This is a genomic window from Chitinophaga tropicalis, from assembly GCF_009758205.1.
GTDB lineage: Bacteria > Bacteroidota > Bacteroidia > Chitinophagales > Chitinophagaceae > Chitinophaga > Chitinophaga tropicalis.
In genome coordinates this window covers 1-115,343 of sequence record NZ_WRXN01000011.1, presented here as the reverse complement: position 1 = coordinate 115,343, position 115,343 = coordinate 1, and the positions used below count along the sequence as shown (strand labels likewise).

Here is a 115,343-nt window from a genome sequence, read left to right as displayed (position 1 = left end):
TGTCCGGGAATTGAGGTCGACTTTCAAAAAAATGTTCAAAACATTTTGTTATTAACATAGATAAGGCTACCTTTGCCCTCCCAAATTCCCATTCTGGGTGATTTGGATGTCATTGTAAACCGACAGAAAAAAAATCTAGGTAGAATGCCTACTATACAACAATTAGTAAGAAAAGGAAGAGAAATTATCCGGGCTAAATCCAAGTCCAGGGCTTTAGATAGCTGTCCTCAGCGTCGTGGTGTTTGTACCCGTGTGTACACAACCACTCCTAAAAAGCCAAACTCTGCGCTGCGCAAGGTTGCAAAGGTGCGTTTGACAAATAAAGTAGAGGTGATCGCTTACATCCCTGGTGAAGGACACAACCTGCAGGAGCACTCCATCGTGCTGATCCGTGGTGGTAGGGTAAAAGATCTGCCAGGTGTACGTTACCACATTGTTCGTGGTTCCCTGGATACTGCTGGTGTGAAAGACAGAAAGCAGAGCCGTTCCAAGTATGGTACCAAAAAGGAAAAGGCTAAGAAATAATACATTATAAATAGTTACAATTTTTCTATAAATGAGAAAGCAAGCTGCAAAGAAGATGCCTTTGGCTCCGGATCCGCGCTTTAACGACAAGCTGGTTACAAGGTTTGTTAACAACGTGATGGAACAGGGTAAAAAGAGCATTGCCTTTAGAATATTTTATGATGCGATCGACAGAGTGGGCCAGATAACCGGCGATAACGGTTACGAGGTTTGGAAAAAAGCGCTGGCGAACGTAACTCCTGCTGTAGAAGTTAGAAGCCGTCGTATTGGTGGTGCTACCTTCCAGATCCCTGCTGAGGTTCGTCCTGACAGGAAGATCTCCCTGTGCATGAAATGGCTGATCCGTTACGCTGGTGAAAGAAATGGTAAGAGCATGGCTGAGAAACTGGCTAACGAAATCGTTGCTGCAAGCAAAGGTGAAGGTGCTGCTTTCAAAAAGAAAGAAGACACTCACCGTATGGCTGAAGCAAACAAAGCATTCTCCCACTTCAGGATCTAAATCTACTGCCGCTTAAGGTAGATGGTTTATAAAGATATAAGGGAAACATCCTCTGGATATACAGGGGATGTTTCCCTTTTTATATCTGCTAAAGCCCCCCGTTCCCTGATATCCCGTGGCGCTAAAGTGCTACCGCAATACATGCACTAAACATGCTTAAGACATGCCTGAAATATGCTTGAAAGATACTTGAAACGGGGAGTATCTGTGGAGCAAAGTAGCTTAAAAGAAAAAGGCAACATCCCTAACCGGAGATGTTGCCTTTTTGCTTGCCTGTAAAAGCGGAGCTGTTGTATTCTATCTTACGTTTACCAGTACTTTTATAACTGCTGTACCATTCCCGTCAAATGTTTCCAGGGCTTTACCTATTATCTGACCGGCCTTTACCTTATCAGGGTCGGCCTTCATAGCATGTCCGGGCTTACTGGAGGTCACCAGCAGGTCGCCCCTTTTAATAACCCCATTTTCGCCACATACCTTTGTAGGTATTACCCCGATCACTCCCATAGGTACTTTATCAGCCAGGTCGCTTTCGATATCCTCTTCTGTCAGCAATACTCCTGGTTTGGTTGCGTATACACCTGCTACCAGGGTGGAATATGGTTTAGAGGAAAGCTCTACGGTCCGGTCGGCGTCTTCTGCGATTACCAGTACATCGCCGGGAGAATAGGCCTTTACAGATCCGTTTACATCAAAGGCTTCTGCCACGTCTGCACCACTGTTTTGTGTGCCGCCATTGAAGAAACCTCTGCCTGCCTTATTAATACGGGCCACATTAACACTGTTACTCTGGAATACCGCGATACTACCTGAAGGGCCCTGGTGGTTGATCAGCTGTGTGCTGCCTGTACCTGTGGTTGTGATATGTACTACCGGCTGGGAATTGGAATTATTGAAATTGGCAAAGCGGCCGGCTTTACCTGTGCCAAAGTTGGGTATAAAACCGGAAACAGCGTTACCGGACCCGTCGCAGCTGGCTTCTATACCGTCTCCAGTGCCGCCGGCGTTGGTGGTGATACCATTACCGGTACCTTCAGACAGTGCAATAACAGCAGGGCCGTTGCCGGCAGGGTTGGAGGAATAGAACAGCCCTGCATACCCGCCGGTTCCGGAAGACAGCCCGTAAATGCCGGCTGTGCCGAAGTTGGCGAACTGAGAATTCACTTCTCCTTTGACTGCAGGTGAAGTAGCAGTAATCTTGTCTACTTTGAAGTTGCCGGCTGTGCCATTACCTATAGTAGTGACAGTGATCACATCACTTGTATTGGACTCATTGAAAATGTTGAATCTGCCTGCTCTTCCGGTGGCAAAGGAGGGAACCCAGGCATATAGCGCATTGCCGGCGCCGTCGATATTGGCTTCAACGGCATTGCCGTCTTTACTGGCATTGGCAGTGATGGCATTGCCGTTACCGTCAGTGATAGCAACCAATGCCGGTCCGTTACCCGAAGTATTGGAAGAGTGGAACAGGCCTGCAAAGCCACCTGTACCGGATGATATACCAAAAATGCCGGCAGCGCCGAAGTTGCCGAAAATGGTTTTTACCTCGCTTCGTACACCGGCGGCCACGCTGTTGGTATTATCTACCAGGAAGGATGCGGCATTTCCCTGTGTGTTATCAGGAATGTTACCGTTGCCGTTAGTTTCTACTTCCAGGGTATTGCCAGTAGTATTTGTCTGGTTGAAGTTCTCAAAACGGCCGGCACGGCCAGTGCTGTTGTTAAGGCCTACCTGTCCGTAAACACCGATGCCGGTACCGGAGGTATTGGTGGCAATAAAGCCTCTTACTCCATATCCGCCACCATCGTTGCGGCCTACTACGGAACCGGCAATGTCAGAGGTAGTGCGGCCTACTACTGCTTCTCCGCCACCGTTGTTATCGCCTACTACGCCGGCCGAGGTTTGAGCGCTGGTAATCCCATGAATGCCAAAGCCTGCAGCAGTAGAGCTTCGTACGCCTGCACCTGAGCCTGAGGTGGTAACATTTACCACAGTTCCGTTACCTACTGAGTTAGCGACCACTACATTATTGTTGTTTGCATTATTATAAATGGAAAAATTGGCAGGGATGCCGTTATTGGAAGTAGCATTGAGACCTGTACCGGTATTACTGTTGGCATATACGCCATATCCGTTTGCCGAAGCGTTGCCATATACACCAAGTCCGTTGGGAGTAACGCCGTATACACCCCATCCGGAACCGGCCTGGGAGCCATAGACACCTACGCCTAATCCACCGGTACCGTTGTTGATACCTCTCACACCTGCAGAGAATCCACCGGGAGAAGCAGAGCTTACAATACCTCTGACTGCGCTGATATTTGAGGTAGCTGTATTATTGACACCTTCGAGGCTGCTGCCATCTCCGTCGTTCGTGAGGGAGAAGAGGGTAGAGGCGTTGTTTTCCACGGCGGAATATGGAAGGGTGAACCCTCCACCTGCAGCGGAAGGCGCCCAGCTGGCGCCGTCATATCTTAAGATCTGTCCAGCAAGAGGGGCGGTATTAGAGACAGGAGTGTTCCGCAGGCGTACAACATCAGGGTTGGGATAGGTACCACCCAGGTCGCCACCGGCAGCTACGCCGTTGATGTCACCAGCTGGTCCTGCTGGTCCCACTGGTCCGGCCGGTCCTGCTGGTCCCGCTGGACCGACAGCACCCGCTGGTCCTACGGGGCCTATTGGACCTACTGGTCCGGGAGCGCCTGCAGCACCTGCGGGCCCCGCCGGACCGACAGCGCCCGCTGGTCCTACGGGGCCTATGGGTCCTGCTGGTCCGGGAGCGCCAGCAGCACCTGCGGGCCCCGCTGGACCGACAGCACCCGCTGGTCCTACGGGGCCTATTGGACCTACTGGTCCGGGAGCGCCTGCAGCACCTGCGGGCCCGGCTGGACCGACAGCACCGGCTGGTCCTATGGGGCCTATTGGTCCTACAGGTCCGGGAGCGCCAGCAGCACCTGCGGGTCCGGCTGGACCGACAGCACCGGCTGGTCCTATGGGGCCTATTGGTCCTACAGGTCCGGGAGCACCAGCAGCACCTGCGGGTCCGGCTGGACCGACTGGTCCTACTGCGCCGGCAGGGCCTTGTGGTCCCTGGGCTCCTGCGGGTCCTGCGGGTCCTGCGGGGCCTGCTGGTCCGGCTGGGCCGGGATTACCTCCTGCAGCGAACATAGCATAAGGGACACTCATCAGCTGACTGGTGCCCAGCACAGTATATCCGTTTCCCGGATTGACCTCTACTTTCAGATATTGGTTACCGTTGTTCCAGGGAACGCCGGCATAAGTACCGTTTGTTGCATTTCCCCTGCCTATCTGTAAGGTGAAAAGGCCCAATTGGTTAGTAGTGACTTCATGGGTTTCTTCATATTGTACCGGCCCATTGGCTGAACCTCCCAAAATAGAAATGCGGACGGTCAGATTGGCATTGGGAAGTACTGTACCATTGGCATTACGCACCACTGCCTGGTAGTTGGTGCCGGAGAACCCGTCCTGGGCCAGGGCGCCTGCATACAGGGTGAGTAATAGTATAAGACTCATATATAGCTTCTTCATGATCAATTTTTTGTTTTGGTTGATTTAGTTCTTCTTTATCTGCATTTGCCGGGGCTGTACCTTTTCTTTGGGCTGTTCTCCCTGTGTGATGACCGGAGGTGTAACGGGCCGGGGATTTGCTGCTTCACTTGCTTTTATTGCCTGTTGTGCAACCTCGCTGCTAATGTCGGAAGGTTGTGCTTTACCGGTGCTTCTTGAGGTTTGAGTGCGCAGGCGGGAGTTTGCAGAAGTCTGAGGGCGATAGTTGGTAAATATTGATTCTTTTACAGAACGGCCCTGTGTTTTTGGAGGGTTTGCCTCCTGTTTGGTTTCTTTCTGTTTAAGTGCAGCTATATCTTTCTGAAAGTCAGGGAAGAGTATATCCCTGGTCTTTTGCTGTGCTGCCGCTATGGTGGTGACAGCAAAAAGGAGGAGGAGTATTAACGAAACTGGTTTCATATACCGGGGTTGAAATGTTTACAATAGGTTATTCCAATCTGTTGCTGCCAATATTGTAAGCAACACTGAATTTCAATGAGCGCCGCTGGTAGGGGCTGTTTGCTGTGGGAATGATGTAGGCCATGTCTACAGCAAAGTTTTTGTATTGCGTGCCTACTCCGGCAGAGAAATGCTGGCGGTAGCCTTTCATCGGATGTTCGTAAAAGTAGCCTGTGCGGATAAAGAGCTGGTGCCGGTAGGTATATTCGATACCTCCGCCTACGGTAAACTCTCTTATCTCTTCTGTAAATCCGCCGGGAGCGTCGTAAAAGGAAGTAAAGATCGCTTCTGCTATACCGCGGTTGGGGTCTTTACCTTTTTCAATCTCATCGGTGGGGTCTCCGCCGGCGTCTTGTTTATATATGGGAGGGGTAGGTATCAGCAGTTTGTTAACGTCTGCCAGTACGGTAAACTGGTGTTCAACGGTATTTACAAATGTGTAGCCGCCTCCCAGCCTAAGGTTCATGGGAAGGAAGGTGCGGCGGTTACCGTCTTCAGTATATTTCAGCTTATTACCCAGGTTGGTAAAGCTGATGCCCCAGCAGAAGCGGTTGCCGGCGAGGTCCTGTTTCGCATAGTTCTGATAATAGAGTGAGATATCGCCGGCTACAGCATTGGCTGGTTTCTGCTGGATGCTGTTATATGTACCCTGTCCGAGGTCACTGCGTATATAGCGGAGGCTGATGGCCAGGGCATACCGGTTGCCGAGTCTGCGTGCGTAGGTTGCATCTATTGCATACTCTTTAGGATGGTAACGTTGTAGTTCCATGCCATTATCATCCCGGAAGACTACTGAGCCATGGGAGAAATACCTCATGGAGACGCCTACAGCTTCCTGCCGTCCGTTGAAGGACTTATATCCGGCAAGGTAGCCCAGGTTTGTGCGTTGGTCATTGTTGTTTAAGTCCCACATCCAGGGGGAATAGGACGCACTGATACCCATATCGCCTGCGAAGACGATCTTGGCTGCATTTCCGAACAGGGAGTTGGCATCGCCTTCCAGTCCGGTGGTGGCATCGCCGGTGCCGCTGCTGCGGGCGTCGGGATTTACCAGCAGGAAGGCGGCCCCGGCATTAAGTGCTTTCTGGGTGTTCTTCTGTGCCAGAACATGGCAGGGAAGTGTTGCCCACGCAATAATGCCTATACAGAGAGTAAAGTATTGTTTCATGATCACATGGTTTAAAGGGGTGACTTTTTACTGAACTATCAGCTTTTCCTGGAAGAGGTAACCGCCTGCCTGCAGTCTGACAGTATAAATGCCCGCCGGTAAATGGTTAACCGGGAAGGGTATTGTTATCTTACCTGCAGCGTAGGTCCTGTAGTCCTTGTAAATAAGCTGGCCCGCGCTGTTGATGATCATCAGCATCACTCCGTTATTTGAGAGCATATCAAACTGGATCCTTACGTTGGTGGCAGCCGGGTTGGGGAAAAGGACCATGTTGATTATCGGTTTGACACCGGGGTCAATGGGCGGAAGTTCTTCAGGTTGCTGGAACCCCTGGGTAAATATGAAGGCATTTTTGGAGAGTGTGCTGACAGCAATGTCTCCGACTGTGTATTGGAAGGTCAGATCTCCGATGAGGCCTGTACCTCCTGTGTTGGAGTTAACCTGCCTGTTCAGTATTAACTGGGCCCGTGCGGCAGGTATGCCGCCCGCAACCAGGCACAGCAACAACATACATTTGTAAATGGTATACATGTAGAGGTGTTTGGGGGTGAATAAATGGTTAAAAAAACTAATGACTCACGAAAGAATTCAGAATATGGTTGATAAACAGGTGCATTCCCTTACATGTATGCAAATATGTTATAATTGCATTTTTAGGTCAACGCTCATTTCATTTGCGGCAGGATTCATTTTAAAACCGGCAGTCTAAACATGACAATTGGTTTTCAGACACATACAGGGATGTTTGCCGGCATGGTAATTTGATTTAATTTTGCGGTTCACTCAATTCCCATAAAGTCCTTCACGAGCAGGAGTTTTAAATAACAATTTGGCAAAACAGCGGGTTTTATTTATTGGTAAAAATAATTTACCTTTGCCCCCCAAATTGTATTACATACAGTCATTTTAATATTATGGCAGACTTAAGATTTCAAAGAAACTTTGGTATTGCGGCGCACATCGATGCGGGTAAAACCACTACCACAGAGCGTATCCTGTACTATACAGGTAAATCCCATAAAATAGGGGAAGTGCACGAAGGTGCTGCCACCATGGACTGGATGGCACAGGAGCAGGAGAGAGGTATTACCATCACATCTGCTGCTACTACTTGTTTCTGGAAATTCCCGACTTTACAGGGAAAGCTCACGCCAGATACAAAAGAGTATAAATTCAACATCATTGACACTCCGGGTCACGTGGACTTCACTGTAGAGGTGGAACGTTCCCTGCGTGTACTGGATGGTCTGGTTGCTCTGTTCTGCGCCGTATCCGGTGTAGAACCTCAGTCTGAGACCGTATGGCGTCAGGCTAACCGTTACCGTGTACCCCGTATCGGTTTCGTTAACAAGATGGACCGTGCCGGTGCTGACTTCCTGAACGTGGTAAAACAGGTGAAGGAAATGCTGGGTGCTAATCCTGTTCCCCTGATGCTGCCTATCGGTGCTGAAGATACTTTCAAAGGCGTGGTTGACCTGATCACCATGAAAGGAATTATCTGGGACGAAGAAGGTAAAGGCGCAACTTACCAGGAAATAGAGATCCCTGCAGACATGAAGGATGAGGCTGAAGAATGGAGAGCTAAACTCGTAGAAGCTGTTGCTGAATACGATGACAAACTGCTGGAGAAATTCTTCGAAGATCCTAATTCAATTTCTGAAGGAGAGATCCATGAAGCTATCCGTAAAGCAACTATCGATATCGCTATTATTCCAATGCTGTGCGGTTCTTCCTTTAAGAATAAAGGTGTACAGAAAATGCTGGATGCCGTTTGCCGTTACCTGCCTTCTCCGGTAGATATCGAAGCGGTAAAGGGTACAGATCCTGACACCGGTGCTGAGATCGAGCGTAAGCCAGATCCGAAAGAACCATTTGCTGCACTGGCTTTCAAGATCATGACAGATCCTTTCGTGGGCCGTCTGGCATTCTTCAGGGCTTATTCCGGTCATCTGGATGCAGGTTCTTATGTACTGAATACACGTACCGGCAAGAACGAGCGTATCAGCCGTATCATGCAGATGCACGCCAACAAGCAGAACCCGATCGATTTCATCGAAGCTGGTGATATCGGTGCTGCTGTAGGTTTTAAAGATATCAAGACAGGTGATACCCTCTGCGTGGAGAGTAACCCGATCGTTCTTGAATCAATGACCTTCCCTGATCCGGTGATCCATATCGCTATTGAGCCTAAGACTCAGGCGGACATGGACAAAATGGGTATGGCCATTGCTAAACTGGTAGAAGAAGATCCTACCCTGAAAGCAAAAACTGACGAAGAAACCGGCCAGACCGTATTGAGTGGTATGGGTGAGCTTCACCTGGAGATCATTGTTGACCGTATGCGTCGTGAGTTCAAGGTAGAAGTAAACCAGGGTGCACCTCAGGTTGCCTTCAAAGAAGCGCTGACCGGTAAAATTGAACACCGTGAAGTGTACAAGAAACAGACTGGTGGCCGTGGTAAATTTGCTGACATCCAGGTAGAGATCGGACCTGCTGATCCTGAATGGCTGAAAGAGAATGACGGTAAGAACTTCCAGTTCGTTAACGATATCTTTGGTGGTTCTATCCCGAAAGAGTTCATTCCTCCGGTACAGAAAGGTTTCGAAGCAGCTATGAACAGTGGTGTACTGGCGGGTTATCCGCTGGACAACCTGAAAGTTCGTCTGTTTGATGGTTCTTTCCACCAGGTTGACTCTGATGCAGTATCTTTCGAGCTGTGTGCAAGAGCTGCTTTCCGTGAAGCTGGCCGTAAGGCAAAACCAGTTCTGCTGGAGCCTATCATGAAAGTAGAAGTACAGACTCCTGACCAGTACATGGGTGACGTAACAGGTGACCTGAACCGTCGTCGTGGTATGCTGGAAGGTATGGAAATGAGGAACGGAGTACAGGTGATCAAAGCTAAAGTTCCGCTGAAAGAAATGTTCGGCTATGTAACTCAGCTGCGTTCAATGTCTTCTGGTCGTGCAACTTCCATCATGGAGTTCTCTCACTATTCACCTGCTCCGAACAGCATTGCTGAAGAGGAAATTGCAAAAGTGAAAGGTAAAGTGAACGCTGACTGATTTTAAGTAAGCATTCATTCAGATTATAAAAGGTCCTGTTCCGGTTTTCGGGACAGGACTTTTAGTTTTTGTTTTGTTTCCCTGTAACATGTACCCTATAATTCCCGTCTTAAAAACATCTTAAAATTTACAAGTGACATAGGGGAATCTGAGTTTTTTCAGTCTATGTTAATGATACACCTCGACAGATGTTTTGCATCTTAAACTTTAGAAGAAATTCATGAAAGCGATCCCGCAATTACTTGTCAGCATGAACATTGCTGTTAGTACCCCATCTGTAGCAGATCACCAGCAGTTACAGCCCGGATTGAATGCCATCCTGGAGCTGTTTGCGAGATATAGAGTACGTGCTACTTTTTTTGTAACGCCTGCCTGGGCGGAACATAATCCTGATCAGGCGCAGCAGTTGGCATCCTGTCATGAGCTGGGAATTTATGTGCCGGAGGGAGCAGCAGAGAATCCGGTAGCTGCCAGGAATACCTTGCAGAGGATCACGGGGACCAGGAAGATATATGGTTTCCGTGGACCGGGAGTGAAGCGGTATACAACCTGGAAAGAAGCCGGTTACGTGTATCATTCCGGTATTCCGGCCGGCTGGTTAAATAACAGGGAGTTACCAAGAACCATGTATATAAAGGACAGTTGTTTTGTGATCCCTTCTTCTGTTTCCCCTGTGCTGCGTTATCCTCTGGGCTGGCCCGGGATCTGGTATATGCCGGAATTAATGACCCGGTATCTGGGGAACAGGATATTGAATAAGGACCGGATGTTATCCTGCAATTTCGATCTGCAGGAGTTGTCTACACATAGTACTCCTTTTCCGTTGGTTATAAAGCGCCTGGATGGGTTTTTGGCTTATCTGCAGGGGGCAGGGAGCTTTTCTACACATATAGAATGGCTACAGGAACAGTTATACGAGTAATACCTGCATTTAAAAGATTCATTATCAGTAGTTTTTTTAGAGTAACCAGATACAATGGCATCAAATTTGGTGGAGATGATGCAAACTTATCTGATTGTTAATCATGTGAATATCTGTAAGAGCCCCTCCTTTTACCGGAAACTGATAATTTATCGATGGCAAGTATTTTTTAAATCTAAACTCTAAAACATGAAAAAAATTTTCCAACTACCCCTGACCCTGATCATATTGTTTATTAGCTCAGCCGCATTTGCGCAGACACAAAAGGGAAATCTGATGGTGGGATCAGATCTGACCAATCTTGGGTTTAACTTTCAGAAGTCTAGTACCACTTTTAATTTCGATTTACATCCGAAGCTGGCTTATTTTATCCAGGATAATCTGGCATTGGGTGGTTATGTGGATTTTGGTTTGAGCACAACAAATGGGGCCGGATCTAATGTAAACTATGGTATTGGTGCATTAGCCCGGTATTATGTGCAGGACAAGAATGTAAAGAAGCTGGAATTTTCAAAGCGTGCGCGTTTCTTTGTGGAGGGTAACGCTGGTTTTGGTGGAACGAATCCGGCCAGTGGGGCATCCACTAATGGGGTTCAGATAGGGATAGGACCTGGTGTATCTTATTTTATTACGCCTAATGTAGCGTTGGAAACATTGTTAAAATATGATCTGATAGTAGGTGGGGGTAATTCAACTACTTCGCATAATCTGAGTTTTGGGGTAGGGTTCCAGATCTTTCTGCCTACGGCGAGGGCGAGGGAGATTATACGTGAGGAGAGGGGAAGGTGATTATGGTGATACAGATGACATGAACATGACAGTCATCCGGCTGATGGCAAACGGATAAATGGGCCCTGGTCTAAGTGACCGGGGCTTTTTGTTTTTATGTTCAGGGTTGTTCATTTCTTTTGATCCTGTAATTCGAACAAAATGATATAAATATTTATAAATGAATGAAATGAACTATCTGGTTATTGCTGATACCCAGTAATATTGTGTGGTGGGGAGTCTGAATCTCCTTTGGGATTACCGAAAACCAAGAACAGAGTAGGTATCATTTTTTGTTAAGCAATTGTCATGGATTTACTGAATCAATTACTGGCAATCGTTCTTTCCCTGTTGCAGTCACTGTTGGGTGGTCTGTAATATTATTGCCCCGTTCCACAGGGATTGGTTTGCGAGGTGTAAACCTTTATTCCCAGCTTATTAGAAGCCTCTTCCGGTTACCGGAGGGGGCTTTTTGTAGCCGGCCTGGCCGGTATATTAAAATGAATGAACGGAATGACCGGAGGTGTTGATAATGAACGAAATGAATGGAAGTTATGTGCCTGAGTGCTAGTAATTTACAACCATGCTTTCCGAGGTTGGACTGCAATTGGGATTGCCGAAAACCAAGTAACAGAGTAGGCATCACCTTATGAAAAACCTTTTAAGCAACTATGGATTTATTAAACCAGGTATTGGCTTTAGTTCTTAGCTTGTTGGGGTCTCTTTTAGGCGGGCTGCCTATCTGAGTTTCACAGGCTTGGAAATATTGCTTTATTGCATTCCCAGACAGGACAGGCCACCGGTTCCCCGGCGGCCTGTTGATTTTTAGCCTGGTGGCAGAAAATTGCGACAGATAGATTTATTTGGGTTAGCCTATTGAAATACTGTCAATTAAATATGTATCTTAGTACTTCCTCAATTAGTCCCCAATTAATTTTCCACAAATTATTTGCCTGATAAAAAAAAACGGATTACCTTTGCCCTCCCAAATTATAGGGGAAAATTTAGTAGAAGTTCATTGCATATGTCTCAGAGAATTAGAATCAAGCTGAAGTCCTACGATCACAATCTGGTAGATAAATCTGCTGAGAAGATCGTTAAAACCGTACGTAACACGGGCGCTGTGGTAACGGGTCCAATTCCTTTACCTACCGAGAAGAAAATTTTTACGGTGCTGCGTTCACCGCACGTAAACAAGAAAGCTCGTGAGCAATTCCAGCTCTGCACGCACAAGCGTCTGTTGGATATCTATACTTCCTCTTCACGTACAGTAGACGCGCTGAGTAAGTTGGATTTACCTTCCGGAGTGGAAGTGGAGATCAAAGCGTAGGACATCGGCAGGTGGGCGAAAGGTCTGCCTGATTTGATTTCATATTGCAACAATTTAACATACAGGTCACGCCTTCAGGGTGGCCGCCCAATAGCATTTAAACCGCCCATCCTGGGGATAGCTAGATCCACCCCCAGGCGCTGGGTAAAATATATATAACATGAAAGGTATTATTGGTAAAAAGATCGGCATGACCAGCATCTTCGAACCGAATGGTAAGCAGACTGCTGTGACCATTATCGAAGCCGGTCCTTGCGTTGTAACTCAGGTTAAGACAGTAGAAACTGATGGGTACAACGCTATTCAAGTTTCATTTGGTGAGAAGAAAGAAAAGAACACCACCAAAGCAGAATTAAATCACTTCGCGAAAGCAAGCACCTCCCCCAAACGATTTGTAAAAGAGTTCCGCAACCCGGATGTTCAGAAAGCTCTTGGTGAATCCATTACCACCGAAATATTTGCAGAAGGAGAAAAAATCGACGTAGTTGGCACCTCCAAAGGTAAAGGCTTCCAGGGTGTTGTTAAACGCCATGGATTCAGCGGTGTGGGTGAAGCTACTCACGGTCAGCACGATAGAAGCAGGGCTCCTGGTTCTGTAGGTGGTTCCTCTTATCCTTCCCGCGTTTTCAAGGGTATGCGTATGGCTGGTCAGACCGGTAACGAACAGGTTAAAGTAAAAGGTCTGAAGATCCTGAAGATATTCCCTGAAAAGAATTATATCCTGGTAAGTGGTTCCGTTCCCGGCCACAATGGTTCAATCGTTTTAATCCAGAAGTAACATGCAAGTTGATATTTTAAATATAGAAGGTAAGAAAACCGGAAGAACTATTGAGCTTCCTGAAGAGATTTTCGGAGTGGAGCCTAATAACCACGTCATTTACCTCGCAGTAAAACAGTATCTGGCTGCTCAGCGTCAGGGTACTCACAAGGTAAAGACAAGGGCTGAAGTAAAAGGTGCTTCCCGCAAATTACACAAGCAGAAAGGTACTGGTGGTTCCCGTAAAGGTAACATCCGTAACCCACTGTATAAAGGTGGTGGTACCATCTTTGGTCCTAAACCGCACAAATACGACATTAAGCTGAACAGGAAGGTGAAAGATCTGGCTAAGATCTCTGCCCTGTCTACTAAAGCTAAAGAGAACAGCATCATTGTACTGGAAGATCTGAATCTTCAGGCTTCTAAAACCAAACAGTTTGCCGGTATCCTGAGCAAGCTGAATGTAAATGTAAGCGGCCGTAAGACTTTATTCGTACTGCCTGAGTACAATGATAATGTATACCTGTCTCTGAGGAACATCCCTACCGTAGACGGCGTTATGCTGAGCGATATCAATACTTATGATATCATGAACAGCAACTACATCGTATTTACGGAGAGCGCTGCCAGGATCTTCACAGAAGAACCGGTAGCAGAAGCTTAATTGTCAACAATACAAAAACACAGCTGCAGCCAAAAGCTTGCAACTCAAAGCTATAAAAGATGAAACTTTCAGACGTTTTAATCAAACCGGTGGTAAGTGAGAAAGTGAACAAGGCCACTGATAAATTCAACCGCTACTACTTCATTGTGGATAAAAAATCCAACAAACTGGAGATCAAAAAAGCAGTGGAAGAATTTTACGGTGTATCCGTAGCAGAAGTGAACACTGCCGTAATGCCTGGAAAAAGCAAATTCCGCTTTACCAAAGCAGGTTTCATAGCTGGTAAAAAACCTGCTTACAAAAAAGCAGTTGTTACACTGGCAAAAGGAGAAACTATAGATCTGTATGCTAACATATAGTGCTCATTCCTGTTGAAATAACAGGATGATGGATGTATATGCAGATCACTTTTAATAAACAGCAACTAGTTAAACAAGACACTAGATCATGGCACTGAAGAAATACAAACCGATGACAGCCGGTACCCGTTGGAAAATAGGCAACGCGTACGCTGAGCTGACCACGGATACTCCTGAAAAAACCTTGCTGGAACCTGTAAAGAAAACAGGTGGTAGGAACGTACAGGGTAGAAGATCTATGCGCTACATTGGTGGTGGACACAAACAGCACTATCGTATCATAGATTTCAAACGCGACAAACACAATATTCCGGCTACAGTTAAGACTATCGAGTATGATCCTAACCGTAGTGCTTTCATCGCTCTGCTGAACTATGCAGATGGTGAGAAACGTTACATCCTGGCTCCTCAGGGCCTGCAGGTAGGCGCTACAGTTGTAAGCGGTCCTGATGCAGCTCCTGAAGTTGGTAACGCGCTGGTGCTGAAAAACATGCCTCTGGGTACTGTTGTTCACAACATCGAGCTGCAGCCTGGTAAAGGTGGTGCTATTGCAAGAAGCGCCGGTACTTATGCCCAGCTGTCCAACAAAGAGGAAAAATATGCCGTACTGAAAATGCCTTCCGGCGAACTGCGTAAAGTATTGATCTCCTGCGCTGCAACAGTAGGTACAGTTTCTAACTCTGACCATGCCCTGCAGTCTATCGGTAAAGCTGGTGCTAACCGTTGGAGGGGTATTAAGCCTCGTAACCGTGGTGTGGCAATGAACCCTGTAGATCACCCGATGGGTGGTGGTGAAGGTAAATCTTCCGGTGGTCACCCAAGATCCAGAACAGGTAAATATGCGAAAGGTCTGAAAACAAGGAAGCCGCATAAGAGCTCTGATAAACTGATCATCAGCAGGAAAAACGGTAAGAAATTATAAAACTTAACGCCTTATCAGTTCCGCTGAGCTGATTACGCCAGGCGGTACTGAATAAAAATAATAAGACATGGGTCGTTCCATAAAAAAAGGTCCTTATGTTGACCAGAAATTAGAGCAGAAAGTTGAGAAAATGAATGAAGGCACCAAGCGTACTGTTATCAAGACCTGGAGCCGTCGTTCTACTATCACGCCTGATTTTGTAGGCCACACTTTTGCGGTGCATAATGGTAATAAATTCATCCCTGTTTACGTAACAGAGTTTATGGTTGGTCATAAACTGGGTGAATTTGCTCCTACCCGCAACTTTAAAGGACACGCTAACAAGAAAATGTAGTAAATCGTCCGGGATTTAAAACCCCGGACATCAAATAAAAAGAAAATGGAAGCAGTAGCTAAGCTTAAAAATAATCCTACATCTACCCGCAAAATGCGTTTGCTGGCAGACCTGATCCGTGGCCTGGATGTAGAAAAAGCTCTGAATATTTTGAAATTCCATCCGAAGCATCCCAGTGTTCCATTGGAAAAACTGCTGTTGTCTGCAGTCGCTAACTGGAAACAGAAGAACGAAGGCACAAGAGCAGAAGATGCTAACCTGCAGGTTAAAACCATCTTCGTTGATGGTGGCCGTATCCTGAAAAGAATGCGTCCTGCTCCACAGGGTAGAGGTTACCGTGTGCGCAAAAGAAGCAACCACGTAACAATTGTTGTGGATAGCCGTCCGGTAGTGGAAGCAAAATAAAAGAAACTAAAACTATTCATCTAATAGACAAATAAACCAGAACATGGGTCAGAAAACAAATCCTATTGGTAACAGGTTAGGTATCATCAGAGGATGGGACTCTAATTGGTATGGTGGCAAAAAGGATTACGCTACCAAACTGATCGAGGATAACAAGATCAGGACTTACCTGAATGCCCGTATCAACAAAGGTGGCATTTCCAGGATAGTGATCGAAAGAACTTTAGGTAAGCTGATCATCACCATTCATACTTCCAAACCTGGTATCATCATAGGTAAAGGTGGTGGAGAGGTAGACCGCATCAAGGAAGAGCTGAAAAAACTGACAGGTAAAGAAGACGTACAGATCAACATCCTGGAGATCCGTCGTCCTGAAATAGATGCCAATATCGTAGCTGAAACCATCGCTAAGCAGATTGAGAGCCGTATTAACTATAAACGCGCTATCAAGATGGCAATTGCCACTGCACTGAGAATGGGTGCTGAAGGTATCAAAATTAAAGTAGGTGGTCGTCTGGGTGGTGCTGAAATTGCGCGCTCTGAAGAAATGAAACAGGGTCGTGTACCTCTGCACACTTACCGTATGGATATCGACTATGCTTCTCTTTTCGCTCTGACCGTTTATGGTAAGATCGGTATCAAAGTATGGATCTGTAAAGGTGAAGTACTTGGTGAACGTGACCTGAACCCTAACGCTATTTCCGGTAAAGAAGGCGAAGGTCGTACAGGTGGCGGTGAAAGAAGAGGTGGCGATAATCGCGGTGGTGACAGAAGAGGCGGTGATAACCGTGGTGGTGAAAGAAGAGGCGGTGGCGAACGCGGCGGCCGCAGATAAGCTTACTTAACAATTTAACATTAACAATTAACAACATACCAAGATGTTACAGCCAAAGAGAACGAAACACAGGAAGATGCATAAAGGCCGCATCAAAGGTAACGCTAAGCGTGGCGCGGCGATTTCCTTTGGTAGCTTCGGTCTGAAAGCATTAGAACCTAAGTGGATCACTGACAGGCAGATTGAAGCTGCCAGGGTGGCTCTGACCAGGCATATGAAACGTGAAGGTAACGTGTGGATCCGTATTTTCCCGGATAAATCTATTACCGCCAAACCACTGGAAGTGAGGATGGGTAAAGGTAAAGGTGCTCCTGACCATTGGGCAGCCGTTGTGAAACCAGGCCGTATTCTTTTCGAAGCGGACGGTGTTCCTTTACAGGTTGCTAAGGAAGCAATGGAACTCGCAGCACAGAAACTGCCTATTAAAGTGAAATTTGTAGTACGTCGCGATTACGTTGCTTAATCTGCCCGGTAAACTATAAACGATAAAACCAGAAACTTATATAAAATGGTAAAAGAAAAGCTGGACCTGAAAGCATTGAGTGATCAGGAACTGAAAGACAAGATCTCCGAGGAGCAATTACGTCTGAAAAAAATCACCTTCAGCCACGCTATCACGCCCATAGAAAATCCAATGAGCATCCGCTCTCTCAGGCGTCAGATCGCACAGCTGAAAACCGAGCAGCGCAAAAGAGAACTGGGCTTCTAAGGGCCTGAATAAATAAATTCATTCGTCCTCCGCAAAAACGGAAGATTGAAGAGTAAATACTTTCAACAATGATCGAAAGAAAATTAAGAAAATCCAGGATTGGTGTTGTATCCAGCAATAAAATGGAGAAAACCATCACCGTGAGCGTTGAGCGTAAGGTGAAACACCCGATCTATGGTAAGTTCGTTAAAAAAACTACCAAGTTCATGGCGCACGACGAGAAAAACGAGTGCAGCATTGGTGACACCGTGAGAATCATGGAAGTTCGCCCTCTCAGCAAAAACAAATGCTGGAGACTGGTAGAAGTTATCGAAAAAGTAAAATAATTATTTGTTTCAAGCTGCATCCGGCAATCCTGGGTGTAGCCGCTGATTAGACAACTTACAAATCATACAAGATGATACAACAAGAATCACGGCTGAATGTAGCTGATAACAGCGGTGCCAAAGAGGTGCTGTGTATTAGGGTTTTAGGTAACTCCGGCCAGGATTACGCTAAAGTAGGCGACAAGATCGTTGTAACCGTAAAGGATGCAATTCCTGGTGGTGGCGTGAAGAAAGGTATGGTAACCAAAGCTGTTATCGTAAGAACTAAAAATAAGCTGCGCCGTAAAGACGGATCTTATATCCGTTTTGACGATAATGCCGTTGTATTGCTGAACAACTCTGACGAGCCGCGCGGTACCCGTATTTTCGGTCCGGTTGCCCGTGAGCTGCGCGATAAGGGATACATGAAGATTATTTCTCTGGCTCCCGAGGTGCTGTAATAACAGCTCGTTTAAGTCTGAAAGCATGAAGCGAAAAGTTAAAAAATCTTTTGGCTTTGTGCTTTCAGCTTAAAAGCATATCTTTGCAGCCCGTTTCAAAAACGACAATATTAATCAAGCGGAACAGGTGTTTCGCTTGGCGTTTTAAATAAACAAATAATGAAAACGAGATTCAAGCCGAAGTTCAACATTAAGAAAGGCGACACGGTTGTGGTGATTGCCGGTGATGACAAGGACAGGACCAAGCCCCGCAAGGTGCTGGAAGTGATCCCTGACAAGGCACGCATTCTGGTTGAAGGTGTGAACATCATCACCAAACATACCAAACCTACCGCTCAGAACACTAAAGGCGGCATCGTTAAACAGGAAGCTCCCATCGCCATTTCTAACGTAATGTTATGGGATGCCAAAGCCGGTAAACCTACAAAGGTTAACAGGCAGCGCGAAAACGGTAAATTAGTTCGTATAGCTAAAAAATCAGGGGAGGTAATCAAATAATGGCAAACACTAAATACACACCCAGACTGCAAGCCAAATACCGCTCTGAAGTGGTGAACACTCTCCATAAGAAGTTCAGCTACAAAAGTGTTATGCAGGTACCACGCCTGGTAAAGATCTGTCTGAACCAGGGTATTAACGGAGCTGTTGGTGATAAAAAACTGGTAGACATCGCAGTAGACGAAATGACCCGTATCTCTGGTCAGAAAGCTATTGCTACCCTGTCTAAAAAGGATATCTCTAACTTCAAACTCAGGAAAAACATGCCTATCGGCGCCCGCGTAACGCTGCGTGGTAACAATATGTATGATTTCCTGGATCGTCTGATCGCTGTATCACTGCCTCGTGTACGTGACTTCAAAGGAGTAAATGAAAAAGCTTTCGATGGCCGCGGTAACTATACCCTGGGTATCACTGAGCAGATCATCTTCCCTGAGATCGACATCGATAAAGTAACAAAGATCTCCGGTATGGATATCACTTTTGTTACTACTGCCCAGACCAATGAAGAAGCTTATGAGCTGCTGAAAGAACTGGGTATGCCGTTCAAAAACATGAAGAAAGATAATCAATAATATCTGATCAAATTCCAAAGCCCTGGGGGTTTTGGAATTTGGAATTTTTATAAACTGCAATTATTAACTAATTATGGCAAGAGAATCCGTAAAAGCCCGCGAGAGAAAGAGACAAGCGCTGGTTGCCAAGTTTGCAGAAAAGCGTGCTGCCCTGAAAGCAGAAGGTAACTACGCTGCTCTGGATCAGCTTCCTAAAAACGCTTCTCCCGTTCGCCTGCACAACAGGTGTCAGCTTTCCGGCCGTCCTAAAGGTTACATGCGTCACTTCGGCATCTGCCGTAACATGTTCCGTGACCTGGCACTGGCTGGTAAAATTCCGGGCGTAAGAAAAGCCAGCTGGTAAGACATTCCCGGTTGGCGCCCATCCCGGAGAGGACGGGTGTTCAATGAATGACAAATTTTTAAAAGATCTTCCTATCTATTACTGATTGGATATCGCATTGTAAACAGTTTTTAATTTTCAAAAACAATGGTTACTGATCCAATAGCAGACTTCCTGACCAGAATCCGGAACGCGCAAATGGCCAACCACAGGATTGTGGAAATTCCTGCCTCTAAACTGAAAAAACGTATTACTGAGATCCTGTACGACAAAGGTTACATCCTGAAGTACAAATTCGAAGAAGATACTAAACAGGGCCTTATCAAAATAGCTCTGAAGTATGACCCTCAGACTAAAATACCTGCAATCACTGATCTGCAGCGTATCAGCCGTCCAGGTCTGCGCCAGTATTCCAAACCAGCTGATTTCAAACGTATCAAGAATGGTCTGGGTGTGGCAATCATCTCTACTTCCAAAGGTGTAATGACCGACAAGGAAGCCAAAGCTCAAAATGTAGGTGGCGAAGTAGTTTGCTACGTTTACTAATATATAGACCAGTTGTTTAGCCTTACAGGTGGGCAACCAGTCACTTTCAAATGGTCCTTCTGACAATTAAGCTTTCTATACGGGGCTGAACACGGAAAGACCGGAATCCAAACATAACAGTAAAAACTGCAATTATGTCTCGTATAGGTAAAAGTCCTATCAAATTAGCCAGCGGTGTAACAGTAACTGTTTCCCCTGCTAATGAACTGACTGTAAAAGGCCCTAAAGGTGAACTGAAAAAGAACATCGACAGGGATATCAAAATAGAAGTAAAAGATGGCGTTCTGACCGTAGTTCGTCCTACTGATCAGATCCGTCACCGCGCTCTGCATGGCCTGTACCGCGCACTGATCGCCAATATGGTGGAAGGTGTTACCGAAGGTTTCAAGAAACAACTGGAACTGGTGGGTGTAGGTTATAAAGCCGCTCACTCCGGTCAGTTACTTGATCTGTCTTTAGGTTATTCTCACAACATCGTGATCGAAGTTCCTAAAGAACTGAAAGTATCTACCCTTACTGAAAAAGGTGCCAACCCTAAAATTATGCTGGAAGGTATTGACAACCAGCTGCTGGGTCAGGTTGCCGCCAAAATCCGTAGCCTGCGTAAACCAGAGCCTTATAAAGGTAAAGGTGTTCGCTACAGTGATGAAGTGGTTCGTAAGAAAGCAGGTAAGTCTGCAGGTAAATAAATTTTAATCAGCTGACCGGCAGCAATGCCGGTTAGCTGGTTCAACACCATTCCGGCAGCATCGGAATGATAAAAACAAACAGAGAAATGAGCACAAAAGTTAATAGGAGACAGAAAATCCGCTACCGTATCCGCAGAAAGGTATCCGGTAGTGCGCAGAAGCCAAGATTATCTGTATTTCGCAGCAATAGCGACATTTACGTGCAATTGATAGATGATACCAACGGCGTTACGCTGGCGGCTGCTTCTTCACGTGATAAAGACATCAAAGCACAGAAAGGTACCAAATCCGAGAAATCCAAACTCGTAGGTGCTGCACTGGCTACCAAAGCAACAGCACTGGGTATCACTACCTGTGTGTTTGATCGCGGTGGTTATCTGTATCATGGCCGCATTAAGAGTGTAGCTGATGGAGCCAGGGAAGGTGGTCTCCAATTCTAATAAATTGATTAAATCGTAATTCGCAAATAACAAAATGGCAAAGAATACATTTAATAAAGTAAAGGCCGGTGACCTGGAGCTGAAAGAGAAGGTAGTGGCTATCAACCGTGTTACCAAAACCACCAAAGGCGGACGTACATTCAGTTTTTCTGCCCTGGTTGTTGTAGGTAACGAACACGGCGTAGTAGGACACGGTCTTGGTAAAGCCAAAGAAGTACAGGAAGCTATCACCAAAGGTATAGACGATGCTAAGAAAAATCTTATCAAAGTTCCTGTAATGCATGGTACTATTCCTCATGACCAGCTGGCTAAAGAAGGTGCTGCTAAAGTCCTGATCAAACCTGCTGCTCACGGTACAGGTGTAATTGCCGGAGGTTCTATGCGTGCCGTACTGGAAAGCGCTGGTATCACCGACGTTCTGGCTAAATCTCTGGGTTCTGCTAACCCTCACAACGTGGTAAAAGCTACATTTAAAGCTTTAGGCCTGCTGCGTGAGCCTGTTCAGATTGCAAAAACCAGAAGCGTATCACTGAAGAAAGTTTTTAACGGATAATATCACTGACCGGTAACAGGACGGTTACGCCGTCCTGAAATTGTAAAGTGCTAATTCAAATAACAATGGCAAAGATCAAGATCACTCAAGTTAAAAGTGGTATAGACCGTCCTGAACGCCAGAAGCTGACCCTGAAGGCCCTGGGACTGAAGAAACTGAACGCCACTGTAGAAGTGGAAGCTACCCCCCAGATCCTGGGTATGGTACGTAAAGTAGATCATCTGGTAAAAGTAGAGCAGGCTTAATATCTTTTATTAGCCGGGAAAATAATACTACATTTATACCAGATATTTTACAAGAAATATTTATACATTTAAAGCGAGCGGTTAATTTCCGCGTAAGTAAAAAAATTAGACATGAATCTGCATACGTTACAACCTGCAAACGGTTCCGTACATAAAGAGAAACGCCTTGGTCGTGGTGAAGCTTCCGGTAAAGGTGGTACTTCTACTAAAGGTAATAAAGGTGGTCAGTCCCGCGCTGGTTACCAGAGCAAAAGAGGTCACGAAGGTGGTCAGATGCCAATCCAGCGTCGTATGCCTAAACGTGGTTTCAAAAATCCTGGTCACGTTGAATACCAGGTATTTAACGTAGGTCAGATCGATCACCTGGTTGAGAAATACGGTCTGCAGGACTTCTCCCTGGAAAATCTCTACATGAATGCTTTGATAAGCAGGACTGCTAAAGTGAAAATTCTGGGTACAGGAGAACTGAAGTCAAAGATAACCGCAAAAGTGAATGCGATCAGCGAGAAAGCCAAGCAACTTATTGAAGCGGCGGGTGGATCAGTAGAGCTGGTATAAGATTTCACGACTGAGGAGACGCCTACGGAGTAGTGCGTCTTTTCACATTTTATTAAGCCAGAGAGGAAACATCACACATCCATATTAAACACTCATCTTCCTGTGAAGAAATTTGTCGAAACGATTAAGAATATCTGGAGCATTGAGGACCTGCGTAACCGCATCCTCACTACCCTGCTCCTTGTCCTCATCTATCGTGTAGGATCCTATATCGCGTTGCCCGGTATTGATGCCAACAGTTTGGGAGATTTTGCCAACCGGTCCGAAAAAGGTATTCTCGGGCTGTTTAATATGTTCGCAGGAGGTTCGTTCTCCAGGGCGTCCATTTTTGCACTCGGCATAATGCCCTATATCTCTGCATCTATTGCCATACAACTGCTTACAATCGCCGTGCCATACTTCCAGAAATTACAGAAGGAAGGAGAGAGCGGAAGGAAAAAGATTAATCAGTTCACACGTTTACTGACAGTTATTGTTACCGGCTTCCAGGCAAGTGCTTATGTAGCATTCCTCAGGAACCAGTCCGGTAGTGCTATCATCCCCGAATACGGTACATTCTTCTTCTGGCTCACCACCACTGTTGTTCTTACTGCAGGTACCCTGTTTGTAATGTGGCTGGGAGAGAAGATCACAGATAAAGGTATCGGTAACGGTACTTCCATCATTATCATGGTAGGCATCCTTGCCCGTCTGCCCCAGGCTATTATCCAGGAATTCTCTTCCAGGAATGCCCAGAGCAACGGCGGACCAATGCTGTTCCTGATCGAGCTGGCAGTTTTCGTGCTGATCACTATTGGCCTTATCCTGCTGGTACAGGGTACGCGCAAGATCCCTGTAAACTATGCAAAACGTATTGTTGGTAACAAACAGTTTGGTGGTGTACGTCAGTTCATCCCCCTGAAGGTAAATGCGGCAGGTGTAATGCCTATTATCTTTGCCCAGGCTATCATGTTCATACCTGCAACAGCGATCGGTTTTGCTACTGACAGCGGTTCTGCGTTCATCCGTATCTTCAGTGACCATACCAATGGCTGGTATAACCTGATCTACGCTGTACTGGTGATTGTATTTACTTATTTCTATACGGCGCTCATCTTCAATCCTACCACTATGGCAGATGAAATGAAGCGTAACAACGGTTTCATTCCGGGTGTTAAACCTGGTCTGGCTACCGCTGATTATATAGGAGCTGTTATGGACCGCATCACCCTGCCGGGAGCATTCTTCCTGGCATTGGTAGGTATCCTGCCTGGTCTGGCCGCAGCAGCTAACATTAACAGCAACTTTGCTACCTTCTTTGGTGGTACTTCATTGCTGATCATGGTAGGTGTAATCCTGGATACTCTCCAGCAAATAGAAAGCCAGCTGCTGATGCGCCATTACGATGGTCTCATGAGCACAGGCCGTATCAAAGGCAGAACAGCTCCGGCTAACGTCTGATCCTGATCCGGGCTGCCCCTGGTCTGATAGCCACAAAAGTATAAAGCCGACAGTAGAGGGACCCCTCTCTGCAGGTTTTATACTTGGGTGGCTAACTTTTTTAATTAAAGCAATACCCTGCAATAAATTCGCAATTGAGCTTTCTAACCCGGTTTTTCAATATGGTGCATTATAAAACTAAGGATGAAATTGAGCTGATGCGCAAAAGCGCATTACTGGTAAGTGCTACACTGGAAGAGGTGGCGAAACATCTCAAACCAGGTATGACTACCCTGGATATTGATGCAATAGTGGAAAAATTCATTCTGGCTAACGGCGCAGTGCCCTCTTTCAAGAATTATAAAGGATTTCCCAAAAGCTGCTGCATTTCCGTGAATGCAGAGGTGGTACACGGTATTCCCAATGCTTATGTACTCCAGGACGGAGATATTGTAAGTGTGGACGTAGGTGTACTGCTGAATGGCTTTCATGGAGACAGCGCATACACATTTGCCATTGGCAATGTAAAGCCTGAAGTGCTGCAGCTGATGAAAACAACCAAGGCTGCTCTCTATAAAGGTATCGAGAAGGCAATAGCCGGCAACCGTATAGGAGATATTGCCTATGCTATCCAGGAACATACAGAGAAGCAATATGGATATGGTGTGGTACGTGAACTGGTAGGTCACGGACTGGGCCGTAACCTGCATGAAGACCCCCAGGTACCTAACTACGGTAAACGCGGTAGTGGTCCGATCATGAAAGAAGGTCTGGTTATAGCTATTGAACCTATGATCAACCTGGGTGTAAAAGACGTGGAATACATGGAAGACGGATGGACAGTTATTACCCGTGATGAAAAACCATCCGTGCATTATGAACACAATGTGGCTGTAATGAAAGGCAAAGCTGATATCTTATCCTCTTTTGCCGGCATAGAAAAGGCCGAGCAGGAAAATCCGGCATTAAACGCAAATTATTGATAATTAATAACTAAGAAGATTCGGCATTATCTGAAAAGGTTAATTATTCACGTTTATTTTATTAATTTTCTTTTTTCTTAAGATTTTGCTATCTTTGCAGTCCTAAAAATTTTTATGGCAAAACAGGCACTCATTAAGCAGGATGGAATTATACTTGAAGCCTTGTCTAACGCTATGTTCCGTGTTAAATTAGAGAACGGGCATGAGATTCTGGCAACCATTTCTGGAAAAATGAGAATGCACTATATCCGCATTCTGCCTGGTGATAAAGTGGGAGTGGAGATGAGTCCATACGATTTGAGCAGAGGCAGAATAATTTTCAGATATAAATAACAATACACAGACTTATAATTTTAACTTATGAGGGTAAGAGCTTCCATAAAAAAAAGAAGTGCAGATTGCAAGATCGTGCGCAGGAAGGGTAAACTGTTGGTGATCAACAAAAAGAATCCCCGTTTTAAACAACGTCAGGGATAATATTTCTTAATAACAGTAACTAGTAAATAAAATACAAATATGGCACGTATCGCCGGTATCGATCTTCCTAAAAATAAAAGAGGAGAAATTGGTCTGACCTATATCTTTGGTATTGGCCGTTCTACTGCTCAATATATTCTTGAAAAGTCCGGAATAGACTTCAACAAGAAAGTAAAAGACTGGAACGATGATGAGCAGGCTGCTATCCGTAACATCATCAATGGTGAGTTTAAGGTAGAAGGTCAGCTGCGTTCTGAAGTACAGATGAACATCAAACGTCTTCTGGACATCGCTTGTTATCGTGGTCTTCGCCACAGGAAGGGCTTACCGTTAAGAGGCCAGCGTACCCGTACCAATAGCCGTACCCGTAAAGGTAAACGTAAAACGGTTGCAGGTAAGAAGAAAGCGCCTAAGAAATAATCTTGATAATACAAATAACAAGTTCCGGTCTCCAGTAGTCGTGTATATGTATATGGCAGGAGGAATCTGGAACCTGGAACCTGGAATTTTTTATAATTATGGCAAAAGCACAAAATACAAAAGCAGCTGCTAGCAAAAAGAGAGTAGTTAAAGTTGATAACTACGGTGATGTACACATCTCTGCTAGTTTTAACAACATCATTATCAGCATTACCAACAAACAGGGTCAGGTTATCTCCTGGTCTACTGCTGGTAAAATGGGCTTCAAAGGTTCTAAAAAGAACACTCCATACGCAGCCCAGTTAGCTGCTTCCGATGCTGCAAAAACAGCAATCGATGCAGGTCTGAAAAGAGCAGATGTTTTTGTAAAAGGTCCTGGTGCTGGTCGTGAAAGTGCTATCCGCGCTATCGCTAACTCCGGTATCGAGGTGAACATGATCAAAGACGTTACGCCTTTACCTCACAACGGTTGTCGTCCTCCCAAGAAAAGAAGGGTGTAGGATCTACATATTAAGTGGAACTTCGAAAGTGGAAAGTCTGAAGGAATACTTCTACTTACTACTTTCGATTTTCCGCTTTAGAATTTTAATTTTAACAATGGGTATATGATCGGGTTTAAGATTTTTTAAAGAGCATATACCGGAACTAAAAAATCTAGTAAAAGAACATGGCAAGGTACACAGGACCAAAGACCAAGATCTCCAGGATTTTTGGAGAGCCCATTTTAGGAAATGGTAAGTATTTAGGAAAGAACAGCAACCCTCCGGGTCAGCATGGTGTAACCCGTAAGCGCAAACAGCTGGGTGAATACGCTCTGCAGCTGCGTGAGAAACAGAAGGCAAAATACACTTATGGTGTACTGGAACGCCAGTTTGCTAACCTGTTTGTTGAAGCTAACCGTCGTAAAGGTGTTACCGGTGAGGTATTGATCAAATTGCTGGAAGCACGTCTGGACAACACCGTATTCCGTCTGGGTATCGCTCCTTCCCGCCCTGCAGCCCGTCAGCTGGTATCTCACAAGCATATCACTGTTAACGGTCACGTAATGAACATCCCTTCTTATCAGCTGAAACCAGGTGATATCATCGGATTGAAAGGTAAAGCTGCAGAGAATACTGCTATTACAAGCAATATTCGCGGTAAAAATCCTAAATTCAGCTGGCTGGATTGGAATGAAAAAGAACAGAAAGGTACTTTCATTGCATATCCTGAGAGAGAAAGCGTTCCTGAGAACATTAAGGAGCAGCTGATTGTAGAATTGTACTCTAAATAATAATATGTCTTTAGCCGTTAGTCATGGGTCATTAGTTGCCGGTGTAATAACTTTACACAGGTTACTAATGGCCGCATGTTAATGGCTATGGACAGTTTTACATAAACAATTAAACTTAACATATCAATGGCAATTCTGAATTTCCAAAAGCCTGATAAGATCGTTTTGCAGAAGTCTACTGACTTTGAAGCACAATTCGAATTCCGGCCGTTAGAACCGGGTTATGGGGTGACCGTGGGTAACGCGCTTCGTCGTGTGTTGCTGTCGTCTCTTGAGGGTTATGCCATTGTGGGAATAAAAATAGAAGGTGCTGATCATGAGTTCGCTACACTGAAAGGAATCACCGAAGACGTTACTGAGATCATCCTGAACCTGAAACAGGTGCGTTTCAAACGTATTGTTGAGAATGAAGTGAACAATGAGAAGATTCAGATCTCCATCAAAGGAAAAACTGAATTCCGCGCTGATATGATCGAGAAAGCGACCAGCGCTTTCCAGATCATGAACCCTGAATTGCTGATCTGTACGCTGGATCCTTCTGCAAAGCTGGATATTGAACTGACTATCGGTAAAGGCCGTGGTTATGTTCCCGCTGAAGAGAATAAACCTAAAGATGCCGTTTTCGGTTATATCGCTATAGACTCTATCTTCACCCCGATCAAAAATGTGAAGTATAGCATCGAAAACACCCGTGTGGAACAAAAGACCGACTACGAGAAACTGATCATGGAAGTGATCACTGACGGTACTATCCATCCGGAAGAAGCTGTTAAACAGGCATCCCGCATCCTGATACAACACCTGATGATCATCACCGATGAAAACATCAGTTTCGATACAAAAGACACGGAGAAAGAAGATGTTGTGGACGAACAGACACTGCAGCTGCGTAAGATACTGAAAACGCCACTGGAAGATCTGGACCTCAGCGTTCGTGCTTTCAACTGTCTGAAAGCTGCCAAGATCAACTCCCTGAGCGAATTGGTTCAGTACGAACAGGAAGAGCTGATGAAGTTCAGGAACTTCGGTCAGAAATCCCTGAGCGAGATCGAGCAGGTGTTAAACGAAAGAGGTTTACACTTCGGTATGGACCTTTCAAAACTGAAATTGGACGAAGAATAGTCTTCGCTATTCATTTATAACATAAGTACTCTGTAATTCCTGACACGGTACAGAGGAATCAAAAACAAAACGTCATGCGTCACGGAGTAAAATTAAACCACCTCGGCAGAACTGCTGCCCACCGTAAAAGCCTGCTGTCTAACCTGGCAATAGAGCTGATCAAACACAAACGTATCACTACTACACTGGCTAAAGCCAAGTCACTGCGTGTTTACGTTGAGCCTTTGCTGACAAGAGCAAAGAGCGACTCTACTCACAACCGTAGGATCGTGTTCAGCTACCTGCAGGAGAAAGAAGCTATCAAGGAACTGTTCGGTGCTATCAGCGAGAAGATCGCTAACCGTCCCGGTGGTTATACCCGTATCATTAAATTGGGCAAACGTGTTGGTGACAACGCGGAAACTGCCCTGATTGAACTGGTAGACTTTAACGAGATCTATGGTGGTAAAGTTGAAGAAAAAGCAGTTCCTGCCAAGAAAACCCGTCGCGCTGGTGGTAGCAAAAAGAAAGCTGAAGGCGAAGCGGAAGCATCAACTGAAGAAAAAGCAGCTGAATAGTCATTTAGCGTTGCTTCAATTCATAAAAGGTCCCGGAGTTCACCCTCCGGGATTTTTTTTGTCCTTATTTGAATGGTAACCAACTGAAGACCTTGGCGGAGCAGGTTTTGGCGTCTTAAAACATTGAATTAATTATAATTTTTTGTAATATCGTGTCCGATACCTATTACCTAATCACCCTATCTATGCTATACCTGAAGTGTAAAGGCTGTGGACACCATAACGAATTGAAATCCGAGTTCCTCACCTTTTGCGAACAATGTGGCAAAAAACTGCCAAGCAACTATGCCGAATGGAAGCGTAAGCATCCCGAAGGCGATTTCGAGACCTTTCAACGTGCTGTAGGCATCGTTCCTAAAAGATCAAGATCCGTGTCTGTAAGGAAATTATCTGAGAGTTACCTGGCATGGGCCGGCCGTCGGGGCGTGATCATCACACTGATACTGGCGGTGGGCCTTGTAGCTGTAGCCGGTGGTTACCTCGGCAAACGGGTGGTCTTTAATATGATATTCCCGAAGATCAACAAAGCATGGTTATACTCTTCCTGGGAGACAGCGGTAATTGGTCGCCAGGCCCTGGCAATCAGCACCCCTATGCATCTGGGGGTGAACGATAAGCCTCTTCCTGCCGACATCGCTCCACTGGTAGAATATGCCAAAAGTTACCGTAACAGGGTAGAGGAGGGGATGCAGGTAGAAGTGAATATGTACAGCTTCCGTCCTAATATTGCGAATGACCTGGAGGTGGCAGGAAAGGATGCTGCAACGGAAATGAATAATACAGAGGAGATCTCAGATCTGAACTATAAATCCAGTCCGCTGGTGCAGAGTGGTATGAATGCCCTTCTGCAGGAAGGGAGCTTTGTATATAAAGGAGGGATCAACCTGGCATTCTGCAACCTGTTACTGGTTAACGGACAGCACCGCTGGCAGGTAAGCATCCGCTATCGTCAGGATGATCCGACTGCTGCGGCTACTGCCCAACGTATTATAAAATCGATACATGTTAAGTGATTGAATGTTAAAGATTGACAATTAACAGAGGTATTTATTAATTGTTATCTTTTTATTCAATAACTTTGCACGATTTTTTAAAACGAAAAAATAAGCATGCCTCAGACTAGATCAATCCAGCCAGCCATACTGTTGTTAGACGACGGTACGGTGTATCAGGGAAAAGCTTTTGGTAAAATTGGCACCGCAGCCGGTGAATTGTGCTTTAATACAGGGATGACAGGATACCAGGAAGTATTTACTGATCCCTCTTATAAAGGACAGGTGTTGATCATGAACAATTGCTATATCGGCAATTATGGTGTGAAAAAAGAAGATGTTGAAAGTGATAGTGTAAAGATCAGCGGGCTGATATGTAAGAATATTGCCTACAACTATTCACGCCAGATGGCGGATGGTTCTGTAGAGCAGTTCCTGAAAGACAACAACCTGGTAGCTATCTATGATGTGGATACCCGCGCGCTGGTAGCGCATATTCGCAGCAAAGGAGCGATGAACTGCATCATTTCTTCTGAGATACTGGATGTTGATCAGCTGAAAGCGGAGCTGGCCAAAGTACCTTCTATGGAGGGCCTGGCGCTTTGTGCTGAAGTATCTACCAAAGAGCCTTATAACGTTGGCGATCCTGCGGCTGAGATACGTATTGCTGTGATGGACAATGGCGTAAAAAGGAATATGCTGAAATGTCTGTCTGAAAAAGGGGCTTATCTGCAGGTATTCCCGACAGATACTGCCTTTGAGGAATGTGAAAAGTTCAAACCGCATGCTTACTTCATTTCAAACGGCCCCGGCGACCCGGCTCCTTTGAAATATGCTGTGGATACAGTGAAGAAGATCCTGGCTGCTAACAAGCCTATGTTTGGTATCTGTCTTGGTCATCAGCTGCTGGCGCTTGCTAATGATATTCCTACTTATAAAATGCACCATGGTCATCGGGGACTGAACCATCCGGTAAAGAACCTGGCAACCGGCCGTTGTGAGATCACTACCCAGAATCATGGTTTTGCGGTAGATCCTAAAGCGGTAGCGGCCAGTCAGACTGTGGAGATCACGCATGTAAACCTGAATGATTCATCAATAGAAGGTATCCGTATCAAGAATAAGCCTGCTTTTTCTGTGCAATACCATCCTGAATCGACTCCGGGACCATATGACAGCCGTTACCTGTTTGACGACTTTTTCAATATGATCAAAGCGAACATGTAAAACAGCCAAAAGCTGAATAAAACATAAGGCGGCCTGGACTCCAGGCCGCCTTTTTATTTATGGTTATTAATTGATGTTATTCTAAGTGTTTGGTAATCAGTTGTGTTGCTGAGATATGGGCAAAAAAATACGGCTCCGTGATCGGAGCCGTTTGCCTTTATAAATTCCACGTTATGAAAAACTGATACAAAAATACGGTATTTTGCTAAAACGTTTTAGTTTCTTTCCAACTTTTTTACAGAATTCTGATAAAATCATACTTCTGTGTTATATGGCTAAGTTCCGAACTAAAAAACGTCTGGAAAAATTCTGTAGGTTAAATTTATGCTAAACAAGTGCATTCATTCCTCAGTGCTGTTTTTTCTTACTTGTTTGCTTGCCTTTCGCACTTCAAATATACGAACAAAAATCAAGGAAAAAAGAAAATCTATGTGAAAAATGATGTTTTTACTTGGAAAAGTTAACATAGAATTTTTAATAATGTATTTTTTGAAGCTTTTTGGGCAAAAAATATGATAGGGAACAAGAATCGCATTATATATAACTATTTATAATGCGATTCTCAGTATTAATTTATGTGACTTGCTACTTCTTTAAGTATGGCTGTTTTGCCTGGGTATGATTCCAGTGCTTTGGAAAGACAGATCATTGCATTCCTGATATCTTCCTTATTCAGTACGTAAGCCAGGCGGACTTCGTTCTTACCTAATCCCGGAGTTGCATAGAATCCGGTTGCAGGAGCCAGCATTACTGTCTGCTGTTCATAGGAGAAGGATTCCAGCAGCCATTGGCAGAATTTATCTGCATCATCGATAGGCAGTCTTGCGATGGCATAAAATGCTCCGCCCGGATTTGGGCAAAATACTCCTGGTATATCGTTCAGCATGGATACCAGTACATCCCGGCGCTCCAGGTATTCAGCTTTTATTTCATCAAAATAATCTGCCGGCAGATCTACAGCTGCTTCACCCGCGATCTGTGCAAAGGAGGGGGGGCTCAGTCTTGCCTGTGCAAACTTCATTACGGCATCCAGCACTGCCTGGTTTTTGGTGACCAGTGCTCCTATACGTCCGCCGCAGGCGCTGTACCGTTTGGAAATTGTATCCATCAGGATCACATTGTTTTCCAGTCCATCCAGGTTCATAGCAGAAAAATGCTCGCCTGTATAACAAAACTCCCTGTAGGCTTCATCAGAGAACAGGTAAAGGTTATGGCGCAGGCATAATTGTTTCAGCACTTCCAGTTCTTCCCTGCTGTATAAATAGCCTGTAGGATTATTAGGATTACAGATCATGATGGCCTTTGTACGAGGGGTAATGGCTTTCTCAAAGTCTTCCATGGCCGGGAGGGCAAATCCGGTTTCGATGCTGGCGGTAATGGTGCGCACTGCTATACCGGCTTCCACTGCAAAACCATTGTAGTTGGCATAGAATGGTTCTGGTACCAGTACTTCATCCCCTGCATCCAGGCAGGCCATAAATGCAAAAAGAATAGCTTCTGAGCCACCGGTGGTAACAATGATCTGTTGGTGGTTTAGTTTGATCCCGAAACGTTCGTAATAGGTAACCAGTTTTCTGCGATAGCTTTCATTGCCTGCGCTGTGACTGTACTCAAGGATCTTAAAATCGGAATGACGTACTGCATCCAGTACCGGTTTTGGTGTTTCAATATCTGGTTGGCCGATATTGAGGTGATAAACTTTGGTCCCGTTCTTTTTTGCCGATTCTGCGAATGGAACCAGTTTCCTGATGGGAGACGGCGGCATTTGCTCACCTCTCTTGCTGATACTGGGCATAAATTGTTTTGATTTTTACGAATACAAAGGTAGTGGATAATGCGCTGATCTATAGGTATATTCCGTGGAAGCAAGGGGCAAAAGAAAAGCCTTACAGCTATACTGTAAGGCTTATATCACAACTATACGGTGAAGTATAGTATGTGTAATGACTTAATTTTCAACAGTTCCTGTTAAGTGCAGTTCCTTGTCCTGATCAACGCCTTTCAGCCTTACCCAAATAGTTTTGTTTTGCTGTCCAAGACTGTTAGCACTATAGCCTGCAGTTATCTTACCTTTTTTACCAGGCAGGATAGGTTCTTTGGTCCAGGTAGGAGTAGTGCAACCGCAGCTGGCGCGAGCAGTTTCAATCAGTACAGGTTCTTTGGTTGTATTGGTGAATTCAAAATCAACTGAAACTGGTTTATTCAGTTTGGTTTTGCCAAAATCAATAGTTTCCTGCTTGAACTTAACTTTCGCATCAACAGGGTTGCTGGTCTGAGCCCAAAGAGCAGTGGTTAACAGCATGCTCGCAAATAGGGATAAGATAAACTTTTTCATGTATAATCTGGTTTTAAACGATTGGTTAAAAAAATAGATCATCGTTTGTAAGTAACAAATTTACAGCCAAAAATAATCCATCCTCAGAGAATTTATTAAAATCTTATTAAAAAAATTCAAATTATCTTACACATTACATTTTCAGACATTTCGCAACTGTATAATTAACCTTACTTTTGTACTTTAACAAAGAGGCATGATAGAAAACAATGAACTGACTATGAATATGGAAAGCCGGTTGTCATTCGATGAATTTCGGAAAGAAGTACTGAATGATTACCGCCTGGCTTGCGAAAGCAGGGAAGTTAGTCTGCTGGCCCGTAAGGAAGTGCTTACAGGTAAGGCCAAGTTCGGCATTTTCGGCGACGGAAAGGAAGTGGCGCAGATCGCCATGGCCAAGTATTTCCAACCAGGAGACTTTCGTTCGGGTTACTACCGTGACCAGACCTTCGCTTTTGCCAGTGGAATTGCTACTCCTGAACAATTCTTTTCTCAGATGTATGCCGATCCGGACCAGGAAAATGATCCTTTTTCGGGGGGACGCCAGATGAACTCTCACTTTGCCACTCCAAATATTGGCAAGGATGGTAACTGGCTGGACCTGACAAAAATTAAGAACACTGCTACAGATATGTCGCCCACCGCAGCGCAGATGCCGCGTGCACTGGGCCTTGCATTTGCATCGAAATTATTCCGCGAAGTAGATGTGCTGCAATCTTTCTCTCACCTTTCCCATAATGGTAACGAAGTATGCTTTGCTACTATCGGAGACGCCTCTACATCTGAAGGGCATTTCTGGGAAACAATGAATGCTGCCGGCGTATTACAGGTACCATTAGCAGTGTTTGTATGGGATGATGGATACGGCATCTCTGTACCCCGTAAATATCAGACCACAAAAGATTCCATCAGTGCTGCGCTGGAAGGCTTCCGTAAAACGGAAGATTCCAACGGCTTTGATATCTATAATGTGAAAGGATGGGATTATGCAGGGATGTGTGAAGTGTTTGAGGCTGGTATCCGTAAAATCAGGGAAACTCATATTCCTGCCCTCTTCCATGTAGAGGAGATGACCCAGCCGCAGGGGCACTCTACCAGCGGCTCTCACGAAAGATATAAGAGTAAGGAGCGCCTGACGTGGGAAAAAGAGTTTGACTGCAACAACCAGATGAAGCAGTGGCTACTGCAGAATGCCCTGGCAGACGAAGCCACGTTGCTGGCTATTGAAACTGCTGCAAGGACCGTAGCGCAGGAAGCACGTAAAAATGCCTGGGAGAAATATATCACTCCTATCCGCCAGCAGGTGCAGACCATGCTGACTTACGGACAGGGAGTAGCTGCTTTGCCGGATGCAAATAAAGAACTGGTAAAGAACCTGCTGCAGGAACTACAATCAAACAGGGAACCGCTGAGAAGGGATATACTGAGAACTGCGGCCAATATACTTCTCCATCATAAAAAAATAAAGGCTCCTGCTGTAGATGCGCTGAAGCGTTATTACGACGGGCTGCTGGAAAAAGAAAAAGAGAATTATAATTCCCTGTTGTATGCTGAAGGGGCTAACTCCGTTCATAGCGTACCGGTAGTGCCTGCCGTTTATAACGACGAGAGCATCACTTTAAACGGCTATGAAATACTGAACAGGTATTTTGATCAGCTGATAGGAAGTAATCCTAAAGTGTTTGCTTTTGGTGAAGATGTAGGCAAGATCGGAGATGTAAACCAGGGATTTGCCGGTTTACAGCAGAAGCATGGTAAGCAACGCATATTTGATACCGGTATCCGGGAGCTGACCATTATGGGGCAGGGGATAGGTATGGCGCTGAGAGGGCTGCGTCCAATTGCTGAGATACAGTACCTCGATTATCTCATTTATGGCCTTCAGCCTTTGAGTGATGATGTGGCATGTTTGCAGTACCGTACAAAAGGTATACAGTATTGTCCTGTTATAGTGCGTACAAGAGGGCATCGGCTGGAGGGGATCTGGCACTCAGGTTCTCCGATGACCATGATCCTGGGTACCCTGAGAGGCATGAACGTATGTGTGCCAAGGAATATGGTACAGGCAGCAGGTATGTATAACACCCTGCTTGCAGCCAATGAACCGGCATTGATGATAGAGTCACTGAACGGTTATCGCCTGAAGGAAAGATTGCCTCAGAACCTGAGCAGTTTCACCGTACCATTGGGTATTCCGGAAGTATTGCATGAAGGAACGGACATTACTGTTGTTTCTTACGGATCTACTCTCCGTATCATAGAGGAGGCCATGGGTACCCTGGAGCAGCTGGGCATTTCTGTAGAACTGATAGATGTGCAGACATTGCTGCCTTTCGATATTGGGCACAAGATCATAGAATCACTGAAGAAAACAAACAGGATACTTTTTGTGGACGAAGACGTTCCCGGTGGAGCTACTGCGTACATGTACCAGCAGGTAATGGAGCAGCAGGGTGGTTATCGCTGGCTGGACGTAGCTCCGCGTACCCTGAGCGCTCAGGCGCACCGTCCTGCTTACGGTTCAGACGGAGATTACTTCTCTAAACCGAATGTGGAAGATGTAGTGAGAATAATAACGGAAATGATTGAAGAATAAAAGGAACGCAAGGCATAAGCCTTGCGTTTCACTTTTGTATAGTTGTAGGTCTAGTAGATTTGGCAAACAGTACTGGTGCAAATATTAGAAAATAGTTTTATAATATCCAGTCTGGAAGAAGAAATTGACGATAAATTCATAAGGAGCACTAATTTTATTTCCCCCTTTTCATTTTTGCCCCAAAAGAAATTTAAGTTAAACTCCATCGTTACCTTTAATTTACGGGTGAGAATTAATATCTTAGACATGCTTATTTTCTGTAGGGTCTGGAATGAACGAAATGAATGATAAAATGTAAGTAGTACGTCTTATATTTAGTAAGAATAAAGCTAAATTGGATAAACATTTAGCACCACGTTAGAGTTAATATATAGTAAAAACGGCTGTTTTAATGCAAAGTCAGGTTTGTATGGAAGCAGTTTTCTAAATTAACCATCAACCCAAATCCATTTATGAAAGCAGGAGTTCTTTTAGTAGAAGATGATCATTTCTTTGCCAAAGTCATAAAAAACCACCTGGAGAAAGCGGGCTACTCTGTTATGCATTGCGCCAATGGGGAAGAGGGATGGACAGCCTTCCAGGAAAGGCCGTTCGATATCTGCCTGCTGGATGTGGTAATGCCGGGAATGGATGGTTTTACGCTGGCCAGGGAGATCAGGGAAAAAAATGAGAATATTCCCATCATCTTCACTTCCTCAAGATATATGGAGCAGGATAAGCTGAACGGCTTTGAATGCGGAGGCGATGACTACCTGGTCAAACCTTTCAATATGGAAGAACTCCTTTGCAGAATGGATGTTTTCATGAAAAGAAGCCGTCTTCTGCAGAATGACAGGCAGATCGTATTCCGTCTGGGTACGCTTATCTTTAACTATAGTGAATTTAAGATCTATCATCAGCCTACGGGTACCAATATAAACCTTCCACCCAAAGAAGCAGAGCTGCTTAAATATCTTTGTGATAATCCAAATAAGCGATTGAAGCGGGAAGTGATCCTGCTGAGTGTATGGGGCAATGATGATTTCTTCACCGGCAGAAGTATGGATGTATACCTGACGCGCATCCGCAAACACTTCAGGCTGGATAATACCGTGAAGCTGGAAACAATTCATGGCAAAGGCTTGCGTCTTACAATAGAAAGCGAAGTATGCAGGGTACTATAACCTGTTAAGATATATTGAATGGGTAAAAAAAATCCGCCTTGTTTATCAAGGCGGATTTTTTTTACCCATACGGGCAGATATTATCTCAGGTTATGAAACACCTGTTGTACGTCATCATCCTGTTCCAGGCGGTCAATCAGTTGCAGCACCTCTTTAGCCTGTTCTTCATTCAGTTCTACTGTGGTAGTAGGAATACGCTGTAATTCAGCACTGATGGGAGTGATATTCCTTTCTTCCAGGGCTTTGGCCATATTGCCGAATTCAGTGAAAGCGGTGCGGAGGATGATATTTCCTTCGCTGTCTTCACCTATTTCTTCCAGTCCGGCATCTATGAGTTCCAGCTCCAGTTCTTCCAGGTTCTGGCCTTCACTTTTTATTTTAAATACACCCATCCGGTTGAAGATAAAACCTACGGAACCGCTGGTACCCAGGCTGCCTCCTTCTTTATTGAAATGCATACGTACGTTGGCTACGGTACGGGTAGTATTGTCTGTGGCTGTCTCTACCATTACGGCAACACCATGAGGAGCGTATCCTTCGTAGGTAACTTCCTCATAATCAGTTTTATCTTTACCCATTGCCCTTTTGATGGCCGCTTCCACACGGTCTTTAGGCATGTTCACACCTTTGGCGTTGGCGAAACATCTGCGCAAAGCGGGGTTATTATCAGGATCAGGGCCTCCCTGTTTCACAGCTATCGCAATTTCTTTTCCTATCCTGGTAAATTGTTTGGCCATTCTGTCCCAGCGGGCAAACATGGTGGCCTTTCTTACTTCAAATATCCTTCCCATAGTGGGTTTATAATTATGTTATTAAGAAATTCGAGACGCAAAAATAGTCACTTTATGGTAATTATAGTGCCGCCTCTCAAACAACAAGGCCGGAAAATCACTTTCCGGCCTTGTTGTTCTATTTTAAAAGGTCTTGCTTACAGTTTCCTTGCTTTACTGTGTTTAACACTGTATCCGAAATAGATAATAAAGCCAATTATCAGCCAGACGATCAGTCGTGCCCAGTTTTCAATACCAAGGCTGACAATCATAGTGATGCAGAATAAAGCACCCAGGATAGGTACAACGGGTACCCATGGTGTTTTGAATGCGCGTTGCAGCTCAGGATTTGTTTTCCTCATCACTATTACACCAAGACATACCAGCACAAAGGCAAACAGGGTACCGATACTGGTCATATCGCCTACTACGCTGTCAGGGATGAATGCAGCGAAGATGGATACAAATCCAAAGAACAGCATCTGAGATCTGTATGGAGTGCGGAATTTAGGATGCAGGTTAGAGAAGACCTTAGGTACCAGTCCGTCGTTAGACATAGAATAGAATACCCTTGTCTGGCCCAGCAGCATCACCAGGATAACGGAGGAGAAACCGGCCAGGATAGCCACTGTTACAAAGGTAGACAGCCAGCTGTAACCGTGCATGTAAGTATCAATAGCATAGGCTACGGAAGCTTCACCACCTTGTCTGAGGAAGTCTTTATAAGGAGCTATACCTGTCAGTACATAAGAGAAGAGGATATATAATATGGTACAGATAGCCAGGGATACCAGGATGCCTATAGGCATATTCTTTTTAGGATTTTTGGTTTCCTGTGCTGCTGTAGATACGGCATCGAACCCGATAAATGCAAAGAACACCACACCGGCGCCTCTGAGCACCCCGGGTATACCGTGGAACCAGAAGTCAGCGTAATTTATGACCTTACCATTGTGCATGGTAACAGAACCGGCGTCGGCAGGGATGGTGAAAGGTGTGTGGTTAGCCGGGTTGATGAACTGCCAGCCCAGCAGGATGAGCAGGATCACGATGGATACTTTGGTGATCACAATGATGTTGTTCACTATAGCAGAGCCTTCGATACCGCGGATCAGCAGGATGGTGAGCAGTAGTAATATAAATACAGCAGGCAGGTTCATGATACCGTGTACGCCAGCATCGGAAGTTTCAAACGGGCTGTGGGACCATTCATAGGGAATGGTAAATCCCAATGCTTTTTCAAGGAGCTTGTTCAGGTACTGTGACCAGCCAATAGCTACGGTAGCGGCGCCAAGTGCATATTCCAGTACCAGGTCCCATCCAATGATCCAGGCAATAAATTCACCCATAGTAGCATAAGAATAAGTATAGGCGCTACCGGCAATGGGGATCATTGAGGCAAACTCGGCATAACAAAGACCAGCCAGCGCACAACCAATGGCTGCTATTATGAAAGATATAGTAACTGCAGGACCGGCATGTTGTCCGGCGGCTGCGGCAGTTCTTACAAAAAGCCCTGCGCCGATAATAGCGCCTATGCCCAAAGCAATAAGTGACCCTGCCCCGAGGGTACGTTTAAGTCCTTTTTCAGATTCAGAAGCTTCAGATAATAACAGGGAGAGTGGCTTTTTTACAAAAAGTTTGCCCATACTGATGAGATATTGTGGTTGACGTTTTAGTGGTTTAGTTTGTTGTTTCGTTTTATTACAGATCGCCAAATATAATGTATCAAAAAGGAAAACCTGTGTTTTATTTTACGAATGCACTCAAAACTTTACAGCAGTAACCTTATTTTTGGGGAATTTTAGCACCTAAATCAAATCTTAACCGTTTTTTGCATGAAGAGTTCCAACCGGCTTACTATATTCATTGCCCTTGCCATGATACTGGGAATATTTACAGGATATTTTGTGAACATCAGCTATTCAGGCAATGCCGGTGGAGAAGCTACTATTAAGAAATTCGCAGATAATATTTCTATACTGACCGATATTTTTCTCAGGCTTGTAAAGATGATCATTGCTCCGCTGGTATTCTCAACATTGGTTGTGGGCGTGGCTAAACTGGGAGATATTAAGGCTGTAGGCCGTATAGGCGGTAAAACCATGTTATGGTTTGTTTCGGCTACTTTCATTTCCCTTTTCCTGGGTATGATCCTGGTAAATTTATTGAAACCAGGGCTTTCCCTGAAACTGCCTATACCTGATTCTCATGCAAGCAGTGGGGTAGAGGCCGCAAGTATGACTCTGAAAGGATTCTTCCAGCACGTATTCCCTGATAGTGTGATCAATGCAATGGCACATAATGAAATATTACAGATCGTAGTGTTTTCGTTGTTCTTTGGAGTAGCTACTGCGGCTGTTGGTGAGATAGGCGTGCCGGTGATCAAATTCATGGACAGTGTAGCGCATATCATGCTGAAAGTGACAGCGTATGTAATGAACTTTGCACCTTTTGCAGTATTTGGCGCTATGGCGGCCATCATTGCCCAGAAAGGCCCGGGCATCCTGATCACTTATGGTAAATTTATCGGACAGTTCTATATAGGTCTTGCTTCCTTGTGGATTGTGCTGGTGCTGGCAGGCTTCCTGGTTATAGGGAAGCGCATACTTTTCCTGCTGGGATTAGTAAAAGATCCGTTGTTACTGGCGTTCAGTACAGCAAGTAGTGAAGCGGCTTATCCACGTACAATGGAAGCACTTGAAAAGTTTGGTTGTGACAACCGTATTGTTAGCTTTGTATTGCCCCTGGGTTATTCATTTAATCTTGACGGGTCTATGATGTATATGACCTTTGCCAGTCTTTTCATTGCCCAGGCATATGGTATGCATCTGGGTTTTGAGCAGCAGATCTCTATGCTGCTGGTACTGATGATCACCAGTAAGGGGATTGCCGGTGTGCCAAGGGCATCCCTCGTGGTTATTGCCGGTACGCTTTCTATGTTCCACATACCTGAAGCGGGGTTATTATTGCTGCTTGGAGTAGACCATCTGCTGGATATGGGCCGTTCCGCTACGAATGTGATCGGCAATACTATGGCTACTGCTGTCGTTTCAAAATGGGAGAATGCCCTGGTTGAAACGCCTCAGCCATTGGTAAAAGAACTATAACATATCTATAACAGTTTTATTGTTATTTTGCCCGGTATCCGGTGTATGCGGCTATACTGCACGTTAGGCAACTTATATTTAGTCCTGGTTTTGAGTTTATAAAAAATATATGGATCAGTTAATTGAGTTATTCAAGCATCTTATCAACCCCGAATGGATCATAGAACATGGTGGGCTTTATTTGTTACTGCTTATTATTTTTGCAGAAACCGGTCTCTTCGTGGGTTTTTTCCTGCCGGGCGATTCCCTGCTTTTCGTAGCCGGCATATATGGCGGCCTGCTTAGCGAGCATTTTTATAATGTGCCTTTTGGAGTGATCATGTTTATGATATCTATTGCAGGGGTGCTGGGAAATTTTGTGGGTTTCTGGTTTGGCCGTAAGTCCGGACCTTTATTATTCAGCCGGAAAGATACTTTCTTCTTTAAAAAGAAATACCTGTACCAGGCAAAGGAATTCTATGAAAAACATGGTGGCGGGGCTATCTTCCTGGCACGTTTCCTTCCTATCATACGTACTTTTGCACCGATAGTGGCTGGTATAGTGCAGATGGAAAGGAAAAAATTCAGCTTCTATAATATTATAAGCTCTTTTACATGGGTGTTTTCCATGATGCTGGCGGGCCACTATCTTGATAAGGCTTTCCCTTCCCTTAAAGAACACCTGGAACTTATTGTCATAATATTGATACTTATTACCACTTTACCAGTTATCTTTAAACTATTCTTCGGTAAAGCGAAAACGCCGCATCCGGATGTAAATGAATAAAACTATCTGATCCCGTTATGCATTCCAGCCGTTCCTCATCCATCTTCAATGTAGCCGTACTGGTGGCTTCATTGGGTTATTTCGTTGATATCTATGATCTTTTGTTATTTACGATTGTCCGGGTACCCAGTCTGAAGGACCTGGGTGTTTCTGATACAGAGATAGACCTGGGGGTTGGTCCCCTGCTTATCAGCGTGCAGATGATAGGTCTGTTACTGGGAGGTATTTTCTGGGGTATTATCGGAGATAAGAAAGGGCGTTTAAAAGTTTTGTTCGGCTCTATCTTATTATATTCTGTTGCCAACATTGCGAATGGATTTGTGAATGGCACTACCGGTTACCTGTTCTGGCGTTTTGTGGCCGGGCTTGGACTGGCGGGTGAGCTGGGGGCTGGTATTACATTGGTGGCTGAGATACTGCCAAAGGAAAAAAGAGGTTATGGTACCATGATAGTGGCTACAGTAGGAGTTTCCGGTGCAGTGGCTGCCAACCTGGTAGCTAAACTGGTGCCGGACTGGAGATATTGTTATTTTATTGGCGGTGGATTGGGATTGTTATTGCTCTTTTTACGTGTCAGCGTGATGGAGTCTCATATGTTCAACAATACGGTGGGGAACAATCCTGTAAGCAGGGGAAACTTCCTGGCCCTTTTTTCAGACAGGCAACGGTTCTTCAAATACCTGAAATGTACGTTGCTGGGTACGCCTACCTGGTTTGTAGTTGGTGTACTGGTAGCATTCTCCAATAAATTTGCCCATGAGATGGGAGTGAAAGCACCTATTGCTCCCGGTGATTCTATTGCTTTCTGTTATGCGGGCCTTGTGCTGGGTGATTTTGCCAGTGGGCTGATCAGCCAGTTATTAAAAAGCCGGCGTAAGGTGATGATGTTGTTTCTTGTACTGACAGGTATCTGTTCGTTCATTTACCTGAATATGTATGGTGCAGAGAAATGGGTATTCTATGTAGTTTGTTTCATTCTTGGATTCAGTGTAGGGTTCTGGGCAATATTTGTAACGATAGCGGCGGAGAGTTTTGGAACTAACCTGCGGGCTACGGTGGCTATTACGGTGCCGAACTTTGCCCGTGGCATGCTGCCATTGATTACATGGCTGTTCCTCTGGCTCAATAACTATATTACTTATCTGCAAAGCGGGGCTGTGATGGCGGCGGTTTGTATTGTTGTTGCCATGATAGCAACATATACTATAGAGGAGACTTTCGGGAAGGACCTGGATTACACAGAGCCTGTTTAAATAAAAAAAAAAATCCGGAGTTGCTGAGTATCAATACTCAGTAGCTCCCGGAACGTATTTTAATAACGCGTCAGTATTTTATCGAGCAGTACGTTCAGCTGCGCAGCTTCTTCTTCTGTAAGGGATAATTTCAGTGAATCTTCCAGCCTGGGAAGATCTACATCCATTTCTTCCAGCAGTGCAAGACCTTTATTGGTAATCTTCACATCTACGGCACGGCGGTCTAGCTCGCTGCTTTTTCTTTCAACCAGTCCTGCTTTACGTAATCTTTCCACCAGGCGGGAAACATCGCTCATCCTGTCCAGCATTCTTTCTTTTAAAGTATTGATATTGGCTCCTTTAGGATGTTGTCCGCGTAAGATCCGGAGTATATTATACTGTTGCATTGTGATGTCAAACTTCTTGAAAAACTGCTGATGACGTGAAACGATCCAGTTTCCAACAAAGATCAGACCGATGAGCCCTTTGTTATACTCACTTGTGAAGTGCTTCTGCGAGATCAGTTTTTCGATGTTTGACATAAGAGAGAATATATCCTGGTTGAAAATACAAATAATCAGTTATGTAATTGGCAAACAAAACTACAGGATTTGTATAAGCGTGTTGAAACGAATGTAACAAATCTTTTCAGGACAAGAAAGGATTTATTCTTGTATAAGTGTGACTGGACGGGGCAAAACGGGCCTGCCCGTTTTTGAGAAGGCATAAAAAAGGCTGACTAACAAAAGTATCATTTTTGTTTATTAGTCAGCCTTTTATGTTAGATATACAAGGGTTACGCCACAACCTTCATGTTGTCTAAGACATTCATAACTTCTTTAACGTGGGTAGCAGATGTATTGAGTAGTTCCTGCTCACTTTCATTGAGCTGTAATTCTATGATCTTTTCTATACCGTTCTTTCCCAGTATAACGGGAACGCCGAGGTATATATCTTTCTGTCCGTACTCGCCTGTGAGCCATGCGCAGCAGGGGAAGATCCGTTTTTCATCTTTGAGGATGGCTTCTGTCATCTGTGCAGCGGCAGCGCCGGGGGCGTACCATGCGGAAGTTCCGAGGAGGTTCACGATTTCGCCACCGCCAACTTTTGTACGCTGGATAATAGCTTCCAGTTTATCGGCGGCTACGAGCTCTGTAACGGGGATACCGCCAACGGTTGTATAACGGGGTAGAGGTACCATTGTATCTCCATGGCCACCCAGGAGTATTGCCTGTATATCTTTGGGAGAGCAGCCTATTTCATCTGCCAGGAAAGCGCGGTAGCGGGCTGTGTCCAGGATACCTGCCATGCCGAATACTTTGCTGCTGTCTTTCTGTGCTGTCAGGAATGCACAGTAGGTCATCACGTCCAATGGATTGCTGACTACAATTATTATAGCATCGGGCGAGTGCCTGGTGATATTTTCCGTCACAGACTTCACAATGTTGGCATTGGTTGAGATGAGATCGTCCCTGCTCATGCCTGGTTTCCTGGGCAGACCGGAGGTAATCACCACTACATCGCTGTTGGCGGTTTTTTCATAATCATTCGTGACACCGATAACCCGGGTGCTGTAATAATCGATAGGGGCTTGCTGCCACGTATCCAACGCCTTACCTTCTGCCGTACCTTCTTTAATATCCAACAACACCACTTCCTGCAAAAAATCTCTGTGGGCCAGTACATTAGCGCAGGTTGCGCCTACATTACCAGCTCCTACAACAGTAACTTTCATCGTTTGTATAAAATTTAAAGGTGAAGAATATGAGGATAAACAAATGTAAGTAATCGTCGCTGAAACGGGTCTGCGTTGGATCAGTTGAGATATGTTTCCAGATCCTCCAGTTTCACGGTGCCTTCGAACCCTTTAACCAGCTGTTGTTTTTTATTATAAACGAACAGGCCCGGGAAGTAATGCAGGTTATAGAAATACATGATCTGCCGGGTAGGTTCGCTTGCCATGATAATGTTCGGGTAGTCCCTGATCTTATATTCATTATAATATGATACCATTTGCTCCGGTTTGAACGGAGTAACCATCAGTATCTGTGTCTTTTTGAATTTGTCTATGTTTTTCAGTACTTCCGTGGTCAGCTGTTTGCAATGATCGCAATCTACACTGAAAATGAATACCAGGGTCTTTATATTCTTTCTAAGGTCTTTCTTGGTTATTATATGACCGTCGGGAAGCGTCAGCGGGAAAGCCGGGATAATAGGGTACTGAAGATAGGGGGCTTTATCCTGCGCCGGTTTGGCAGCGTTGTTAAACTGGGCTTTCAGCAGGACCGGGAGGCAGCAAAGACATAAAAAAATCAGGTAACGCTTCATAATAACTCTCTTTTTGTAAAGTGCTAAAGGTATCGAATTTTGTAATAGTCTATGGACCTGCGCAGTGTGTTTAAAAATGTTTATAAAGGGCTGTTTTACACTTACTTTCCACTTTTTTGTAAAAAAATTACTAGATTACCCTTCCTTACACTATGTTTGCATTCCTAAAAAAAATAATAGGTAAGCAAAAGTTCCGGTCTGACAACTAAAACGGTCAGGAAGCAACCGGTACTATGAAGGATTTTGCCAGAATGAATTACTTTTGCAGACCTAATCTAAATTTTTAACTTTAAATTAAGTATCCTTTTTTATGGCTACCACTGCAGATATCAGAACAGGATTGATTATAAAGCTGGAGAACAGCTTATATTCTGTTGTAGAGTTTGGTCAGAACAAAACCGCCCGTGCCGCAGCTAAAGTATGGGCTAAACTGAAGGGGGTTGATAATAGCCGTTCCATAGAGCATACCTGGAACTCCGGCGATACTATCTATCCTGTACGTGTAGAGAAAAAAACGTTCCAGTATTTATACCAGGATGACAGTGGTTACAATTTCATGGATAATGAAACTTTCGAGCAGATAGCGCTGCCTGAGAGTATGATCGATGCGCCTCAGTTCCTGAAAGAAGGTCAGGAAGTGGGTGTATCCATTAATACAGAGACAGAACAACCTATGAGTGTTGAGCTGCCTGATAAAATAGTAGTAAAAGTTACTTATTCAGAGCCCGGCCTGAAAGGCGATACTGCTACCCGTACATTAAAACCTGCCACAGTTGAAACCGGTGCAACCGTAAACGTTCCGCTGTTTGTGAATGAAGGTGAGCTGATCAGGGTCAACACCAAGAATGGTGAATACATCGAAAGAGTAAAAGAATAGTTTTAGTCCATACATTTATCTACTTACAAGCATTTCTAAACCAAAAACTGTCTACATGGATTTTAAACAGATTCAGGAGCTGGTAAAAATGGTCAATAAGTCCAATATCAGCGAACTGAGCATAGAGCAGGACAAGTTTAAGATTACAATAAAACAAAAAGATAACGAGCCACAGCAGATTATTACTGTTCCAGCAGTATCCGCACCGGTACAGACAGTAGCTCAGGTGGCTCCGGTGGCCCAGGCAGTTCCAGTTGCGGAAGCAGCGGCGCCAAAAGCAGCAGAAGCAAAGGCAGCAGACAACCTGGTAACCATCAAATCTCCTATGATCGGTACTTTCTACCGCAGCCCTGGTCCTGACAAGCCTTCTTTCGTAAATGTAGGCGACGATGTAGCTCCCGGCAAAGTAGTATGCATCATCGAAGCGATGAAGCTCTTCAACGAGATTGAAAGCGAAGTGGGTGGCAGGATCGTAAAGGTGCTGGTAGACGACGCCTCTCCGGTGGAATATGATCAGCCTTTGTTTTTGGTAGAACCATAAAATGTTTAGTTAAAAGGTTGGAATATTATAAGGTAGCATAGGTACATTGCCTGGCCTTATAGTTTTCCAACCTTTTAGGCTTATAACTTTTCTTAACCTATTGAAAAAACATGTTCAAGAAAATATTGATTGCCAACCGTGGAGAGATAGCCTTGCGTATAATACGTACCTGTAAGGAAATGGGCATCAAAACGGTTGCTGTTTATTCCACTGCGGATAAAGACAGTTTGCATGTGAAGTTTGCAGATGAAGCGGTGTGCATCGGAAAGCCACAAAGCAGTGAATCTTACTTAAATATACCTCACCTGATGGCTGCTGCAGAGATCACCAATGCAGATGCTATACATCCTGGTTACGGTTTCCTCGCGGAGAATGCAAGGTTTGCAGAGATCTGTGGTGAACATGGTATTAAATTTATTGGCCCTACTCCGGAAATGATCCGTAAGATGGGTGATAAAATGACGGCCAAAGAAACCATGATAGCAGCTGGTGTACCCGTTATTCCGGGTTCTGACGGCCTGTTGCAAAGCCTGGACGAGGCAAAGAAACTGGCAAAGGAGATGGGACTGCCCATTATCCTGAAAGCAACTGCCGGCGGTGGTGGTAAAGGTATGCGTGTGGTATGGCATGAAGACGAGCTGGAGAATGCTTATAACATGGCTAAGAATGAAGCCCGCGCTGCTTTTAATAACGATGGCATCTACATGGAGAAATTCGTGGAGGAGCCTCGCCATATTGAGATCCAGGTAGCTGGTGATCAGTATGGTAAAGTTTGTCACCTGAGTGAGCGTGACTGCTCTATTCAGCGCCGTCACCAGAAACTGGTAGAAGAATCTCCTTCTCCTTTCATGACGCCTGAACTGCGTGAGAAAATGGGTGAAGCGGCTATCAAGGCTGCATCTGCCATTAACTATGAAAGCGTTGGTACGATAGAGTTCCTGGTAGATAAGCACCGTAACTTCTACTTCATGGAAATGAATACACGTATCCAGGTAGAGCATGGTGTAACCGAAGAGGTGATCAACTTTGACCTGATAAAAGAACAGATCAAGATTGCGGCCGGTATTCCTATTTCCGGTAAGAACTATACACCGGAAATGCATGTAATAGAATGCCGTATCAATGCGGAAGATCCTTACAATGATTTCCGTCCTTCACCGGGTAAGATCTCTGTATTGCATATTCCGGGTGGTCATGGTGTGCGTGTAGATTCTCATATTTACGCGGGTTATGTGATACCTCCGTATTATGATTCTATGGTGGCTAAGCTGATCACTATTGCACAGACGCGTGAAGAGGCTATCAATACAATGGAGCGTGCGTTGAGTGAGTTTGTGATAGAAGGAGTGAAGACAACTATTCCTTTCCATCAGCAGCTGATGCGTAATGAAGATTTCCGTAAAGGTAATTTCACTACCAAGTTCACGGAAACATTTAAGCTGGTATAATTGCCTGTATAATAAGATTAAGAAACCGGTTGGTCTGTAAAGATCAACCGGTTTTCTTTTTTAGTGGGTTGTGATATAGAACCCCGGGTAATTTAACCGGGGGGCCTGTTTTAATGAGATTGATTGCATGGATCATATTAAAATACAAAGCCCCGGGTAAATACCCGGGGCTAATCATACACCAAAACAATCTTACGGTTTTATCGCAAGAAAAGCAGCTCTCTGTACTTAGGCAATGCCCATTGTTTGTCATCCACAAGGAACTCCAGTTTATCGGAGTGGTAACGGATCACATCAAAGTACGGCTTAATTTTATCACAATAATCTATAGCTTTCTGGCGGCTGTCGGCTACTTTATTAGCCACTTTGCGCGCTTCAATCATAGCCTGTACATTCTCACTGATGACGTTAACATGTTCAGCTATTTTTGCAGCAATCTGTTTCTGTGCCTTAACAGCATCATCACCCAGGCCAATTGCTTTCAGGCCGCTAATGTTGGTGATCAGGCTGTTCAGGTAAGAGATTGCGGAAGGCAGGATCGTGTTGGTAGCCAGATCACCGATAACACGGGCTTCGATCTGTACTTTCTTCACATAGTCTTCCAGCAGGATCTCGTGACGGGCATGCAGTTCTTTTTCGTTATAGATACCAACTTCTGTAAAGAGTTTGGTTGCTTTTTCTGTAACGTATGCATCCAGCGCTTTAGGAGTGGTTTTTACGTTGGCCAGGCCTCTTCTTTCTGCTTCTTTTTCCCACTCTTCGCTGTAACCGTCGCCTTCAAATAAAACTTTCTCCGAATCTACAATATATTTCCGAAGAGTTTGCATAATAGCAATCTCTTTTTTCTCGCCTTTTTCGATCAGGGCATCTACCTCAACTTTGAAGTCGCTCAGGGTTTTAGCCACGATGGTGTTCAGCACGGTCATAGCGGAAGCGCAGTTTGCGGAAGAACCTACGGCGCGGAACTCAAACTTGTTGCCGGTGAAAGCAAAAGGAGAGGTACGGTTACGGTCGGTATTATCCAGCAGCAGTTCAGGGATATGACGGTGCAGGTCCAGTTTCAGGATAGCTTCGTCCTGCTCATCAAATTTGTTATTCACGCGGGTTTTAACTTCCTGCAGAACGTCGTACAGGTATTTACCGGAGAATACAGAGATGATAGCCGGAGGAGCTTCGTTTGCACCCAGACGGAAGTCATTGCTTGGAGAAGCGATAGAAGCTCTCATCAGATCAGCATAGTCATGTACCGCCTTGATGGTGTTTACGAAGAAGGTCAGGAACATCAGGTTGGTTTTCGGTGTTTTACCGGGAGCCAGCAGGTTCACGCCAGTGTCTGTAGCCATGCTCCAGTTGTTGTGTTTACCTGAACCGTTGATGCCTGCAAATGGTTTCTCATGCAGTAATACTCTCAGTTTGTGACGTTTTGCCACTTTAGACATAACGTCCATCAGCAGGGAGTTGTGGTCAACTGCGATGTTCACTTCTTCGAAGATAGGAGCGCACTCGAACTGGGAAGGCGCCACCTCGTTGTGACGGGTCCTTAAAGGAATACCCAGTTTGTAAGACTCTTCTTCGAAATCGCGCATGAAAGCGTATGCACGCTCAGGGATAGAACCGAAGTAGTGGTCTTCCAGCTGCTGACCTTTGGAAGGAGCGTGACCAACAACTGTACGGCCGCACATTACCAGGTCAGGACGGGCGTTAGCCAGGCTTTCGTCAACCAGGAAGTATTCCTGTTCCCAGCCCAGGGTAGCTGTAACTTTGGTTACATTTTTATCGAAGTAGTTACATACGTCTACTGCAGCTTTATCCATTGCAGAAAGGGCTTTCAGCAGGGGAGCTTTGTAGTCCAGTGATTCACCGGTGTAAGCAACAAATATTGTAGGTATGCAAAGTGTTTTACCATGACCCTGCTCCAGGATGAAGGGAGGAGAGGAAGGATCCCATGCAGTATAGCCACGTGCTTCGAAAGTAGCACGGAGACCGCCGTTAGGGAAGCTGGAAGCGTCAGGTTCCTGTTGAACCAGCGCGTCGCCGTCAAAAGTTTCCAGTGCAGAACCATCGCTCTTCAGGGTGAAGAAAGAGTCATGTTTTTCTGCTGTGGTACCGGTTAATGGCTGGAACCAGTGAGTGTAGTGGGTAACACCTTTTTTCATTGCCCATTGTTTCAGACCGGAAGCGATCTGCTCGGACATTTTGCGGTCAATTTTAGTACCTGCTTTGATGGAGTTCATCAGGCTTTTATAAGCCTCGTCACTCAGATTTTCACGTACTACTTTTCCTGCGAATACATTGCTGCCGAACACTTCGGTGATCTTGGTACCGTTGAGTTGTTCGGGTTTAATTTTGAGATCAACACCGGAGAGGTTCTCCAGTGCAGTGAAGCGTAACGATTGCATGCTGTAAATAATTTTACACAAAAGAACGCTGTTGTGCTAACATAAGCAAGAGATAAGTTGATTTTAACTAAAAAATTACATTTGCCCGTCAAAAAGGTTAATTTTTTTGATTTTCGCCAAAAAATGAAGGGGTGACAACCGTTAAACTGATATATTTAAAAAAATGTAATTCGTTTTTAAAGCAAGCGGGCAGCAGTCTTAATCACTTGTGTCTGATATATTATTATAATATATGATTATAAACGGTATTGCTCTTTTGGCGGCAAGGGCAATATCCTTTGTCAATTGCCGGAAAAACCTGTAGGTTTGCATCTTCTTTTTTTATCTATCGTACTCATACATCTAGTTACATGCAAACTAACGTAGAAACTACAGATAAGTTTTCCCAAACTACTGTTGAAACTGCCGAGCAACTTGGTCTGACCGCAGACGAATTTGAGCGTATAATAGGCATATTGGGCCGTACGCCCAACTTCACAGAATTAAGTATGTATTCTGTAATGTGGAGTGAACATTGCAGCTACAAGAACTCAATTGTATGGCTGAAAACACTGCCCCGTGAAGGAGACCGTCTGCTGGTGAAAGCCGGTGAGGAAAATGCCGGCCTGGTAGACATTGGAGATGGCTACGCCTGTGTGTTTAAAATTGAGTCTCACAATCACCCGTCTGCAATTGAGCCCTTCCAGGGAGCAGCTACCGGTGTAGGAGGTATACACCGTGATATTTTTACTATGGGCGCCCGTCCTATAGCTGCGCTGAACTCACTGCGTTTTGGCAATATCAACGATAAGAAGACCCAGCACCTGATCAAAGGTATTGTACATGGTATTGGTCATTATGGTAACTGCTTTGGGGTACCGACCGTAGGTGGAGAAGCATATTTCGAAGATTGTTATGGTACCAACCCGCTTGTAAATGCGATGAGTGTGGGTGTTGTGAAGGTTGGTCAGACTGTATCTGCCACTTCTTACGGCGCAGGCAACCCTGTATTTATTGTGGGATCTGCTACGGGTAAAGACGGTATAGGCGGTGCATCTTTTGCCAGCGCCAATATTACGGAAGACAGCGTGGAAGACCTGCCATCTGTACAGGTGGGAGACCCTTTCCAGGAAAAGAAACTGCTGGAGGCCTGCCTGGAGATCATTCCTACGGGAGCCCTGGTAGGTATGCAGGATATGGGAGCAGCAGGTATTACCTGTTCTACTGCTGAAATGAGTGCGAAAGGTGAGCATGGTATGATCATCCACCTGGATAAAGTACCTACCCGCCAGGAAAACATGAAAGCCTGGGAAATGCTGCTGAGCGAAAGCCAGGAAAGAATGCTGATTGTAGTGCACAAAGGCAAGGAAGCCGAAGTGCTGAAGATATTTGATAAATGGGACCTGCACTGTGTACAGATCGGTGAAGTGACCAAAGAGAAACAGCTGAAGTTCTACCTGAACGGTCACCTGGAAGCAGATGTTCCTGCTGAAAGCCTGGTACTGGGTGGCGGCGCTCCTCAATACCACCGTGCTTATACAGAGCCGGCTTATTTCGAGAAGATCAAGGCTTTTGATATCCATAAAATACCTGACACCCTGCATGCACGTTTTGCGGCAGAGAGACTGGTAAAACTGCCTAACATTGCATCCAAGCGTTGGATCTATACACAGTATGACAGTATGGTAGGTACTGCCAACGCCAGCACCAATGCGCCAAGTGATGCGTCTATCGTAACAGTGAAAGGTACCAAAAAGGCCCTGGCAGTTACTACAGACTGTAACAGCCGTTACGTATTTGCTGATCCGCAGGTAGGGGGCCAGATCGCTGTAGCGGAAGCTGCCCGTAATATTGTGTGCAGTGGTGGTGAGCCGGTGGCTATTACCAACTGTCTGAACTTCGGCAACCCTTACGATCCGGAGGTATACTACCAGTTTGTATATGCCCTTAAAGGTATGGGCGAGGCCTGCCGCAAGTTCAATACTCCTGTTACCGGTGGTAACGTGAGCTTCTATAACCAGTCTCCGGATGGTCCTGTATACCCTACACCAACAATTGGTATGCTGGGTGTACTGGATAACATCTCCGACCGCCTGACCCTTAACTTTAAAGCTGCCGGTCACCTGGTATACGTGCTGGGACGCAGCCGTAACGATATCAGCAGTTCTGAGTACCTGCACAAGCTGATAGGTATTGAATACAGCCCTGCTCCTCATTTTAACCTGGAGGAAGAGCTGCACCTGCAGCAGGCTGTTACCAAGCTGAATAAAGCCGGTATCCTGCAGTCTGCGCACGATGTAAGTGAAGGAGGCCTCTTCATTACCCTGCTGGAAAGCGCTATGGCTTCCGGGCTTGGTTTTGAGGTTAATACCAACGCTAATTTCCGTAAAGACGCTTACCTGTTCGGTGAGAGTCAGAGCCGTGTAGTGGTTACCATCAGGCCGGAAGACAAGGAGAAATTCGATTCTATCATGCACAGTGTAATAGATGCTACTGAGGTTTCAGTACGTGTTGAGAAGATCGGCGTGGTGAAAGGTGAACAGATTTCAATTGATGGTGAAGATTGGGGCACGGTTCTTGATTGGAAACATCAATATGATATAGCATTAGAATCTCATTTGGCATAAAAACTATATAGTTTTAAATGCAAAGGTGAGGCATATCCCACATGGGTGTTATGCCTCACCTTTTTGCATTTTATACTTGTTCATCATACACTTATACTATTTGGCATATGTGTGAATTGGCCACCACGGCTGATTTGCCTTCTCCCGGGCTTTTATTGTATTTGTTAATTGTTTTAACAACTCATTAACAAAATCCCATCTTCGTGTGAATTTATTCATGCGTCTGTAAAGTACTTTTGACAAAGAGAAATGCAAACAAGCAGGTCTGAAAGCAAGAGAAGACCTTACAATAAATTATCCCTGGAATCGGAAGATTCCGCATTCTATGAAAACCGATTGTTCTACCATGTCCTAATGAAAGCTAAGTGAATTTACACCTAGTGAGAAAGAACGATTTGTTGTGAAGCCCCTCGTAGCAGAGGGGCTTACTATTGAATCCTATGCCTGTGATGCCTATACCTGTGGAAGAAAATGTCCTATGATCCGGCAGGCTTGTGTGAGAGAAGGAATTGAAGAAGAAAGAGCCGCCAACCTGTGAAATGAATGATCCTATGAACGCCTGACAGGCTTTGTGAAGAGAAAACGATGAAGAAAGAAAGCTTGTGAACCTATGAAATGCACCCGATCCTATGAAATGCCAAAAGGGGCTTTAAATGTGGTCAGACGAGAGATGTAAGAAAGCCAACAAAAAAATTAAGGCCCGGACTGTTATAGTCCGGGCCTTCTGGTTTTTATAAGGTGCTAACCGGGTAGTGTAGTTAGATTTCTTTTTGATAATCAATTGGGAAAAACTGTTCAAAAGAAAGGGTTTCGCCTTGGCGAAACCCTTTCTTTTGAGTGTGGAGAATCTGGCCTGCGTCTGCCATCTTCGCTGTTATACCATTGGTATCTCAGCCACTTTATATTCTTTCTGATCCAGCTTTTCTTTGGTTTCAGTGAAAGCTTTCAATGTCAGCTCAATATCTTCATCAGTATGAGCCGCTGTGGGGATCAGGCGGTAGATGATCTGTCCTTTTGGAATAACAGGATATACTACGATTGAACAGAAGATGTTATAGTTCTCACGCAGGTCCAGGCACATTGCAGTTGCTTCCGGAATATCGCCTTTCAGGTAGATAGGAGTAACCGGGGAATTGGTTTTACCGATATCAAAACCACGATCACGCAATCCCTGTTGCAGTTTATTCACATTAGACCACAGTTTAGCTTTCATTTCAGGATGCTTGCGCATCAGCTCAACGCGTTTCAGATGGCCAATTACCAGTGGTAAAGGAACTGATTTTGCGAAGATCTGGGAGCGCATGTTATAACGCAGGTAGTTGATGATCGCTTTTTCACCGCTCATGAAAGCGCCGATGGAAGCACCGGATTTTGCGAAAGTGTTGAACAGCAGATCTATCTTGTCCTGAACGCCCTGTTCTTCACCGGTACCGGCACCGGTTTTACCCATTGTACCGAAACCGTGCGCATCGTCTACCAGGAAGCGGAACTCGTATTTATCTTTCAGTGCGGCAATTTCTTTCAGTTTACCCTGATCGCCGGCCATACCGAATACGCCTTCTGTTACAACCAGTATACCGCCACCGGTAGTTTTGATCATTTCTTCAGCACGTTTCAGCTGTTTTTCCAGGTCTGCAATGTCATTGTGTTTGAACACATAACGGTGTCCCTGGTGCAGACGGAGGCCATCAATAATACTTGCGTGGCATTCCGCGTCATACACGATCACATCGCGACGGTTACAGATTGCGTCAATAGCACTCATGATGCCCTGGTAACCATAGTTCAGAAGTGTAGTATCTTCTTTACCCATGTAATCGGATAATTCTTTTTCCAGCTTCTCATGGTAATTGGTGTTACCACTCATCATACGGGCGCCCATTGGTGTTGCAAGGCCGTATTCCGCTGCTGCTTTGGCGTCTGTAGCACGTACCTCAGGGTGATTGGCGAGACCCAGGTAGTTGTTCAGGCTCCAAACGATCTTTTCATTTCCCCTGAATTTCATACGGGGACCTATTTCACCTTCCAGCTTGGGGAAGGCAAAATAACCATGGGCTCTGTTAGAGTGTTCGCCGATAGGGCCCATGTGCTTGAGCAGTTTCTCGAATATATCCATTGTTAAATAATAATTAATAGTGTTCTTAAAAAACCGGCACAAAGGTATTAAAATATTAGTTTTTGTAAACTTGGATTACCTTTGAAAATGTGAATAATAAATATGTGTTTTAGTACTATGAATTGGAAATTACTACCTATTGTATTGATTACCTTAGGTTTAACGGTAGCAGAATCAGGAAATGGCCAGAAGGCAACGTCGCCTAAACCAGGACAAGTAACTGCGTGGAGCAGGCCGGCTTTACCCAAAACATTAAACCGTCCCAGGCTGGTGGTGGGCATCGTGGTGGATCAGATGCGATGGGACTACCTTTACCGCTATACTAACCGGTATGGTGATGGTGGCTTCAAACGGTTATTAAGGGAAGGATTCTCATGCGAAAATACGTTAATTAATTATACTCCAACCATTACGGCATGTGGTCATACCTGTATATACACGGGCTCGGTACCTGCTGTACATGGCATTGTAGGTAACGGCTGGTACAGCCGTGAGCTGGGCAGGGAAGTGTATTGTGCAGAAGATACCTCAGTTACAACTGTGGGCAGTACGTCAGATGCAGGGAAAATGAGTCCGCGGAACATGCGTGTAACAACCATCGGGGATGAGCTGCGTCTGGCTTCTAATTTCAAAAGTAAAGTAGTAGGTGTGGCTATTAAGGACAGGGGAGCTATCCTGCCCGCCGGTCACAGCGCCAATGCAGCTTACTGGTATGACGGTACTACCGGCAACTGGGTAACCAGCAGCTATTATATGAGCAGTCTGCCTGACTGGGCAACTGACTTTAACAGTATGAAATGGCCGGCAAGATACCTGAGCCAGCCATGGACCACTATGTATCCGCTCAAAACTTACGAGTTGAGCACGGAGGACAGCAAACCTTATGAAGGGGCATTTAAAGGAGAGCAGGCGCCTGTTTTCCCGCATGAGCTGGGAGGAGAAAAGGGTACTCCTTTTAAATCCATTTCTTCTACTCCTTTTGGAAATACGATGACGCTGGAATTTGCTAAAAAAGCACTGGAAGCGTATCAACTGGGCAAAGGAGGGGTTACTGACATGCTGACTATCAGTCTTTCTTCCACGGATTATGTGGGACATCAGTTTGGGCCTAATTCCATTGAAATAGAAGATACTTACCTGCGCCTGGATAAAGATCTGGCAGATTTCTTCAAATACCTGGATAAAGAAGTAGGTAAAGGACAATACCTGTTCTTCATCACTGCCGATCATGGGGTGGCTCATGTGCCCGGGTTTATGCAGGAGAATAAGCTGCCTGGCGGCGTGTGGAATGACAGCAAGGTAGTGGCTGAGATCAACCAGCTGGTAAAAGAAAAAACAGGTATTGAAAAAGTGATACTGGCGCAGGATAATTACCAGTTATACCTTGATCATGACGCCATTGCCAAAGCAGGCAAACAGGAGCATGAGATAAATGATCTGATCATTACTACTGTTCTGAAAGATCCTGCAGTGAGCAATGCTTTCCCGTTGAAACAATTGCTTTCCACCACATTGCCTGAGCCCATGCGTAGTATGATGACCAACGGTTTTAACGCAAAACGCAGCGGTGATATACAGCTGGTGTTAATGCCGGGATATATTGAAGGTGGAAAGACGGGTACCACACATGGGGTATGGTATCCTTATGATGCGCATATTCCACTGGTATGGATGGGATGGGGCGTGCATGCGGGGAAAAGTAACAGGACTATGGGTATGACTGATATTGCGCCTACTATTGCCGCTTTGTTACATATCCAGATGCCAAGTGGTAATGTGGGGCATCCGATCCAGGAAGTTACAAAATAGAGATTGCTGATAACGGGGCTTTTGTCTTAAATGGCTCTAAAAAAAATGGTTTCGCCAAAGCGAAACCATTTTTTTTGAGAAATCCATTTTGAGGAAATTAACAAGTTCTTGGTATATTCATTTCTCGATCTGAAATCGCCTGTTTCTATTTATGAGTTTTGAACATATCCTATATGATATAAAGGCGCGTGTTGCAACAATCACCCTGCACCGTCCTGAAAAACGTAACGCTCTGAATGGCGCTATGGTGGCAGAATTGCAGACTGCTTTCAAACAGGCTGAAGAAGATACTGCCGTAAAAGTCATTGTTTTAAAAGGTTCCGGAGAAGCTTTCTGCGCCGGGGCTGACCTTGAATACCTGCAACAGCTTCAGAAAAATACAAGAGCAGAGAACCTGGCAGATTCCCGTGAATTAATGCGGTTGATGCAGCAGATCTACTATCATGAAAAAGTGGTGATAGCACAGGTAGAGGGCCATGCTATTGCCGGTGGCTGCGGACTGGTAACCCTGTGTGACCTGAGCTATGCAGTACCGGAAGCAAAGCTGGGATATACAGAAGTGAAGATCGGTTTTATTCCTGCGCTGGTATCTGTTTTCCTGGTCAGAAAGATAGGAGAGGGCCGTGCGAAGGACCTGCTGCTTACGGGTAGGCTGATCCCAGCCGCAAAAGCAGAAGAATATGGATTACTGAACCAGGTAGTGCCTGCAGCTGAAATAGCGGCATATGTAGCCGGAATTGCGGATGATCTTTGCAATGGCGCCTCTGCCAATTCTCTTAAAGTAACGAAGAAACTGATAGCCGGTATCCTTGACCAGCCACTGGAAGAGGCATTGGAACAGGCGGCTCAGATGAATGCCGATACCCGTGAACATATTGACTGTCAGAGAGGTATAAAAGCTTTCCTGGCAAGGGAAAAGATGAGCTGGTAATCCGGTATGATTTTTTCAATAACCTATATAGCACCACGCATGATGAAGCCCTGACCGATGGAAGATTTATGCAGGTGGACAACCTAATACAAACTGTCATGCAAAAAGTAATTCTTACGTTGCTGTCATACTGCCTTATTATGGGCGGACTGAAAGCACAGCGACTGGTATCTGATGCCAGGATCGTTTACAAGATCGAAACGCCGGCGCAGCAGGGTGGAGATCCTGCTTTTGAGGGAGGCAGCCTTACCCAATACATGAAAGGGCATCTCAGCCGTGTAGATATCGATTTTAAAGTGGTACACTACAGCTATCTTATTAACAGTAAGACAGAAACCGTGGTAACGCTGATCGATAACAACGGGGATAAATACCTTATCCGCGCCAATAAGGAAGAATATGCCAAAGACCTGAAGGAATATGCTACCGTGCAGTTTAAAGACGGCACTGCCACCAAACAGATAGCCGGATATAACTGTAAACAATCTATCGGGAAAACGGCAGATGGTAAAACCTTCGAAGTATATTATACTCCGGACCTGGTACCGGAAAACAGGCAATATAACCGCCGTTTCGTCAATCTGAAGGGCATACCCTTACAATTTGAGATCATCAATAAAAACGGTACTAAAATGCAAATGGTGGCTACTAAAGTAGATCTCTATCCAATACCGGGATCTTATTTTGATGTACCTAAATCAGGATATAAAGAGATCAGCAAGGAGGAGCTGACGAAGATGGGAAGCTGATGGGGGAGACGAAAGATGTTAAAGAAAAAGGTCTGGCGCTGCGTAGCAGAACCAGACCTTTGCTTTTTATCTTAAAGTGCAGTGTGGAACAAATTATCAGTTCTTCCTGAGTGGCAGGACGATCTGCAAATGATGGAAATTCATGTTTGCAGGGGGCTGTATCTGAGCTGCATAAGGAAGTACGTACGTTACGTTACCTTTTTTAATGGTCATAACGGATTTAAAGTTCCATGCGTTATTGTCAGACAGTTTAAATGCTGAGCTCATAGCACCATTGAAACGGAAGCCTGCGTCGAGGCTCAGGTTTGCCTTGGGCATAGATGTCAGCGACAATTTATTCTCGCTCTTCTTTATCTTGTCTTTGTTATTGTCGTTTAAGAGGTTATCGTTGGCTTTAACGCTGATACCGGCAAGTATCAGTGCGCCCGCCAATAAAAAAGACAATGAAAAAGCCTTAAATGTGTTGGTTATCTGTTTCATTGTATCACAAATGTACAAAATTTTCGATATATTATATAACATATCCTTAACGAAGATAAGTAAAATTCCTAAAGGAATGTTAAATATTTTTAAATGTTAATGTATCCCCTGATTTTTTTACCAGGCCTGGTAGTTTTCTGAACAGTTCGTTCGCATAAAATTTTTTAATGGAATTAGACTTTTTTTCTGAGCAGAAGTTTAACAATCATTTTACGCACATACCTGCATAAAGTGCCCTTCGCTTTTTGGCTATCGATTCCAAAATACCTTATATTTACATTAATGAATCAAGACTTTCCATTTCTAAATGACGATCCTGAGGAGTTAAAAGAGCTGTTGCAACAGTTTGAAAATCTGAAATCTGGCCAGTCTCATTCCTTCCTCGACGAGGACTCCTTCGAACTGATCATAGACTACTATGATGAGCATGACGAACTCCCCAACGCCATGCAGGCTGCCGAAATGGCCATCGAACAGTTCCCTTATTCTTCGACCTTATTACTGAAAAAGGCTAATCTGCTCATAGAATCAAAGAAGTACCAGGAAGCAATGGCTTTACTGGAAAAGGCTTCCATCCTGGACAGTACGGACATCAACCTGTATATTCTGCAGACAGATGTTTACCTGGCCATGAACATGCATGAAAAAGCCGCTGCTATTCTGGAAGAACAGATCAATGCTTTTGAAGGGCAGGATAAAACCGAATTATTGCTGGAACTGGCCGACGTGTATGACGATTGTGAAGAATTTGAAAAAGTGTTTGACTGCCTGAAGCTGACACTTGAATATGATCCCAACAATGAAGAGGCATTGCACAAGATCTGCTTCTGGACGGAATTTACCGGCCGTAATGAAGAAAGCATCCGTCTGCATACCAATATCATCAACGAACATCCATACAACCATCTTGCATGGTTCAACCTCGGTACTGCTTACCAGGGGCTGAAATTGTATGAAAAAGCGATCGATGCTTATAACTATGCCCTGGTGATCGATGAGAAATTTGAGTATGCTTACCGCAATATCGGGGATGCTTATATCCGGTTGCGTAAATACAGTGAAGCCATCGAAATACTGAAAAAGCACCTGGAGATAGCCAAGCCTGAAGATGTGATCTATGAAGCGATAGGGCATTGTTATGAACGGCAGCGTAAATACACACAGGCCCGTTACTATTATCGTAAAGCTTCACATCTGAGCCCGAGCGATGATAAGCTGTATTACAAGATAGGTGTGGCTTATATGACAGAATCCAACTGGGAGAATGCCATCAAGTCTATCATGAGCGCCATCAAAATAAACAAGAACTGCGCTGAATACCTGATTGCCCTTGGACAGTGTTACCTGGAGCTGGACAAGAACAAGGAGGGGTTGATACACCTGCTTGCAGCAGTGCGTTTACGTCCTACCAGTGTTAATACCTGGCAGGAATTTATCCGCGGTCTGTATATTTCCGGTTATTATGATGAAGCCATTATCCAGCTGGACGCAGCTTTCGAGAAACTGGGCCACAAACCTGCATTGTCCTATTACAGGGCTGCTGTAATGTTTGCCCAGGGCAAAACCAAAGAGGGGATACTGCAGCTGGAAAATTCCCTGCAGCATTCACCCAAACATGTGAAGAAGCTGATAGAGCTGGATCCGACCCTGTTACAGCACCCTGCTGTACTTGAGCTGATTGCCCGGTATAAACGTACCACCAGGAAGAAGGGAAAGGAAAAAGAGTAAGCTTACTTTAAAATATTCAAGCGGCGGTTGCCCGCCCCTGCAAATGCGTAGTACTGAATGCTGTAATAAAGCGTCCGGTCCTACGCATTTTTATGTATAATTATTTTTAGATCATATATTTATGATTTAAATAATTTTTATTCTGACTCAGCCTGTTTATTTCGGCAGGTTTAATTGGAATGTAGTAATTTTGCGCGGTTTTAAGAACATAGTACCTGTACCAGCTACCTATAGCAGTTTGGTTTACAATACTATCCAGACGATAAAAATGTTTCAAATGAATTTTAATCTGACACAAATTCCCGATCGTACCAGTAAGCCCCGTAACAACGGTTTGACTATGGTGATGGATAAGGGCTTAAGTTTGGAAGAAGCGAAGAATTTTTTATCTGTCGCGTCGCCACACGTAGATATCCTGAAACTGGGTTTCGGTACTTCTTTCGTAACGCCTAACCTGCGCGAAAAGATCGAGGTATACCGGTCGGCAAATATCCCTGTATACTTTGGCGGAACTTTATTTGAAGCATTTCTGATCCGTAACCAGTTCGATGAATTTGTAAGCGTGATCAAAGATTATGGAATCAACCATGTGGAAGTATCTGACGGATCTATCACTATTCCTCATGCAGAGAAATGCGGTTATATAGAGAAACTTTCCAAATATGGTACTGTATTGAGTGAAGTAGGATCTAAAGATGCAGAACATATCATCCCTCCCTATAAGTGGATAGAGCTGATGAGCGCAGAGCTCAGCGCGGGCGCCACTTACGTGATAGCTGAAGCGCGTGAAAGCGGTAACGTAGGTATTTACCGTGGTACCGGTGAGGTAAGGGAAGGTCTGGTGCAGGAGATACTAACACAGATACCTGCAGAGAAGATCATCTGGGAAGCGCCACAGAAAGCTCAGCAGCTGTATTTCCTGGAACTGATAGGTTGTAATGCCAACCTGGGAAACCTGGCCCCTCATGAAGTGATCTCCCTGGAAGCTATGCGTGTAGGCTTGAGAGGAGATACTTTCCACCTGTTCCTGGATAAAGAATAATATTTCTGACATGAAGATCTATGGTCTTATAGGGTATCCGCTCAGTCACTCTTTTTCCAAAGGTTTTTTTGCAGAGAAGTTTGCAAAAGAGGGAATCAAAGACTGCCTGTATGATAGTTTTCCTATACCATCAATAGAAGAATTGCCGGCTTTAATAACCAGGTATCCTGAATTACAGGGACTGAACGTAACCATTCCCTATAAGGAAGTAGTAATGCCTTACCTGGATGAGTTAAGTCCTGCTGCTGCCCAGATCAGGGCGGTGAACTGTATTCATTTTAAGGACGGCCGAAAGACCGGGTATAATACTGATGCTATTGGCTTCAGGAGGTCCCTGGAACCGTTATTGCAATCTCATCACAACAAGGCGCTTGTATTAGGCACCGGTGGTGCAGCTAAAGCAGTACAGTATGTGCTGGACAGCATGAATATTCCATATAAGCTGGTGAGCCGTAAGGCCTCTCCCGGCACTATCACCTATGAGCAGCTGGATGAAGAGATCATGTCTTCTCACAAGCTCATCGTCAATACTACTCCCCTGGGAATGTATCCGAATGTGGAAGCGGCTCCGGAGCTGCCATATGATCTGATATCTTCCGGTCACCTGTTATATGATCTGATCTACAATCCGGCTGTCACTGCCTTTTTGCAAAAAGGTGCGGACAGGGGAGCGGTGATCAAGAACGGTCATGAAATGCTGATACTGCAGGCAGAAGCCAGCTGGGAGATATGGAACGGACTTTAGAAATTATTTATAGAACAGAAAAGGCTCCCATCGGGAGCCTTTTCTGTTTCTTATTCTGCAATCATATAATAAACGCAGGTTGTAAAAAAGTTCCTGATAAACGGGAGCTTCGCAAGCGGTCCCCATTGTGTTCTTGGCTTTAACCCGAATTTATATTTATAGATCGGATTGATCAGGTAGAACTGTTTCCTGGTAATTCTATATCCCTGTTCTTTTACTATTCTTTCAAAACGTTCAATAGAAATACCGGTATCTTTTATTTCCATCAGTTCTGTGATGACAGACTGTGGTTCCCCAAATGCACGCAGTACTCCTTTGTAGAGAGGATTGGGTAGCAGATGGATATAAGGCATTACATTCAGCACTTTGCTCTGGCAGGTTTGCTGATGTCCTCCATGTGGCATATACCATGGCGGAAAACCAAAATATACCTGTCCGCGGGGAGTAAGCAGGTTTTTCAGGTAACCAATGATCCTGGCCTGGTCAGGAATATGCTCGATAGCGTCTTTCAGGATAATAAGGTCGAAAGAATGTTTGAACTCTCCCAGGAAATCAACATCATAGATATTTTTGTTGATGAACTGCATATTGCCGGCATCTACGTATTTTTTAAGATACTTTTTGCCAAGCTCGATCTTATCGTCAGAAAGATCCACTCCTACACAATGACAGCCCTTTTCCAGGAAAGGAATTAATACACCACCTTCACCACAGCCAATTTCCATGATCCTTATGTCCGGCGTTACCGGCATAGCCCCTTCAATAAAGGGGAGGACGTAATTAATGGAATTGTCTACCTGCTGCTGGTACCTGATATCTGCGTTGCTGTGTTGTATTAGCGACATAATTTGAAAATTGCGTGAAAATAGTGAAAAAAAGTTTCACTTATCTTTGCGGGATGAATCAGACAGCAGCTAAAAATATTTATGAAGAGGGTCAGGTGGTGCTGATCAACAAGCCATTGAAATGGACCTCATTCGATGTGGTAAGAAAGATCAGGAACACGACCAAAGCCAAAACAGGACATGCAGGGACGCTGGATCCCCTGGCTACAGGCCTTTTGATCTGCTGTACAGGTAAAATGACCAAAAAGATCAACGAATATCAGGCCCAGGAAAAAGAATACACCGGGACTTTTACACTGGGAGCAGTAACCCCTACATATGACCTGGAGTCTGAACCGGTAGATTTTAAACCGCTGGATGGCATTGATGAAGAGAAGGTGCGTGCTGCTACGGCACAATTTATGGGCGCCCAGAAGCAGTTGCCTCCTATACATTCTGCTATTAAACAGAATGGTAAGCCTATTTATGAACTGGCACGTAAGGGGGTGGAGGTAAAAGTAGAGCCACGTGATGTTTTCATCGCAGAATTTGAGATCACGAACGTAGAGCTGCCGGTAGTACATTTCAGGGTGGTGTGCAGTACGGGAACGTATATTCGTTCACTGGCCAATGATTTCGGCGCTGCGCTGGGATGTGGAGGATATATGAGCAGTCTTTGCAGGACGCGTATAGGAGAATTCAGGTTGGAAGATGCCTGGGAGATAGAAGACTTTATAGAGAAAGTAAAAAAGTGATAATATTTTCAGACGGTCTGCCATGGCGGACCGTTTTTTTTAGAATGGATAGCCGATAGCTACGTTCCAGATAATATTATTCCTTCTCCACGAACCTGAGCCCAGCTGCCATTCACTAAGATACCATCCATCTTTCTGTCCGGTATAATAAGGCACTTTGATAGGAATACCCCAGTCAAGACGTATGAGGAAGAAAGAGAAATCCAGCCTCAGGCCTACACCGGTACCAATGGCCAGGTCATGATACAGGTTCTGGATATTGAACTCTGAACCGGCACGCACAGTATCTTTCCTGAGCATCCAGATATTTCCCATATCCAGGAAGGTGGCCCCTTTCAGGTTAATGCTGCCATTGAACATGCGGATCAGGTCAAAGCGGTATTCAATATTGCCTTCCAGTTTCATATCGCCTGTCTGATCGGGAAACAGCTGTGCAGTTGCTGAGGTGTCCTTATAGGTACCGGGGCCCAGTGTGCGCAGCCGCCATGCGCGGATACTGTTTGGTCCGCCGGAAGTGAACTGACGGATGTAAGGCATAACGTCGGATTTGCCGTAAGGAATACCTACGCCTCCATAAATGCGGGTGGCCAGTGAAGTATGTGTTGTCAGCGTCCAGTAGTGACGGTAATCCGCCTCCAGTTTTATGAAGTTGGCGATGGGCATGTTGGTCAGGGATTCCAGGTCGGTATTGTTGCTGGCAATAGCTCCCCACAGGCTGTTAATACCGTTCAGCCATGCGCCGGATTCTTCAATGTTGGCGCGGAAATATGAATTATGTCTTTTGTGCAGCAGATCGTTGTTGCTGTAGATATAAGTGACGTTCTCACCACCAATAAAAGCCGGCTCAAAGCTTCTTTTCAGGTAAGGGTTGACGTTTACAACCGTTTGACGGAAGGTCTGGTTCAGGTTCACCCCTACATAGTTAAGGGAGATAGGTTTTACTATCCAGCGTTTGTACAGGCTTTCATTCCATTCATAACCGAAAGACGCATTTACGTTGGAGATGTAGAATTTGTCTGTACGGGTAAGGTAGTCTATCCCTGCAGTGAGCCTGGTTTTGACATTGGAGCGGTTATTCTGTTTGATCCTGAATGGTGTGATAAAGCGGGGGAAGATCAGGCTTACCTGTCCGCCTATTTCCTGCGATTGCAGCATCCAGGTATCATTTTGGTTGCGTATCAGTTCAATACCTGTGTTCAGGCTGATGTTCAGTTGTGTGGCTGATCTGCCAACATTCAGGTGTTTATAGTTCAGGCTGATGCCGCTACCTAGCAGGTAGTCGGAGCTGGTGCTCACCTCAAAGTTGGCGCCTATTTCCTGCCGGCGTTTTGGGGTAAGATATATATAAGCGTCCAGTGTATTGGGTTTCAACTTGTTTTCCCGGTATTGCAGCGTCACGAACTGCCATGCGCCGAGGTCGTATAACCTGTTAATGGCATCGTTGGTTTTCTGCTGGGAATAAAGCTCATCCTTCTTTAACAGGATAGACCGTGTAAGCACGCTGGGTTTGAGGAGGGCCTGGCGGTAACGGATGGTGAGATCCTTACGTTGCATTTCCTTGAAAGTAGAATCTGCCGTGTTACCATATGCGGGGAAGTCCGGGTAGGCATAAATGCTGTCCAGGCGGTACAATGCATAGTGGATGGAGGTGTCTTCCGGGTGATGGATTTTCACTGTTATATCCATCCTGGGCCTTTCCTGTCCTTTCCGGTCATTGTATACGTTCACGATCCCTTCAAATGGGTTCATAAGGTTCATGAACAGGTTTTTATGCAGGGTATCGATCTCAAATTCTATAGCGTCCCGGTCAAATTTATAATAGCCGGCATTCCTTACCAGTCGCATCAGTCGCTCTCTTTCACTACCCAGTGCTTCCTGTTTATAGGGCATGCCTTGTTTAATAAGGGAGAGGGGGGCTGCATCTTTTACCAGTTTCAGGATATTGGTATCCGGTATTTCGTAATCTATTTTATTGATAACGTAATTCTTACCGGTATTCACCTTATAGGTGACGGACACTTTCTGACGTTTTATCTGCTCTTCATAAGCTACTGTTGCATAGAAATAGCCCTGGTTGTTCAGGTAACTCACCATGCGCTTGATGGATTCCTTGGTTTTGAGGGAATCATAGAGCACCGGTTCTTCCAGGTTACGTTTGGAGAGCATCAGGTTCCAGAACCAGTTTGATTTCTTTTCATTGTGTTTCTGGTTGTAGAGCCATACTTTGATACGGGTGCCGAGGAACAGTGTATTAGACTGCTGGAGCATAAGTTGTTTCGAAGTAAGGGAGCTGCGGATGTCCTGTTTTTCGGTGGAGGTAGCTTCTCCTTTTACTTCAACATCGCTGTCTGTGTAAAGGAGCTGGTTTTTTTGCAGGTATTTGGTATTGGAGCAGGCAGCCAGCACCACGGTGGTCATCAAGATGAATAAATAGTTCAGGTAACGTAAAGAGGAACTATATGGCCGCTGCATCACAGTCAATACAATTGTTTATAGTTAGTAGCTTTGTTTCAGGTGATCTACATAGGTGCCGGTACCAGGCTGGCTTTGCCGATTAAGATAATTCATGTAGGTTTGGCACTATGTTGTCAAAGGCGCAAATTAAGTATATTCAATCATTACAGCATAAAAAATACCGTCAAAAATCCGGCCAGTTCATAGCTGAAGGCGATAAGATAGTGCCTGAACTCTTGCTGGAAGCGGTTCCGGTGAGGGAGGTATATGCAACAGAAGCATGGATCAGTACTCATGAGCAGTTGCTTGCCAGCAGGAAAGAGGTACGTGTAACACCGGTAGAGGAGGGGATACTGAAGCAGCTTTCAGCGCTCACCACACCTAACCAGGCATTGGCCCTGCTGGATATGCCTGCGCCTGCAGAGATAAAACCTGAGCTTTTTAAGGGAAAGGTTACCCTGGCGCTGGAAACTATCCAGGACCCGGGCAACCTGGGTACCATCATTCGTATAGCCGACTGGTTCGGCATCCGCCAGATAGTTTGTTCGCCTGATTGTGTGGACGTTTATAATCCCAAGACCATACAGGCAACTATGGGCAGTATTGCCCGTGTACGGGTACTGGAAACAGAGATAGCTCCTTTCCTGGACCTGGCTGGCCTGCCTTCTTATGCGGCCACTCTCCATGGCCGTAACATTGTTGAATTTCAGAAGCTGGAAGAAGGGATCATCCTGATAGGGAATGAATCCCGCGGTTTGAGCGATGAGGTCATTACTGCTGCTACACATAAGATCACCATACCCCGCCTGGGCGGCGCGGAGTCGCTGAATGCAGGTGTGGCTGCAGGAATTATCTGTGGAAGACTGCTGATCTGATCAGCATTATTTGAACTGTATAGCTTTTACAGGCGTGATTCTCCGGGTGACGAGGGATGGTATGATAAGTACCAGCAGGCAGACTATGAAAACGCCGATATTGATCAGCGCAACTTCCCACCAATGCAGTGATATAGCCGCCACAGACATGTAGTAAGATTCTTCCGGTAACTTAAAGAAGCCGGTGGTTTTCTGCAGTATGGCTATGCCTATGCCTAAAATGTCTCCCAGCAGCAGTCCGGCCAGGATGATATAACCTGCCTGATAGATGAAGATCTCCTGGATACGTGAATTGCGCATACCCAGCGCTTTTATAATGCCTATCATGTTGGTACGCTCCAGTATGAGGATCAGGATAGCTGTGATCATGTTGATGATTGCTACAATAGACATGATCACCAGTATGATCACTTCATTTTTATTCTGTAACCTGAGCCAGGCAAAGATATTTGGATAGATCTCTTCTATAGAACGGAGGAAGAGGTGTTCGGGAACTACCTCATAGGCATTGGTGCCGATAGACTGTATATTGTTAAAGTTGTTGGTAAAGATCTCATATCCGCCTACACTGCCGTTTTCCCAGCTGTTCAGCTTCCGGATCAGTTCCAGGTCGCCGATGATATATGTTTTGTCGTATTCTTCGATGCCCGTTTTATAAATGCCGGTTACTGTGAGTTTGCGGGCACGTGGGGGCTGGCCTGCTCGCTGAATAAAGTAAACGATCAGCGGATCGTTCAGTTTTAGCTGCAGTTCTTTGGCAAGGCTGGCAGAAATAATGACTTCCGGGGCATAGCTGCTGTCATTGTAATGTATGGGAGAGCCTTGTTGCAGGAACTGGTGAATATTATTCCAGTTGTAGTTCCTGTCCACTCCTTTGAAGATAACTCCTTCCAGGTCTTTCTCTGCTTTTATGATGGCTGATTTAGTAGCGTATGCGTTGATGGCGACGATGCCTTTGACCTGTTTCAGCTGCCTGACCATATTGCTGTCTGCCTGAAAGGGTACCTGTTCTGTGAGCGGGCCGGCATTGGGTTGATACTGGGTGATGTGGATATGGCCCCAGAAGCTGAAGATCTTCTGCTGGATTACCTGTTGAAAGCCATTCACCAGCGCTACAGCCAGGATCATTACTGCCACACTGATAGCAGTGGCTATAACGGCTATATTGATGATGAATTTTGAAAAAGAGGAGGATCTGTTGAAAGCGATCCGCCTGGCAACAAATAGAGATAATCGCATAGAACAAATATCTGTCTTTCTTTTTTCAATATTAAGATTCTTTTAGAAAGGGAGGAGATAGGTTTTGGGAGGAGGCTGGCCTGCGGTCAGCCGGAGATATTTTAGAAGAGAGTGAGATAGGTTTGGGAAGAGGTTGACCGTTGGTCAGCCTGAGATAGGGCACAAAGTTGAAAAAATTGTACCTTAATGTTTCCTTGAAATGAGATTATGAAGATAAAACCATTCTTCTACGCACCTGTAATCTGCTTGCTGGCATATATCTTACCGGTAGCTGCACAGGAAAATACCATTGGTCCTGACCACGTTTACTACAAGAATATCCGTTCTGTTAAGTTCAACCAGGCAGGAGACCAGTTGAGTTACCCGATGATCACCCTCAATGGTGGTGATAAGCTGGAGCTCAGCTTTGACGATATGGATAACGATATCAAGAATTACTTCTACACATTCATACTCTGTAATGCTGACTGGACACCGGCCCAGATCAACCAGCTGGAGTACATGCGTGGGTTTTCGGAGAACAGGATACAGGATTACCGTTTTTCAAGCATTGCGTTGCAGAGGTATACGCATTATACTGTACAGTTGCCTAACCAGAACTGCTATCCCATAAAGTCAGGTAACTATCTGTTAAAGGTATACCTTGACAGCGATACCAGTCAGCTGGTATTCACCCGCAGAATGTTGGTAATAGCTAATAAAGCGGGAGTAAGCGGTTTTATCCAGCAGCCGGTAACACCAAAGATCTTCCGTACTTATCAGAAAGTGAATTTCTCTGTGAATACGACGGGGTTGAATGTCGTGAATCCGTTTGACCAGATGAAAGTGGTGATCCTGCAGAACTACCGTTGGGATAATGCTGTTAAATTTCCCCGGCCCCTGTTTGTAAAGGGTAACATACTGGAATATAACTGGGAAGTGGATTGTGTGATGCCGGCAGGTAAGGAATGGCGGTGGATAGATCTGCGTAGTTTCAGGTTACAGACAGAGAGGGTAAAGAATACGGAATATGCGAAAGATCATACAGATGTATATGCCCTGCCGGATATTGAAAGAGGAAATAAGATCTACCAGTATATAAAGGACATCAATGGGCTTTATTACCTGGCAACAATAGATGATTATGATCCTTTTTATGAGGGAGACTATGCTACGGTACATTTCAGTTATCCTGCGGCTGAACCTTTTGCGGGGTATAATATGTACATCATCGGGCAGCTTACAGACTATGAGTGTAATGAGAATAATCTGATGGTGTACAACCCTAATACAAGAGCGTATGAAGGTTCTTTGTTCCTGAAACAGGGATTTTATAATTATATCTATGGTCTTGTCGATACAAGTGTGCCAGGCAGTTTACCAGATACGAAAGTTACAGAAGGAGATTGGTGGGAGACAGAGAACAATTATACCATCCTGGTATATTATCGTGCGTTGGGCGGCCGTTCTGATGAACTGGTAGCTACGACAACACTGAATTCTATGCTGAGCAGAAAATAAAAAGTAGTTGGGCTGCAGGGGCTGATTGTCCAAATAATAAAAACGCTTTTGCCGTAAGACAAAAGCGTTTTTATTTAGTTTAGTTTATTGTACTGTCTGACGGAGTTTCACAATATTTGCAGCTCCGCGTTTGATAATAATACGTGTACCTCTGTCAAATGTAAAGTAGCGGTAGAACCAGTTACTGAACACAACGAGTTTATTACGGAAGCCCAGTAAGCTCATAAGGTGCACTATCATCCATACCATCCATGCGAAATAGCCACTCAGTTTCATTCCTGCAAACTCAGCGACCGCGTGGTTACGGCCGATAGTAGCCATACTACCCAGGTCATTGTATTTAAATGGCTTCAGGTTCAGTGTGCTGGCGGCTTTTCTCATTTTTAAAATATTCCCTGCCAGGTTAGCTCCCTGTTGTATGGCAACCTGTGCTACCATTGGGTATCCTTTAGGGAACTTAGGATCGTTCACCATTTGTGCAATGTCTCCGATGGCGAAGATGTTGTTGTGGCCCTGTACCTGGTTAAACTCATTCACCTGTATGCGGCCGTTGGGCAGAACGATGTTGGAAGAGATACCTGTTACCGGAACGCCTTTCACACCTGCAGCCCAGAGCAGGGACTGACTGATCAGTTTTTCGCCGTTGCTGAGCAGGAGTGTTCTGCCATCATATTCTTTCACTACAGTGTTGCACAATACGGTAACTCCCAGTTTCTCCAGGCTTTCCAGTGATCTTTGGGAAGAGTTTTCGCTCATACCGTTCAATATCCTTGGGCTACCTTCAATGAGATAGATCTTCATGAGATCTACCGGTAGTTCCGGATAATCTTTCGGCATGATATATTTACGCAGTTCTGCAAAGGCGCCTGCCAGTTCAACGCCGGTGGGCCCACCACCTACCATGATGAAGGTCAGTTTAGCCCTGATCTGTTCTTCGTCATTCAGGAGCAGGCTTTCTTCAAACTGTTTTATAACATAATTACGGATCTGTACGGCTTCTATCAGGGACTTCATGCCAATAGCATGTTCTTCTATCACTTTATTACCGAAGAAGTTGGTGGTGCTGCCGGTGGCCAGTACCAGGTAGTCGTACTTTAATTCCCCGATACCTGTTTCCAGTATATTTTCATTGGGACGTACACCGGTTACTTCAGCCATTCGGAAGATGAAGTTTTTCTGATGTTTGAATATACCGCGGAGGGGAAATGCGATGCTGTCTGTTTCGAGGCCGGCGGTAGATACCTGGTACAGCAGGGGTTGAAAAAGGTGATAGTTGTTCCTGTCCAGCATTACTACCTGTACCGGTGCATTTTTAAGTTTTTTAGCGAGATTGATACCGCCAAAACCGCCACCTACAATAACTACACGGGGGAGCCCCGACTCCGGAATGTTCGGTTGAATCATAAAACATTCATTTAGATCAAATAAATAAAATCAGAGAAAAGTCTTCAAACGCCGGAGTTTATAATTGCGTATCAAAGTTACAATACTTTCAGAAAAAAATGAAAGTTTATTGTAAAAAAGTACTGCATCAGTTTAATTTCTTTTTGATGTACGACTTGAAAATGGATTTTTGAGAGAGGGTTGTTTGTGCCGTGTGCGGCTGAAAATTTTTAATGATGTGGCAAAAAAAATCCCCCGATACATGGCAGTACCGGGGGAATATACCATCTAAAAGTATGAACTACATTTTTTTCGCATCTTCCAGGAATTTAGCCAGGCCGATGTCAGTCAGCGGGTGTTTCAGCAGGCCCAGGATGGAATCCAGTGGGCAGGTGCAAACGTCTGCGCCGGCTTCAGCACATTTGATGATGTGCAGTGGAGTACGGATGGAAGCAGCGAGGATCTCAGTTTTGAAGCCCTGTACGCTGTATATCTGTGCAATCTGAGCAATCAGTTCAACACCATCCCAACCGCTATCGTCGATACGGCCGATGAATGGGGAAACGAAAGAAGCACCGGCTTTAGCTGCCAGGATAGCCTGACCTGCAGAGAATACCAGTGTACAGTTTGTTTTGATACCGTTGTCAGTAAACCATTTCAGAGCTTTTACACCGTCCTTGATCATAGGAACTTTCACTACGATGTTTGGGTGGATGGCAGCCAGTTTTTTACCTTCTTCGATAATGCTGTTGAATTCGGTAGAAAGTACTTCCGCGCTGATTGGTCCGTCTACCAGTTCACAGATTGCTTCGTAATGTTTCAGGATGTTAGCTTCACCTTTGATGCCTTCTTTAGCCATCAGAGAAGGGTTGGTAGTAACACCGTCGAGTACGCCCAGGTCGTTTGCTTCTTTTATCTGTGCGAGATTTGCTGTATCTATAAAGAATTTCATTGTGAAATGATTTAGTCTGTTTAATAAATTTATGCCGTTGCAATAGTACGCAACAAATATTTTATAATCAACTGTCGTTGTGTGAAAGATCTTAGTTCATTGTTGATGAACCTGTATACCGGATACGTGAAATAAACAGCTGGAGGGTATTGTGCAGAGTGTCAGGTCATATTATTTGAGTAGTTTAGGAAAATAGTACACTGACTATCCCTTATGATGATGACCTGGAATAAAAGGAAAAAAAAAACGGCAAGTTACTTACATCGCACCGCTACAACCGCCTACCCTTGCTACATTCCTGTCCTGGGGGAGTTCAGCAGGAGCTGGTCGTATAAGACTTGCCGGTTGCAAAGGTAAACTAATTGTAATAAAAAACAAATATTAATTGAGGTGTGGGGCAATTTGAGTTGCCTGGAGAGGGAAAAATATACAAAAATGAATCTTACAGTGATCAATTAATCACTATTTGCTGTTATAGAGAAGAAGGATAAGCGAAAAAAATAATAGTATCAAAATTTTGATATATAAAACATTATTTTTATTTTGTATGTATTAACATTTAACCTAAACCTCAAGTACAATGCAAAATTATGAAAGTACCGGCGCTGAAGCAGCAATGGCCGGCGTATTCCTTACATTTATGCTGTTTTTCTGGGCTATCTGTCTGATAATTATCGTTGCTATGTGGAGGATCTTTACAAAAGCCGGACAGCCAGGCTGGGCCAGTATTGTACCGATCTATTCAGCTGTAGTACTGATGAGAATTATCGGGAAACCGGATTGGCATTTCCTTCTTTACCTTATTCCATTTTATAACATTTATATTGCCATCGTGCATACTAACCTGCTTAGCAAGAGCTTTGGTAAAGGAGAAGGATTCACTGTCGGGCTTATTTTCCTGGGGATAATATTTTATCCTATCCTGGCCTTTGGAGATAGTGTTTATCTTGGGCCAGGTGGTGCAGGCGGAGCACACCTGGATAACAAAATAGATAGCATCGGTACTCCCGCTGTCTGATAAATTTTCATCTTTGCCATAATATGCTGCCGGCTCTGATGGGCCGGCAGTTCTTTTTGATCTTAAATTTTATGTCAACTCAATTCTCTTTCGAAAAAGAAGACCTGTTACAGGATCTGTCAGACCTGCAGGAGCTCCGGCCTGCAAATATGGAAAGACGTTTCGCCAACCTGGTAATAGATCAGGTAGCTGCCGTCGTGTGTGGTTTCCTGGTCTTTATCATTGCTGCTTTTGTATTCGGTATTTTCCTGGGGCTGGGTGTGTCTGACGATGCAGAAAGTGCATTTATCAGTGTTGCCATGATTCTGATGTTTCCAGGAGCAATGCTGTATTATATAGTAGCGGAAGCAATGTTTAAAGGGCAGACCCTGGGAAAGCTCATTACAGGCACCAGGGCTGTCAGGCTGGACGGTAGCCCGGTCACCTGGAAAGATGCCCTGTTCAGAACATTGTGCAGAATAGTGCCGTTTGAGGTGTTCTCGGGTTTTGATACTGTCACCTGGCATGATAAATGGACCGGCACCCGGGTAGTACGGAAGTAATTACCTTGTGGTATAGTAGTTATAATCGTTGATCACAGTTTCGAGAAACTCTTCCGGCAGCATTTCTGTCTGGATCTCCAGCACATCTCTGACCCTGTAGGCAACGCGGGCTGTCAGTTCTGAATTGTTGGAACGGATGGCCTGGTCCATCAGTTCTTTGATCTTATTCATATCTCTGTCAGACAACTTAAGTATCTGTGGAAAACGGGGCTGATAGTCCATTGCAGACATGTCACGGAAAATAGTGTCCTGAATGCTGGCTTTGGTCCGCGTATTCACCACAATTGTACCTGCTACAATATCTCCGAGGCGTTGATCATAAGGAGAGCGCAGCATGGCAATGATAGGTATAAGCGCGTTGATGAAAAGGTAAGGGGTTTCAATTACCCGGAACAGCCACCTGATCAGATGCTGGCTGAGACTGGGTTTCCCTCCATGCATATTCCTGATCTTAATACCCAATGCCAGCTTGCCGGGTGTTTGCCCGTTCATTAGTATTTCCAGTACAAGGAAATAGCACATAAAAGGAATACCTCCTACCAATGTATAAACTATCAGGTAATTATCTCCTCTTATACCCAGATTGCTCAGGGTGTAGGCTATTGCCCAGACATATACAAACTTGATCACATGATCTATCACCCAGGCCAGGAATCGCTTTCCCATATTGGCCGTTTCAAATTCCAGGTCTATATTGAAAGATGTTGGTATTTTTATATTAGCCATGTACGAATTTACTAATTTATGTATATGTTTGTAAGGTCTGTCAGGGGGAATTTTGACAATGTCACAGTTTGAATTTTTAGTATATTCTGACAAGAAAGTACTGCTATGAACCATGTAGATGGTTTACCGGCTAATTTATAACCCATGCGTGAGTCAACCTTCATTAAAAAGAACCTTCCCCGCTGGAAGAAATACCAGGAAGAGCCAACTGCTGATCCTGACGAGATGGCGGAACGTTTTACCAGCTTACTGGATGATCTTGCTTATGCCAAGACCTTCTACAGCTTCAGCAAGGTAACCAGTTATATCAATGGCCTGGCTGCAGGCATTTATCATCATATTTACGGTAATCGCAAGGACAGGGACGGCAGGTTTTTAAACTTTTTCAGATTTGAGCTCCCGTTATTATTCCGCCGTTATCACCGCTTATTCCTCTTCACCTTTTTATATTTTTTCTCTTTCTGTGTTCTTGCTGCATTCTCTGCGGCACATGATGAAACTTTTGTAAGAGGTGTAATGGGGGATGAATATATAAGCATGACAGAACGGAACATTAGCAGGGGAGATCCTTTTAATGTATACAAACAGGACAACCCGTTGTGGATGTTCATCTGGATAGCCAAGAATAATATCCAGGTGGCGTTGCTTTGTTTTGTCAGCGGTATCACACTGATAGGCAATCTGTATGTGCTGATGAAGAACGGAGTGATGCTGGGTGCCTTCCAGTATTATTTTTTCTCAAAGGGATTGGGTCTGAAATCGGTGCTTGTTATCTGGATACACGGTACACTGGAAATATCTGCCATTGTAATTTCAGGCGCCGCGGGCCTGGTAATGGTGAGCGGCCTGCTCTTCCCTGGTACGCGTAAACGGCTGGATGCAATGAAAGCATCAGCCCGCGATGGTGTAAAGATCGTGATATCCCTGGTGCCTATATTCATTGTGGCGGCTTTCCTGGAGGGATTTGTAACCAGGTATACAGAAATGCCTATGTGGACCAGCATCAGCATACTATTGGTGTCACTGTTGTTTATAATAGGGTACTTTATAGTATATCCCATATGGCTGCATCGCAAAGGATATAGTCTGGACCATGAAAGAAAAGTTATAAAGACAGTAAAATGAGGAAAGCGAGCTTTTATTATATACTGTTGTTGCTTCTGTGCAGCTCCTTCCTGTTAAAGGCACAAGCCCCGACAGATACTGTCTATGCTGAGGAGGCAGAAGAAGAGTATACAGATGAGGATACAGTGGCCCCCGTACACTATCTCTGGGACCAGGAGCTGGCTATTGACGCAGATACCATGAGCGATTATTATTCCGGAAGACTGATCCTGCGTAAAGTGCCTGGTAAAGTGATGGATGAGATGCGTGCCGACAAAGCGATGAAGTATAAACTGAGCAGGAAAAAAGAGACGGAGCGTTCAGACCTGACCTGGCTGGAAAATATCTATCTGGCATTCCTGCAGCTTTTCGGCATATTTCACCGGTTGATACTGGCACTACTTATAGGAGGTTTAATAACAGCCACGTATACTTATCTGAAACGCAACGGTTACATCTCTACAAAAAAAGAAGCAGCAACCGGTACAGATATAAAACTTACTGACGAAGACCTGGAAATAACTGTATATGAACAGCAGATAACAGATGCCATTGCACAGGGTAAATACCGGCTGGCAGTACGTTTGCTCTATCTGCAAACATTACGTTTGCTGTCAGACAAACAGATCATTACCTACAGCCGGGAAAAGACAAATGCAGCATACCTGAGAAGTATGATCTCTACGCCGTGGTACAAGGCATTTGCCGGTCTGACACTGGACTATGAATATATATGGTACGGGGAAAGGCCCGTAAGCAGTGAACAGTTCAAGACTGTGCATAACCAGTTCAGTCAATTTATGAACGAATTAGGATATACCAGGTGAAATCAAAAACAATAATCATACTATTCAGTGTACTGGGATTGGTGGTGATCCTGCTGCTGGTGCTGTCTTCCCGGACACAGTCTGAAGATAAGCAGGAAGATATTGATCTTACCCAACAAAGCTTTTCCTATAAGGACAAGAAGCCGGGCGGCTGCTATGTTGCATACCAGGCGTTGCCGCATATCTTTACCTATTATGCTGTCAAACCGCATATTGTTACCAAATCCTTCACACGTACTTATTCGAAAGACGACGTATTATCTTCCGCTGGTGGCAATCTGTATATCCTTGTTACAGATAAATTATACACTTCGAAAGAAGATGTACAACATATGCTGACCTATGTTACGGACGGGAATGAGCTCTTCATTGCTGCCAATGAACCGGACAGCTTATTGCTGGAGCGCCTGGGGCTGAAGCTGGCAGTCCGTACTTCCTGGCCATTGGTGGACAGCTCTGTTCAGCATTTTGTGAATCCTAACCTGGCGCCGGATACAGTGTACTCAAGGATAGGCATTTTTGCCGGCAGGTACTTTTCAGGTATGGATACGTCCAGGACCGTTATACTGGGTACTAATGCCAATCATCAACCTAACTTTATAAAGATACATCATGGTAAAGGGGATATATTTTTATCTCTGAACCCTTCTGCTCTTACCAACTATTTCCTGCTTCATAGAAATAATATCATGTCTATGGAAAGGCAACTGGGATATACGAGCTATTATGCAGAGAATGTGTATTGGGATGAATATTACAAATACCTGCGTTCCCGCGATTCAAGCGATTTCAGTGAATGGGAGGTGTTGATGCGCTTTCCTGCCATGCGTTGGGCTTTATGGCTGATAGTAGTGTTACTGCTCATCTATGTGTTGTTTGAAAGTAAACGCAGGCAGCGTATCATCCCTGAAAAGCCATTGCTTACCAACAATTCCCTTGAATTTGTGGAAGCAATGGGCCAGTTGTATTATCAGCAGCATGACAATGCCAACCTGGCTAGAAAGATCATACAGCAGTGGATGGAGTTTATACGTAGCCGTTATTACCTGGGCACACACCAGATAGACGATAATTTTGCGGATGCGCTTTCGCGGAAAGCTGTAATGCCTTTACAGCATGTGAAAGACATCCTGCAGGAAGTTGAAATGATACAGAGAGCAGATAGGGTGAGTGATGATTCTTTGAAACGATTTTATAAAAATATACAGGCCTTTTATTTAAACTCGAAATAATGGAGGAACTAACATTTCAGCCCCGTACCGATTTTACTACCCTGCATGAATCGGTGACAGCTATCCGGGCACAGATAGGAAAAGTAATTATTGGTCAGCATGAAATGGTTGACCTGCTGATAACCGGTTTGCTGACACAGGGGCATGTGCTGATAGAAGGGGTGCCGGGAGTGGCAAAAACGCTGACCGCTAAATTGCTGTCGCGTTGCATAGATGCTGACTTTTCCCGTCTGCAGTTCACGCCGGACATTATGCCGGCAGATGTGGTTGGTACATCTGTTTTCAACCCGGAAAAAAGAGAGTTTGAATATAAACGCGGACCTGTATTCAGTAATCTTGTACTGATTGATGAGATTAACCGTGCACCGGCAAAAACGCAATCTGCCCTCTTTGAGGTGATGGAAGAGCGGCAGGTAACCAACGATGGTATTACACATCCTCTGCCTTCTCCATTCATGGTGGTTGCCACGCAGAACCCGATTGAGCAGGAAGGGACCTATCGCTTGCCAGAAGCGCAGCTGGACCGTTTCCTGTTTAAGATAGAAGTAAAGTATCCTGTGCTGGCAGAGGAAGTAAGTATGCTGCAGGCGATGCATCAGCATAGCAATATTGCAGATATGACCCGGGTGATAGATAAAGTGGTAACAGCTACCCAGATCATGGAATACCAGGCGCTGGTGCGGAAGGTACATATCGAAGATAAGCTGCTGCATTACATTGCAGCCCTGATACAGGAAACCCGTAACAATGCTTCGCTGTTCCTGGGTGCATCTCCGCGTGCTTCTCTGGCAGTAATGAACTGTGCAAAAGCAACGGCAGCTATTAATAACAGGGATTTTGTAACTCCTGACGATATTGTAAGCATGGTGCCGCATGTATTGCGACACCGTATTATGCTGACGCCCGAACGTGAGATGGAAGGCATTTCCACAGATGAAGTAATAGGTCAGATCGTTAAGGCCGTGAATGTACCAAGATAATAACAGTGCTGTATGAAGAGATCATTCTATCAGGCTTTATTTTTCACTACACGTTTTTATGTAGCGCTGGGAAGCATAGCGATCTTTTTTGTTGTAACCTACTTCTTCCCGGCATTATATATCGTTGCGCAGGCTGGTATTGCCGTGCTGGTCTTCCTGTTGTTGCTGGACCTCTTCCTGTTGTTTGCTGCAGGGAAGCAGCCTTTTACGGCAGGGCGCACTATGGCGGGAAGATTCAGTAATGGGGATGATAATGATATCCTGTTAAAGCTGGTAAATAACTACCGTTTCCCTGTTTCTGTGAAGGTGCTGGAAGAGTTGCCAATGCAGTTCCAGATGAGAGATTTTGTGTTGAAGGAGGCCCTGAAGCCGGGAGAAAAGAAAGAGCTGCATTATAGTTTACGTCCGGTAGAAAGGGGAGAGTATGCTTTCGGTAATACCAATACTTTTGTGAGAAGTCCGCTGGGGTTATGCCAGCGGCGTGTTACAGCAGATAACAGTGCTACCGTAAAAGTATATCCTTCATTCTTCCAGCTGCGTAACTATGAGCTGTATTCTTTCAATGGCAAATTGCAGGAGCTGGGCGTGCACAGGAAGCGTATGATAGGGCAGAGTATGGAGTTTGATCATATCAAGGAATACGTTCGCGGAGATGATGTGCGCAGGCTTAACTGGAAGGCTACGGCCCGCAGGGGGAATTTCATGGTGAATAATTATGTGGAAGAGCGTTCGCAGCAGGTATATTGTGTAATTGATAAGGGCAGAGCTATGAAGATGCCTTTTGAAGGACTTACCCTGCTGGATTACGCTATCAACGCTACGCTTGTTTTCAGCAATATAGCCCTTCAAAAAGGGGATAAGACAGGGCTGGTTACACTGGCTGCGCAGCAGGTGGATATTCTTCCGTCTACCAGTAAGAAAACGCAGATGAACGTGATCCTGGAAAAGCTGTATGCGCAGGAAACACAATGGGAGGAGAGTGATTACGAAAAGCTGAGCGTTACGATACGCAGTGTGTTTTCACAACGGTCGTTACTTATCCTGTTCACGAATTTTGAATCAATGACGGCTTTGCAGCGGCAGCTGCCATATCTTCGCCGGCTTTCCAAGTATCATCTTTTGCTGGTAGTGTTCTTTGAGAACACAGAGTTGAAGAAGATAACGAAAGAAGAAGCACATACTATGGAAGATATATATCGCCAGGTTATAGCGCAGAAATTTTCTTATGAGAAAAAGCAGATGGTAATGGAGCTTTCCAAATATGGAATCCTGTCTTTGCTCACCCCACCTCAGCAGTTAACCCTTAATGTCGTAAATAAGTACCTGGAGCTAAAGGCCCGTTCACTGATCTGATAATTGTTTTACGGGTATGGTGCTGGTTACAGACATGGCAGCATCATGCTTGTTGGTGGCTGTGACGGTAATGAAACGGGTTTCTTTATCATTGCTGTTCAGCAGGAGGTCCTGTCCCAGCAGTTTTCCTTTGTCTGTTTCAAACTTTACAGAGGCAGTATCCAGCGGGTAGATCTTTCCGCTGCTAAAAGTGCCTTCTACATTCAGGTAGAAGCGGATACCTCTTTTCAGGCTGTCGGCATAGTGGTTGAAGCGTATATGTTCCAGGTGGGGAAGTGTCAGCGTGGTGGTAAGAGGTTTCTCTGTATCCGGCATGGTGATGGTAAGTTCAATCTTATAATGTTGCTGAGCAAGCTGTTGCCTGTTGATGGTCAGGTATCCGTTTTGCAGTATACCATTGGAAGTGGTTATTTTCAACCGGTTCCAGCGGTAGTTCCCGCCCAGGTAGCCTTCAGTTTTTCTTACCTGTCCGTTCTGATAGGTCAGTTGCAGGCCGATGGGCATGCGGTCATATAATTCAGCTACGGCATCGTTGTCATAACTGGCGGTAACGGAGGTGACGGTATTATCCTGAGCTATGGCGCCCAGAGTATACAATATCAGCAGAGCTGTTAATAATCCTTTCAATTGTTATTTTTACCGGAAAGCTGAAAAAATCATTCCATATTTTAATTTTTTTATCTGAAATGAAAACCACCAATTATTATAACACTTTTATTGAAGTATCGGAAGATTGTCCGGCCGGTACTGCGGAGATTCCTCCGGTAAGGGGGGAGAGCCGGTCTGCGGCCAATATCCAGTTTGATATGATGAGTCGTCATCCTTACAGATTTACATCAGATGATGTGATTTTCCAGGTATTTGCCACTAAAAATAATGTGGGAAAATCTGCCTGGGAGGAGTTTTTTTCAAAGGGGCAGGCTTGTCTGAGGGCATCTCCCCTGGTAAAAAGGTATGGTTGGGGAGTGCACTGTGATGCTGAGGGGAAAGTGGCGATATATGGTATAGGATCGGCGGAATATGAGCAGTATCTGAAAAGTAAGGAACTGGCACATGTTAAGGGGATGAGGTCTAAAAGGGTCTAGATTATAAAGAGGGTTGGTTAATACGGAAGGGGGCTAATGTTTCATCAAGTTCCTGTATTAATCTTTTCACGATGGTTTCTATGCTGCTGATATCTTCCACCATTTCAACGCTTTGTCCGGCAGACCATAACTGCTGGTAATTTCCTGGTTTTACTGCCTGTTCCAGTTTTTTCATTCCTCTTAGCTGTATCAGCATTTTGAAATATTTGCGGGTACTGGCATTTTTATTCAGTTGTTTTTCCAGCCAGTTCTGTTTGTAACCGATCTTTTTTGCAGCAGGGGTATTGATGACGTTGCAGGGGGTACCGGAGAGCCGTTCGGTCAGGACAATATCTTCCATTCCGTAATCCAGTATGGCTTTTTTGTATTCGTTGCTTACGGTAGCTTCTTCGCTTGCTATGAAGCGGGTGCCTATGGATGCTCCGTGAGCGCCTAATACCAGGGCGCTGGCCAGTTGTTTTCCTGTGGCGATGCCGCCTGCTGCTACCAGTATTTTATCGGGATATGCTTTCTGGAGGGCCGGAACCAGGATGTGCATGGGGTAGGGGCCTGCATGTCCGCCGGCGCCGGCGCAAACTGCAATGAATCCGTCGCAACCCGCCTGGGCTGCTTTTTCGGCATGCTGAAGATTGGTGACGTCACAAAGTACTCTTGCGCCGTAGCTGTGGGCGGCGGCAATGACTTCTTTTGGGCTGCCCAGGGAAGTAATATATAATGGTACTTTGGCAGTTACGCAATCCTGCAGGTGTTTATGGTAAAGCGGGTTGGTTTTTTGTACGATGAGGTTCACACCATAGGTGCCCAGTCCTGGCGGTAGCTGTGATCTGTGTTCATTTAGGTGGTCCAGTACGGCTTTCAGTTCTCCTTCTTTACGGTAGTTGAGGGAGGGGAATGTACCGGCGATGCCGTTTTCCATTGCGGCCTTTACCATTTTCTCGTTGCTGACAAGGAACATGGGGGCCATAATGACCGGGTAGCGGATAGCCAGGGCTGAGGTTAAGTGCATAAGTGGATCTTTTAGCTATGATCTGACTGCCAGCTGCCGGGCCACATATTTTCCCAGGATATCGAATTCCAGGTTGATGGTATGGCCGGGTTGAACTGCAGATATGTTAGTGTGTTCGTAAGTATATGGAATAACGGCAATAGAAAATTCTGTATCTGTTACATTATATATGGTGAGGCTGATGCCGTTGAGGCAGATGGAGCCTTTTTCCACGATAAGGTCAGCGAACCGGGCCGGGTAGCGGAAGCGGAATTCCCAACTGCCGTTTTGCGGGGTGACGGAAACGCATTCTCCTGTGCTGTCTACATGGCCCTGTACCAGGTGGCCGTCTATGCGGCCGTTGAAGAGCATGGCTCTTTCCAGGTTCACTTTCTGGCCGGGTGTGAGCAGGCCTATATTGCTTTTCTGGAGGGTTTCGGCTACGGCTACGATGTCGTAAGTATTGTCCTGGATGCGGGTAACGGTCAGGCAGACGCCATTGTGGGATACGCTCTGATCTACTTTTAATTCCGGCGCGAGAGAGGAGTTGATGGTAATGACCATATTGGTGCCTTCCCTGCGGGTGCTGATAACTTCTCCTAATGATTCTATTATTCCTGTAAACATGGGGCTAATTTAGGTAATTTGGGGTAACTATCCTTTTGGTATACCTGAAACGTACCTGGAATATACCAGGAACGTGCTTTCTTCCATGCTTTTGATGTGGAGATGATATGGACTTGATCGCTACCGGAAAAGAGGCAATGAATGCATTTTGTTTATTTAAAACAATGTATTATCTTTGCCTTCCTGAAAAAAAGGAGTATTAATTATGTTGATCATCGATTCTAAAGATTGCGAAAACATTGACAAGGCGCTCAAAAAATACAAAAAGAAATTTGAGAAAGCCCGTATCCTGCTGCAACTCAGGTCACGTCAATCTTTCACAAAACCATCTGTAAAGCGTCGTACCGAAGTGCTGAAAGCTGTTTACAAGCAGCAGCTGGCTAGTGGTAAATTAGGCGATTAATCCAGTCGGGTTGAATACCCACGCAAGATATGTGATGATTGTAAGGTTTTATATAACTTTACAATCATCAATTTTTTTGTGTTGAGCGAAGTAATACATCCGGTAGCAACCCGTTTCCTTGCATATATCCAGCTAGAAAAGCGTTATTCTGCGCATACATTTGCTGCGTATCAGCAGGACCTTACCCAATTTTTTACTTTTATACAATCCCAATATGGCGATCTGCCTCTTCCGGGCATATCGCATTCTCATGTCCGTACCTGGCTGGCCTGGTTAATGGAGCAGGGGATAGTGGCCAAGAGTGTTAACCGCAAGATATCTACTCTTAAATCATTCTTCAAATACGCATTACGGCAGGGGGAGATGTCTCAGACCCCGATGACGAAGGTGACTGCGCCTAAGATAGGCAAGCGGCTGCCCGGGTTTATTGATGAAAAGGGGATGCAGGCTGTGGAGGATAACCGCAGTATGCGGAGGGGGCAGGAGGATGCTCCTATTTTTACGGCAGATCTGCAGGGGATGACCCACAGGCTCATTTTTGAATTGCTGTACCATACGGGGATCAGGGTATCTGAGCTTGTATCGTTGCAGGGGAGGCATGTAGATATGAGCAATCTGACCATTAAGGTGCTGGGGAAGGGGAATAAGGAGCGGATCATTCCTGTGAGCAGTGGGTTGAGGGAGCAGATCCGGGAATATATGGCGGCGTGCAGGAGGGAGCTGGCGGAGTATGGGGGGGAGGTGCTACTGGTGAATCCGCGGACGGGGAAGAAGTTATACCGGGAATATGTCTATAATGTGGTGAAGGGGTATCTCACTCATCATCAGATCACTACTATCAGTAAAAAGAGCCCGCATGTGCTGCGGCATACGTTCGCGACCCATCTTACCAACAATGGAGCTGATCTTAATGCTGTCAAGGAATTGCTTGGGCATGCCAGTCTTGCATCTACACAGGTGTATACACATAATAGTATAGAAAAGCTCAGGGAAGCTTACCGGAAGGCACATCCTAAAGGTGAGTAGAACATGATCATTGTCATAGGTTTTGTGGTTGCTGGTGGCATGTTTATGACACTTGTCTGTTTTAACAAAATATTACTAAATGGTTATCAAAAAGAGTCGAAAAGTGATTAAATTAGTAATGAGTTCTTTGTATTACATCTTGCATTAGTCGATATCCAAAACCATTAAAATTAATGAAAGCCTATGGACGTAATGTTACGAGCATGTACAAGATTGTTAAAAACTAAAAATTAGTACTATGAACGTTCAAATTCAAACCGTACACTTTGATGCAGACTCCAAACTGATAGATCATGTGAGCAAAAAGATCCAGAAATTGAACACGTTTTATGACAGGATTATTAGCGTTGAGGTTTTTTTGAAGTTAGATGGAATAGCCCATCAGGTTAAAGATAAAATTGCCGAGATTAAAGTCCACATTCCCCGCCAAGACCTATTCGTGAAGCACGAATCCAAATCCTTCGAAGAGTCTTTTGACCTTGCCTTTGACTCAGTCGTTACCCAGATCAAACGACAGAAAGAGAAGAAATTTCAGTAAAATCTTAAAAATATTTTGGAATTAAATATCTGTTTACTACCTTTGCCATCCCGATCGAAAAAAGGGATCGGCAAAGGTAGTAAAGTTCTTTACTGTAGGGCATTTAAGCCAAATGAAACAAGTGTAAAAATTTGTATCCGGGCGCTGAAAAAAAGATTTTGAGAATAAATAAAATCCTCTATTTTTGCACCCTCTTTAACGGATACCTTTTAATAAATACTTGGTATGCCAGCATAGCTCAGTTGGCCAGAGCTACTGATTTGTAATCAGTGGGTCGGGGGTTCGAATCCCTCTGCTGGCTCCGGAAAAATTCCGAAGCAAAAAAGAAGTCCGGACGGACAAAGTTTTGAAGAAGGAGTTTTAGGATTGGGCAGGTTCCAGAGTGGCCAAATGGGGCGGACTGTAAATCCGCTGTTTCGACTTCATAGGTTCGAATCCTATCCTGCCCACACAGTGCAAATGTTCCGCTTTTGCTCCCCGCAATGGCGGAACTTCTCTGTTAAAGGGAGATTTCTTTTAATTGAGAGGCATAAGTTCTTTGGTTATTTAAGTTTAAATGCGGGAGTAGCTCAGTTGGTAGAGCGACAGCCTTCCAAGCTGTAGGTCGCGGGTTCGAACCTCGTCTCCCGCTCATAGTAATATCAGTTCGAAATTTGTCTGGATATTACATGGGATGAAAGTTCTTTAATAAGATTTTCAATGCTGTTGTAGCTCAGGGGTAGAGCACTTCCTTGGTAAGGAAGAGGTCGTGAGTTCAATTCTCATCAACAGCTCAACGGATTTCCAAACGTCCGGGATCCGGATTTCGTTGTAGCTCAGTGGAAGAGCGTTCCCGGTTAGCTCCGGGAGAGGACATGGGTTCAATTCTCATCAGCGGTACAAGTTTGTAAAACCGTTTTTTTAAAACAACTATCAATACAATCTTTACAAACCATCTAAAAAAAATACAATGGCAAAAGAAACCTTTAAGCGGGATAAACCCCACGTAAACATTGGTACCATCGGCCACGTTGACCACGGTAAAACTACCTTAACTGCTGCCATTACTACAATTTTGGCAAACAAGGGTCTGGCTGAGAAGAAAGGCTATGATGAGATCGATGCGGCTCCTGAAGAAAAAGAAAGAGGTATTACCATCAATACAGCGCACGTTGAGTACCAGACAGCTAACCGCCACTACGCGCACGTTGACTGCCCTGGTCACGCTGACTATGTGAAAAACATGATCACTGGTGCTGCTCAGATGGATGGTGCTATCCTGGTGGTTGCCGCTACAGATGGTCCGATGCCGCAAACTAAAGAACACATCCTCCTGGCTCGTCAGGTAGGCGTTCCCCGTATCGTTGTGTTCATGAACAAAGTTGACCTGGTTGATGATCCTGAGCTGCTGGAACTGGTTGAACTGGAAATCCGCGAACTGCTGAGCAAATATAACTACGATGGTGATAACACACCAATCATCAAGGGTTCTGCAACCGGCGCTCTGGCTGGTGAAGACAAATGGGTTGCTGCTGTTGAAGAACTGATGGCTGCTGTAGATGAATTCATTCCTCTGCCTCCTCGTCCGGTTGATCTGCCGTTCCTGATGTCTGTAGAAGACGTATTCTCTATCACTGGTCGTGGTACTGTTGCTACCGGTCGTATTGAGCGTGGTAAGATCAAAGTTGGTGAAGCTGTTGAAATCGTAGGTCTGATCGAAAAACCGCTGACTTCTACCTGTACAGGTGTTGAAATGTTCAAAAAACTGCTCGACGAAGGTGAAGCTGGTGACAATGCTGGTCTGCTGCTGCGTGGTATTGAGAAAGCTCAGATCCGCCGTGGTATGGTTATCACTAAGCCAGGTACTATCACTCCGCACACTGAATTCAAATGCGAAGTTTACGTACTGAGCAAAGAAGAAGGTGGCCGTCACACTCCGTTCTTCCAGAAATACCGTCCTCAGTTCTACTTCCGTACAACTGACGTTACTGGTGAAGTGGAATTACCGGCAGGTGTTGAAATGGTTATGCCAGGTGATAACATCTCCCTGACAGTTAAACTGATCGCTCCGATCGCTATGGAAAAAGGTCTGAAATTCGCTATCCGCGAAGGTGGCCGTACCGTAGGCGCTGGTCAGGTTACTGAGATTATCAAATAATCGCTTTATCTAATAAAGGCCATTAGCGATTAGCTGATTACCCGCCGTGAATAAATTTAATTTTTGTAAATTTGTTTACCAGGTAGTGAAAAGTTCAAAGCTAATGGTCTTTCATACGGGCATAGTTCAATGGTAGAATAGAGGTCTCCAAAACCTTTGATATGGGTTCGAATCCTATTGCCCGTGCTACAAATGGTGAAAAGTTTACCTTTTCACCTTTCATGTTTTCAAACGGTTAATCTTACATACCATATGAATAAGGTTAGAAATTACTTCCGGGAGTCCTATCACGAGCTGGTGCATAAAGTATCCTGGCCTACCTGGCAAGAGCTGCAGTCTTCTACTATGATTGTTTTAATCGCCACTGTTGTTATTACGGCACTCGTATGGGGCATGGACGCTCTTTCTCATCTTGTGTTAACACAGTACTATAAAATGTTCTAATAATGATGGATGCATCCAACAATAACCCTGCAGAAGAAACAAACATTCCCACCCAGGATACCAAATGGTATGTACTGCGCGTAGTGAGTGGTAAAGAAAAGAAGGTAAAGGAATACCTGGATATTGAGGTACGCCGCTCTGATTGGGGCAACGTGATCACCCAGATATTTTTACCAGTGGAGAAAGTATATAAAGTTCAGGCAGGTAAAAAAGTGATGCGCGAAAAGAACTTTTATCCGGGTTACGTGATGATCGAGGCGATAGATGGTAAAATGACCGATGAGGTGATCCAGTCTATCCGCAATGTATCAGGCGTTATTCACTTCCTGGGTAAAGATAAACCCATTGCGCTGCGCAAGGCAGAAGTAAATAAGATGTTAGGTAAAGTTGATGAAATGTCTGATAACGGACTGACCATGAGCGAGCCTTTCATTGTAGGGGAAACCATCAAGATCATAGACGGGCCTTTCAACGACTTCAACGGTATCATCGAAGAGGTGATAGAAGACAAGAAGAAGCTGAAAGTGACGGTAAAGATCTTTGGTCGTGCCACTCCTGTAGAACTGAATTTTATGCAGGTAGAAAAGATCAGCTAACTATTTCAGGAAAGTTTATATAAAAACCGTCCGCCTAAAAGGGGGACGGTTTTTTATTTTAAGCTGACACATCAGTATTTTGAGGGTTATCACATTTTACGTGTGAATTTGATCTCCATGGTTTTGAATTCTTTGCCTTCATGGTCCATGTACATCTGCATGGTGTGATGGTTATCGTCTACGATGGTAAAGATCTCTTTCATTTTCATGTCTTTACCGGTGGTGGGATCTACTGAGTTACCGTTGAAGGTGATGGATTTGGTTGCTTCATCCCAGGTTCCTTCCATATTCATGATACCGGTTCCCATGTTATCTATCCAGCTGCTCTGGAATATTTTTTTCGCATTGTCATAGGCTAAAAGGCCGTGTCCTTCAAAGGGCATTCCCATCATGGTACTTTTGTGGACGGATTCCTGGTAGCGGCCGCCCAGGATCATCCTGTTAACGGTGGAGCCTGTGGCTGTGGTTGGAGCGGCGTTGGGGTCCATCCACATGGTCATATCGAAAGACCATTCCCCGTCACATTGTGCTATTTTCTGATGAATTTCGCCCGGGGTCATATAGTTCATCCAGGCTTTTTCCTGCTCAGACTGGGCTTTGGCGGGATTTTGGAGTAGTAGCATGCCAATAGTGGCTGAGAGTAACAATAGACGTTTCATAAATGGTGGAGTTTTATGTAATGATAACGTTTCAGGAAATAGAAGGTTGAAGGGGAGAGGACAGTTTAAAATTTTTTAACAGGTTATCCGGCATGGAAATTTCATTAAATTAAATTAGATTTGTCCAACCCTGTGCCGATGAGTTAACCCAACCGATAAGATAAAATAGTTTTGCAATAGAATTGTAAAATTTCTCCCCTGACATCAAAAAGAATGCCCAAAAGCAAATTCTTTTTGAGAGTTAATATATTATTATATACCTTTGCATCCCCTTTAAAAGGTAAATTTTCTCCTTTTAGTTTTGGGAGTCCTGACCGCTGGTGGGGACGTTTTAACCAAATTAAACTTTATAACATGGCAAAAGAGATCGCTACGTACGTGAAATTGCAGGTGAAAGGCGGCCAGGCCAATCCTGCACCTCCTATTGGTCCCGCCCTGGGTTCCAAAGGTGTGAACATCATGGAGTTCTGCAAGCAGTTCAATGCCCGTACCCAGGATAAAATGGGTAAAGTATTGCCTGTGTTGCTGACCGTTTACACTGACAAGTCTTTTGATTTCGTAATTAAGACGCCTCCTGCTGCTGTTCAGTTGCTGGAAGCTGCCAAATTGCAGAGTGGTTCCAAAGAGCCTAACCGTAACAAGGTTGGTAAGGTTACCTGGGCACAGGTTGAAGCTATAGCTACAGACAAGATGGCTGACCTGAACTGCTTCACCAAAGAAAGCGCCATGAAAATGGTAGCTGGTACTGCCCGTTCTATGGGTATTACTGTAGATGGTAACGCTCCCTGGGGCAATTAATTGTGTCACCCTGTTGAACGCAGGTTAACTTTTTAAAACATTTTGCAATGGCAACTAAGAAAAGAAAAGCAGCCGATACAAAGGTGGACAAGAACAAGGTATACAGCCTGAAAGAAGCTTCCGCTCTTGTAAAAGATATTAACTGCACTAAATTTGACAGCTCTGTCGATTTACATATCCGTCTGGGCGTAGATCCCAAGAAAGCAGACCAGGCTATCCGTGGTTCCGTAACGCTTCCCCACGGTACTGGTAAAACTAAACGCGTACTGGTTCTTTGCACTCCTGATAAGGAAGCTGCAGCAAAAGAAGCAGGAGCAGATCATGTTGGTCTGGACGAATTTATCCAGAAGATCGAAGGTGGATGGACTGATATTGATGTGATCGTAGCTACTCCGGCTGTGATGCCTAAAATAGGTAAGCTGGGTAAGATCCTCGGTCCCCGTAACCTGATGCCAAACCCTAAAACAGGTACTGTTACCAATGATGTGGCAGCCGCTGTTAACGAGGTTAAAGGTGGTAAGATCACTTTCAAGGTAGATAAAGCTGGTATTATCCACGCTTCTATTGGCCGTATCTCTTTTGCACCTGAGAAGATCGAACAGAACTCACAGGAGCTGATCAATGCGATCATCAAGCTGAAACCAGCTACTGCAAAAGGTACTTACCTGAAAGGACTGTCTATGGCCAGCACAATGAGCCCTAGCCTGACAGTAGATACAAAATCTGTTCAAAACTAATGATTAGCCACCCGGCAGATCAACAAACTGAGAAAAGCTATGAACAAAGATCAAAAAAATGAAGTGATTGAGCTGCTGAAAAGTAAGTTCACTCAATATAATAACTTCTACATCACCAACACCGAGTCTCTGACCGTTGCACAGGTGAACAACCTGAGAAGGGTTTGTTTCGATAAGAACGTGGAAATGAAGGTGGCTAAGAACACCCTGATCCGCAAGGCACTGGAATCTCTGGACAGCGAGAAATATGCAGGTGTATTTGACGCCCTGAACGGTGTTACTGCCCTGATGTTCTCTGACAGTCCTAAAGAGCCGGCTGTGATCATTTCTTCTTTCCGTAAGGACAACAAGAAAACAGAAAAACCAGAACTGAAAGCTGCTTTCATCGGTGATGAAATCTACACCGGCGACGCTCAGCTGGCTAACCTGGTGAAGATCAAAACCAAGAACGAGCTCATCGGAGATGTTATCGGTCTGTTGCAGTCTCCTGCAAAACGCGTTATCGCTGCTTTGCTGGAAAAAGGCAAGAAAGAAGGCGCAGAAGCTCCTGCAGCCGAGTAATTACACTGGCTTCCAAGTCACAATATAAATTATTACAATCTTTAAAATCATCTAAAACATTATACAATGGCAGACGTTAAAGCATTAGCCGAACAATTAGTAGGTTTAACTGTTAAGGAAGTACAAGAACTGGCCGATTTCCTGAAAAGCGAATACGGTATTGAACCAGCTGCTGCTGCAGTTGTTGTAGCTGCTGGCGACGGTGGTGGCGCTGCTGCTGCTGAAGAAAAGACAGCCTTCAACGTTATCCTGAAAAATGCAGGTGCCAGCAAACTGAACGTGGTTAAGATCGTTAAAGATCTGACTGGTCTTGGTCTGAAAGAAGCCAAAGAACTGGTTGACGGTGCTCCGAAACCACTGAAAGAAGGCGTTAGCAAAGCAGAAGCTGAAGATCTGAAGGCTAAGCTGACTGAAGCTGGTGCTGAAGTTGAAATTCAGTAATTCTTTGCTTAAGGATACCTCTTTATAAAGGTCAAAAGTGCTTCCGGCACTTTTGGCCTTCTTCCCTTTGGGAAAGTGTCTTTTCGGAGAGTCAAAAAGGGGGAATCACCAGGTCGGTGGATTTTGACAAAACAGAGAAGACAGAAATTTTTGAGGGTATTTGGCAAAGATGTCTTAATTTCCCCGATTTATGTTGTGATTTACTTCACAATATTATATAAGTTAATATAACTGCTAACTTCGAATATGTCTCTAAAAAAAGCCCAAACAAACGAAAGAGTAAATTTTGGAAAGATCAAACAAGTTACTGAGACACCGGATCTGTTGGCTATCCAAATACAATCTTTCAAGGATTTCTTCCAGTTAGAAACCACACCAGACAAACGTAACAATGAAGGCCTTTTTAAAGTATTCAAGGAGAACTTCCCGATAACTGATACACGCAATATCTTTAATCTGGAGTTTCTGGACTACTTTGTAGACCCTCCGCGATATACCATAGAGGAATGTATTGAACGTGGGCTTACCTATTCTGTACCGCTGAAGGCTAAATTACGCCTGAGCTGTAATGATGAGGAGCACGTAGACTTCCAGACCATTGTGCAGGACGTATTCCTTGGGAATATACCCTACATGACGCCCAGAGGTACTTTCGTGATCAACGGCGCTGAACGCGTGGTAGTTTCACAGCTGCACCGTTCTCCTGGTGTATTCTTCGGACAATCCATACATCCCAACGGAACCAAGATCTACTCTGCAAGGGTGATCCCGTTCAAGGGCGCATGGATGGAGTTTGCAACCGACATTAACAACGTGATGTATGCGTACATCGACCGTAAGAAGAAATTCCCGGTTACTACCCTGTTACGTGCTATCGGGTACGAGACAGATAAAGACATCCTGCAGCTGTTTGGAATGGCTGACGAAGTAAAAGCGGATAAGAAGAGCCTGGAGAAATATGCCGGTAAAAAACTGGGTGCACGCGTACTCAGGAGCTGGGTGGAGGATTTCGTGGATGAGGATACCGGCGAGGTAGTGAGCATTGAGCGTAATGAGATCATGCTGGAACGTGACAGCATCCTCGATGAGGCTAACATAGAGACCATCGTGGATATGGGCGTGAAGAGCGTGTTTGTGCAGAAAGAAGAGGTGAGCGGCGACTTCTCTATCATCTACAATACCTTAAATAAAGATACATCCAACTCCGAGCTGGAAGCCGTTCAGCACATCTACCGCCAGTTGCGTGGTGCCGATGCGCCGGATGATGAAACAGCAAGGGGTATCATCGATAAATTGTTCTTCTCTGACAAGCGTTATGACCTCGGAGATGTAGGCCGTTACAAGATCAACAGGAAACTGGGTCTGCCTACTCCGCTGGACATGAAAGTTCTTACCAAAGAAGACATTATTGCAATCATTAAATACCTGGTACAACTGACCAACAGTAAGGCAGAGATCGATGATATCGATCACCTGAGCAACCGTAGGGTACGTACCGTAGGTGAACAGCTGTATGCTCAGTTCGGCGTAGGTCTGGCCCGTATGGCCCGTACCATCCGCGAAAGAATGAACGTACGTGATAACGAGGTGTTCACCCCGGTAGACCTGATCAACGCCAGGACCCTGTCTTCTGTGATCAACTCCTTCTTCGGTACCAGCCAGCTGAGCCAGTTCCTGGACCAGACAAACCCGCTGTCAGAGATCACGCACAAGCGTCGTATCTCCGCTCTCGGACCCGGTGGCCTGAGCCGTGAAAGAGCAGGTTTCGAGGTGCGTGACGTACACTACAGCCACTATGGCCGTCTGTGTACCATCGAAACTCCGGAAGGTCCGAACATCGGTCTGATCTCTACCCTTTGCGTACACGCAAAAGTGAACGACATGGGCTTTATCGAAACTCCTTACCGTAAGGTGAATGATGGTAAAGTAGATATGGAGAAAGTGCAGTTCCTGAGCGCTGAAGAAGAAGATTCTGTAAAAATAGCCCAGGCAAACGCTCCTCTTGACGAAGTCGGTAACTTCCTGAATGATAAGGTGAAATCCCGTGAAACCGGTGACTTCCCTATTCTTGACAGAAGTGAAGTAGAATATATGGACGTTGCTCCTAACCAGATCGTTGGTTTGAGCGCTTCCCTGATCCCGTTCCTGGAACATGATGACGCCAACCGTGCGTTGATGGGATCAAACATGCAACGTCAGGCTGTTCCGCTGATCAACCCCCAGGTGCCTATTGTAGGTACTGGTCTGGAAGGTAAAGCAGCGCGCGACTCCCGTCTGCAGATCACTGCTGAAGGCCGTGGTGTAGTTGAATTCGTAGATGCCAATGAGATCCATGTTCGTTACGAGCGTGACGAAATGCAGAAGCTGGTATCTTTTGAAGATGACCTGAAAGTATATCAGCTCACCAAATTCGTTAAAACCAACCAGAGCACCTGTATCAACCTGCGTCCTGCCGTTAAGAAAGGACAGCAGCTGGAATTCGGTGACTTCCTGACCGAAGGTTATGCAACCCGCGGCGGAGAACTGGCCCTGGGACGTAACATGAAAGTGGCGTTCATGCCATGGAAAGGTTACAACTTCGAGGATGCGATCGTAATCTCTGAACGTGTAGGCCGTGAAGACCTCTTCACTTCCATACACATTGACGAATATGAACTGGAAGTTCGTGATACCAAACTGGGTGAAGAAGAGCTCACCCCGGATATTCCGAACGTAAGTGAAGAAGCTACCAAAGATCTGGACCAGAACGGTATCATCCGTGTTGGTGCTCACATCAAGGAAGGTGATATCCTGATCGGTAAGATCACTCCTCGTGGTGAGTCTGATCCTTCTCCGGAAGAAAAACTGCTCCGCGCTATCTTCGGTGATAAAGCTTCTGATGCGAAAGACGCTTCCCTGAAGGCGCCTCCAAGCACTGAAGGTGTGGTGATCGACAAAAAACTGTTCAGCCGCGCCAAGAAAGATAAGAACTCCAAGACCCGTGAAAAAGCGGCGCTGGAGAAACTGGAAAAAGTACACCAGAAGAACGAAGAAGACCTGCTGGAAGTGCTGATGAGTAAGTTGCTGACACTGCTGAAAGAAAAAACTTCTGCAGGTATCACCAACACTTACGGTGAAGTATTGATCTCCAAAGGTTCCAAGTTCTCTTCCAAGAACCTGGCGAACATCGACTTCCAGAACGTGAATCCGCTGGGCTGGACAACAGACGAGCAGACTAACGATCAGATCAATACCCTGCTGCACAACTACAACATCAAGTACAATGAGGAACTGGGACGTTACAAACGTGAGAAGTTCAACATTTCAATTGGTGATGAGCTGCCTGCAGGCGTACTGAAACTGGCGAAAGTTTACCTGGCGAGCAAACGTAAACTGAAAGTAGGTGATAAAATGGCGGGTCGTCACGGTAACAAGGGTATTGTTGCGAAGATCGTTCGTGATGAAGACATGCCATTCCTGGAAGACGGTACACCGGTAGATATCGTACTGAATCCACTGGGCGTACCTTCCCGTATGAACCTTGGTCAGATCTACGAAACAGTACTGGGTTGGGCAGGTCTGAAGTTAGGGGTGAGATTTGCTACTCCTATCTTTGATGGTGCTACTACAGAAGAAATAGCTAATTATATTGACGAAGCAGGTCTGCCAAGCTTCGGCCATACTTACCTGTATGATGGCGAAACCGGAGAGCGTTTCCACCAGAAAGCTACCGTGGGTGTTATCTACATGCTTAAGCTGAGCCACATGGTTGATGATAAGATGCACGCCCGTTCTATCGGACCGTACAGTCTCATTACTCAGCAGCCATTGGGTGGTAAAGCCCAGTTCGGTGGTCAGCGTTTCGGTGAGATGGAGGTGTGGGCACTGGAAGCATACGGTGCATCCAACATCCTGCAGGAGCTGTTAACCATTAAGTCAGATGACATTGTGGGCCGTGCCAAAGCTTATGAATCTATCGTTAAAGGCGATAACATACCGAAGGCAGGCGTACCGGAGTCCTTCAATGTATTGATACATGAACTCCGTGGTCTGGGTCTGGATTTGAAATTCGATTAAAATTAGTCCATAGTCGATGGTCCATTCCCCATAGCAGAACGCTGTGGGGTATGGGCCATAGACAGTTAAGAGGGGAGTCCTCCGGACTTGCATCACATGTGAATTTTCTTTAAACAACATACAATGGCCATCAAGAAAGAAAATCGTCCTAAATCAAACTTTAGCAGCATTACCATCAGTCTGGCTTCTCCGGATTCAATCCTGGAGCGCTCTTACGGGGAAGTGCTGAAGCCGGAAACTATCAACTACCGTACTTATAAACCGGAGCGTGATGGTTTATTCTGTGAAAGGATATTCGGCCCCGTAAAGGACTATGAGTGCTATTGCGGAAAATATAAGCGTATCCGTTACAAGGGTATCGTGTGCGACCGTTGCGGTGTGGAAGTAACAGAGAAAAAGGTACGCCGTGAAAGAATGGGTCATATCCGTCTGGTAGTACCTGTTGTACATATCTGGTATTTCAAATCATTGCCTAATAAGATCGGTTACCTGCTGGGAATGAGCTCCAAGAAACTGGAGACCATCGTTTACTATGAAAGGTACGTGATCATACAGGCAGGCGCCAAACAGGAGAAAGGCCTGAACTATGGCGATCTGTTAACTGAAGAAGAATATCTCGACATACTGGACACCCTTCCGAAAGACAACCAGCTGTTGCCTGACGAAGATCCGAACAAGTTCATTGCTAAAATGGGTGCGGAAGCGGTAGAAATGATGCTGGCCAGGATAGACCTGGATAGCCTTTCTTACCAGCTGCGTAACCAGGCTGCAACTGAAACCAGCCAGCAACGTAAAGCGGAAGCGCTGAAACGCCTGAGCGTAGTGGAAGCTTTCCGTGAAGCAAATGGCCGTGTTGAGAACCGTCCTGAATGGATGGTAATGCAATATATCCCGGTTGTACCACCTGAACTGCGTCCGTTAGTGCCGCTGGATGGTGGCCGTTTCGCGTCTTCTGACCTGAACGACCTGTACCGCAGGGTAATTATCCGTAACAACCGTCTGAAACGCCTGATCGAGATCAAGGCGCCGGAAGTGATTCTGCGTAACGAAAAACGTATGCTGCAGGAAGCGGTAGACTCACTGTTTGACAACTCCCGTAAATCAAATGCGGTGAAAGCTGAAGGTGGTCGTGCCCTGAAATCACTGTCAGACGTACTGAAAGGTAAACAAGGCCGTTTCCGTCAGAACCTCCTTGGTAAACGTGTTGACTACTCTGGTCGTTCCGTTATCGTGGTTGGTCCTGAACTGAAACTGCATGAGTGTGGTTTGCCAAAAGATATGGCGGCTGAGTTATTCAAACCGTTTATCATCCGCAAACTGATAGAAAGAGGTATCGTTAAAACTGTAAAATCAGCAAAAAAACTGGTAGACAGGAAGGAAGCGGTAGTATGGGACATCCTGGAAAACGTACTGAAAGGACACCCTGTAATGCTTAACCGTGCTCCGACCCTGCACCGTCTGTCTATTCAGGCGTTCCAGCCTAAGCTGGTGGAAGGTAAAGCGATCCAGCTTCACCCGCTGGTGTGTTCTGCGTTCAACGCCGACTTTGACGGTGACCAGATGGCCGTGCACGTACCGCTGAGCAATGCCGCGATACTGGAAGCACAGCTGCTGATGCTGTCTTCACACAACATCCTCAACCCTCAGAACGGTACTCCTATCACCCTGCCTTCACAGGACATGGTATTGGGTCTGTACTACATCACCAAAGGCCGTAAATCAACTGAAACTGAAAAAGTTGCAGGTGAAGGCAAGGCATTCTATTCTGCCGAAGAGGTGATCATCGCTTATAACGAGGAGAGAGTAAACCTGCATGCGAACATCCGCGTAAGAGCAACTGTTCGTAATGAGAAAGATGAGTTGGTAACCAAACTGATCGAAACAACCGTAGGCCGTGTGATCTTTAACCAGTTCGTTCCTAAAGAAGCTGGTTATGTGAACGCCCTGCTGACCAAGAAATCCCTGCGTGAGATCATCGGTGACATTATCAAGTATACTGACATCCCGAAAACTGCGAAGTTCCTGGATGATATCAAACAGCTTGGTTTCCGTACGGCCTTCCGTGGTGGATTGTCCTTCAACATCAATGACCTGATCATCCCTGAAGTAAAACAGCATATGATCGACGGCGCTGCCGGTGAAGTTGATGAAGTATGGGATAACTATAACATGGGGCTGATCACGAATAACGAACGTTATAACCAGATCATCGATATATGGTCTCGTGTGGATACCAAAGTAACTGAAACGCTGATCCGTGAGCTGGCAAATGATAAACAGGGCTTCAACTCTGTGTACATGATGCTTGACTCCGGTGCGCGTGGTTCCAAACAGCAGATCAAACAGCTGGCTGGTTTAAGGGGTCTGATGGCTAAACCGCGTAAGAGTGGATCTACCGGTTCAGAGATCATTGAGAACCCGATCCTGTCCAACTTTAAAGATGGTCTGAACGTATTGGAATACTTCATCTCTACACACGGTGCCCGTAAGGGTCTTGCGGATACGGCACTGAAAACGGCGGATGCGGGTTACCTGACCCGTCGTCTGGTGGACGTAGCACAGGATGTGGTAATTAACGAGGAAGATTGCGGAACCCTGCGCGGTATTGCAACTTCTGCACTGAAAGATAACGAGGAAGTGGTAGAACCACTGTACGACCGTATACTTGGCCGTACTTCCCTGCATGACGTATTTGATCCTCATACAGAGGAACTGATCGTGGAAGCAGGTTCCCTCATCACAGAAGATATTGCTCATCGTATTGAGAACAGCGCTATCGATACCGTAGAGATCCGTTCTGTACTGACCTGCGAAAGCCGCAGAGGTGTGTGTGTGAAATGTTACGGTAAGAACCTGGCAACCGGTTATGTGACACAGCGTGGTGATGCAGTAGGTATCATTGCTGCACAGTCTATCGGTGAGCCTGGTACACAGCTGACACTGCGTACGTTCCACGTAGGTGGTGTGGCTGGTTCTACTTCAGTGGATACCGGCCTGCAGGCTAAATTTGATGGTACTATCCAGTTCGATGGTCTGAGAACCACTACATACGAGAACAACGAAGGTGAGAAAGTACAGGTGGTAATTGGCCGTACAGGTGAGCTTCGTATCATGGATATCAAGAACGACCGTCTGCTGATCACCAACAACATACCTTACGGTTCTACATTGCTGGTGAAAGACGGACAGAAAGTGGCAAAAGGTGACATGATCTGTACGTGGGACCCTTACAACGCCGTTATCGTTTCTGAGATTGCCGGTAATATCCGCTTTGACAGCATCATAGAAGGTATCACCTTCCGTGAAGAGGCTGACGAGCAGACCGGTCACCGTGAGAAAGTGGTTATCGAAACCAAAGACAAGAACAAGATCCCTTCCATCTTCGTGGATGGTAATAAAGAGGTGAAATCTTACAACTTACCAGTAGGTTCACATATCGTGATAGAAGAAGGTGAAAGTGTGAGAGCTGGTCAGGTAATTGTGAAGATACCACGTGTGTTAGGTAAACTGCGCGATATCACGGGTGGTCTGCCACGTGTAACCGAGCTGTTTGAAGCACGTAACCCAAGCAACCCTGCCATCGTATCTGAAATTGATGGTGTGGTAACCTTCGGTAACATCAAACGTGGTAACCGTGAGATCATCATCGAAAGCCGTGAAAGTCATATCAAGAAGTACCTGGTTCCGCTGACACGTCATATCCTGGTACAGGACGGTGACTTCGTGAAAGCTGGTACTGCATTGTCTGATGGTTCTATCACTCCTGCAGATATCCTCTCTATTAAAGGTCCGTTTGCCGTACAGGAATACCTGGTGAACGAGATCCAGGAAGTATACCGCTTACAGGGTGTGAAGATCAACGATAAGCACATTGAGGTGATTGTACGCCAGATGATGCGTAAGGTGAACATCGAAGATCCTGGAGATACCCGCTTCCTGGAAGGCGATACTGTGGATAAATTCGAGTTCTTCGAAGAGAACGATCATATTTTTGACAAGAAGGTTGTTACAGAAGCCGGTGAATCCGGTATCCTGAAAGCCGGCCAGATCGTTACACTGCGACAGGTAAGGGAAGAAAACTCTCTCCTGCGCCGTTCTGACAGAAAACTGGTTGAATACCGTGACGCAAGACCGGCTACATCAAGCCCGCTGCTGCAAGGTATTACCAAGGCTTCACTGGGTACTCACAGCTGGATCTCTGCTGCATCCTTCCAGGAAACAACCAAAGTACTGTCTTCTGCAGCCATCAACGGTAAAACAGATGACATGCTTGGTCTGAAAGAGAATGTGATCACCGGTCACCTGATACCTGCAGGTACAGGTCTGCGTGAGTTCGAGAACATGATCGTTGGTTCCAAAGAAGAATACGACATCCTGGCCTCTTCCAAAGAAGTGTTCCAGTTTGACGAAGAAGAATAGTTCTGAACATATTCATGTATAAAAAAATGTCCCGGCCTTGTGCCGGGACATTTTTTTTACGTGTAACTTTCCGGCAATTTTAAACTACCGGAACCCAGTATGAAGCAAAGGATCATTTTAGCATTGGCAGTAATAATAACAGGGGTGATATCCTGCAGTAAGGATAGTGACAGTTCCATTCCTGAAACCGCCTCTTATATCAATTTCTTCTCGGCCGTACCCGGAGTATCGTATGATGTGGAAGTAGATACAAGCAGTATAGGTACTGGTATTGGCTATGGTGAAGCTACCGGTTATCATTCATTCGAGGCAAAACGGTATACGCTTTATATCTATGCTGCAGGCGATCATACTACGCTGATAGGGGGAGGGCAGGTCAGCCTCCGTAATGACCATTATTATTCTGTATATCTTTCAAAGAACCATAATAATGTTTTGCAATTATTGCTGGTGGAGGACAAACTTCAGAAGGCCACAGCAGGCTATGGCAGGATCAAAGTAGTAGACCTGAGTGACAGCTATTATTCAAGTGGTACCCAGCAGCTTTTGATGGATTATTACATAGACAGCACCAGGCGTTTTCAGAACATGAATTACCTGGCGGCTACTCCATTTGTTGAGGTACCTGCGGGCACTCGTGAGCAGAATATACGTTGGGCCGGTTCTTCCATTAAGATCGTTTCAGACAGCAATTTCCTTTATAACAACAGTGCTCAGCTGACCGTAGAAGATCAGAAAAGCTACAGTATTATTGCCTATGGAAATGCCTTTGTAGCAGACAGCTTTAAGCTGGCAACATTCATACATGAGAAATAAAATGTGAAAGTGTTGTTAAGATAGCCGGGAGCTAAGTATAATCGTGTAAAAACCTTATTTTAGCCGTTCAATTTTAAAAATGTATTTATTAAGGATATTAAAAAGTCCACCTACCAACATGCGCACCAGTAAATCAATTGTGAAAATCGGATTATTTGCGGCATTGATAGCCGGAACATTTATTGCTTGTCAGCAATCAGGCAAACAGGGGAATACGAATGCACCGGCTGCCAGTGCAGGTGGTGGTACTGCTGAAAATAAAGGGTTTATCATTGCTTACGTGGATATCGATACTGTAGAAGCTCACTACCAATATTTTAAAGAAAAGAAAGCGGAACTGGAAAAGAAACAGCAGGCTATTGATAATGAGCTACAGGCAAATGTACGTGCGTTACAGAATGAAGCTGCTGATTTTCAACGTAAGGCTAACGGTATGACCCAGGCAGAAGGAGAAGCTGCACAGCGTACGCTATATAACAAACAGCAGCAGCTGGAGGGTAAAGCCCAGAATATGCGTTCTCAGTATGCTGAGCAGGAGAATAAGTTCAATGAAGAGCTGCAGAAAAGGCTGAATGATTTCCTGGAGAAGTATAACAGCGACAAACGTTATGCTTACATCCTTTCTTACCGTACAGGCGCCAGCAATGTTTTATACAAAGACGCTAAGTATGATATTACTACTGAAGTAATTAAGGGTCTTAACGAGGCTAATGCGGCCAGCGGCGAGAAAAAATAATAGTTGCTATAGCAAAAACATTAAAAAATAATATATCTTGGAATCCCGTCTCATGGTAATGAGGCGGGATTTTTCGTAATTATAACTCACATATGGAAAACCAAAATTCATCTTTTCGTCCCAGCCTTAGTTTGTTGGACGCCACAATGATCGTAGCGGGTTCTATGATCGGTTCCGGTGTTTTTATCGTTTCTGCGGAAATTACACGGTATGTTGGCTCTGCCGGCTGGCTTACGCTGATGTGGGTGTTAGGAGGAATTGTGACTATAATAGCGGCGGTAAGTTATGGAGAGCTGTCAGGGATGTTCCCTAAAGCCGGAGGGCAATATGTATACCTGCGGGAAGCATATAATCCGCTTGTGGCTTTCCTGTTTGGATGGACGCAGTTCAGTGTGATACAGACAGGTACTATTGCGGCGGTAGCGGTTGCATTTGCCAAATTTTCTGCTTACCTGATCCCTGCGTTCAGTGAAGGGAATATACTGGTTGAACTGGTGGGTTTAAAAATATCGGCAGCGCAGATAGTGGCCATTATTTCTATTGTGTTGTTAACCTGGATCAACACCCGTGGTATCAAGAATGGCAAGGTTATTCAGACCGTTTTCACTCTCACAAAATTGTTATCATTATTTGGTCTTATCATATTCGGATTCCTGCTGGGCGCTAAAGCCGAGGTATGGAACGCCAACTGGGCCAATGCCTGGGAAGCAGTGAGCCTCACTAAAGATGCAGGCGGGCAGATTACTACTACTGTGCTTTCAGGAATGGCTTTGTTTGGTGCTATTGCTATTTCGATGAAAGGCTCATTGTTCAGTAGTGATGCGTGGAACAACATTACTTTCATTGCGGCAGAAATTAAGAATCCGCAAAGGAATATTGGTCGCGCTTTATTTCTCGGTACCCTACTTGTAACCATTGTTTATGTAAGTGCTAATCTCATGTATATAGCTGTATTGCCCCTGCATGAAGTTGCTTTTGCCGGTAACGACAGGGTAGCGGTAGATGCAGCAATACAGATCTTTGGTACCGGTGGTTCTATGATCATTGCGGTGATGATCATGGTCTCTACTTTTGGCTGTAATAATGGTCTGATACTCTCAGGCGCCCGTGTGTATTATACAATGGCACAGGACGGTCTGTTCTTCAAAAAAGCGGGAGAGCTGAATACGTTCGGAGTACCGGAAAGAGGGCTTTGGATACAGTGTTTGTGGGCATCCCTGTTATGTCTTTCCGGTCGTTACGGAGACCTGTTAACCATGGTGATCTTCGGTGTGCTGATCTTTTATGTAATTACAATTGCGGGCATCTTTGTACTGCGTGTGAAGCGTCCTGAGCTTCCGCGTCCGTATAAAGCATTTGGTTATCCGGTGCTACCATCGTTGTATATCATTGTGGCAGCTGCGCTGGCTTTGTTGCTGCTGGTGTTTGAGCGCAGCTATGCTTTATCCGGTCTTGTGATCATTATAATTGGTTTCCCGCTGTACTATATAGCAATGAAGGCACAGAAAAGCAGCTGATCTATTGATCAGCTGTTCATAAAGCTATATTGGACAAAAGAAGGCCTTCCTTACACAAAAGTTGTATGCAAAATGGTTGAAAAAATATGCTACTGCTGTGGAACTTTCAGTGAATTGATGTAATTTGCATGAAGACTTCGGATTCGAGGAATGGTTTGTGAGTAACCCTTGACGAAACGACACGTATGAATAGAAAACCCTTTGTCAACATAACATTGTTTTTAGCTGAAACAATGAATTTAATAAGGGAGGGGAGCCTATCATATAATCACTACAAAGTGGGGCTCGTAGAATAAGCAGAAGTATAAGGTGGAATATGCGTTCAAACATTCATTGCTTTGATGTGTGTATGAATGATATTCGTAAGCATTGTTTGAAGAAATGTACATGTACTGAAGAGCAAGGATTAACGTTAAAAGACTATATGCCGACAAACAACAACAACATTCAAATAAAATAATCACTATAAAGATATTTTTAGGCAAGGCATTTTCTCATTGGGTGGGGCTGAAGATGTATTCATCTTTAAGCCCAGGAATGACCATTAAAAGCCTACACGATTTGCATTCTCGAACATTCACATGACAATCTTAACAACAAGCGTAAGGTATCTACCCTACGCTTTTTTTTTGCTCCTACGTTAAGGAATTGTAAACTCCGTTTTTTCATTGGTACATCCTTTCTTCACAATCGTACTCTCTTTGTTACAGGTCAAAAAATAAAACAGTCAATTGACCACCGAGAATTATAACAATGAAAATAAGCTCTCAATTACTGGAAAAATATTTTAAAGGTCTTTGTACAGATGAAGAAGCCGAATTGGTAGCAGCCTGGCTTGAAGACGAAGGGGCATCTGAAACGGATGCATGGTTTGAAGAGAAGAAGAGAGAAGCAGAGGAAGAGCAGGTAACCGGAAAAGGAAAGGTACGGACCATTCATCCCGGTTATGGCGTTGCAGCTGCCGTACTGGTATTAATGAGCTTATTGGGCTGGCTCTGGCAGCAGGCAGGCCAGCGCAGCGGTGTAAAGATGGCAAACCTTTCAGATACGATCCGTAACAACAGTAATACAATACGCCTGGTACATATGGCCGATGGCTCGAAGATATGGTTGAATGCTTATTCTACTATTATCTATAAAAAGAATTTCAGTGTAAGTAACCGTGATCTGTGGTTGAATGGAGAGGCTTATTTTGAAGTGGGAAAAAATGCGGACTTCCCCTTCCGTGTACATACAGCCGCTCTTATCACAACAGCATTAGGTACATCTTTCAATATAGCAACAGGCAACAAAGCAGATGGCTCAATACAGGTAAGTCTCCTGGAAGGAAAAGTGGCAGTGACAGATACGCTCAGCGGAGGATCTTTCCATTATGTGCTTGAACCCGGACAGATGCTGGAATATAAAGAAGGATTGCAGCCTGCGAAGCCATACGCCTTCAATAAGACTTCCACACTGGACTGGAAGAATTATAAAGTAATATTTGACAGGACCCTGCTTACAGATGCTTTTGCTTTACTGGAGAGCCGCTATAATTGCAGGATCTCTATCGGGGATACAACACTCAGAAACAGGATGATCTCAGGTTCTTTCAGCGCAGCCCAACCGGTAAGCAGCATATTGGATGCGCTGGGATATGTACATAGCTTCAGCTACACGTTTGATGAACGGAATAACCACTATACGATAAAAAGAAAATAGGAGACCTATATAGTTTTACCACAAAGGCATTCTTAAATAAAATCGGACAAAACAAAATGCAAAAATCTACACACAGATTTTGTGGTGGGGGAGTCATGCCCATTGCAATCATTCTGCAACTATTTATTCTTATATGTGGACAATCATCCGTACTGGCAGCACAGTTATATACTGATCTGCAGGAAACAGTACAGGTAAAAACGGGGACAACATCAGTATCGGAAATTGTTAAGTTACTTCAAAGTCAGACCAATTATACATTCGTATATGATCCGGAATACCTGCAGAAATGCCAGGTAAAGGCAATGGCAACGCAGAGCAATAAATTGTCTGCAGTATTACAATGGTTGGATGAGCGCGCGCCGCTGGACATCATCTATAGTGATAACAAGATCATCATAAAAAAAGGTGTGCAGGAAAAACCTTCACAGGTTGTGACGGGGCATATAACCGGTAAAGTGGTAAGCAACAAAAACGAGCTGCTCCCGGGTGTTACTATAAAGGTTACAGGTGGTAAAGGCACCATCACACAGGTAGACGGAACATATGACCTGGAGCTGGAGCCAGGAAAATATACACTGGAATTCAGCTTCATCTCTTACACTACAAGAAGGATAACAGATGTGGTAGTAACGGAGAAAAAGAATACGCCGCTGAATATAGTATTATCACCATCCAGTGCTGCATTGAAGGAAGTGGTAGTAACTGCTAACTATCAGAAAGCATCTGTAGAAGGGCTGTATGCTATGCAGAAAAACAATGCTGCGGTATCTGATGGTATCAGCGCAGAGCAGATCCGCGCTACTCCTGATAACAATGCTGCACAGGTATTAAAGCGTATCAGCGGGTTAACTGTACAGGAAGATAAATTCGTTACTGTACGTGGTCTGAGTGAACGCTACAACAACGTAATGCTGAATGGCTCTAACCTTCCCAGCACAGAGCCTAACAGGAGGAATTTTTCTTTCGATGTTGTGCCAAGCGGACTGATTGAGAACGTAGTAGTGAACAAGACCGCTACGCCGGATATGCCGGCGGAATTTGCCGGAGGACTGGTACAGGTAAATACCAGGGATATTCCTGCAGAGAAATTCGCTACTGTTACAGTAGGAGGCGGCTGGAATACCAATAGTACAGGGAAATCACTGTATTCTTTAAGGAGAGGCGATAAAGAGCAATGGGGCTTTGACGACGGTACCCGTACATGGTGGGAAAAAGACTGGAACCGGGATGAGTACAGGAAAGCTGCGATGGCAGGAGATAATGTGAAGACCAGCCAGATGAACGCAAAAATTCCTAACAACTGGAGCTTACACAAATACAGTTATACACCTGTACAAAACTTCCAGTTTGCAGTAGGAAGGAAATTTAAGGTGAATGATGCTTCAGCAATTGGAGTAACGCTGGCAGCTACTTATCGTCATGAAGAGAACATCGTAGACAATACACGTTATCAGCCTTCTTTCTATTATTATGACGATGCAAAGACCTATAACTATAATACCGCTATAGGGGCTGTGGCCAATATCGGCTTCCAGACCAAAGGGCATAAGATAGTGTTCAAGAACCTGTATAACAGGAGATTCAGTCACGAGTCTGATGTGAATTATGGTAAAGAGTTCAACTTCAGGGTGACTACAAAAGAAGGTGGTGACGATGTGAAGTACTATTCGGACGTTGTACTGATCAATGAGCTATTGCAGAACAGGCTGGAAGGTGAGCACCTGCTGCATAAGCACCTGAAATTTGACTGGTCTGCAGATTATATTACTGTGAACAGGGACCAGCCGGATACCCGTTCATCTATCGGATACCAGGCTTATGGGCCTAAGGGCTATTATGAGTATGTATTGAATGATGCGAATGGATTTATTACCAGGGGTAATGCCATCTTTAACTCTTCCCTCAAGGAAAGAAGAAAGAATGTTGCAGCCAACTTCTCTGTTCCTTTCCAGGTGATGGGAGCTAATCAACTGATCAAAGTTGGATATGCAGGAGCTTTCCGTACGGCGGATTTTAAGTCGACCGCTTTACGTTTGCTGCCTGATCCTAAAGGCAATGCTGACTCTATTGCCAAAGCGTCATTTGGGTTGGCAGATTACCAGTTACAGTCCCTGCTGAAGCCTGGTTACCTGACATATAAGTTTACCAGTGTTGGCGCTGGTGATGAGGGAGAAGACTATACCGGCGATCAGAAACTGCATGCTGCATATTTCATGACTGACCTGAATTTCCTGAAGAGCTTCAGGTTTATAGGTGGTGTGCGTATGGAGAATAATGCGATGGACGTGCATGGTATTTCATATGATAAGGCAACCGGTTTGCCAGTAGATTCTATTATGAAGTACCGCAGAACGGACTGGCTGCCTTCCTTCAATCTGATCTACAATCTTAACCAGTCAATGAATGTACGTCTTGCTTACTCCAAGACATTGGCGAGGGCTGACTTCAGGGAAAGATCTCCTTTTGTTTACTATGAGTTCAGGGATAGAAGTGTATACAGAGGCGCTATGGGATTGAGGGATGCCAGGATCACCAATATGGATATCAGGTATGAATATTATCCGGGGCCGGGTGAAGTGATCTCTGTATCCGGTTTCTACAAGCAGTTTAAAGACCCGGTAGAGCTGATCGGTATTCTTTCCGGAGCCGGAGGTTCGCAGCTGAACATGTTCTATTTCAACCTCGATAAATCTACAAATAAAGGGATTGAAGTAGACTTCAGGAAATCTCTCGGGTTTATCTCGCCGTTATCAGGATGGCTGAAGAACATCTTTATCAGTGGTAATGGTTCCTGGATGAAGGCAGATGTAGAATATAATGCGAATGCGCTGATGCAGGCGGCTTCAGATATAGGCGCTCCGGTTGGTCTGGCGCCGGCGGGCAAGCGTAACCGTCCGTTACAGGGATTATCTCCTTATGTGATCAATGGCGGTATAGGTTATTTCGGTAAGATCATTGGTGCGAATGTGACTTACAACCGTTATGGTAAAAGGATCTTAAATGGAGGTTTTAACCCATGGCAGGACCAGTATGAAAATCCCCGTGATGTGATGGATATCCAGTTAAGCGCTGCGTTACTGAAAAACAAGATGCAGATCAGGTTTAACATCAGTGATCTGTTCCAGCAGGATTATGTGGTTTACCAGAATGTACGCGCAACATCTCCTGCAAGTTCTGGTGGTGGCGCTTTCGATCCGGGGTCTCCTGAAGACCAGGCAAAAAATCCCAATCCTAATAATGATCCGAAAGGTACTTCCTATAATAAAAACCTTGACTTTACTTATCACAAGTGGTTTAAGGGCAGGAACGTGAGTTTTAATATCACATACAATTTCTAATGTTCAAGCATCAACATAAAACCAATTTATTTAAAACCCTAAAGAATTAACCATGAAAAAATTCATGATGGCTGCCGGAGCTTTATCACTGCTTGCTTTTGGCGCTTGTAAGAAAGACACACAGGAATCAGCCCCAAAACCAGTTAACGCTGCTGATGTAGTATTACCTTCTGGTTCTACATTACCTAATGTCATTCCGGCTGGAGATAATTATATACTTCAAAGTGGCGGAACTTATTACCTGAATGGCAAAACTTATGTAGACAGTCTCGGTACTATTACCATCAATTCCGGTGTAACTATCCAGGGTATTAAGAAAGCTACTCCTGCAGAAGCTTCTGCGCTGGTAGTAACCCGTGGTGCTACCATCAATGCACTTGGTGATTCTACTGCTCCTATCATCTTCACTTCTGCTGAGGCTACGCCTGCAGTAGGAGACTGGGGTGGCGTGGTTATTCTGGGTCGTGCTCAGACCAACCAGAACCAGCTGGGAGCTGATCCTGTTATTGAAGGTATTTCCCTGCCAACTTTACCTGCCGGAATCAATGTAGGTTATGGTAGTGCTTCAACTACTTACAACACAGAATCTTCCGGTATCTTCCGTTTTGTTCGTATCCTGTACGCAGGTGCTGCTATCTCTGATGCAAACGAACTGAACAGCCTTACCTTAGGTGGTGTTGGTAGCGGTACTGAACTGCATCACGTAGAGGCTGCTTATGGAGCAGATGATGCTTTCGAATTTTTTGGTGGTACTGTGAACGCCAGCTACCTGGTTTCATTGAACACTAACGATGACATTTTTGATTTCGACTTTGGCTACACCGGCAGACTGCAGTTCCTTCTGGGTGTTCGCAGAGGTTCAGGTACCGGCGCTGCATATGCAGATGCTAATGGTATCGAGTCTGACAACAACGGTTCCGGCAATGGTTCTCTGCTGCCTTTAACCCAGGCGAAGATCTCTAACCTGACCCTGATCTCCGGTTCTTCATCTGCTGCTTTCACTGGTACTCTGAACGGCGCGCGTCTGAGAAGAGCTACCAACTACATCATCAAAAACTCAGTACTGCTGGGTTATAACAATGGTGTTTCTTTTGAAGGTGGTGCTGATGCTTATGTAGCAAATTTCACAGACAACTTCGTACATGGTTTCACAACAGCATTTACCGGTGTAACTGCTCTGCCGTCTGACAATACCACCGCTACCGGTGCTAATCCTCAGACAACTTTCGGTATTTCTAATCCTTACGGTACCGGCGCATTGTTCCAACCTTATCCTACAGCAACCAGCCCTGTAAGAACAGGTGCTGATTTCTCAGGAACATCTGGTTTTATTGGTGTTACCTACAGAGGTGCTTTCCCTCAGGGCAGCAAATCATGGTTGAACACCTGGACCGTAGGTCTGTAATTTTTCCTCAATAAAGATGCTTGGACAGCATAAGCAGGTGATATTTTATCACCTGCTTATTTAATAGGGTTTAAATTTTTAATGATATGAACAGAAAATCTATTTCTTTAAAGACATTTTTTATTATCGCTTTTTTAACATGTACAAGCAGCCTGTTTTATTCCTGCAAAAAGGATGGAGAGCTTGTAAAGGCAACGGAAGTATTTAATATTACTGTAACCAGTTTTTCTTCTAACACATTAGCAGCATTCAGTGTAACTGTTAATGATGATCTGATAACAGATAGTCTTTATAACGGACAAAGTGCAACCAAGATAATTGCCCGGGTTGAAGACAAACAGCATATCCTTGTAAAGGACCGTTTTTCCAAAGCTACGCTTATTGATACCGTACTTTCATTACCAGGTCAGACAGCTTCAATTACCTTGCTGCAACTAGATCCGGAAGGCGCTCCTATACTTGTAGGGGGACAGGGTGAAGAGATACCTGAAGGCAGCAAGGCACTGAGTTTTTTTTATACAAATGATATATTGCCTGATTCTCTGGGCATGCAGATATACGCCTGTTATTATGACCCTAATACATTTGAGTTTACCAAAATGGATACGTTGGCTACATTCAAAAGTATAAAGAGAGGTGAGCTTTCTTCATTCCAGTTAGTAAAAGATACTGCAGATCCTGCTATCGTTTATTTCATTCAGCCACTTGATCCTATTACCGGCAATGTGCTGGAAAACCTGGCGACGCCTTTTGATCCTACCATTGCATCCGGATATTTCCTGAGCTTTGAAGGCGGGCCGCTGGGTACTGAGAAACATTATATTAACAGCATTGAAGCAATGGCAGGAGATGGTGTTTTCGACATAGCTTCTAACAGGCTGATATCCTACTGATCAATCTAATTAATGTTGCAATGAACCCTATTGTTAGAAATAAAGGAAGCCGTACATGGTCAGGCCACTGGTCCTGTATAGGGGTCCTGTTATTTCTGCTGGCAGCCTGTTCCAAGGAGGATGAAGGTGTTACAAACCCCATTACTGCCTTATATGCTATACCTCCGGAAGATACATTGAAAGGTATGATAGGAGAGAATACGTTGCTTACCAATAACCGTACCTGGTACATAGATGGGTGGCTTTGCATCACCAATGAAGCCTCTCTTAATATTGAACCGGGTACGGTCCTGAAAGTATTGAAAGGGAGCCGTAAGGATGTTGAAGGCGGATTGATCATAACACGTGGAGCTACAATGATAGCAAATGGTACAAAGTATGCTCCCGTTATTATAACCGCCAGCGATACCAGCATTATTTACAACAGGGTGAAGATGGGAATCATGTTGCTGGGCAAAGCACCTGTAGCCGGAGCCTTGTCTGTAACGGAAGTGTTTCCGGGGATGAATGGGAGTTTTGCTTACGGTGGTCAGTTGCCGGGAGATAGTTCCGGCGTATTACAAAACCTGCAGATCATTTATCCTTATATAAGGCGGGACGGTCTCAAAGCGGGATTGTTCCTGTATGGCACTGGGAGCAGAACGATTATCAAAGATATAAATGTGAGGCCGGTAGTTACCGGTATTCATATGAGACTGAAATAACCCCAATATTAACAGTAGCGAATAGAATGTTTCAATTAAGATCGATTAACATTGTTTGATTAACCCCTTCTTTTTTCTTTTTACCGTGGAATGATCACCCTGCTTTCCATACTTGCTTTCTTACGGCTGTCATACCAGGGTTTTACAATAACATTGCGTTCGTTGCTGCCAGTCCGTCCATTTCCGGTTATAATACTGATAGCACGGGCAATGAGTGGATCGGCAGTGTCTCCTATAGGTAACAATGGTTGTGTGCCCAGTTCGTCTACGACATGATCAGGAGCAATGCCCTTATCGTACCCTCCTTCTCCGTTTGCATTTGATAACAGGTAAGTAATAGGATACAATGCCCAGGTGATCCTTTTGGGAGTCCGCATATCTGTGATCACCACAGCGCCTTTATCTTTCCCGTAAGTGCGCTCTCCTATGGTGATGACCTGCATATAAGGTTTCAGGTTGTTAACAACTGCTTCTGATGCTGAGGCAGAGAGTGAAGTAGTGAGGATGAAAACGCGGGTGAGCGCGGGCCGTCCGGCGGAGAGAGTGCTGAAAGAAATATATTTTTCGCTCAGAGGTACGGAGAGCAGACTTTTAAAGGAGATGGACGGATTACCTGTTTTATTATTTCCTGTGTACCTGATGAAGGTGCTGTTTTCTGTAATGCCCGGCGCAATAAGGGCTGACAGGGCTGTTGCTGCTGTAAGGCTGCCACCGGGATTATAGCGAAGGTCAAGTATCAGTTCAGTAACATTATTGTTTTTGAATGTTGTGAATGCTGTAAGCAGGGCATCGTCGTAATAATCATCGAAGTAGTTATAAAAGATATAACCGGTTTTTTTATTTCCGATGTTTAGGACCTTGCTGGCATACAAAGGGTTTTCCAGCAGCAACCTGTTTTCAATGGACACTTCTTCTGAATCTGTAACGGAAGAGCCGTTGATAGCAGCTTTGGTGATAGTGCCATTATTGGCGTTCATCAGTTCTTTTTCCAGTTGCGCGGCATTGGAAGTGGTGAGTTGTTTCCCGTTGATCTTTGTGAAATAGTCGCCTCTGCGTAATCCGTTCTGGTAAGCAGCTGAACCGGGGATGACAAATTTGATCAGTCCTATGGGTTGTTGTATATCGTTGATTGAAATAACGGTATAATCTATGCCATAGGCATGCAGCATATCTTTTTGCACTGTACCTGCCTGATCAGAGAGATCTATCAACCGGGAAAAGGTATCTGTAGTTTTTTTCAGGCTGTTGAAGAAATTAATAGCACTGAGCTGAGTATCGGGTTTAATAGGCAGGCCTGTATTCCACAGGTAATAATAACGCATGCTGTCCAGTATCCAGGTATTAAGTTCCTGTTTACTGACGGGGCCAGTGGGTGCGGCTGGCGGGGCATCTTCTTTGCGGCAGGCAAGGAAGAGAAGCGCCATACCGGTAAAGCGGGCTACTTTGCCGGGTGGGAGCAGGATTCTCATATGTCTTTTATTTAGGTTCTATATCATAATGTACCATTACAGCGCGCCTGATGGATTGCAGGGCAAGATTGAGATGGTTTCTTACGGTAGTAGGGGAGAGGGAAAGCTGTGAGGCTATCTCTTTATGACTTTGACCTTTGTCCCGGCTCAGGATATAAATATTGCGGCGTTGTTCCGGTAGTTGTTCTACCAGTTTCTGCATATACTGACGAAATTCTTTTCTAACGAGGGCATCTTCTTCTGTTTCTCCGCTGCTCACCGGCTGGTTGCGGGAGATGTGCGACATCGTTTTTCTTTCACGGTAGAATTTCCTGGTTTCATCGATTACAATGTGTTTGGCATAGACGAACAATAGGGGGAAAACATCTTGTCCCTCCTGCACTTTGTGCATGTTTTCCCAAAGTTTGATGAAGCATTGCTGTGTTATTTCCTCTGCACGCATCCGGTCTTCTGTAAGTTTATATGCAAACCGGTACACCTTTTCCTTATTAGCTTCAAATAATTGACCAAAGAGTATCCTGGACGGGTTATCAGACATATAGTTTGATATGTGGTTGCTATAATGGAAAATAAATGTAAGCAGTTGATGTTACTTGAATGTTAAGTGTCCTTACTATCTCATTTTGGGATCTGGCAGGCTGCAGGCCATAAGGTACTTTTCAAAAATGGAGTATTTATTCATTTTATATACATTTGTCCCATGTTTACAGAACTGTGCAATAAAATATTTGATCAGAGCATCGCCGATTACCACGTACACAACAGTGTAGATCAGCCTATCCTGAATCCTTATGAGAAAACAGCCATAGAGCACCTGCTGTATCTGAAAAACTGGATCGATACCGTACAATGGCACCTGGAAGATATTATCAGGGACCCATTGATAGATCCTGTTAAAGCATTGGAGATCAAGCGTTGGATAGACCGTTCCAACCAGGAACGTACCGATGTTGTGGAATATATTGACAGTTATTTCCTGGAAAAATATAAAGAGGTGGCGCCATTACCGGATGCTACTCTCAATACAGAAAGCCCTGCGTGGGCCATAGACCGTCTTTCCATCCTGGCGTTGAAGATCTATCACATGCGTGAAGAGGCTACCCGCCCGGATGCTACGGAAGAACACCGTGCTGCCTGTCAGCGCAAGCTGGGTATACTGCTTGAGCAGCGGAAAGACCTGGGAAGCGCTATTACGCTGTTACTGGAGGATATTTCCAAAGGACGGAAATACATGAAAGTGTACAAGCAGATGAAGATGTACAATGATCCTTCCTTAAACCCTGTGCTTTACAAGGGACAATAATATGCCTGAACAATTAAGGACGATACTGGCTATCCGTTTCTCTGCCATGGGGGATGTTGCTATGACTATCCCGGTCATGCAGCAGGTCCTGGAGGCTCATCCGGACATCCAGATCGTTTTTGTATCCAATAAGAACTGGGGGGCGTTATGTGCCGGTATTCCCCGGCTGATCTTCTTCCCGGCTGATCTGAAAGGGGAGTATAAGGGCTTTAATGGCCTTTACCGCCTTTACAGGACTATCAGCAAGGCTTACCGTATTGATGCTGTGGCAGATCTGCACCAGGTACTGCGTTCCCAGATAATACGTACTTTTTTCAGGCTCAGCGGCCGGAAAGTGGCTGTGATAGACAAAGGAAGGACTGAGAAAAAGGAACTGGCCAGACCGGATGCCAAGGTGCTGAAACCGCTGAGAAGTACTATTGAAAGGTATGCTGATGTATTCAGGCAGTCAGGCCTTCCGGTAACCATTAATCCTGCTAAGCCTGTATTTGCACGTCGCCCGCTTACGGAGGCTATTATGGAAGTGACAGGGCCTAAAAACGGCGATAAATGGATAGGAATGGCTCCTTTTGCCACTTACAGGGAGAAAACCTACCCCCTGGAGAAGATGGAAGAGGTGTTGGCTGCATTGGTAGCTCAACCGGGGCAGAAGGTACTCCTGATGGGAGGAGGAGCAGGGGAAGTAGCACAGCTCACCTCGCTTGCTATAAAATATCCTGCAGCTATAGTAGTGGCGGGTCGTTTTAAACTGGCGGAGGAAATGGCTATTATCAGCCAGCTGGATGTTATGATCAGTATGGATTCTGCGAATATGCACCTGGCTTCATTATTTGGGGTGCCGGTAGTATCAATATGGGGAGCTACCCATCCTTTTGCCGGTTTTATGGGATTTGGACAGCGGGAGGAGAATATTGTACAGTTGGAGAGCCTTTCATGCCGTCCGTGCTCTATATTCGGGAATAAGCCCTGTTTTCGAGGAGATCATGCCTGTATGGAATGGATCCCGTCGGAAGCAGTGACAGACAAGGTGAAAAAGATATTTTAAAACATTTTTTTGCGGAATAAGAAAAATTACTAATTTCGCCATCCCAAATACGGTGGACTTGTCCCATAGTATAATGGTAGTACAACTGATTTTGGTTCAGTTTGTCTAGGTTCGAATCCTGGTGGGACAACAAAGATTAAGCCTGCTCTTGTAGCAGGCTTTTTATTTCTTACCCGCTCCTAACCAGATGGCTACATCAACTAAGCAAAATATAAAGTCTCCACTTCTCATTTTTATTGGCATAATGGGGTTTATGCTTGTGCTTTTGTTATTCGATTACCAGAGGGCTTACGGATCAAGTTGAAAACTTGGGGGGAAGATCAAAAAGTTGTTTTTTTGCAGCTCATTAAGAAGCAACAACTTGGATCAGAACTATCGACAGTTAATGGAATTTCTTCTCCCAAAGGGACTTTTAGAGT

113 protein-coding genes, 6 tRNA genes and 1 other RNA gene (1 of these 120 running past the window's edge) are annotated in these 115,343 nt (G+C 45.0%); 93 read left to right on the top strand and 27 right to left on the bottom strand.

Annotated elements, in window-relative coordinates:
- From GO493_RS22235 to rpsG, 3 genes are all read left to right on the top strand, one after another.
- On the top strand, positions 1-14 hold the 3' portion of the coding sequence (locus GO493_RS22235) for a hypothetical protein (protein ID WP_157308428.1). It extends 277 nt beyond the left edge of the window; the window shows 14 of its 291 coding nt (coding positions 278-291); its start codon lies off the left edge, out of view; its stop codon occupies positions 12-14.
- 130 nt (positions 15-144) lie between these two features.
- Positions 145-525, top strand: a complete 381-nt coding sequence (rpsL, locus tag GO493_RS22230) for a 30S ribosomal protein S12 (protein ID WP_012789278.1) — start codon at positions 145-147, stop codon at positions 523-525.
- Between the two features lie 31 nt (positions 526-556).
- Entirely contained in the window at positions 557-1,024 is a 468-nt protein-coding gene (rpsG, locus tag GO493_RS22225) for a 30S ribosomal protein S7 (protein WP_157308427.1), read from the top strand.
- 297 nt (positions 1,025-1,321) lie between these two features.
- Here the strand turns inward: rpsG and GO493_RS22220 are convergent, their stop codons facing one another.
- Genes GO493_RS22220 through GO493_RS22205 form a run of 4 tightly spaced genes read right to left on the bottom strand, consistent with a single transcriptional unit; the run spans position 1,322 to position 6,749 of the window.
- Positions 1,322-4,573, bottom strand: coding sequence for a beta strand repeat-containing protein (locus tag GO493_RS22220; protein ID WP_198315796.1), 3,252 nt, complete (start codon positions 4,571-4,573; stop codon positions 1,322-1,324).
- Between the two features lie 24 nt (positions 4,574-4,597).
- Complete coding sequence (locus GO493_RS22215; RefSeq protein ID WP_157308426.1) at positions 4,598-5,011, bottom strand: hypothetical protein; 414 nt, start codon at positions 5,009-5,011, stop codon at positions 4,598-4,600.
- A gap of 28 nt (positions 5,012-5,039) precedes the next feature.
- Positions 5,040-6,218: a type IX secretion system outer membrane channel protein PorV gene (gene porV / locus GO493_RS22210; RefSeq protein WP_157308425.1), complete on the bottom strand. Its 1,179-nt coding sequence runs from the start codon at positions 6,216-6,218 to the stop codon at positions 5,040-5,042.
- A gap of 27 nt (positions 6,219-6,245) precedes the next feature.
- Entirely contained in the window at positions 6,246-6,749 is a 504-nt protein-coding gene (locus GO493_RS22205; RefSeq protein ID WP_157308424.1) for a T9SS type A sorting domain-containing protein, read from the bottom strand.
- Positions 6,750-7,132: 383 nt separating this feature from the next.
- On the opposite strand from GO493_RS22205, the gene fusA reads away from it, so the two are divergent.
- From fusA to carA, 35 genes are all read left to right on the top strand, one after another.
- Positions 7,133-9,280, top strand: coding sequence for an elongation factor G (gene fusA, locus GO493_RS22200; RefSeq protein WP_157308423.1), 2,148 nt, complete (start codon positions 7,133-7,135; stop codon positions 9,278-9,280).
- 220 nt (positions 9,281-9,500) lie between these two features.
- On the top strand, positions 9,501-10,202 hold the full coding sequence (locus GO493_RS22195; RefSeq protein ID WP_157308422.1) for a polysaccharide deacetylase family protein: 702 nt from the start codon (positions 9,501-9,503) through the stop codon (positions 10,200-10,202).
- A 189-nt stretch (positions 10,203-10,391) separates the two neighbouring features.
- Positions 10,392-10,991: a porin family protein gene (locus GO493_RS22190; protein ID WP_157308421.1), complete on the top strand. Its 600-nt coding sequence runs from the start codon at positions 10,392-10,394 to the stop codon at positions 10,989-10,991.
- 1,003 nt (positions 10,992-11,994) lie between these two features.
- Positions 11,995-12,300 (top strand): 30S ribosomal protein S10, encoded by a 306-nt coding sequence (gene rpsJ, locus GO493_RS22185; RefSeq protein ID WP_012789286.1) that lies wholly within the window; start codon positions 11,995-11,997, stop codon positions 12,298-12,300.
- Positions 12,301-12,460: 160 nt separating this feature from the next.
- On the top strand, positions 12,461-13,078 hold the full coding sequence (gene rplC, locus GO493_RS22180) for a 50S ribosomal protein L3 (RefSeq protein ID WP_157308420.1): 618 nt from the start codon (positions 12,461-12,463) through the stop codon (positions 13,076-13,078).
- A 1-nt stretch (position 13,079) separates the two neighbouring features.
- The gene (gene rplD, locus GO493_RS22175; RefSeq protein WP_157308419.1) at positions 13,080-13,721 is read left to right on the top strand and encodes a 50S ribosomal protein L4; all 642 of its coding nucleotides are present in this window, start codon (positions 13,080-13,082) and stop codon (positions 13,719-13,721) included.
- A gap of 59 nt (positions 13,722-13,780) precedes the next feature.
- On the top strand, positions 13,781-14,080 hold the full coding sequence (gene rplW / locus GO493_RS22170; protein WP_157308418.1) for a 50S ribosomal protein L23: 300 nt from the start codon (positions 13,781-13,783) through the stop codon (positions 14,078-14,080).
- 88 nt (positions 14,081-14,168) lie between these two features.
- A complete protein-coding gene (gene rplB, locus GO493_RS22165) occupies positions 14,169-15,002 on the top strand; it encodes a 50S ribosomal protein L2 (RefSeq protein WP_157308417.1) in 834 nt (277 codons plus the stop codon).
- Between the two features lie 67 nt (positions 15,003-15,069).
- Complete coding sequence (rpsS, locus tag GO493_RS22160) at positions 15,070-15,336, top strand: 30S ribosomal protein S19 (RefSeq protein ID WP_089835258.1); 267 nt, start codon at positions 15,070-15,072, stop codon at positions 15,334-15,336.
- A gap of 45 nt (positions 15,337-15,381) precedes the next feature.
- Positions 15,382-15,741, top strand: a complete 360-nt coding sequence (rplV, locus tag GO493_RS22155; RefSeq protein ID WP_157308416.1) for a 50S ribosomal protein L22 — start codon at positions 15,382-15,384, stop codon at positions 15,739-15,741.
- 43 nt (positions 15,742-15,784) lie between these two features.
- Positions 15,785-16,576: a 30S ribosomal protein S3 gene (gene rpsC, locus GO493_RS22150; protein WP_157308415.1), complete on the top strand. Its 792-nt coding sequence runs from the start codon at positions 15,785-15,787 to the stop codon at positions 16,574-16,576.
- A gap of 43 nt (positions 16,577-16,619) precedes the next feature.
- Positions 16,620-17,039, top strand: a complete 420-nt coding sequence (rplP, locus tag GO493_RS22145; protein ID WP_157308414.1) for a 50S ribosomal protein L16 — start codon at positions 16,620-16,622, stop codon at positions 17,037-17,039.
- A 45-nt stretch (positions 17,040-17,084) separates the two neighbouring features.
- Positions 17,085-17,285: a 50S ribosomal protein L29 gene (gene rpmC, locus GO493_RS22140; protein WP_157308413.1), complete on the top strand. Its 201-nt coding sequence runs from the start codon at positions 17,085-17,087 to the stop codon at positions 17,283-17,285.
- Positions 17,286-17,353: 68 nt separating this feature from the next.
- Complete coding sequence (rpsQ, locus tag GO493_RS22135; RefSeq protein ID WP_157308412.1) at positions 17,354-17,611, top strand: 30S ribosomal protein S17; 258 nt, start codon at positions 17,354-17,356, stop codon at positions 17,609-17,611.
- Between the two features lie 71 nt (positions 17,612-17,682).
- Positions 17,683-18,051 carry a 50S ribosomal protein L14 gene (gene rplN / locus GO493_RS22130; RefSeq protein WP_012789297.1) on the top strand — a complete coding sequence of 123 codons (369 nt, stop codon included), beginning with the start codon at positions 17,683-17,685 and terminating at the stop codon, positions 18,049-18,051.
- 159 nt (positions 18,052-18,210) lie between these two features.
- A complete protein-coding gene (rplX, locus tag GO493_RS22125) occupies positions 18,211-18,549 on the top strand; it encodes a 50S ribosomal protein L24 (protein ID WP_012789298.1) in 339 nt (112 codons plus the stop codon).
- Positions 18,549-19,124 (top strand): 50S ribosomal protein L5, encoded by a 576-nt coding sequence (gene rplE / locus GO493_RS22120; protein ID WP_157308411.1) that lies wholly within the window; start codon positions 18,549-18,551, stop codon positions 19,122-19,124. Before rplX ends, rplE begins: the two co-directional genes overlap by 1 nt.
- A gap of 73 nt (positions 19,125-19,197) precedes the next feature.
- Positions 19,198-19,467: a 30S ribosomal protein S14 gene (gene rpsN, locus GO493_RS22115; protein ID WP_157308410.1), complete on the top strand. Its 270-nt coding sequence runs from the start codon at positions 19,198-19,200 to the stop codon at positions 19,465-19,467.
- A gap of 126 nt (positions 19,468-19,593) precedes the next feature.
- A complete protein-coding gene (gene rpsH, locus GO493_RS22110) occupies positions 19,594-19,992 on the top strand; it encodes a 30S ribosomal protein S8 (protein ID WP_157308409.1) in 399 nt (132 codons plus the stop codon).
- A 134-nt stretch (positions 19,993-20,126) separates the two neighbouring features.
- Entirely contained in the window at positions 20,127-20,681 is a 555-nt protein-coding gene (rplF, locus tag GO493_RS22105) for a 50S ribosomal protein L6 (protein WP_157308408.1), read from the top strand.
- Positions 20,682-20,767: 86 nt separating this feature from the next.
- Positions 20,768-21,121 carry a 50S ribosomal protein L18 gene (gene rplR, locus GO493_RS22100; protein WP_157308407.1) on the top strand — a complete coding sequence of 118 codons (354 nt, stop codon included), beginning with the start codon at positions 20,768-20,770 and terminating at the stop codon, positions 21,119-21,121.
- A gap of 34 nt (positions 21,122-21,155) precedes the next feature.
- Positions 21,156-21,674 (top strand): 30S ribosomal protein S5, encoded by a 519-nt coding sequence (gene rpsE, locus GO493_RS22095; RefSeq protein ID WP_012789304.1) that lies wholly within the window; start codon positions 21,156-21,158, stop codon positions 21,672-21,674.
- Between the two features lie 65 nt (positions 21,675-21,739).
- Complete coding sequence (rpmD, locus tag GO493_RS22090) at positions 21,740-21,919, top strand: 50S ribosomal protein L30 (protein WP_157308406.1); 180 nt, start codon at positions 21,740-21,742, stop codon at positions 21,917-21,919.
- A 111-nt stretch (positions 21,920-22,030) separates the two neighbouring features.
- The gene (gene rplO, locus GO493_RS22085; protein WP_157308405.1) at positions 22,031-22,477 is read left to right on the top strand and encodes a 50S ribosomal protein L15; all 447 of its coding nucleotides are present in this window, start codon (positions 22,031-22,033) and stop codon (positions 22,475-22,477) included.
- 102 nt (positions 22,478-22,579) lie between these two features.
- Positions 22,580-23,917: a preprotein translocase subunit SecY gene (secY, locus tag GO493_RS22080; RefSeq protein ID WP_317165455.1), complete on the top strand. Its 1,338-nt coding sequence runs from the start codon at positions 22,580-22,582 to the stop codon at positions 23,915-23,917.
- A gap of 161 nt (positions 23,918-24,078) precedes the next feature.
- Positions 24,079-24,879 carry a type I methionyl aminopeptidase gene (map, locus tag GO493_RS22075; protein WP_157308404.1) on the top strand — a complete coding sequence of 267 codons (801 nt, stop codon included), beginning with the start codon at positions 24,079-24,081 and terminating at the stop codon, positions 24,877-24,879.
- A gap of 114 nt (positions 24,880-24,993) precedes the next feature.
- The gene (gene infA / locus GO493_RS22070) at positions 24,994-25,212 is read left to right on the top strand and encodes a translation initiation factor IF-1 (protein WP_012789309.1); all 219 of its coding nucleotides are present in this window, start codon (positions 24,994-24,996) and stop codon (positions 25,210-25,212) included.
- Positions 25,213-25,239: 27 nt separating this feature from the next.
- The gene (gene rpmJ / locus GO493_RS22065) at positions 25,240-25,356 is read left to right on the top strand and encodes a 50S ribosomal protein L36 (RefSeq protein WP_012789310.1); all 117 of its coding nucleotides are present in this window, start codon (positions 25,240-25,242) and stop codon (positions 25,354-25,356) included.
- A gap of 39 nt (positions 25,357-25,395) precedes the next feature.
- The gene (rpsM, locus tag GO493_RS22060; RefSeq protein ID WP_146304511.1) at positions 25,396-25,776 is read left to right on the top strand and encodes a 30S ribosomal protein S13; all 381 of its coding nucleotides are present in this window, start codon (positions 25,396-25,398) and stop codon (positions 25,774-25,776) included.
- Between the two features lie 98 nt (positions 25,777-25,874).
- The gene (gene rpsK / locus GO493_RS22055; protein WP_157308403.1) at positions 25,875-26,276 is read left to right on the top strand and encodes a 30S ribosomal protein S11; all 402 of its coding nucleotides are present in this window, start codon (positions 25,875-25,877) and stop codon (positions 26,274-26,276) included.
- Positions 26,277-26,443: 167 nt separating this feature from the next.
- Positions 26,444-27,049, top strand: a complete 606-nt coding sequence (rpsD, locus tag GO493_RS22050) for a 30S ribosomal protein S4 (RefSeq protein ID WP_157308402.1) — start codon at positions 26,444-26,446, stop codon at positions 27,047-27,049.
- A gap of 126 nt (positions 27,050-27,175) precedes the next feature.
- On the top strand, positions 27,176-28,171 hold the full coding sequence (locus tag GO493_RS22045; RefSeq protein ID WP_012789314.1) for a DNA-directed RNA polymerase subunit alpha: 996 nt from the start codon (positions 27,176-27,178) through the stop codon (positions 28,169-28,171).
- Between the two features lie 74 nt (positions 28,172-28,245).
- A complete protein-coding gene (gene rplQ, locus GO493_RS22040; RefSeq protein WP_157308401.1) occupies positions 28,246-28,728 on the top strand; it encodes a 50S ribosomal protein L17 in 483 nt (160 codons plus the stop codon).
- A gap of 185 nt (positions 28,729-28,913) precedes the next feature.
- Positions 28,914-29,741, top strand: coding sequence for a hypothetical protein (locus GO493_RS22035; RefSeq protein ID WP_157308400.1), 828 nt, complete (start codon positions 28,914-28,916; stop codon positions 29,739-29,741).
- A 96-nt stretch (positions 29,742-29,837) separates the two neighbouring features.
- A complete protein-coding gene (gene carA / locus GO493_RS22030) occupies positions 29,838-30,947 on the top strand; it encodes a glutamine-hydrolyzing carbamoyl-phosphate synthase small subunit (protein WP_157308399.1) in 1,110 nt (369 codons plus the stop codon).
- A gap of 568 nt (positions 30,948-31,515) precedes the next feature.
- On the opposite strand, the gene GO493_RS22025 is transcribed toward carA, so the two are convergent.
- Both GO493_RS22025 and GO493_RS22020 read right to left on the bottom strand, forming a co-directional pair.
- Entirely contained in the window at positions 31,516-32,742 is a 1,227-nt protein-coding gene (locus GO493_RS22025; RefSeq protein WP_157308398.1) for a pyridoxal phosphate-dependent aminotransferase, read from the bottom strand.
- A gap of 153 nt (positions 32,743-32,895) precedes the next feature.
- On the bottom strand, positions 32,896-33,282 hold the full coding sequence (locus GO493_RS22020) for a DUF1573 domain-containing protein (protein ID WP_157308397.1): 387 nt from the start codon (positions 33,280-33,282) through the stop codon (positions 32,896-32,898).
- Positions 33,283-33,478: 196 nt separating this feature from the next.
- On the opposite strand from GO493_RS22020, the gene GO493_RS22015 reads away from it, so the two are divergent.
- Positions 33,479-35,878, top strand: coding sequence for an alpha-ketoacid dehydrogenase subunit alpha/beta (locus GO493_RS22015; protein ID WP_157308396.1), 2,400 nt, complete (start codon positions 33,479-33,481; stop codon positions 35,876-35,878).
- 452 nt (positions 35,879-36,330) lie between these two features.
- Positions 36,331-37,041 (top strand): response regulator transcription factor, encoded by a 711-nt coding sequence (locus GO493_RS22010; RefSeq protein WP_157308395.1) that lies wholly within the window; start codon positions 36,331-36,333, stop codon positions 37,039-37,041.
- A gap of 80 nt (positions 37,042-37,121) precedes the next feature.
- On the opposite strand, the gene GO493_RS22005 is transcribed toward GO493_RS22010, so the two are convergent.
- Positions 37,122-37,832 (bottom strand): YebC/PmpR family DNA-binding transcriptional regulator, encoded by a 711-nt coding sequence (locus GO493_RS22005; protein WP_157308394.1) that lies wholly within the window; start codon positions 37,830-37,832, stop codon positions 37,122-37,124.
- 137 nt (positions 37,833-37,969) lie between these two features.
- Complete coding sequence (locus tag GO493_RS22000) at positions 37,970-39,460, bottom strand: amino acid permease (protein WP_157308393.1); 1,491 nt, start codon at positions 39,458-39,460, stop codon at positions 37,970-37,972.
- Positions 39,461-39,649: 189 nt separating this feature from the next.
- On the opposite strand from GO493_RS22000, the gene GO493_RS21995 reads away from it, so the two are divergent.
- The 3 genes from GO493_RS21995 (at position 39,650) to GO493_RS21985 (ending at position 42,940) form a co-directional block, all read left to right on the top strand.
- Complete coding sequence (locus tag GO493_RS21995; RefSeq protein WP_157308392.1) at positions 39,650-40,921, top strand: dicarboxylate/amino acid:cation symporter; 1,272 nt, start codon at positions 39,650-39,652, stop codon at positions 40,919-40,921.
- Positions 40,922-41,030: 109 nt separating this feature from the next.
- Positions 41,031-41,687: a DedA family protein gene (locus GO493_RS21990; protein ID WP_157308391.1), complete on the top strand. Its 657-nt coding sequence runs from the start codon at positions 41,031-41,033 to the stop codon at positions 41,685-41,687.
- 17 nt (positions 41,688-41,704) lie between these two features.
- Positions 41,705-42,940: an MFS transporter gene (locus GO493_RS21985; RefSeq protein ID WP_157308390.1), complete on the top strand. Its 1,236-nt coding sequence runs from the start codon at positions 41,705-41,707 to the stop codon at positions 42,938-42,940.
- 59 nt (positions 42,941-42,999) lie between these two features.
- Here GO493_RS21985 and GO493_RS21980 read toward each other — a convergent pair whose 3' ends face one another.
- From GO493_RS21980 to GO493_RS21970, 3 genes are all read right to left on the bottom strand, one after another.
- Positions 43,000-43,461 carry a MarR family winged helix-turn-helix transcriptional regulator gene (locus tag GO493_RS21980; RefSeq protein ID WP_157308389.1) on the bottom strand — a complete coding sequence of 154 codons (462 nt, stop codon included), beginning with the start codon at positions 43,459-43,461 and terminating at the stop codon, positions 43,000-43,002.
- A 254-nt stretch (positions 43,462-43,715) separates the two neighbouring features.
- Entirely contained in the window at positions 43,716-44,654 is a 939-nt protein-coding gene (mdh, locus tag GO493_RS21975) for a malate dehydrogenase (protein ID WP_157308388.1), read from the bottom strand.
- An 80-nt stretch (positions 44,655-44,734) separates the two neighbouring features.
- Positions 44,735-45,247, bottom strand: a complete 513-nt coding sequence (locus tag GO493_RS21970; RefSeq protein WP_157308387.1) for a peroxiredoxin family protein — start codon at positions 45,245-45,247, stop codon at positions 44,735-44,737.
- A 310-nt stretch (positions 45,248-45,557) separates the two neighbouring features.
- Between GO493_RS21970 and efp the strand changes: the two genes are divergently transcribed.
- The 3 genes from efp (at position 45,558) to accC (ending at position 48,113) form a co-directional block, all read left to right on the top strand.
- Positions 45,558-46,124, top strand: coding sequence for an elongation factor P (gene efp / locus GO493_RS21965; RefSeq protein ID WP_157308386.1), 567 nt, complete (start codon positions 45,558-45,560; stop codon positions 46,122-46,124).
- A gap of 55 nt (positions 46,125-46,179) precedes the next feature.
- Positions 46,180-46,665 (top strand): acetyl-CoA carboxylase biotin carboxyl carrier protein, encoded by a 486-nt coding sequence (gene accB / locus GO493_RS21960; protein WP_157308385.1) that lies wholly within the window; start codon positions 46,180-46,182, stop codon positions 46,663-46,665.
- Between the two features lie 110 nt (positions 46,666-46,775).
- A complete protein-coding gene (accC, locus tag GO493_RS21955; protein WP_157308384.1) occupies positions 46,776-48,113 on the top strand; it encodes an acetyl-CoA carboxylase biotin carboxylase subunit in 1,338 nt (445 codons plus the stop codon).
- A gap of 200 nt (positions 48,114-48,313) precedes the next feature.
- Here accC and GO493_RS21950 read toward each other — a convergent pair whose 3' ends face one another.
- On the bottom strand, positions 48,314-50,512 hold the full coding sequence (locus GO493_RS21950; RefSeq protein ID WP_157308383.1) for a glutamine synthetase III family protein: 2,199 nt from the start codon (positions 50,510-50,512) through the stop codon (positions 48,314-48,316).
- A gap of 350 nt (positions 50,513-50,862) precedes the next feature.
- On the opposite strand from GO493_RS21950, the gene purL reads away from it, so the two are divergent.
- Both purL and GO493_RS21940 read left to right on the top strand, forming a co-directional pair.
- Positions 50,863-53,118 (top strand): phosphoribosylformylglycinamidine synthase subunit PurL, encoded by a 2,256-nt coding sequence (gene purL, locus GO493_RS21945; RefSeq protein WP_157308382.1) that lies wholly within the window; start codon positions 50,863-50,865, stop codon positions 53,116-53,118.
- A gap of 400 nt (positions 53,119-53,518) precedes the next feature.
- Positions 53,519-53,656, top strand: coding sequence for a hypothetical protein (locus GO493_RS21940; RefSeq protein WP_157308381.1), 138 nt, complete (start codon positions 53,519-53,521; stop codon positions 53,654-53,656).
- A 336-nt stretch (positions 53,657-53,992) separates the two neighbouring features.
- Here GO493_RS21940 and GO493_RS21935 read toward each other — a convergent pair whose 3' ends face one another.
- Complete coding sequence (locus GO493_RS21935; RefSeq protein ID WP_157308380.1) at positions 53,993-55,234, bottom strand: aminotransferase class I/II-fold pyridoxal phosphate-dependent enzyme; 1,242 nt, start codon at positions 55,232-55,234, stop codon at positions 53,993-53,995.
- Between the two features lie 117 nt (positions 55,235-55,351).
- On the opposite strand from GO493_RS21935, the gene pafA reads away from it, so the two are divergent.
- The 3 genes from pafA (at position 55,352) to GO493_RS21920 (ending at position 58,723) form a co-directional block, all read left to right on the top strand.
- The gene (gene pafA / locus GO493_RS21930) at positions 55,352-57,043 is read left to right on the top strand and encodes an alkaline phosphatase PafA (RefSeq protein WP_232538952.1); all 1,692 of its coding nucleotides are present in this window, start codon (positions 55,352-55,354) and stop codon (positions 57,041-57,043) included.
- Positions 57,044-57,194: 151 nt separating this feature from the next.
- On the top strand, positions 57,195-57,974 hold the full coding sequence (locus GO493_RS21925) for an enoyl-CoA hydratase/isomerase family protein (RefSeq protein ID WP_157308378.1): 780 nt from the start codon (positions 57,195-57,197) through the stop codon (positions 57,972-57,974).
- A gap of 98 nt (positions 57,975-58,072) precedes the next feature.
- Complete coding sequence (locus GO493_RS21920) at positions 58,073-58,723, top strand: hypothetical protein (RefSeq protein WP_157308377.1); 651 nt, start codon at positions 58,073-58,075, stop codon at positions 58,721-58,723.
- Positions 58,724-58,819: 96 nt separating this feature from the next.
- Here GO493_RS21920 and GO493_RS21915 read toward each other — a convergent pair whose 3' ends face one another.
- Entirely contained in the window at positions 58,820-59,203 is a 384-nt protein-coding gene (locus tag GO493_RS21915; RefSeq protein WP_157308376.1) for a hypothetical protein, read from the bottom strand.
- 282 nt (positions 59,204-59,485) lie between these two features.
- Between GO493_RS21915 and GO493_RS21910 the strand changes: the two genes are divergently transcribed.
- The 3 genes from GO493_RS21910 to GO493_RS21900 all read left to right on the top strand — a co-directional run bounded on the left by GO493_RS21910 (position 59,486) and on the right by GO493_RS21900 (position 62,718).
- Positions 59,486-60,931 carry a tetratricopeptide repeat protein gene (locus tag GO493_RS21910; RefSeq protein ID WP_157308375.1) on the top strand — a complete coding sequence of 482 codons (1,446 nt, stop codon included), beginning with the start codon at positions 59,486-59,488 and terminating at the stop codon, positions 60,929-60,931.
- A gap of 277 nt (positions 60,932-61,208) precedes the next feature.
- Positions 61,209-61,973 (top strand): phosphosulfolactate synthase, encoded by a 765-nt coding sequence (locus GO493_RS21905; protein WP_157308374.1) that lies wholly within the window; start codon positions 61,209-61,211, stop codon positions 61,971-61,973.
- A 10-nt stretch (positions 61,974-61,983) separates the two neighbouring features.
- Positions 61,984-62,718, top strand: a complete 735-nt coding sequence (locus GO493_RS21900) for a shikimate dehydrogenase family protein (RefSeq protein WP_157308373.1) — start codon at positions 61,984-61,986, stop codon at positions 62,716-62,718.
- Between the two features lie 50 nt (positions 62,719-62,768).
- Here GO493_RS21900 and GO493_RS21895 read toward each other — a convergent pair whose 3' ends face one another.
- A complete protein-coding gene (locus GO493_RS21895) occupies positions 62,769-63,563 on the bottom strand; it encodes a class I SAM-dependent methyltransferase (protein ID WP_157308372.1) in 795 nt (264 codons plus the stop codon).
- A gap of 53 nt (positions 63,564-63,616) precedes the next feature.
- Here GO493_RS21895 and truB point away from each other — a divergent pair, with 53 nt between their 5' ends.
- Positions 63,617-64,297, top strand: coding sequence for a tRNA pseudouridine(55) synthase TruB (gene truB, locus GO493_RS21890; RefSeq protein ID WP_157308371.1), 681 nt, complete (start codon positions 63,617-63,619; stop codon positions 64,295-64,297).
- A gap of 39 nt (positions 64,298-64,336) precedes the next feature.
- Here truB and tamL read toward each other — a convergent pair whose 3' ends face one another.
- Positions 64,337-66,715: a translocation and assembly module lipoprotein TamL gene (gene tamL, locus GO493_RS21885; RefSeq protein WP_232538968.1), complete on the bottom strand. Its 2,379-nt coding sequence runs from the start codon at positions 66,713-66,715 to the stop codon at positions 64,337-64,339.
- 164 nt (positions 66,716-66,879) lie between these two features.
- Between tamL and GO493_RS21880 the strand changes: the two genes are divergently transcribed.
- Positions 66,880-67,626, top strand: a complete 747-nt coding sequence (locus tag GO493_RS21880; RefSeq protein ID WP_157308369.1) for a TrmH family RNA methyltransferase — start codon at positions 66,880-66,882, stop codon at positions 67,624-67,626.
- A gap of 6 nt (positions 67,627-67,632) precedes the next feature.
- Here GO493_RS21880 and GO493_RS21875 read toward each other — a convergent pair whose 3' ends face one another.
- The gene (locus GO493_RS21875; protein ID WP_157308368.1) at positions 67,633-68,865 is read right to left on the bottom strand and encodes an ABC transporter permease; all 1,233 of its coding nucleotides are present in this window, start codon (positions 68,863-68,865) and stop codon (positions 67,633-67,635) included.
- 207 nt (positions 68,866-69,072) lie between these two features.
- On the opposite strand from GO493_RS21875, the gene GO493_RS21870 reads away from it, so the two are divergent.
- Positions 69,073-70,365 carry a type IX secretion system plug protein gene (locus tag GO493_RS21870; protein WP_157308367.1) on the top strand — a complete coding sequence of 431 codons (1,293 nt, stop codon included), beginning with the start codon at positions 69,073-69,075 and terminating at the stop codon, positions 70,363-70,365.
- An 84-nt stretch (positions 70,366-70,449) separates the two neighbouring features.
- Here the strand turns inward: GO493_RS21870 and GO493_RS21865 are convergent, their stop codons facing one another.
- The 3 genes from GO493_RS21865 to ffs all read right to left on the bottom strand — a co-directional run bounded on the left by GO493_RS21865 (position 70,450) and on the right by ffs (position 73,044).
- Positions 70,450-71,769 carry an NAD(P)/FAD-dependent oxidoreductase gene (locus GO493_RS21865; protein ID WP_157308366.1) on the bottom strand — a complete coding sequence of 440 codons (1,320 nt, stop codon included), beginning with the start codon at positions 71,767-71,769 and terminating at the stop codon, positions 70,450-70,452.
- Between the two features lie 280 nt (positions 71,770-72,049).
- A complete protein-coding gene (gene fsa, locus GO493_RS21860) occupies positions 72,050-72,700 on the bottom strand; it encodes a fructose-6-phosphate aldolase (RefSeq protein ID WP_157308365.1) in 651 nt (216 codons plus the stop codon).
- Between the two features lie 244 nt (positions 72,701-72,944).
- An RNA gene (ffs, locus tag GO493_RS21855) (signal recognition particle sRNA small type) lies at positions 72,945-73,044 on the bottom strand.
- Between the two features lie 236 nt (positions 73,045-73,280).
- Between ffs and GO493_RS21850 the strand changes: the two genes are divergently transcribed.
- Together GO493_RS21850 and GO493_RS21845 are read left to right on the top strand one after the other, a co-directional pair.
- Positions 73,281-73,718, top strand: a complete 438-nt coding sequence (locus GO493_RS21850; RefSeq protein ID WP_157308364.1) for a DUF5684 domain-containing protein — start codon at positions 73,281-73,283, stop codon at positions 73,716-73,718.
- Positions 73,719-73,789: 71 nt separating this feature from the next.
- Positions 73,790-74,260, top strand: a complete 471-nt coding sequence (locus tag GO493_RS21845; RefSeq protein ID WP_157308363.1) for an RDD family protein — start codon at positions 73,790-73,792, stop codon at positions 74,258-74,260.
- Here the strand turns inward: GO493_RS21845 and GO493_RS21840 are convergent, their stop codons facing one another.
- Positions 74,261-74,986: an RDD family protein gene (locus GO493_RS21840; protein ID WP_157308362.1), complete on the bottom strand. Its 726-nt coding sequence runs from the start codon at positions 74,984-74,986 to the stop codon at positions 74,261-74,263.
- Between the two features lie 144 nt (positions 74,987-75,130).
- Here GO493_RS21840 and GO493_RS21835 point away from each other — a divergent pair, with 144 nt between their 5' ends.
- Genes GO493_RS21835 through GO493_RS21815 form a run of 5 tightly spaced genes read left to right on the top strand, consistent with a single transcriptional unit; the run spans position 75,131 to position 80,482 of the window.
- Positions 75,131-76,111 (top strand): stage II sporulation protein M, encoded by a 981-nt coding sequence (locus GO493_RS21835; RefSeq protein WP_157308361.1) that lies wholly within the window; start codon positions 75,131-75,133, stop codon positions 76,109-76,111.
- Positions 76,108-76,917 (top strand): DUF4129 domain-containing protein, encoded by an 810-nt coding sequence (locus tag GO493_RS21830; RefSeq protein WP_157308360.1) that lies wholly within the window; start codon positions 76,108-76,110, stop codon positions 76,915-76,917. Before GO493_RS21835 ends, GO493_RS21830 begins: the two co-directional genes overlap by 4 nt.
- Positions 76,914-78,149 carry a DUF4350 domain-containing protein gene (locus GO493_RS21825; RefSeq protein ID WP_157308359.1) on the top strand — a complete coding sequence of 412 codons (1,236 nt, stop codon included), beginning with the start codon at positions 76,914-76,916 and terminating at the stop codon, positions 78,147-78,149. The genes GO493_RS21830 and GO493_RS21825 overlap by 4 nt, the downstream gene beginning before the upstream one ends.
- A complete protein-coding gene (locus GO493_RS21820; protein ID WP_157308358.1) occupies positions 78,149-79,129 on the top strand; it encodes an AAA family ATPase in 981 nt (326 codons plus the stop codon). The genes GO493_RS21825 and GO493_RS21820 overlap by 1 nt, the downstream gene beginning before the upstream one ends.
- Before the next feature lie 12 nt (positions 79,130-79,141).
- Entirely contained in the window at positions 79,142-80,482 is a 1,341-nt protein-coding gene (locus GO493_RS21815) for a DUF58 domain-containing protein (RefSeq protein ID WP_157308357.1), read from the top strand.
- Here the strand turns inward: GO493_RS21815 and GO493_RS21810 are convergent.
- Entirely contained in the window at positions 80,471-81,109 is a 639-nt protein-coding gene (locus GO493_RS21810; RefSeq protein ID WP_157308356.1) for a hypothetical protein, read from the bottom strand. The two genes, GO493_RS21815 and GO493_RS21810, sit on opposite strands and share 12 nt — an antisense overlap.
- 59 nt (positions 81,110-81,168) lie before the next feature.
- Here GO493_RS21810 and GO493_RS21805 point away from each other — a divergent pair, with 59 nt between their 5' ends.
- Positions 81,169-81,567, top strand: a complete 399-nt coding sequence (locus tag GO493_RS21805; RefSeq protein WP_157308355.1) for a DUF6157 family protein — start codon at positions 81,169-81,171, stop codon at positions 81,565-81,567.
- Position 81,568: 1 nt separating this feature from the next.
- On the opposite strand, the gene GO493_RS21800 is transcribed toward GO493_RS21805, so the two are convergent.
- The gene (locus tag GO493_RS21800; RefSeq protein ID WP_157308354.1) at positions 81,569-82,573 is read right to left on the bottom strand and encodes an NAD(P)H-dependent flavin oxidoreductase; all 1,005 of its coding nucleotides are present in this window, start codon (positions 82,571-82,573) and stop codon (positions 81,569-81,571) included.
- Positions 82,574-82,588: 15 nt separating this feature from the next.
- Positions 82,589-83,179, bottom strand: coding sequence for a riboflavin synthase (locus GO493_RS21795; RefSeq protein WP_157308353.1), 591 nt, complete (start codon positions 83,177-83,179; stop codon positions 82,589-82,591).
- A gap of 205 nt (positions 83,180-83,384) precedes the next feature.
- Between GO493_RS21795 and rpsU the strand changes: the two genes are divergently transcribed.
- The 11 genes from rpsU (at position 83,385) to nusG (ending at position 88,323) form a co-directional block, all read left to right on the top strand.
- Positions 83,385-83,582 carry a 30S ribosomal protein S21 gene (rpsU, locus tag GO493_RS21790; protein ID WP_157308352.1) on the top strand — a complete coding sequence of 66 codons (198 nt, stop codon included), beginning with the start codon at positions 83,385-83,387 and terminating at the stop codon, positions 83,580-83,582.
- Between the two features lie 81 nt (positions 83,583-83,663).
- Positions 83,664-84,608: a tyrosine-type recombinase/integrase gene (locus tag GO493_RS21785; RefSeq protein WP_157308351.1), complete on the top strand. Its 945-nt coding sequence runs from the start codon at positions 83,664-83,666 to the stop codon at positions 84,606-84,608.
- 238 nt (positions 84,609-84,846) lie between these two features.
- Positions 84,847-85,146: an HPF/RaiA family ribosome-associated protein gene (locus GO493_RS21780; protein WP_157308350.1), complete on the top strand. Its 300-nt coding sequence runs from the start codon at positions 84,847-84,849 to the stop codon at positions 85,144-85,146.
- A 227-nt stretch (positions 85,147-85,373) separates the two neighbouring features.
- Positions 85,374-85,447 (top strand) — tRNA-Thr (locus GO493_RS21775).
- Between the two features lie 67 nt (positions 85,448-85,514).
- Positions 85,515-85,595 (top strand) — tRNA-Tyr (locus GO493_RS21770).
- A gap of 109 nt (positions 85,596-85,704) precedes the next feature.
- A tRNA-Gly gene (locus tag GO493_RS21765) sits at positions 85,705-85,777 on the top strand.
- Positions 85,778-85,847: 70 nt separating this feature from the next.
- A tRNA-Thr gene (locus GO493_RS21760) sits at positions 85,848-85,919 on the top strand.
- Positions 85,920-86,095: 176 nt separating this feature from the next.
- On the top strand, positions 86,096-87,283 hold the full coding sequence (gene tuf, locus GO493_RS21755) for an elongation factor Tu (RefSeq protein ID WP_157308349.1): 1,188 nt from the start codon (positions 86,096-86,098) through the stop codon (positions 87,281-87,283).
- A 115-nt stretch (positions 87,284-87,398) separates the two neighbouring features.
- Positions 87,399-87,469, top strand: a tRNA-Trp gene (locus GO493_RS21750).
- A 66-nt stretch (positions 87,470-87,535) separates the two neighbouring features.
- Positions 87,536-87,727 (top strand): preprotein translocase subunit SecE, encoded by a 192-nt coding sequence (secE, locus tag GO493_RS21745; protein WP_157308348.1) that lies wholly within the window; start codon positions 87,536-87,538, stop codon positions 87,725-87,727.
- A 2-nt stretch (positions 87,728-87,729) separates the two neighbouring features.
- A complete protein-coding gene (gene nusG / locus GO493_RS21740; protein WP_110054791.1) occupies positions 87,730-88,323 on the top strand; it encodes a transcription termination/antitermination protein NusG in 594 nt (197 codons plus the stop codon).
- A gap of 89 nt (positions 88,324-88,412) precedes the next feature.
- Here the strand turns inward: nusG and GO493_RS21735 are convergent, their stop codons facing one another.
- Positions 88,413-88,982, bottom strand: coding sequence for a DUF1579 domain-containing protein (locus GO493_RS21735; RefSeq protein ID WP_157308347.1), 570 nt, complete (start codon positions 88,980-88,982; stop codon positions 88,413-88,415).
- Positions 88,983-89,336: 354 nt separating this feature from the next.
- Between GO493_RS21735 and rplK the strand changes: the two genes are divergently transcribed.
- The 14 genes from rplK to GO493_RS21665 all read left to right on the top strand — a co-directional run bounded on the left by rplK (position 89,337) and on the right by GO493_RS21665 (position 111,107).
- Positions 89,337-89,780, top strand: coding sequence for a 50S ribosomal protein L11 (gene rplK, locus GO493_RS21730; protein WP_157308346.1), 444 nt, complete (start codon positions 89,337-89,339; stop codon positions 89,778-89,780).
- Between the two features lie 47 nt (positions 89,781-89,827).
- Positions 89,828-90,517 carry a 50S ribosomal protein L1 gene (rplA, locus tag GO493_RS21725; protein ID WP_157308345.1) on the top strand — a complete coding sequence of 230 codons (690 nt, stop codon included), beginning with the start codon at positions 89,828-89,830 and terminating at the stop codon, positions 90,515-90,517.
- Positions 90,518-90,556: 39 nt separating this feature from the next.
- Positions 90,557-91,078, top strand: a complete 522-nt coding sequence (rplJ, locus tag GO493_RS21720) for a 50S ribosomal protein L10 (protein WP_157308344.1) — start codon at positions 90,557-90,559, stop codon at positions 91,076-91,078.
- 66 nt (positions 91,079-91,144) lie between these two features.
- Positions 91,145-91,519, top strand: a complete 375-nt coding sequence (gene rplL / locus GO493_RS21715) for a 50S ribosomal protein L7/L12 (RefSeq protein WP_157308343.1) — start codon at positions 91,145-91,147, stop codon at positions 91,517-91,519.
- Between the two features lie 246 nt (positions 91,520-91,765).
- Complete coding sequence (rpoB, locus tag GO493_RS21710; RefSeq protein ID WP_157308342.1) at positions 91,766-95,575, top strand: DNA-directed RNA polymerase subunit beta; 3,810 nt, start codon at positions 91,766-91,768, stop codon at positions 95,573-95,575.
- A gap of 123 nt (positions 95,576-95,698) precedes the next feature.
- Positions 95,699-99,994, top strand: a complete 4,296-nt coding sequence (gene rpoC, locus GO493_RS21705) for a DNA-directed RNA polymerase subunit beta' (protein ID WP_157308341.1) — start codon at positions 95,699-95,701, stop codon at positions 99,992-99,994.
- A gap of 99 nt (positions 99,995-100,093) precedes the next feature.
- Entirely contained in the window at positions 100,094-100,810 is a 717-nt protein-coding gene (locus GO493_RS21700) for a DUF4397 domain-containing protein (protein WP_157308340.1), read from the top strand.
- A 118-nt stretch (positions 100,811-100,928) separates the two neighbouring features.
- Positions 100,929-101,546 carry an OmpH family outer membrane protein gene (locus GO493_RS21695; RefSeq protein WP_198315794.1) on the top strand — a complete coding sequence of 206 codons (618 nt, stop codon included), beginning with the start codon at positions 100,929-100,931 and terminating at the stop codon, positions 101,544-101,546.
- 92 nt (positions 101,547-101,638) lie between these two features.
- The gene (locus GO493_RS21690; RefSeq protein WP_157308338.1) at positions 101,639-103,063 is read left to right on the top strand and encodes an APC family permease; all 1,425 of its coding nucleotides are present in this window, start codon (positions 101,639-101,641) and stop codon (positions 103,061-103,063) included.
- Positions 103,064-103,816: 753 nt separating this feature from the next.
- Positions 103,817-104,764, top strand: a complete 948-nt coding sequence (locus tag GO493_RS21685; RefSeq protein ID WP_157308337.1) for a FecR family protein — start codon at positions 103,817-103,819, stop codon at positions 104,762-104,764.
- 56 nt (positions 104,765-104,820) lie between these two features.
- On the top strand, positions 104,821-108,105 hold the full coding sequence (locus GO493_RS21680) for a TonB-dependent receptor (protein ID WP_157308336.1): 3,285 nt from the start codon (positions 104,821-104,823) through the stop codon (positions 108,103-108,105).
- A gap of 52 nt (positions 108,106-108,157) precedes the next feature.
- Complete coding sequence (locus GO493_RS21675) at positions 108,158-109,510, top strand: hypothetical protein (RefSeq protein WP_157308335.1); 1,353 nt, start codon at positions 108,158-108,160, stop codon at positions 109,508-109,510.
- 86 nt (positions 109,511-109,596) lie between these two features.
- Positions 109,597-110,403, top strand: coding sequence for a hypothetical protein (locus tag GO493_RS31480; protein ID WP_232538948.1), 807 nt, complete (start codon positions 109,597-109,599; stop codon positions 110,401-110,403).
- Positions 110,404-110,423: 20 nt separating this feature from the next.
- Positions 110,424-111,107, top strand: coding sequence for a hypothetical protein (locus tag GO493_RS21665; RefSeq protein ID WP_157308334.1), 684 nt, complete (start codon positions 110,424-110,426; stop codon positions 111,105-111,107).
- Between the two features lie 80 nt (positions 111,108-111,187).
- Here GO493_RS21665 and GO493_RS21660 read toward each other — a convergent pair whose 3' ends face one another.
- Together GO493_RS21660 and GO493_RS21655 are read right to left on the bottom strand one after the other, a co-directional pair.
- Positions 111,188-112,576 (bottom strand): S41 family peptidase, encoded by a 1,389-nt coding sequence (locus GO493_RS21660; RefSeq protein WP_157308333.1) that lies wholly within the window; start codon positions 112,574-112,576, stop codon positions 111,188-111,190.
- Between the two features lie 7 nt (positions 112,577-112,583).
- Positions 112,584-113,114 carry an RNA polymerase sigma-70 factor gene (locus GO493_RS21655; protein WP_157308332.1) on the bottom strand — a complete coding sequence of 177 codons (531 nt, stop codon included), beginning with the start codon at positions 113,112-113,114 and terminating at the stop codon, positions 112,584-112,586.
- 162 nt (positions 113,115-113,276) lie between these two features.
- Between GO493_RS21655 and GO493_RS21650 the strand changes: the two genes are divergently transcribed.
- The 3 genes from GO493_RS21650 (at position 113,277) to GO493_RS21640 (ending at position 115,054) form a co-directional block, all read left to right on the top strand.
- Positions 113,277-113,879 carry a DUF4254 domain-containing protein gene (locus GO493_RS21650; RefSeq protein ID WP_157308331.1) on the top strand — a complete coding sequence of 201 codons (603 nt, stop codon included), beginning with the start codon at positions 113,277-113,279 and terminating at the stop codon, positions 113,877-113,879.
- A 1-nt stretch (position 113,880) separates the two neighbouring features.
- Entirely contained in the window at positions 113,881-114,924 is a 1,044-nt protein-coding gene (locus tag GO493_RS21645) for a glycosyltransferase family 9 protein (protein ID WP_157308330.1), read from the top strand.
- 59 nt (positions 114,925-114,983) lie between these two features.
- Positions 114,984-115,054 (top strand) — tRNA-Gln (locus tag GO493_RS21640).
- Positions 115,055-115,343: the final 289 nt, after the last annotated feature.

Bases quoted from the DNA above. Each gene is read 5' to 3' on its own strand.
- GO493_RS21880 (WP_157308369.1), top strand. From the start codon at position 66,880: ATGTTGTCAAAGGCGCAAATTAAGTATATTCAATCATTACAGCATAAA.
- GO493_RS22020 (WP_157308397.1), bottom strand. From the start codon at position 33,282: ATGAAAAAGTTTATCTTATCCCTATTTGCGAGCATGCTGTTAACCACT.
- rplE (WP_157308411.1), top strand. From the start codon at position 18,549: ATGGCAAACACTAAATACACACCCAGACTGCAAGCCAAATACCGCTCT.
- GO493_RS21660 (WP_157308333.1), bottom strand. From the start codon at position 112,576: ATGAGAATCCTGCTCCCACCCGGCAAAGTAGCCCGCTTTACCGGTATG.
- GO493_RS21950 (WP_157308383.1), bottom strand. From the start codon at position 50,512: ATGCAATCGTTACGCTTCACTGCACTGGAGAACCTCTCCGGTGTTGAT.
- rplC (WP_157308420.1), top strand. From the start codon at position 12,461: ATGAAAGGTATTATTGGTAAAAAGATCGGCATGACCAGCATCTTCGAA.
- GO493_RS21655 (WP_157308332.1), bottom strand. From the start codon at position 113,114: ATGTCTGATAACCCGTCCAGGATACTCTTTGGTCAATTATTTGAAGCT.
- GO493_RS21845 (WP_157308363.1), top strand. From the start codon at position 73,790: ATGTCAACTCAATTCTCTTTCGAAAAAGAAGACCTGTTACAGGATCTG.
- rpsJ (WP_012789286.1), top strand. From the start codon at position 11,995: ATGTCTCAGAGAATTAGAATCAAGCTGAAGTCCTACGATCACAATCTG.
- rplL (WP_157308343.1), top strand. From the start codon at position 91,145: ATGGCAGACGTTAAAGCATTAGCCGAACAATTAGTAGGTTTAACTGTT.
- infA (WP_012789309.1), top strand. From the start codon at position 24,994: ATGGCAAAACAGGCACTCATTAAGCAGGATGGAATTATACTTGAAGCC.
- GO493_RS21735 (WP_157308347.1), bottom strand. From the start codon at position 88,982: ATGAAACGTCTATTGTTACTCTCAGCCACTATTGGCATGCTACTACTC.
- rpsC (WP_157308415.1), top strand. From the start codon at position 15,785: ATGGGTCAGAAAACAAATCCTATTGGTAACAGGTTAGGTATCATCAGA.
- rpsM (WP_146304511.1), top strand. From the start codon at position 25,396: ATGGCACGTATCGCCGGTATCGATCTTCCTAAAAATAAAAGAGGAGAA.
- efp (WP_157308386.1), top strand. From the start codon at position 45,558: ATGGCTACCACTGCAGATATCAGAACAGGATTGATTATAAAGCTGGAG.
- GO493_RS21850 (WP_157308364.1), top strand. From the start codon at position 73,281: ATGCAAAATTATGAAAGTACCGGCGCTGAAGCAGCAATGGCCGGCGTA.
- rpsQ (WP_157308412.1), top strand. From the start codon at position 17,354: ATGATCGAAAGAAAATTAAGAAAATCCAGGATTGGTGTTGTATCCAGC.
- rpsK (WP_157308403.1), top strand. From the start codon at position 25,875: ATGGCAAAAGCACAAAATACAAAAGCAGCTGCTAGCAAAAAGAGAGTA.
- rplB (WP_157308417.1), top strand. From the start codon at position 14,169: ATGGCACTGAAGAAATACAAACCGATGACAGCCGGTACCCGTTGGAAA.
- GO493_RS22005 (WP_157308394.1), bottom strand. From the start codon at position 37,832: ATGGGAAGGATATTTGAAGTAAGAAAGGCCACCATGTTTGCCCGCTGG.
- rplA (WP_157308345.1), top strand. From the start codon at position 89,828: ATGGCAACTAAGAAAAGAAAAGCAGCCGATACAAAGGTGGACAAGAAC.
- pafA (WP_232538952.1), top strand. From the start codon at position 55,352: ATGAATTGGAAATTACTACCTATTGTATTGATTACCTTAGGTTTAACG.
- GO493_RS21995 (WP_157308392.1), top strand. From the start codon at position 39,650: ATGAAGAGTTCCAACCGGCTTACTATATTCATTGCCCTTGCCATGATA.
- rpsL (WP_012789278.1), top strand. From the start codon at position 145: ATGCCTACTATACAACAATTAGTAAGAAAAGGAAGAGAAATTATCCGG.
- GO493_RS21830 (WP_157308360.1), top strand. From the start codon at position 76,108: ATGAGGAAAGCGAGCTTTTATTATATACTGTTGTTGCTTCTGTGCAGC.
- GO493_RS21970 (WP_157308387.1), bottom strand. From the start codon at position 45,247: ATGAAGCGTTACCTGATTTTTTTATGTCTTTGCTGCCTCCCGGTCCTG.
- rplF (WP_157308408.1), top strand. From the start codon at position 20,127: ATGTCTCGTATAGGTAAAAGTCCTATCAAATTAGCCAGCGGTGTAACA.
- GO493_RS21795 (WP_157308353.1), bottom strand. From the start codon at position 83,179: ATGTTTACAGGAATAATAGAATCATTAGGAGAAGTTATCAGCACCCGC.
- GO493_RS21780 (WP_157308350.1), top strand. From the start codon at position 84,847: ATGAACGTTCAAATTCAAACCGTACACTTTGATGCAGACTCCAAACTG.
- GO493_RS22195 (WP_157308422.1), top strand. From the start codon at position 9,501: ATGAAAGCGATCCCGCAATTACTTGTCAGCATGAACATTGCTGTTAGT.
- rpsD (WP_157308402.1), top strand. From the start codon at position 26,444: ATGGCAAGGTACACAGGACCAAAGACCAAGATCTCCAGGATTTTTGGA.
- GO493_RS21675 (WP_157308335.1), top strand. From the start codon at position 108,158: ATGAAAAAATTCATGATGGCTGCCGGAGCTTTATCACTGCTTGCTTTT.
- rpsU (WP_157308352.1), top strand. From the start codon at position 83,385: ATGTTGATCATCGATTCTAAAGATTGCGAAAACATTGACAAGGCGCTC.
- rpmD (WP_157308406.1), top strand. From the start codon at position 21,740: ATGGCAAAGATCAAGATCACTCAAGTTAAAAGTGGTATAGACCGTCCT.
- rplN (WP_012789297.1), top strand. From the start codon at position 17,683: ATGATACAACAAGAATCACGGCTGAATGTAGCTGATAACAGCGGTGCC.
- GO493_RS21645 (WP_157308330.1), top strand. From the start codon at position 113,881: ATGCCTGAACAATTAAGGACGATACTGGCTATCCGTTTCTCTGCCATG.
- truB (WP_157308371.1), top strand. From the start codon at position 63,617: ATGAATCAGACAGCAGCTAAAAATATTTATGAAGAGGGTCAGGTGGTG.
- GO493_RS21935 (WP_157308380.1), bottom strand. From the start codon at position 55,234: ATGGATATATTCGAGAAACTGCTCAAGCACATGGGCCCTATCGGCGAA.
- rplR (WP_157308407.1), top strand. From the start codon at position 20,768: ATGAGCACAAAAGTTAATAGGAGACAGAAAATCCGCTACCGTATCCGC.
- GO493_RS21650 (WP_157308331.1), top strand. From the start codon at position 113,277: ATGTTTACAGAACTGTGCAATAAAATATTTGATCAGAGCATCGCCGAT.
- GO493_RS21690 (WP_157308338.1), top strand. From the start codon at position 101,639: ATGGAAAACCAAAATTCATCTTTTCGTCCCAGCCTTAGTTTGTTGGAC.
- rpmJ (WP_012789310.1), top strand. From the start codon at position 25,240: ATGAGGGTAAGAGCTTCCATAAAAAAAAGAAGTGCAGATTGCAAGATC.
- rpoB (WP_157308342.1), top strand. From the start codon at position 91,766: ATGTCTCTAAAAAAAGCCCAAACAAACGAAAGAGTAAATTTTGGAAAG.
- GO493_RS21985 (WP_157308390.1), top strand. From the start codon at position 41,705: ATGCATTCCAGCCGTTCCTCATCCATCTTCAATGTAGCCGTACTGGTG.
- GO493_RS21925 (WP_157308378.1), top strand. From the start codon at position 57,195: ATGAGTTTTGAACATATCCTATATGATATAAAGGCGCGTGTTGCAACA.
- GO493_RS21875 (WP_157308368.1), bottom strand. From the start codon at position 68,865: ATGCGATTATCTCTATTTGTTGCCAGGCGGATCGCTTTCAACAGATCC.
- GO493_RS21990 (WP_157308391.1), top strand. From the start codon at position 41,031: ATGGATCAGTTAATTGAGTTATTCAAGCATCTTATCAACCCCGAATGG.
- rplP (WP_157308414.1), top strand. From the start codon at position 16,620: ATGTTACAGCCAAAGAGAACGAAACACAGGAAGATGCATAAAGGCCGC.
- rplJ (WP_157308344.1), top strand. From the start codon at position 90,557: ATGAACAAAGATCAAAAAAATGAAGTGATTGAGCTGCTGAAAAGTAAG.
- GO493_RS21870 (WP_157308367.1), top strand. From the start codon at position 69,073: ATGAAGATAAAACCATTCTTCTACGCACCTGTAATCTGCTTGCTGGCA.
- GO493_RS21680 (WP_157308336.1), top strand. From the start codon at position 104,821: ATGCAAAAATCTACACACAGATTTTGTGGTGGGGGAGTCATGCCCATT.
- GO493_RS21980 (WP_157308389.1), bottom strand. From the start codon at position 43,461: ATGTCAAACATCGAAAAACTGATCTCGCAGAAGCACTTCACAAGTGAG.
- GO493_RS21900 (WP_157308373.1), top strand. From the start codon at position 61,984: ATGAAGATCTATGGTCTTATAGGGTATCCGCTCAGTCACTCTTTTTCC.
- nusG (WP_110054791.1), top strand. From the start codon at position 87,730: ATGATGGATGCATCCAACAATAACCCTGCAGAAGAAACAAACATTCCC.
- GO493_RS22000 (WP_157308393.1), bottom strand. From the start codon at position 39,460: ATGGGCAAACTTTTTGTAAAAAAGCCACTCTCCCTGTTATTATCTGAA.
- accB (WP_157308385.1), top strand. From the start codon at position 46,180: ATGGATTTTAAACAGATTCAGGAGCTGGTAAAAATGGTCAATAAGTCC.
- rpsN (WP_157308410.1), top strand. From the start codon at position 19,198: ATGGCAAGAGAATCCGTAAAAGCCCGCGAGAGAAAGAGACAAGCGCTG.
- GO493_RS22035 (WP_157308400.1), top strand. From the start codon at position 28,914: ATGCTATACCTGAAGTGTAAAGGCTGTGGACACCATAACGAATTGAAA.
- rpsE (WP_012789304.1), top strand. From the start codon at position 21,156: ATGGCAAAGAATACATTTAATAAAGTAAAGGCCGGTGACCTGGAGCTG.
- tuf (WP_157308349.1), top strand. From the start codon at position 86,096: ATGGCAAAAGAAACCTTTAAGCGGGATAAACCCCACGTAAACATTGGT.
- rplX (WP_012789298.1), top strand. From the start codon at position 18,211: ATGAAAACGAGATTCAAGCCGAAGTTCAACATTAAGAAAGGCGACACG.
- fsa (WP_157308365.1), bottom strand. From the start codon at position 72,700: ATGAAATTCTTTATAGATACAGCAAATCTCGCACAGATAAAAGAAGCA.
- rpsG (WP_157308427.1), top strand. From the start codon at position 557: ATGAGAAAGCAAGCTGCAAAGAAGATGCCTTTGGCTCCGGATCCGCGC.
- rpsS (WP_089835258.1), top strand. From the start codon at position 15,070: ATGGGTCGTTCCATAAAAAAAGGTCCTTATGTTGACCAGAAATTAGAG.
- fusA (WP_157308423.1), top strand. From the start codon at position 7,133: ATGGCAGACTTAAGATTTCAAAGAAACTTTGGTATTGCGGCGCACATC.
- GO493_RS21685 (WP_157308337.1), top strand. From the start codon at position 103,817: ATGAAAATAAGCTCTCAATTACTGGAAAAATATTTTAAAGGTCTTTGT.
- rplQ (WP_157308401.1), top strand. From the start codon at position 28,246: ATGCGTCACGGAGTAAAATTAAACCACCTCGGCAGAACTGCTGCCCAC.
- GO493_RS22190 (WP_157308421.1), top strand. From the start codon at position 10,392: ATGAAAAAAATTTTCCAACTACCCCTGACCCTGATCATATTGTTTATT.
- GO493_RS22025 (WP_157308398.1), bottom strand. From the start codon at position 32,742: ATGCCCAGTATCAGCAAGAGAGGTGAGCAAATGCCGCCGTCTCCCATC.
- GO493_RS21820 (WP_157308358.1), top strand. From the start codon at position 78,149: ATGGAGGAACTAACATTTCAGCCCCGTACCGATTTTACTACCCTGCAT.
- porV (WP_157308425.1), bottom strand. From the start codon at position 6,218: ATGAAACAATACTTTACTCTCTGTATAGGCATTATTGCGTGGGCAACA.
- GO493_RS21835 (WP_157308361.1), top strand. From the start codon at position 75,131: ATGCGTGAGTCAACCTTCATTAAAAAGAACCTTCCCCGCTGGAAGAAA.
- GO493_RS21910 (WP_157308375.1), top strand. From the start codon at position 59,486: ATGAATCAAGACTTTCCATTTCTAAATGACGATCCTGAGGAGTTAAAA.
- GO493_RS22220 (WP_198315796.1), bottom strand. From the start codon at position 4,573: ATGAAGAAGCTATATATGAGTCTTATACTATTACTCACCCTGTATGCA.
- GO493_RS21800 (WP_157308354.1), bottom strand. From the start codon at position 82,573: ATGCACTTAACCTCAGCCCTGGCTATCCGCTACCCGGTCATTATGGCC.
- secE (WP_157308348.1), top strand. From the start codon at position 87,536: ATGAATAAGGTTAGAAATTACTTCCGGGAGTCCTATCACGAGCTGGTG.
- rplK (WP_157308346.1), top strand. From the start codon at position 89,337: ATGGCAAAAGAGATCGCTACGTACGTGAAATTGCAGGTGAAAGGCGGC.
- GO493_RS22205 (WP_157308424.1), bottom strand. From the start codon at position 6,749: ATGTATACCATTTACAAATGTATGTTGTTGCTGTGCCTGGTTGCGGGC.
- GO493_RS21665 (WP_157308334.1), top strand. From the start codon at position 110,424: ATGAACCCTATTGTTAGAAATAAAGGAAGCCGTACATGGTCAGGCCAC.
- rplW (WP_157308418.1), top strand. From the start codon at position 13,781: ATGAAACTTTCAGACGTTTTAATCAAACCGGTGGTAAGTGAGAAAGTG.
- GO493_RS21840 (WP_157308362.1), bottom strand. From the start codon at position 74,986: ATGGCTAATATAAAAATACCAACATCTTTCAATATAGACCTGGAATTT.
- GO493_RS22015 (WP_157308396.1), top strand. From the start codon at position 33,479: ATGATAGAAAACAATGAACTGACTATGAATATGGAAAGCCGGTTGTCA.
- GO493_RS22045 (WP_012789314.1), top strand. From the start codon at position 27,176: ATGGCAATTCTGAATTTCCAAAAGCCTGATAAGATCGTTTTGCAGAAG.
- purL (WP_157308382.1), top strand. From the start codon at position 50,863: ATGCAAACTAACGTAGAAACTACAGATAAGTTTTCCCAAACTACTGTT.
- GO493_RS21815 (WP_157308357.1), top strand. From the start codon at position 79,142: ATGAAGAGATCATTCTATCAGGCTTTATTTTTCACTACACGTTTTTAT.
- GO493_RS21915 (WP_157308376.1), bottom strand. From the start codon at position 59,203: ATGAAACAGATAACCAACACATTTAAGGCTTTTTCATTGTCTTTTTTA.
- tamL (WP_232538968.1), bottom strand. From the start codon at position 66,715: ATGACCACCGTGGTGCTGGCTGCCTGCTCCAATACCAAATACCTGCAA.
- GO493_RS22010 (WP_157308395.1), top strand. From the start codon at position 36,331: ATGAAAGCAGGAGTTCTTTTAGTAGAAGATGATCATTTCTTTGCCAAA.
- rplO (WP_157308405.1), top strand. From the start codon at position 22,031: ATGAATCTGCATACGTTACAACCTGCAAACGGTTCCGTACATAAAGAG.
- GO493_RS21700 (WP_157308340.1), top strand. From the start codon at position 100,094: ATGAAGCAAAGGATCATTTTAGCATTGGCAGTAATAATAACAGGGGTG.
- rpoC (WP_157308341.1), top strand. From the start codon at position 95,699: ATGGCCATCAAGAAAGAAAATCGTCCTAAATCAAACTTTAGCAGCATT.
- rplD (WP_157308419.1), top strand. From the start codon at position 13,080: ATGCAAGTTGATATTTTAAATATAGAAGGTAAGAAAACCGGAAGAACT.
- GO493_RS21895 (WP_157308372.1), bottom strand. From the start codon at position 63,563: ATGTCGCTAATACAACACAGCAACGCAGATATCAGGTACCAGCAGCAG.
- carA (WP_157308399.1), top strand. From the start codon at position 29,838: ATGCCTCAGACTAGATCAATCCAGCCAGCCATACTGTTGTTAGACGAC.
- rplV (WP_157308416.1), top strand. From the start codon at position 15,382: ATGGAAGCAGTAGCTAAGCTTAAAAATAATCCTACATCTACCCGCAAA.
- GO493_RS31480 (WP_232538948.1), top strand. From the start codon at position 109,597: ATGAACAGAAAATCTATTTCTTTAAAGACATTTTTTATTATCGCTTTT.
- GO493_RS21920 (WP_157308377.1), top strand. From the start codon at position 58,073: ATGCAAAAAGTAATTCTTACGTTGCTGTCATACTGCCTTATTATGGGC.
- GO493_RS22215 (WP_157308426.1), bottom strand. From the start codon at position 5,011: ATGAAACCAGTTTCGTTAATACTCCTCCTCCTTTTTGCTGTCACCACC.
- mdh (WP_157308388.1), bottom strand. From the start codon at position 44,654: ATGAAAGTTACTGTTGTAGGAGCTGGTAATGTAGGCGCAACCTGCGCT.
- rpmC (WP_157308413.1), top strand. From the start codon at position 17,085: ATGGTAAAAGAAAAGCTGGACCTGAAAGCATTGAGTGATCAGGAACTG.
- rpsH (WP_157308409.1), top strand. From the start codon at position 19,594: ATGGTTACTGATCCAATAGCAGACTTCCTGACCAGAATCCGGAACGCG.
- GO493_RS21905 (WP_157308374.1), top strand. From the start codon at position 61,209: ATGAATTTTAATCTGACACAAATTCCCGATCGTACCAGTAAGCCCCGT.
- GO493_RS21695 (WP_198315794.1), top strand. From the start codon at position 100,929: ATGCGCACCAGTAAATCAATTGTGAAAATCGGATTATTTGCGGCATTG.
- GO493_RS21805 (WP_157308355.1), top strand. From the start codon at position 81,169: ATGAAAACCACCAATTATTATAACACTTTTATTGAAGTATCGGAAGAT.
- GO493_RS21865 (WP_157308366.1), bottom strand. From the start codon at position 71,769: ATGATTCAACCGAACATTCCGGAGTCGGGGCTCCCCCGTGTAGTTATT.
- map (WP_157308404.1), top strand. From the start codon at position 24,079: ATGGTGCATTATAAAACTAAGGATGAAATTGAGCTGATGCGCAAAAGC.
- accC (WP_157308384.1), top strand. From the start codon at position 46,776: ATGTTCAAGAAAATATTGATTGCCAACCGTGGAGAGATAGCCTTGCGT.